We start from the raw sequence: 115,343 nt of genomic DNA, 5'->3' as shown, positions 1-115,343 counted from the left end.
CCTACAATAAAGCATTGGGGCTTGGTCCATACGAGTTTGAAAGAAGCGATATTGCTAAAGTTGAGCAATGTTGGGGCAAGGGGGGTGGCATTTTACCTATCACTTCGGACGCGATAAAAATTACCCTTGTGGATGGTCGCGTGTATCAATTTATTTTGGCGAATCCCCAGGAGTGGATAAGTCTGCTAAGTCATTAATCTGTTACCAGCCTGACAAGTGAGCAGGCTTAAGCCAGCAAAAAGTTTAGTGAAAAATGATATTAGTTACTGATTTTAAAGTATAAAACATTACCTAGTTCTTGTCGATTGGTTGCTATATTTGTGTAGCCGCAAGCTGCACTAAGTTTTCCCACAGCGCCTGCGCGACAGGGCCTAGAGGGGAGTGGGGGAGTCGCATCACATAGTAATCGAGTTGGATCAGGTTTTGCCTTTCCCGCAGTTCAAGCGGTTGTAAGCTTCCATCGGCGAGAGCATCTTCAACCAGATAGTGAGGTAGTTTTCCCCAGCCCATCCCACCTTGGATCAGCATTTTCTTCGTATAAAAATCATTTACATACCAACGGCGCTGCCCAGCTTGAACCCCAAATTCAATATTGGCGGTTCCCGTCCCTGTATCTTGGATCACAATTTGGTACTCGTTCACTAACTCCCGTACATGGCTTAGGTTGGGATAACGGCCGAGTAAGCGGGGTGAGGCGACATCCAATAGACTTCCCGAAAATAAATAGCCAAGTTCAAAATGGCTCGAGTGCATCGGCTCAATGCCGCCAGCGGAAATCGCAATGTCGGCTTTGCCTCGAGTTAAGGCTTCGAGTGCGCCCGTTAAATACTCTTGTTTAAGAATAATTTGCGTATGTGGAAACTCATTTTGTGTCCGCTCCAGAATGGGTAAGATGCGGGCAAGATTAAAGGAGGCCTCAAAGGCTAAGGTGATACTGGCTTCGTTACCTTTGGCTAAATGTTTGGCGACTTGGCGCATTTCCTGCGCTTCGTTGAGTACGCGCTGGGCGTATTGCAGTAATTTGTGCCCTTCTTGGGTCAGTGCTAACCGATAACCTTGGCGGTCGAATAAGACTATATCTAGTTGAGATTCAAGCTGTTTAATGCTTTGGCTAATTGCGGGTTGTGTCTTATGTAACTTGTCACTGGCCGCTTTTAGGGAGCCGGCAAGTGCAAGAGTATTAAACATTAACAGTTGTTCTAAGGTCACGGCAAAGCCCCTAAACAAATAAAGAATTATTTTAGGAGATGTTAGATATTATTCCATATTTATTTATTTTTTAGGGGCTCATAATTCCGCCATATAGCAGTAGTGTGCTTTTTATGAGGCGTACTACAAGGTGTTTTTAGGTGCAATCTAATGAGCCGTTAAGGTCGATATTGCATCGAACTCGCTCAACATCATGGGGGGAATATGGCGATAAATCAGTTATGTTTAGTGAAAGGCAACGGCAAAAATGCGGCCGATACCGATCCTCAACTGCTTTTTGTCTGTGCAAAGACCTTAAATCGCGCGGCGGTTGCGGTGACGCTGGCGATGAGCATAGTGTTTTTATGTTCGGGGATGGGCAAATTGCTCAGCGTGCCATTTTTCCATGTGCCTTTTACCTTGATGAACTTACCGACGGGTTTTGGTTACTTTATTGGCGTCATCGAAGTGGTCGGCGCCATTGGCATAGGTTGGCGTGAATATCGAGTATGGTCGGCAACGGCATTGCTGTCGGTGATGATGGGCGCGATTTATTACCACTTTAACTATGAAACCACCTTTAGTGCTTTGCCTGCATTATCTTTATCAGCCCTGTTGTTTTTAACCATCAAATTAGATGAAAGTGTCGATAGATTAGTGCGCTTTCAACGTCAATTGATTGAGATGAAAGCGATTTTCTAACCTGGGCTCCAAATAACCCCAAGGTTAATCAGTGACAACCAAGAGTTTTATCAAGAGATGGTTACTATGACGCACGCGAATGACAGCCTGATGCCGGTATTATTTGTTCCCCATGGCGGTGGGCCTTTGCCGCTACTCAATGATGCTAAGCATCAAGAGTTAGGTGCATTTTTATCCTCAATTGCGGCAAAAATCCCAACACCCAAAGCCATTGTATTGATCACCGCCCATTGGGAAGAGGCGCAGGTTACGCTGTCGAGTCATCCCCATCCTGGCATGTTATTTGACTATTATGGGTTTCCTCCTGAGGCTTATACCCTCAGTTATCCCGCGCCCGGCGAGCCAGCACTTGCCGAAAGGATTGCCCGCTTATTAAAGGCAAATGGAATAGCGGTAAAACTCGATAATCAGCGTGCCTTCGACCACGGCACTTTTGTGCCGCTTAAGCTGATGTATCCACAAGCCAATATCCCTGTGGTGCAAATGTCATTAGTGCAACATCTTGATCCTAGTGCCCATATTGCGATTGGTGAGGCGCTCTCGCCACTACGGGAACAGGGTGTGTTAATGGTGGGGTCGGGGATGTCGTTTCACAATATGCGAGCGTTTTTCTCAAGCGATCCTCAAGTGTTACCCCGTAGCCAAGCGTTTGATGGCTGGTTAACCCAAGTGCTGACATCGGAAGTTAAGCATGCAAAATCGCAGTTAATTGATTGGCAATCGGCACCTGAGGCGCGTTTTAGTCATCCACGGGAAGAGCATTTATTGCCTTTGCATGTGTGTTTTGGCGCGGCGAGTACTCATTCGCCCCAAGCAACACAAGCGTTTAGTGGCGTGTTATTCAATACGGCGATATCGGGTTATCTCTGGCAATAATATGCTGAAAAAACTCGTTATTTCCTTATTCAAATAAAAAGGTTCGTATAAAAATACGAACCTTTTTATTGTCGATGGCTTTAACGATTACGCAGTAAAGACTAAACCCACACTAAACAGGGTGCTGAAAATCATCGTGAGTTTGGCGGTGCGCCCAAGGAGTGGATTTAAGGCTTCACCCGAGACAGCATAGAAATCACTGCTGAGTTTGCGGGCGATAAGCAGCGATAAGCCGGCGAGTAGCACAGGTAACCCCGGCAAAATACCCAATAAAAAGCCGGCGATCACTAAACCAAAGGGCAAGTAAATTAAGGCTTGATACAGCACTTTCGCCTGAGCTTCGCCTATTCTCACAGCTAGGGTATGTTTGCCCGCTTGGGTGTCGGTACGAATGTCTCGAGTGTTATTCACTAGCATAATCGCGGCATTAAATAGCCCAATCGCACAGCCTAATAACCAGGCATTGATGGTGGTATCGCCTGCCTGTAGATAATAACTACCCACCACGGCAACTAAGCCGAAAAAGATAAAGGCAGCGACTTCACCTAAGCCATGGGAGGCGAGTGGATAGGGGCCGCCACTGTAACCCAGCGCCCCTAAAATAGCGGCCGCAGCGAGAATCGCGATGGGCCAGCCACCGTGCCAAATCAAATAAGAGCCTACTGCCAGCGCCATTAGCAGGCAAAAAACCATGGCGTTACGCACTTTGTTCGGCGGGATCATGCCACTTTGGCTGACGCGCACAGGGCCGATGCGTTCGGCGGTATCTATGCCATTTTTAAAATCAAAGTAGTCGTTGGCAAGATTGACCGCAATCTGCAATAAAATCGCACATAACATAGAGGTTGCGGCGATTAACCAACTGAAACGATCAAGGTGTAAGGCAAGAATATTACCGATTAATAGGGGACCAATAGCCGCAGGTAAGGTGCGGGGTCTTATGGCTAAAATCCAAGGATTCATGGTGTCCAGTCGTTATTAAGGAAAAGAAAAGGGTATTGAACAGCGTCATAGCATAACAAGATTTAATGGGAAAGTGAGCACTATCTAATAAACGCATGTAATAGAGTTTGAATTGGCGCACATATGTTTATCTTTGTGGGTTGAGATTTGTCGTCAAGTTCAAAGAAAAGCATCAATGTCTGTGTTTTTATAGCGACATATGGATGGGTTTGCTTGGAATGTCATGCAGTTGTGGCTATGGCTAAGCGCGCCAGAGTGCAGGGCTATACGGGCTTAGCATCATACCAATAAGGATACCTTCGGATGCGTTTCGATAACGTTGTGGCACTGATCACGGGGGCGGGCTCAGGTCTTGGTCGAGCCTATGCCATTATGCTGGCTGAGCGGGGCGCAAGGGTGGTGCTGATTGACCGGCCTGTATCGGATAACAGCAATGCGAATCTAACCCAAACCTCTGACAGTATTATAAAACTGGGGTGTGACTGCCTTTCATATATTTTAGATGTAAGTCAGCTGTCCGAGGTAAACGCTATGGTGGCCGATGTCGTTAGGCGTTGGCAGCGTATCGATATATTGATCAATAACGCAGGTATTTATGGTGAGTGTCAGTTCGAGCATATCACCCCGGCAATGTGGCAGCGTCAGTTTGATGTGGATGTGAATGGCAGTTTTTATTTAACCCAAGCCGTATGGCCCTTGATGAAAGCGCAGGAATATGGGCGCATTATGATGACTACGGGAGCTTCGGCGCTGTTTGGCGATCTGCATCAAGTGGGTTTTAGCGCGGCAAAAATGGCGCTGGTGGGCATGGTCAATAGCCTTGCCCTTGAGGGTGAGCAGTACAATATTTACGTCAATAGCCTTTGCCCTCAAGCGGTAACCGCTATGACGACAAAGCATTTAGCCAGCGCAATTCAGCCTTTATTTTCCTTTGAGACGTTAACGGCGACAACGGCATTTTTAGTGAGCCCATCGGCGCCCAATGGCCAACATATTTTGGCGGGGGCAGGCAGTGTCAGTCATGGCATGTTTGCCGAATTTCAACCTCTGTATTTTAGTGAGGGCTTATGCACGCCCGATAAACTAGTGCAATATTGGCCCGAGCTTTATCAGGCGTTCCCTGTAAGTTTACATTCCAGTGGCGAGGATAAAGTGCTGGCATGGTCAAGGCAGAGCGCCCTAGAGCATCATATTAAAATCGATTAAGTCCTAAGGGGGCATAACGGTTTAGGGCGAGTTGCAGCATAATGAACTCAATACTGGTCAGCCCTAGTCGAACTGAGTTACTCTTTAGCATTATTTGCTAATTATTCAGTAGGATCCCATGAGTCAGGTATTAGACGATCTTCTATCATTACTATCCCTTGAGCAAATTGAAATTGGGCTATTTCGTGGTCAGAGCCAAGATCTGGGCTTTGGGCATGTATTTGGTGGCCAAGTCATGGGGCAAGCTTTAAGTGCGGCAAAGCAAACCGTGCCCGTGGAGCGCAAAGTGCATTCTTTGCACTCGTATTTTTTACGGGCCGGGGATGAAAAATTGCCCATAGTGTATGAAGTGGAAAATATGCGCGATGGGGGCAGTTTTAGCGCTAGGCGGGTGAGCGCGATTCAAAAGGGGCGGCCCATTTTCCATATGACCTGCTCCTTCCAAGAGCCAGAGGACGGCTTTAGCCATCAGGCCACTATGCCACAAGTTCCTGGACCCGAGGGATTGTTAAACCAGCAGGAGTTGGCGATGACAATGCGGGATAAAGTGCCAGCCAAGATGCTTGAAAAGTTTATGGCCGATGCCCCCATTGAAATGCGTTTAGTGAACCCACTTCATCCCTTCGCGCCTAAAGAAACTGAGCCCTATCGCTATGTTTGGTTTAGGGCAAATGGCCCAATGCCCAGTGACGCGCATATCCATGAATACCTGCTGGCCTATGCTTCTGATTTCAATTTTTTAGTGACAGCCGCACAGCCCCATGGGATTTCATTTTTAAGCCCAGGGGTGAGGATGGCGACGATAGATCATGCGATGTGGTTCCATCGTCCTATCAATATGGGAGAATGGCTGCTCTACAGCATTGATAGCCCCAATGCCAGTGGTGGCCGCGGTTATGTCAGGGGGCAATTTTTTAATCAACAGGGTGAATTAGTGGCTTCTTCTACCCAAGAAGGTCTTATTCGAATGGTAAAAGGAAATTAATATGTTGATGAAAATTAAATCGTTTATCGTATTTTCATTACTGGCTTTATTCGTGAGTGGTTGCGTGACAGTCGAGCCGGAACCGCCCGTTATCATCAATGGGGCGGCAGGTTATTTAGAGAAGATTCTCTTGCCACAGGGCTGTGAAATTACCATTGCAATCATTGATTTGAATACGCCCGGCGTGATTGTGGCGCAAAAGACATTCAATATTGCCCGTGCTCCGGTGCCATTTAAGTTTTCTTTGCCGGCCCAATCCATTGATAAAAGTATTCAGTATGGTGTTGTCGCTATGATCAAATTCCAAGATCAAGTGATCTTCCAAACCTATGATCGTTTCCCTGTGATTAACAACGGTAAATTTACGACCGAAGTGTTAATGAAAGCTGTGATGGCGAAACCATAGGGTGCCTAGTCCTGAAATAAGGACATAAGATTTAGCCGTGATAAAGCCCCTTTAGGTTTAAAGGGGCTTTTTTATATCTGTTTTTAGTTAGCGGTTTTTCATTAAGAATTCAACAAAGGCCCGATCGGCTTGACTCACGGGCCGCTGTTTTTTCCAGGCGATATGCAAATTCAGAAACACCGGCGGATCTAAGGGCTTTGCCAGAATATCGTCCTTAGGGCTTATGGCCATTTCAAGTACGCTGGTAATTCCAAACCCTTGGGAAACAATCTGTTTGATTAAATTTATTAGATTGGTTTCAAAGGCAATATTGGGCTTCTTACCGAGTTCCTTCGCTTGGGACAGTATCCACTCACGGTGGAAATAGCCGGTCTTAAACATTACTAATTCATGGTCAAAAAAGTCATTGAGACTGACGGCGCTATATTCGGCTAGGGGGTGTTCGGCGCCCATAGCTATCACCATTTGTTCGCGGATCAACAGCTGGCTATCAAATTCGGGCTGTAGATCTTGGGCGGTAATGATCGCAATATCCACTTCTTCCCGTTGCAGCATTCGCAATGCATCGCGGGTGCCGCCCTCAAACAGGGAGAGTTTTAACTCCGGATACTGATGACGAAAGGCCATCAAGCGTGACGGCAGATAGAAGGAACCTAACATGCCCGGCACGGCGATACGCACTTCCCCCGAGGTGAGATTCGCCATGGCACGGATCTGCGCCTCGGCCTGTTTTATCTGTTTGAGAATTAAGGTGGCATGTTGATGCAATACCAAACCCTCCGCCGTGAGGGCGAGTAATTTGTCATTTTTATTGCTGGTACGGTTAATTAAGGTGACCCCGAGGGATTGCTCGAGCCGCTTGATACTCTGGCTGAGTGCGGGTTGCGCCATATTGAGCTTTTTGGCCGCAGCGGTAAAACTGCCTGTACTGGCGAGGGCGTCTAAGTGCTTGAGTTGGCGTATATCCATTGAGTTAGCCCATACTTTGGTATTGAAGGATTTACCTATAACAAAAATCAATAATTTCGATATAAATTATCTATTATTGTTATGTTATGCCCAGTGATAACCTTTGTCTATTCCATGATTGATGCGTTATTGAGGCCAGAGTGCAAGCCGTGTTAGACACTATTATTGACAGTAAGCAACGAGATACTCGTTTGATGTGGGCTCTGTGCGCCGCCTCCGTTGTGGTGTATATCAATTTGTATTTAATGCAGGGGATGTTGCCCTTAATCGCAGAGCATTTTTCCGTATCAGGCTCGCGGGCAACGCTTATCCTGTCGGTGACCAGTTTTTCGTTAGCATTTTCATTGCTGATCTATGCTGTGGTTTCTGACCGCATTGGCCGCCATCGCCCGATTGTGGTGAGTTTATGGTTGCTTGCAATATCGAATTTATTGCTGATCTGGGCGCCCGACTTTAATGGCTTGATCTGGGTGCGTTTCCTCCAAGGTGTGTTGCTGGCGGCCGTACCTGCGATTGCAATGGCCTATTTTAAAGAGCAATTATCCCCGAGCACTATGCTTAAAGCTGCGGGGATTTACATTATGGCGAACAGTATCGGCGGCATTGCAGGGCGTTTATTGGGCGGGGTGATGTCGCAGTTTTTCTCATGGCAGGAATCCATGTGGTTACTGTTTTTAATCACTTTAGCGGGCGTCGCACTGACGAGTTATTTACTGCCTTCGGGGGCGGATGCTAATGCGGTATCGCACCTGCAGTCTGAACCTAAATCCCCCTCGAAGCGGGTGCGATTAATGCAAGATTTCCATGGTTTTAGCCATCATTTGACCGATCCCCAGATGCGCTTAGTCTATGCTATCGGTGGCCTCACATTTATGATGATGGTGAATCAATTTAGTTTTATTCAATTGCATTTAATGGCCGCGCCCTATGAGTGGAGCCGATTTCAGGCAACCTTGATTTTTCTGTGTTATTCCAGTGGGACTGTTGCTTCGTATTTTTCCGCCAAATGGCTAGCAAAATTTGGCCAGCACCAGTTATATCAATGGTCTTGGTGCCTGATGTTATTGGGCAGTTTATTGACCCTGTTCGATACCACCTTTACGATTTGCATTGGCTTTTTGATGACGGCCTGTGGTTTCTTCTTAACCCATAGTTGTTGTAACTCCTTTGTGGCGATGCGGGCCAGTCGAGATCGTGCGAAGGCTACGTCACTCTACTTATGCTGTTATTATTTAGGTGCCGCTTTAGGCGGGCCCTACTTAATGCTGTTTTGGCATGGGGCAGAGTGGCAAGGAGTGGTGATGGGATCGTTAACTTTGCTCGCCTTGATTGCCTTAGGAATAACCCGTTTGCATTATCATCAGACACAAAATCATCGGGCGCTTGTTTAGCCCTTGACCTCGATACCGATTGATGACTATAAAAGCAAAGGCCAACAACTGAGTGTTGGCCTTTGCTTTTGCAATACATAGGGTAAACCAAAGCTATGACACAAGCCAAGTTCGTAGAGGGCTCGATACTTCGCCATATTCTTGTGATGAGTTCGACCTCGGCGGTGGGCATTTCTGCCCTATTTGTGGTTGATCTCCTTGATATCTTTTTCTTAAGTTTATTGGGTGAACATGAGCTTGCCGCTGCGGTTGGCTATGCGGGGAGCATTTCTTTTTTTACCACCTCGATAGGTATTGGCTTATCCATCGCCCTTGGCGCACTCGTATCCCGCTCCGTTGGGGCAAAGGATCTGGTGCTCGCCAAACGTTTATTACTCAATAGCGCTGTGGTCACCAGCTTAATTAGTATTACCGTCAGTATCTTAGTTACCAGCTTTATCCCTGAGTTGGTTGCACTTGTGGGGGCCAGCGGCCATACGGCGGAGCTGGCCGAAAGTTATTTGTATATTTTGGTCCCTTCATTACCTTTTATCTGCCTAGCCATGGCCCTTGGTGGTGCGCTACGCGCCGTTGGGGATGCCAAGTTATCTATGCTGTCGACCCTCGCGGGAGGGGGCGTGAATGCCGTGCTCGACCCGATTTTTATCTTCCTGTTTGCGATGGGGATTGAAGGCGCGGCACTGGCCTCGGTATTGGCTCGGATTGCGGTATTCATTATCGCTGCCCGTGGCATAGTGGTAAAACATCGGCTCTTAGGGCAATTCGACTTGTCCCATTTTCGCGCCGATCTCAAGCCCATTTTTGCCATCGCCGGCCCCGCGATGCTGACTAACATTGCAACCCCTATCGGCAATGCGTTTGTGACTCGGGCGATTGCCGATTTTGGTGACGCCTATGTAGCGGGCTGGGCCGTGCTAGGTCGACTGATCCCCGTGGCCTTTGGAATGATTTTCGCGTTGTCGGGGGCAATAGGGCCAATTGTAGGGCAGAACTTTGGGGCGGGGCAGTTTGAGCGGGTGCGGGAGAGTCTGACTAAGGCTATTCAGTTCTGTACCTTGTATATTGTGGTGATGTCTTTGATATTGTTTTTCTTAAAATCACAGCTAGTCAGCGTATTTGATATGAAGGGCGACAGTGCGGCATTGATCGAGTTTTTCTGCAGCTATATCGCGGTTTTCTTCACCTTTTCTGGCATTTTATTCGTGGCAAACGCTTCGTTTAATAATCTGGGCAAAGCGAAATATTCGACCCTTTTCAATGTGGGTAAAGCAACCCTAGGGACAGTTCCCTTTGTGTATTTTGGGGGGCTTTTGGGCGGTGTATACGGTGTACTCATAGGCCAAGTAGTAGGTTCAATTCTATTTGGTGTGCTAGGAGTATGGGTGGCCTACCGTTTAGTCGACAAAGTGGCTGCGCAGGCACAGCTCGCGTCTATGTCGATTCCTGTAGCGATGAGCCTTGCCCCTAATAGTGCAGTGCTCAATGAAGGGGAAGAAATAGCCAACTGCGTTGCACAACATCTACCGAGCGCGACCAATCCACTTTCCTCATCCTGCGCGCAGATGGCACAATTAACAGAAGAGCAGGAAAGTGAGTCCGTATTACCTATACCCTACGATGGCGGCAAACCCTAACGGGATTTTGAGCCAAGAGAACGAGGTTATTCAGCGACGCTTGTTGTGTCCTGTTGGTCTTCAACCTGAGCGGTGGATGCTGCTAATGCGGCCATTTTGGCGCGCTCGGCCTTGGAGATGTAACCCGATCTGATGGGCGCACCGATAGTGGCGGGGTCGACTTTGTTTAGTCTCGCCTTGGCACGCTTGGCAATTTTTTTAATGATCTTTTGTTTCTTGTTCATAACATCTCTAATGTCGTTTCGTACCCGCGAGGCAGGCATATGAGGCCAAAGGCTCAATTGAGGGCGGATTCTAACTCAATATGGACGAACTGACCATGTTTTGCTGTGTGCTTGAGGTTCATTATCCCCTGAGTTGAATATTTTTAGTGCGACACTGGTAAATATTTCCCCCTGCATGCTACTAGCATGGGCGGAGAGTGGGTATATTGCAGCAACAATAACATATTGAACCCGAATGTTTTTTCACCGATTTATGCTGATACTGGCCGCGCTCACTATAAACAAATAGGCGCAGATGATAATGGGATGAAAAAACACTTGGGGCGGGAGAGGACAATTGCTAACCAAAATTACTTTTTTTGAGCGTTTCGAGCGGGATATTTTAAGTGGGGCTAAAACGATTACCCTGCGTGATGAGGCCGAGTCCCATGTTACCGCCGGGCAGGTGTTGCCTGTGTCAACCTTTGAAACCGACCGCTGGTTTTGTGATATTCAGATCCTTGAGGTTACACCTTTGGCACTATCTGATCTTAATCAAACCCATGCCGAACAGGAAAACATGACATTAGCGCAGCTTCGCCTAGTGATTGCAGAGATTTACCCTGGAGTTGAACAGCTATTCATGCTCCGTTTTAAGGTGCTTAACCCTGTAGGAAAAAGTAAGACTGTTGCTCCTTAAGTCGATTTTATCGAGATAGCTCGAGCTATCTCTAGAAGACAAAAAAGGCTGCATAGCAGCCTTTTTGTTTTCTATTAACGATTAAACGGTCCAGGGTAATAGTTTTTGAGCTAGCCTGTTGGACTCGCCTAAACGGATGGCGGCGCGGTGACGCATCCGATAGAAGGCTTGATAGCACAGGGGCACTAAGTACAGACTCGTGACCGTTGAAAATGACAAGCCACCAATAATCGCGATTGCCATTGGGGAATAGGGCGGGCCGCCGCCACCAATTTGGGTTTCGCCCATCGCCAGCGGAACTAGCCCTAACACTGTGGTGCCGACTGTCATTAATACTGGGCGTAAACGTGTGATACACACTTCCCTTATCGTGTCGGACAACTTGTCGAGATCCGGTGTCATCTGATTGATTTGATCCACCAAAACGATACCGTTGTTCACTACTATGCCCATTAAGATCAGAATACCAATCATGGCCATCACTGACATCGGCGTTCCGGTGAGGAATAGCCCCCAGAATACCCCTGTGATGGAAAAGAGAATTGAGGTGATAATCGCCGTCGGTAATAACAGAGACTCAAACAACGCTGCCATCACGATATAAATCATAGCGATAGCCAATAACATATTAGTTGCCATGACACTCTGGTCTTCATCCTGACGCTCGAAGCCACCACGCAATGAGTAAGCATAGCCATTGGGGAAATGGACATTCTCCATTACTTGCTCGATCTTGGTTTGTGCTTCTTCCGTGGTAAAGTTTTCCAAGTTAGCACCAATCGATAGTGAGGTTTGGCGATTGTAATGCTTGATGGTATCGAAACGCGGCTGGATCTCGATACTCGCCAAATTATCTAAGGTGTACACCCGCTGATCGATACGTGCTATGGGCAATTGCTTGAGTTTTTCGAGGGATTTTTGCCACTCTTTTTCGTAGGCCATTTCGATGCGCAGCTCGCCATTAGGATCGTGGCGGAAGGAGCGCAGTGGCGACCCCCTGAGTGCCATCGAAATACTCGAGGCGACCTCATTGAGTTTTAAATCTAATCGCGCCGCCATTTGCCTGTCGATACGGATCACCACTTCCTGCTGTGCGCCGTTCAGTTCGGAGCGCACATCCTGTAATCCTTTGATATTTTGCAGTAATGGAATGACCTGTTCACTTAAGGTGATAAGTTCTGTGGTTGAGCGACCCGTGAGCGTCACCCGCACTCCTGAATTATCATTACCCCAACCAAATTGCGGTTTGGCGATAGAATATTTAGGGAAGCCTTTACGAATTTTCTGTTTCAGCTCTTCGACGGGGATAGGTAAGTCTTTCTTCAACAGAACCACAGAGGAAGCATCGTCGGAGGCGTAGTAGCTATAAACAGAGTCGATATGGAATTCCTCTTTATTATTATAGAGATATTCCTCCATCTGATTAATCATAGCTTCGGTGACATTCAGATTATGTCGACCTTCCACTTGATAGTTGATGTAAATACGCTCCTTACTCTGACTGTCTTCTTGATCCTGTTTGACTAACGACAGTGGCAGGGCGGTCGAGGCAAGAATCGCCACAGCGATCACGCCCGAGCGCCAAGGTCTAAGCAATACCCAATTAAGCGTATTATTGTAGAAGTGCTGTAATTTACCCGCTTCCTTTTCGGGGGCGATATCGAAGTGAAACTTAGTTAACATTAAAGGGATCAATGTTTTAGCGACCAGTAGTGATGCTGCAAGCGAGATACAAATCGCAATGGCCACGTGCTCGAGGAAAATGGTGAGTTCAACTTTCACGCCAAAAATATTGGGTAAAAATACGATGGCGGTAGTCATAGTTCCCGCCAAGACGGCTAAGGCGACTTTATCAACCCCGGCGATCACAGACTCCTCATTATCCTTAGGGCGTTTGCCTTGTTTCTCCTGCAGTACGCTTTCCGTCACGACGACGGCGTTATCAATCAACATACCGATGGCGAGTAAGAGTCCCATCATCGACAGAATATTTAAGCTGTAACCCAGTAAATACATGGCGGCGAGCGTCATGCCGATGGAAATAGGCACAGACGACACGACCACTAAGGTCATTTTCAAATTGCGCAGGAATAGGTATAACACCACAAAGGACAGTAATGCCCCTATCAAGCCAGACAGCAGCAGATCCGTCAGTGATGATTTCACCCCTGAGGCTTGATCTTCCATGATAAACAAACGAATACCTTGGAATTGTTGGTCTTGCTTCGCCTGCTCTATGACCTTAAGGACGCGTTCCGACACTTCGACTAAGTTAGCGCCAGACTCCTTAAATACGTCCAACCCTACGGCATAATGCTTATCTAAGTGCCGGCCTTCGATACGTTCTGGCAGAGCAAACTGTACGTCCGCAATATCCCCTAAGGTCAGGCCAGGAATGAGTACCAATGCTTTGATATCTTCAAGGTTTCTAAATTCACCCTTAGGTGAAACTTGGTAAACAAGGTTGCTGGCCCTGAGCGTACCTGCGCTGATGACAAAGTTTTCTCGGCTAAGACGCGCCTGTAAATCGGTAGCAGAAAAACCACTGGCGGCGAGGCGGTCTGCATCGATCCGCACTTCTATTTGCTTCTGCTCAACGCCGTACAAGCTGACCTTAGACACACCTTCGACACGCTCAAGGGGACGTTTAAGCTGCTTATCCAGCAGATCAAATGCACCGGAAAGCTCACGTTCGCTCGATATACGAATGGTCAACACTGGCATATCGGCGGTGGAGAATTGGTGAATAAATACCCGCTCCACATCCTTGGGCAGCAAATGACGCACCGCATCGATTTTTTCCCGCGCCTCTAGACTCTTAGTGGCAACGTTTTCACCCCATTTCATGTTGATTTCGATTTCTGAGCCTTCCTGGGAAGACTCAGATTCGAGCTCATCGATTCCCCCCATAGTGGCAAGGGATTCCTCCAGCACTCTGGTGATATCCCGCTCCACTTCGGCGGGGGTTGAGCCCTTATAGGGCACTTCCACCACGATCTGCGGAATATCGATCCCGGGGAACATTTCCAGCGGTAGTAGGCGGCTTGAAGCGAGACCAAACAGCAAGATAGCAAAGAAAAACATGCTGGTGGTCACTGGGCGTTTAATGGCTAAACGGGTGAGGTTCATGGGCGAGCCTCCTCAACGCTGACCTGTGAGTCCGTTACTACATAGGTTTTACGGTCGAACAGGGCATATAGCACAGGCAGCACAATTAAGGTCAGTAGCGTAGATAAACTCAGGCCAAAGATCACCGTAATTGCCATAGGTGCGCGCACTTCAGCGCCATCACCTAAACCTAATGCCATCGGGAGTAGGCCTAAGGTTGTGGTCAGTGTGGTCATCATAATGGGGCGAAGACGTGATTTGGCTGCGACGCGAATGGCTTCGAGTTTTTCTACGCCTTCGCTTCGCAGTTGGTTGATGCGATCGACCAGTACAATGGCGTTGTTCACGACTATCCCCGCAAGCATGATAAGACCAATAAACACCACCACACTCAAATGGGTTTGGGTGAGATACAGCCCAAGTATGCTGCCCCCTAAAGCCATAGGCACGGCAAAGAGGATAAGCAAGGGATGCAGCAGGGATTCAAACTGACTTGCCATCACTAAATACACTAGGAATACCGCTAGGATAAGGGCTATTTTGAGGGACTGGAATGAGTGCTCCATTTCCTCATTTTGACCACCAAAGCGAGCTTGTACCGATGCGGGTAACACCTGTTGCGCTAATATTTGCTGCGCCTCCGCCACCGCATCGCTTAAATCACCATAGGCAAGGTTCGCCGAGACCAATGCCACACGTTGTTGGCTGATACGGTTAATTGCCGATGGACCTAATTGCAATGACACTTCGGCCACTGCGCTTAAGGCAATAGGTTGACTGCTGTTAGGGTTGATGATTAAAGCATCGATATCGCTGATCTGATCCCGCTCGGCGAGTTCACTGCGCACCAGAATATCAATTTTACGATCACGAACTGTGTATTGGCTGGCAACCGTACCACCGACGCGTTGGGCGATACGGTTCGCCACCGTTGGCGCATCCATTCCCAGTGCCGCTAACCTTGCATGGTCGAAACGGATACTCAGCTCAGGTTGACCATCGCGCAGGCTGGTATTGACGTCGGCAAAGCGCTCCGATGCGGATAATGCTTTGACAAGACTATCGGCGCTACGCTTAAGCAAGTGTAGGTCATAGCCTGTCAGTTCGATTTCCAGTGGCGTTTTAAAGCTAAATAGTTCAGGTTGTTCGATTTTTTCTTCAAGCTCTGGGATACGACGCGCGCTATCACGCAATATTTGAGTGATAGTGTTATAGGCACTAGGATCCTTAAGCACCACCTGTAAGCGGCCCCAGTTTTCACCGCCGCGGGCGGTATCCGAGGTCATCAAACCACCACTGCCGGCTTGGCTATAGGCATGTTTAACCTCGGTTCTGTCTTTAATCGACAGTGCGAGCTGTTGCAATACCTTGTCGGTTTCGCCCACTGCCGTTCCGGGTGGCAATAGGATCTCCACATAGAACTCGCCTTGATTCATCGGCGGAATAAGTTCCATACCCAGGCGGGGTAACAGACTAATACAAGCCCCTGTTATCGCAATGGTCAGTAGTAGTGTGGTCATCTGTCTGCGAAGTGCAGAGGCCAGCAGCTTGTGATAAACCTTCTCGATATTGTGATAGATAAAATTAAATGCCGAGCTTAAAGGGCGCATCACTAGCCCAATAAGCCATGAGAAGAAACGGCCTAAAATGAGCACTAAGGTGAGTAGCGCACTGGGTAAGTAGCTAAATATCAACAGAATAGGGAAGGAAAATACAGTCGCACTATAGTGTTTAAGCTTACCCATTTTAGTGGTGGGTTTATCCTTAGGCGTGCTGTTTATCAACGCGGGTAAGGTTTTAAAGCCTTGGCGTGATGCCAGCATTGGAATGGACGTTAATGCGACGAGTAGCGAGGCCAACAGGGCAAAGGTGACAGTGAGCGCTTGGTCGGAGAACAGGGCGCCGGCAATGCCATCGACAAATACCAGCGGCACAAATACCGCCAGCGTAGTGAGTGTCGAGGCAAAAATCGCGCCTGCGACTTCTTTCGTGCCCGTCACGGCAGCGTCCAGTTTGCTCATGCCTTCGCTGCGGCAACGGTCGATGTTTTCTAACACCACGATGGCGTTATCGACTAACAGACCGATGGCGAGCGCAATACCCCCTAATGACATGATGTTTAAGCTGATATCGGCAAAGTACATCATGTTAAAGGTAGCGATCACCGAGAAGGGGATCGAGATAGAGATAATCAAGGTCGGGATAATGTTACGCAGGAACAGGTAAATCACTAGCATAGATAAGACACTGCCCATCAATGCCGATGAGGTGACTTCGCTGACCGCACTTTCGATAAACTCGGACTGATCGTAAATCACTTCGAGTTTATTTTGCAGGGGGTCTTGATTGATTTTGACGAGCTCATCCCGCAGTTTTTGGGCGACGGCGACAGTATTGGCATCACCTTCTTTATAAATGGCCAGTTCAATCGATTCTTGACTGCCAATGCGGGTGATATCGCTGCGCTCTTTATAGGCATCGGTAATAGTGGCGACTTCGAATAAACGCACTAAGGTTTGCGCATCACGATAGACGATTACTTGGCCAAGTTCTTCTAAGGAGTTGAATTGATTAAGTGTTCTGACTAAATATTCGCGATCGCCTTGGATGACTTTACCTGCAGATAAGTTAATATTTTCTTCACTGATACGATTTTTGATGTCATCGGCATTGAGATTAAGCTGTGATAGCTTTTCTTGGTTGAGCTGAATATGCACTTCCTGCTCTAGACCACCGGATAAACGCACTGCAGCCACCCCAGATAGCGCCTCTAAACGACGCTTGAGTTCTTCATCCGCATAGGTCCGCATTTGCTTGAGCTCAGCCTCTGAGGCATTGGGCACCGACAGCGCGAGGCGCATAATGGGGTCAAGGTTAGGGTTAAAGCGTAGTAATAAGGGCTTTTTAACATCGAGAGGTAGGGCGATAGTGTCGAGTTTTTCACGCACATCTAAACTCGCCATATCCATTGTTGTGCCCCATTCAAACTCGAGCACCACATCCGACATACCTGAGCGGGAAATAGAGCTGATCTTACGTAATCCTTTGACTACGCCAACCGCTTCTTCAATGGGTTTAGACACTAACTGCTCGACTTCAACGGGCGCCGCGCCATCATACATAGTGCGGATAGTGAGTGTGGGATAGCTTAGATCTGGCAGTAATTTTACCGCTAAGCGGGAAAATCCCACCATACCGAATAAAATTACCGCCAGCATGAACATCCATACCGTGACCGGCCGTTTAACGGAAGTGCTGATAATTGACATGAAAGGCTCCTATCAGTTCTTAGCTGAGGCGAGATCGAGTGGAGTGATCACTTCGACTAAGGATTGGTCTTTCAAGTTTTGTTGGCCACGGGTCACTACTTGTTCACCGGGGTTAATACCGGAAACAATCTCAACCGAATCGCCTTCACGGTAGCCAATTTGGACCTCACGGCGATTGGCATTCGTACCATCAATCACATATAAAGCTTGTCTGTTATCTTGGTTGATAAGGGCACTGTAGGGAACAGTGATCACGTTTTCGTGGGTGTCGTATTTGAGCTCTACACGGGTAAACATGCCCGCTTTTAGGCGTGCATCTTGATTGGGTACGGCTAATGTGACTTTAAAGGTGCCACTTTGTGGATCCACAATGGGGCTTATGCGCAACACTTTGGCATGGATAGCATTTTTACTTTGTTGGTTGTTAAAGACCTGAGCTTCTTGGCCTAATTTTAGGCTTGTAAGTTGTTGCTCTGGCAGGTGGACTATGCCGTGGAGTTCATCTTGGTTGACTATGTAAAACAAGTCGCTGAATTCTTGCGCCATATTACCCGCTTTAACATAGCGTTTGGCGATAATGCCATCGATGGGGGAGACCACACGACTTTCTTTGACTTGCAGTTCAGCCAGATCTTTTTTCGCGATGGCGGCTTGCAGGTTATATTCGAGCTTAGCCATCGAATCTGCGCTGATAAACTCTTTATTGTTCATCTTTTTTAAACGATTCAGTTCCTGCTCAATAATTTTAACTTCGGCTTCCGAGCGATTGAGATCGTACTGTTGCCTTTTTGAATCAATAACGGCAAGCACTTGACCCTTCTGAACACGATCGCCTTCTTCAACGGCAATAGATTCAATCAATCCAGAAATACGGCTAACGACATTGGCTTCTTGGGGGGCTTCTAGGGTGGCAGTGGTGCTATAAAAAGAAGATACATTGCCTTGCACTACCGTTGTCGTCTCTACGGGAATGGCATATTTTTCTTCTTTTTTAGCCACTTCTTCCTCACCACAGGCCGCCAGCATTGAAATCATGAGTAGTGGTAGAGCGAATTTAACCATTTTTGACTTTTCCATAAGAGTGTTACCTGTTGTCTTTATTGTGATGCCACTTGATAGCAGAAACTGTGCCAATATTAAAAGATGATTTATTTCAATATATTAACTCAATTCCATGCTTTTATTGAGTAGGCAAATTAACTAAATGTAGCTAAAAAGTGTAAAAAGTGATGAGAATAACTAAATATGGTTAAGGGAAATTACTCAAGTGAGCAATTGCAACAAGGTATTTTTAGTGAAGGGAAAGGTATTTTTGGGGAGTGTAGTGGAATAAAAAAAGCGCCCATGGGCGCTTTTTAATGCTTAAGACAGTGGTCTTAGCGTTTGTCTTGCTTAACAAAATCCCGTGCAGTTTCGCCAGTGTATAGCTGACGTGGACGGCTGATTTTGTGGCCTGGTTGATCCAACATTTCTTTCCAATGTGCAATCCAACCCACAGTACGCGCCAGTGCGAATAGCACAGTGAACATACTGGTTGGAATACCAATGGCTTTCATGATGATGCCAGAGTAGAAGTCAACGTTTGGATACAGCTTCTTAGAAATGAAATATTCATCTTCAAGGGCAATACGCTCAAGTTCCATGGCCACATCCAATAGTGGATCTTTGACCTTGAGTTCCTTCAGCACTTCGTGACAGGTTTCACGCATTACTTTGGCTCGTGGGTCAAAGTTTTTGTAAACACGGTGTCCAAAGCCCATCAGACGGAATGGATCATTCTTGTCTTTCGCGCGTTCAATGAATTCAGGAATGCGGTCCACAGAACCGATTTCTTCCAACATTTGTAAGCAAGCTTCGTTAGCGCCGCCGTGTGCTGGGCCCCAAAGTGAAGCAATACCCGCTGCGATACACGCAAATGGGTTTGCCCCTGAAGAACCCGCTAAACGTACGGTTGAAGTTGATGCGTTTTGCTCATGATCCGCATGCAGAATGAAGATCCTGTCCATCGCACGTTCAACGATTGGGTTAACTTTGTACTCTTCGCATGGCACAGCAAACATCATGCTTAAGAAGTTGCCCGCATAGCTTAAGTCATTGCGTGGGTAAACGAATGGCTGGCCTGAGGAATACTTGTAGCACATAGCGGCAATCGTTGGCATCTTGGAGACTAGGCGATAAGCGGCGATTTCGCGGTGGTGCGGATCGTTGACATCGAGTGAGTCTTGATAAAATGCAGACAATGCACCCGTCACACCACATAACATCGCCATAGGATGAGCATCACGACGGAAGCCTCTAAAGAAGAAGGCTAGTTGCTCATGGACCATAGTGTGGTTTTTGACTGTATGTACAAACTCAGCATATTGCTCTGGCGTCGGCAGTTCACCGTAAAGCAGCAAATAACACAGGTCTAGGTAATCGGAGTCAACGGCGAGTTGCTCAATTGGATAGCCACGGTGTAACAATATACCTTGATCGCCATCGATATAGGTAATTGCAGATTCACAGGAGGCTGTCGCGAGAAAACCTGGATCAAAAGTAAAGTAACCTTTGCTGCCAAGTTTACTGATGTCGATTACGTCAAAACCAGCGGTTCCCTGCTTTACTGGCAATTCTATCGAGTCGTTCCCTGGTAATTCTAATTTGGCTCTTAAATCAGCCATACCCCGTTCTCCTTACTTCATTTTTATCTGTGAGTGCGGCATGTCAAACCGCCATTACTTTACAGCTATTCTAGATCACATTTCAATTTAAATAAGCGTTTAAATTTGTTAGACCATGGTATAAAACGCTTTACTTTCCTTGCTGCAACTGGCACTTACGCCAAAAAGTCGTCAAAAAAACATAATTTGCATTCTGTGATGTTTGTATTTGACATTTGCCGCGAGTATACTTGCCTCCGCCCAATAAGGGCCGCAAACAACGATTATAAAGTACCCTTAGTTTACATGTTAAATAAGAGCGTGCTCAGATAGTTAACTGTTTGTTTAAACTTTGCTTTTGTGTTTACTTTTGCCGTGATTTACCTCTCAGTTTAAAGTTTGTACAAAAGCGGTTCACATAACAAAAAAAATGCTCAATGGAGCTGAGTGAGCAGAACGTGAAAAAGCAAAGACCTGTCCATTTAGATCTGCAGACCATTCGCTTTCCTGCAACAGCGATTGTGTCAATTCTTCACCGTGTATCCGGCGTCATCATGCTGTTTGCTGTTGGCATTCTTATTTGGTTGCTAAATTCATCTTTAGCCTCCGCTGAAAGTTTTGCTGGCGTGCAATCTCTATTCGATAACTTCGTTGTGAAGTTCATTATATGGGGCATTTTAACTGCATTGACCTTCCATTTATTCGGTGGCCTACGCCATTTAGTAATGGATACCGGTCGTTGGGAAGAGTTGGCTTCGGGTACCGCATCAGCGAAAGCTGTTTTTGTATTAACGGTAGCCTTTTCAATTTTAGCGGGGATGTGGGTATGGTAACCAATGCAGCAAGTTTTGGACGCAGTGGTGTTCATGACTTTATTCTACTACGCGCTAGTGCAGTGATCCTCGCCTGTTACACCATTTTCTTGGTTGGCTTTATTGCATGTAGTTCCCCTCTCACCTACGACGTTTGGCATGGCCTATTTAGTGCTCTGCCGATGAAAGTGTTTACACTGCTTGCGCTAGTGGCATTGCTTATCCACGCCTGGATTGGTGTATGGCAAGTGCTGACAGATTACGTCAAGTGCACGTCGTTACGTGGTGTTTTACAGTTCACCTTTGTCGTTACCGTATTTTGTTATTTAGCGGCCGGCATTGTTATTGTGTGGGGTGTCTAAGTGAGTATTTCAGTACGCGAATTTGATGCTGTGGTGATCGGTGCCGGTGGTGCGGGTATGCGCGCAGCACTGCAGATCTCCAAAGAAGGTAAGAGCTGTGCGCTTTTATCAAAAGTATTCCCAACCCGTTCTCATACTGTGTCTGCGCAGGGTGGTATCACCGTTGCGTTAGGTAACGCCCATGAGGATCATTGGGAACAACATATGTACGATACCGTAAAAGGTTCCGATTTTATCGGTGACCAAGACGCTATCGAATTTATGTGTCAAACCGGTCCAGAAGCCATTATCGAACTTGAGCACATGGGTTTACCCTTTTCTCGTTTCGAAAATGGAAAGATTTATCAACGTCCTTTCGGTGGCCAATCTAAAAATTTTGGCGGTGAGCAAGCGGCTCGTACTGCGGCAGCTGCCGACCGTACCGGTCATGCTTTATTGCACTGTCTATACCAGCAAAACGTGAAGCACAAGACACAAGTCTTCTCTGAGTGGTATGCGTTAGATTTGGTTAAAAATGCCGATGGCGCCATCGTCGGTTGTACTGCGATTGAAATTGAAACCGGTGAAATCGTTTATTTTAAAGCCAAGGCGACTGTTCTTGCGACAGGCGGTGCGGGTCGTATTTATGCGTCTACGACAAACGCACATATCAATACCGGTGACGGTGTCGGTATGGCAATGCGTGCTGGCGTGCAAATGCAGGATATGGAAATGTGGCAATTCCACCCAACGGGCATCGCCGGTGCGGGTGTACTTGTGACTGAAGGTTGTCGTGGTGAAGGCGGTTATCTGCTGAACAAAGACGGCGAGCGTTTTATGGAGCGTTATGCCCCTAACGCGAAGGATTTAGCATCCCGTGACGTGGTAGCACGTTCTATGATGACTGAAATCCGCGAAGGTCGTGGTTTAGACGGTCCATTAGGCCCACACTGTTTATTGAAACTCGACCATTTAGGTAAAGAGACCTTAGAAGCGCGTTTACCAGGCGTGTGTGAATTGTCTCGTACCTTTGCCCATATCGATCCGGCCGATGGTCCAATCCCTGTATTACCAACCTGTCATTATATGATGGGCGGTCTACCCACTAAGGTCAGCGGTCAAGTGATTCGCAAGAACGAAGATGGTAGTGAGCAGGATGTTATCGGTTTATTCGCGGTAGGTGAAATTGCCTGTGTATCGGTACACGGTGCTAACCGTTTAGGCGGTAACTCATTGCTTGACTTAGTGGTATTTGGTCGTGCAGCGGGTCAACATTTAGGTAAGGCACTCGATGAGACCGCCGATCCTAAAGATGCTACCGATGCGGATATTCAAGCGTCACTCGCACGTCTAAACCGTTGGGAAAACAACAAAGACGGTGAAGACCCAACGCAAATCCGTAAGGATTTACAACTTTGCATGCAATTAAACTTCTCAGTATTCCGTCGTGGCGATGCTATGGCTGAAGGTTTAGAGCAGTTGAAAGCTATCCGTAAGCGTTTAGAAAATGCTAAGTTGTCTGATAACTCTCGTGAATTCAATACTCAACGTATTGAATGTTTAGAGTTAGATAACTTAATGGCAACGGCGATTGCGACCGCTTATGCCGCTAACTTCCGTACTGAGAGCCGCGGCGCTCACTCACGTGAAGATTATTTAGAGCGTGATGATGAAAACTGGTTATGCCACAGCTTGTTTGACCCTGTGAGCGAAACCATGGACCGTCGTGCTGTAAATATGGCGCCTAAGTTACGTGAAGCATTCCCGCCGAAGAAACGTACCTACTAGGAGTGGCAAAGATGAAATTGGAATTTGCAGTTTATCGCTACAATCCTGATGTAGATACTAAGCCATACATGCAGGATTACAGCTTAGAAGTGGCTGAAGGCTCAGACATGATGGTGCTCGATGCACTGATCAAGTTAAAAGAGCAAGATCCAACCTTAGCGTTTCGTCGTTCATGCCGTGAAGGCGTGTGTGGTAGCGACGGCGTTAATATGAATGGTAAAAACGGTTTAGCTTGTATTACGCCAATCTCAACCTTTAAGGGTAAGAAATTGGAAATCCGTCCGCTGCCAGGTATGCCAGTGGTACGTGATTTAGTGGTTGATTTAACTCAATTCTACAAGCAATACGAGAAGATCAAGCCTTATCTCATCAATGATGAGAAGATGCCAGCCCGTGAACACTTACAGTCACCTGAAGAGCGTGCGCACTTAGATGGTCTGTACGAATGTATCATGTGTGCCTGTTGTTCTACGGCTTGCCCATCATTCTGGTGGAATCCTGATAAATTTATCGGTCCTAGCGGTTTGCTCCACGCCTACCGTTTCTTGATCGACAGTCGTGATACAGCAACAGAAGAACGTTTATCTGAGCTGGACGACGCCTATAGCGTGTTCCGTTGCCATGGCATCATGAACTGCGTTGACGTGTGTCCAAAAGGACTTAATCCGACTAAAGCAATTGGTCATATTAAGTCTATGCTGCTTAAGCGAGCTGTGTAATGCGAGAACCCGAGCTGAAACCAATAATAATATAGCTCTTGAAGAGTCACTTTCGGGTAGCAGAAGGTGACTCTTTTGCGTATGTAATGGAAGACAACGCGCCGTATATCTGGACATCTAGGGGCGGCAGAAATTATGCGTCGATGCTCATCGCACCTGATCGCATATTCAATACTATGGCTAAGCACGTGTATAAAGTTTGAAAGGAATAGAAATGCACCAAGGCATCATGAAAGCCTGGCTCGAATCATCTCACTTAAGTGGTGCAAATTCGACCTACGTAGAAGAGATGTATGAAGCCTATCAAGAAGACCCACAGTCAGTCTCTGACGATTGGCGTGCGGTATTTGATAATCTCCCTCCGGTGAACGGTGCCTCTAAAGACGCGCCTGAAGCTGCTCACTCAAAAGTACGTGATTATTTCCGCAGTTTAGCCCTTGAAGGACGCCATAAGAGCTCGGCTCGTGTGACCGATCCTGAAATGGATGCTAAGCAAGTTAAAGTCCTGCAGCTGATCAATGCCCATCGTTTTCGTGGTCACCAAGGTGCTAACCTTGATCCCCTCGAACTGTGGAAACGTGAACCTGTCGCCGATTTAGACCCTGCCTTCCACGGTTTGACTAAAGAAGACATGGAGCGCGAGTTCAATACAGGTTCTTTCGCCCATGGCGGCGAAACCATGAAGCTGGCGGATCTAGTCAAGGCATTGAAAGCCACTTACTGTGGTTCTATCGGTGCCGAATACATGCATATTACCGACACCGATGAGAAGCGTTGGATCCAACAACGTCTCGAACCGTCCTTAGGTAAAGCTAATTACGATAAAAATGTTAAGACCCGTATTCTTGAAGGCTTAAACGCCGCCGAAGGCATCGAAAAATACCTTGGGGCTAAATTCCCAGGTGCAAAACGCTTCTCCTTAGAAGGCGGCGATGCGCTAGTGCCTATGATGCGCGAAATTATTTACCGTGCAGGCGAAGTCGGAACCAAAGAAATCGTCGTTGGTATGGCGCACCGTGGTCGCTTAAACGTCTTGATTAACGTCTTAGGCAAGCGTCCCGCTGAGTTGTTCGATGAATTCGCGGGTAAGCACGCCGATACCCATGGTTCGGGTGACGTTAAGTACCACCAAGGTTTCTCCTCTGATTTTGAAACGCCGGGCGGCAACGTGCATTTAGCACTGGCCTTTAACCCGTCGCACCTTGAAATCGTGAACCCTGTGGTGATGGGCTCTGTACGTGCGCGCCAAGACCGTCGTGGTTGTAAAGATGGTCTACAGGTGATGCCAATCACTATCCATGGTGATTCTGCGATAACTGGTCAAGGTATAGTGCAAGAGACATTCAACATGTCTCAAACCCGTGGCTTTAAAGTGGGCGGCAGCATTCGCATCGTAGTGAATAACCAAGTGGGCTTTACCACTTCTAATCACCACGATGTGCGTTCGACTGAATACTGTACCGATATCGCTAAGATGGTTCAGGCGCCGATTTTCCACGTTAACTCCGACGATCCGGAAGCTGTGGCCTTTGTGTCGCAACTGGCCGTTGATTACCGTAACGAGTTTAAACGTGATGTGGTTATCGACTTAGTCTGCTACCGTCGCCATGGTCACAACGAGGCCGACGAGCCAAGTGCAACTCAGCCTTTGATGTATGCCAAGATCAAAAAACACCCAACGCCGCGTAAAATCTATGCTGATAAGCTGATCGCAGAGAACACTATCGCTGCCGATGAAGTGACAGGCATGATCAACAACTACCGCGATGCCTTAGACCAAGGTGATTGCGTAGTGAAAGAATGGCGTCCAATGACACTCCATTCCGTTGACTGGACACCCCATATAGGCCGTGAATGGGATGAAGCCTATCAAGCATCAATGCCTATCGAGCGTTTACAGAAGCTAGCCGATAAACTCAGCTATGTGCCTGAAAGCCATCCATTACAATCCCGTGTTGCCAAAATTTACGGTGACCGAGTTGCTATGGCCAAAGGTGAGAAGTTACTCGACTGGGGCTTTGCAGAAACCTTGGCCTATGCCTCGATTCTGGAAGACAACAAGCGTATTCGCATCACAGGGCAAGATTCTGGCCGTGGAACATTCTTCCATCGCCATGCTGTACTGCATAATCAAAACGATGCGACCACCTATTTACCACTACGCAACATTGCCGATGAACAAGGCCCAATCGATATTACTGACTCAGTATTATCAGAAGCCTCAGTGCTGGCGTTTGAGTATGGTTATGCGACGGCAGAACCCGGTGGTTTAACGATTTGGGAAGCGCAGTTTGGTGACTTTGCCAACTGTGCTCAAGTGGTTATTGACCAATTCCTGTCATCGGGTGAGCAGAAGTGGGGCCGTTTATGTGGTCTGACTATGCTGTTACCGCATGGTTATGAAGGTCAGGGTCCTGAGCATTCAAGCGCCCGTTTAGAGCGTTTCTTGCAGATGTGTGCTAACCATAATATGCAAGTGTGTGTGCCTTCAACACCGGCACAGGTTTACCATATGCTGCGCCGCCAAGTGGTGCGCCCAATGCGCCGTCCTTTGGTGGTAATGTCACCTAAGTCATTGCTACGTCATCCATTAGCGGTTTCAAGCATGGAAGAATTAGCCAATGGTAGTTTCCAAAACGTGATCGGTGAAATCGACACCTTGGAAGCGAGCAAGGTTGATAGAGTCGTCTTCTGTAGTGGCAAAGTTTACTTTGAGCTATTGGAAAAACGTCGTAAAGAAAATATCACTAACGTAGCGCTTATTCGTGTCGAACAGTTATATCCGTTCCCACACGATGAAATGGTCGTTGCTTTGGCGGATTTCCAACATGTGAAAGATTTCGTTTGGTGTCAGGAAGAGCCGCAAAACCAAGGTGCTTGGTATTCTAGCCAACATCACTTCTGGGCTGCGATTCCTGCTGGTGCACAGTTAACCTACGCGGGTCGTGAAGCCTCGGCTGCTCCTGCATGTGGTTATCCAGAACTGCACGCACATCAGCAAGAATCTTTAGTAAACAGTGCCTTAAAACTCACAACCACACTGTAGTAATAGACATTTTATAAAAGGATAGTTTTTCATGAGTATCGAAATCAAGGTACCCGTACTACCAGAATCTGTTGCCGATGCCACGATTGCCACTTGGCATGTGAAAGTAGGCGAGCAGGTTTCTCGTGATCAAAATCTGGTTGATATTGAAACCGATAAAGTGGTTCTTGAAGTGGTTGCGCCGGAAGATGGTCACATCGGTGAGTTTCTGTTCCAAGAGGGCGACACCGTTCTTGGCGAACAAGTGATTGCAAGATTCATCGCCGGTGCGGTTTCTGGTCAAGAAGTGACTAAAGCCCAAGCCGAAGCGGCTGCGCCCGTTGCCACAAGCGAAGAAAGCAACGATGCCTTAAGCCCTTCAGTTCGTCGTTTACTGGCAGAGCACAATGTGGATGCCAGCAAAGTGAAAGGCACTGGTGTGGGTGGGCGTATCACTAAAGAAGACGTTGAAGCCTATGTTAGCTCTGCATCAAAAGGGGCGCCAAAGGCGGCTGCGGTAGCGGCTGCGCCTGTAGTTGCTCCTCTTGCTGCGGGCCGTAGCGAGAAGCGTGTTCCTATGACTCGCCTGCGTAAGACAATCGCGAATCGTCTATTAGAAGCGAAAAACTCTACCGCTATGCTCACGACGTTCAACGAAGTGAACATGAAGCCCATCATGGATATCCGTAAGCAGTACCAAGATATCTTTGAAAAGCGCCACGGTATCCGTTTAGGTTTCATGTCTTTCTATGTGAAAGCGGTGACCGAAGCGCTGAAACGCTTCCCAGAAGTGAACGCATCAATCGATGGCGATGATATCGTATATCACAACTACTTCGACATCAGCATCGCAGTATCAACACCACGTGGTCTGGTAACACCAGTGTTACGTGATACGGATACCATGAGCCTCGCTGAAATCGAAAAAGCCGTGCGCGATCTGGCCATTAAAGGCCGTGATGGTAAACTGACGGTTGCCGATATGACAGGTGGTAACTTCACCGTGACTAACGGTGGCGTCTTCGGTTCACTGATGTCTACCCCGATTCTTAACCTGCCACAAAGCGCGATTTTAGGCATGCATGCCATTAAAGATCGCCCAATGGCAGTCAATGGTCAGGTTGAAATTCTGCCCATGATGTACCTAGCACTCTCATATGACCATCGTATTGTTGATGGCCGTGAGTCTGTTGGTTTCTTGGTTGCGATTAAAGACTTCCTAGAAGACCCAACACGTCTGCTGCTCGATCTATAAGAAAAAGCCAGACATACCCTCGTGACTGGCCCTTAGGGCCAGTTGGATTTGATTAGAAGTATACGGATAGATCATCATGAATTTGCATGAGTATCAGGCAAAATCCCTATTTGCCGAATATGGTTTACCAGTGTCAGAAGGTTTTGCATGTGATACAGCCCAAGAAGCTGTAGAAGCGGCAGGCCGTATTGGCGGAAATTTATGGGTTGTTAAGTGCCAAGTGCACGCAGGCGGCCGCGGTAAAGCGGGTGGCGTTAAAGTCACTGGCGATAAAGAAGAAATCAGAGCCTTTGCCGAACACTGGTTAGGCAAAAATCTGGTGACTTATCAAACGGATGAGAAAGGCCAGCCAGTTGCTAAAATTTTGGTAGAAAGCTGCACCGACATCGCTAACGAACTGTACTTAGGCGCAGTCGTTGACCGTAGCACACGCCGCGTCGTGTTTATGGCGTCAACTGAAGGCGGTGTTGAGATTGAGAAAGTGGCAGAAGAAACGCCAGAACTCATTCACAAAGCGATTATCGATCCGCTGACAGGCCCACAGCCATATCAAGCCCGTGATCTTGGCTTCAAACTGGGTTTGAATCCAACTCAAATGAAACAGTTCACTAAGATCTTCATGGGTCTGGCGACTATGTTCGTTGATCATGATTTTGCACTGCTGGAAATCAACCCACTGGTTATCACCACTGAAGGTAACCTGCACTGCCTAGACGGTAAAATTGGTATCGATGGTAACGCACTGTTCCGTCAGCCAAAAGTTAAAGCAATGCACGATCCATCACAGGATGACGCCCGTGAGGCCCACGCTGCAATGTTCGAACTGAACTACGTGGCATTAGACGGTAACGTTGGCTGTATGGTGAACGGTGCTGGTCTGGCTATGGGTACTATGGATATCGTTAACTTGCACGGTGGCAAGCCAGCGAACTTCCTCGACGTAGGTGGCGGCGCGACCAAAGAACGTGTTGCTGAAGCGTTCAAAATCATTCTGTCTGACAGCAATGTGAAAGCGGTTCTGGTTAACATCTTCGGCGGTATCGTACGTTGTGACATGATCGCAGAAGGTATCATTGGCGCCGTTAAAGAAGTGGGCGTTAAGGTTCCAGTTGTGGTGCGTTTAGAAGGTACTAATGCTGAATTAGGCCGTGAAGTTCTGGCAAAATCTGGTCTTGATATCATTGCAGCTACCAGTCTGACTGATGCGGCTGAGCAAGTAGTTAAAGCTGCGGAGGGCAAATAATGTCTGTCTTAATCAATAAAGATACCAAGGTAATTTGCCAAGGCTTTACCGGTGGTCAAGGTACATTCCACTCACAGCAAGCGATCGATTACGGTACGCAAATGGTCGGTGGTGTGTCTCCTGGTAAAGGCGGCAGCGAGCACTTAGGTCTGCCAGTGTTTAACACTGTGAAAGACGCGGTTGCAGCCACTGGCGCAACAGCTTCTGTTATCTATGTTCCAGCACCTTTCTGTAAAGATGCGATCCTCGAAGCTATCGACGGTGGCATTGAGCTTATCGTGTGTATCACTGAAGGTATTCCAACACTGGATATGCTGGAAGTGAAAGTGAAGCTGGAAGAAACTGGCGTTCGCATGATCGGTCCTAACTGCCCAGGTGTTATCACCCCAGGTGAATGTAAGATTGGTATCATGCCAGGTCACATCCACTTAAAAGGTAAAGTGGGTATCGTTTCTCGTTCAGGTACGCTGACCTATGAAGCGGTTAAGCAAACCACTGATGAAGGTTTCGGCCAATCTACTTGCGTAGGTATCGGTGGTGACCCAATTCCAGGTACTAACTTCATCGACGTATTGGAAATGTTCCAAAACGATCCACAGACTGAAGCCATCGTGATGATCGGTGAAATCGGTGGTACTGCTGAAGAAGAAGCGGCGGCTTATATCAAAGCTCACGTGACTAAGCCTGTGGTTTCTTACATTGCCGGTGTCACTGCACCTGCTGGTAAGCGTATGGGCCATGCTGGCGCGATTATCGCTGGCGGTAAAGGTACAGCTGCTGACAAGTTTGCTGCTTTAGAAGCGGCGGGTGTGACTACTGTCCGCTCGTTAGCGGATATCGGCAAAGCGCTACGTGCTAAAACGGGTTGGTAATTTAACCGTTAACACACTAAAAGGCGCCTAGGGCGCCTTTTTTATTGGGCGTCATTTAAGCCCTGAAAACCATTAAGTGATAGGAATGGGACTGAGCTAACACCATGAAGGCTAGATATTTTTTCTTCTACGGGTTAGATTGATGGTTCTCTACTAAAGGCTCGTCTGTGCCATCTGCGAGGATAATTTGAGTAGAGCCATTAACCATGGGCTAAGTGCTTATGGCTTCAGTGCTGCTTCTGCAAAATATCTTGAATTCAAATTTATGTCACGGTTACAGCCTAGGGCTGTGAGCGTATTTGTATTATGGGGCTTATCGCATTGGGGGAGGGTAAGCAACTAAGCTGATGTTTGCTGGTGTCGTGGGGTAAACATTTATTTTTATGAGGGAAAAACTGTGAAAACACCTAAAATCATTATTTCGGAAATCGATTTAGAAAGACTAGAGCGATTACTAGAGTCACTGCCAGCAAATGCATTCCCAGGGAAAGCGGCATTAGAGGCTGAATTAGACAGGGCCGACATCGTCCCCGCGGCGCAGATGCCTGCCAATGTAGTGACCATGAACTCGGAAGTGAAATTCAGCGTTTCATCCAGTAGCGATACCTTCTGTCTACGGTTAGTGTATCCCAAGGATGCCAATGGCGAGGGGACTATTTCAATCCTCGCTCCCGTGGGAAGTGCCTTGCTGGGGTTATCCCAAGGTGATGAAATTGAATGGCCTGGGCCCGGTGGAACTATGGTAAAGGTTCGTATCGAAGATATCGTTTATCAGCCAGAGCGTAGCGGCGATTTTCACCGCTAACACTACTCAGTGTACGGCCCGTTCCTTGTAAAGTATTTAGCTAAATCTTAATGGAGCAAAGATGATCACCCAAACCGAGCGTTTAATTATTCGGCCATTTACAGCGCAAGATATTGACGCCTTGTATTTGATGAACAGTAATTCTGCGATGCTGAAATACATTCCGACAGATCCTTTTACGGACCGCGAGCAGGCAGATGCATTATTTCACAATGTGATCCTTGAGGATTATCTGCAACGGGGATTTGGCCGTTGGGCGGTAGAGCACAAAGCCGATAAGAAAGTGATTGGCTTCTGTGGGCCTAAGTTTATCCCTGAGTTTAATGAAGTCGAGTTGGGATACCGATATTTCCCTGAATATTGGGGAATGGGAATTGGCAGCGAAGCGGCTCAGGCGGCGCTAGAGATGTTTCCACAATTCGGGATTGATAAAGCGATTGCATTGATCTTAGAGGGAAACTTAGGCTCTGAAGGTGTAGCGAAACGCGTTGGAATGCACTGGCGTGAGCAAAATGAGTTTATGGGGCACAGGATTAATATTTACGCTAAGGTCCTAGCGTAGGTGACAGCATCGTAAACTAAAAAACCAGCCTCGGCTGGTTTTTTGTTATTGGGCTGCTTTAACGAACGCTCGTTATTCGTCGTTATGATCGCAACTATCATTGGTGCAATGGCCATACAAATATAAGCTGTGGTTAGTGAGCTTGATATTGTGCTTCATGGCGATTTCGTCTTGGCGACGTTCGATAACTTCATCCGAAAACTCAATCACTTTACCGCAAGATAGGCAGACTAAGTGGTCGTGGTGATGCTGGGTCGAGAGTTCAAAAACGGCTTTACCACTTTCAAAATGGTGGCGACTGACAATACCGGCATCATCAAATTGGTTTAATACACGGTAAACTGTCGCTAGGCCAATTTCTTCCCCCAAATCGAGCAGTTTCTTATATAAGTCTTCTGCACTGATATGTTGGTTTTCAGGTCCTTGCATCAGTTCTAGGATCTTGACTCGTGGCAGGGTGATTTTCAAACCGGCTTTTTTTAGCGCTTGATTTCCATCTGTCATTGCTAATCTCTTGATTGCAGAACCAATAGGTTCATCCGTGGATAGTGTTAGCCATTATAGGGGCTCAAATTGAAAACTTAAACCTTTGTTCTAGCTTTCTGCGCCTATATGCGGATAAATTGTGTCACTTAACGCGAAATTGCAATAATTTGCGGCAATTCAAGCATAGTTTTTGTATGGTTATACCAAGGAATAATGTTCACGGCCGCAAAAGTCCGTGACAATAGGCATCATAATTAAAACTAAAGGAATCGGTATGTACCAGCATATTGTGGTGTTAACTGGCGCAGGGATCTCCGCCGAGTCGGGATTACGTACCTTTCGCGATCAAGATGGCCTGTGGGAAGAACATCATATTGAAGATGTCGCCACACCTGAAGGTTATGAGCGGGATGTAGACTTAGTTGAGCGGTTTTATAATAGCCGGTGGGAGCAATTGCATTGCGGTAGTGTGATGCCTAATGCCGCCCATTTGGCGTTAGCTAGGCTGGAAGCCGAGTTTCCTGGACAACTATTGATCGTCACTCAAAATATTGACAATTTGCACGAGCGGGCGGGATCTCGGCGGCTATTGCATATGCATGGGGAGTTATCTAAGGGGCGCTGCCCCCGTTCCCGTCAAACGTTTATCCTGCGTGAGCCTTTTGGTCCTGAGAACTGCTGCACTTGCTGTATTCCTGCCCAAAGGTTACGCCCCCATGTTGTGTGGTTCGGCGAAATGCCCCTAGGTATGGATAGAATTCACGAGGCGCTTGATAACTGTGATTTATTTATCGCTATTGGCACTTCTGGCACTGTTTATCCCGCGGCGGGCTTTGTCGATTCGGCTAATCACCACGGTGCACAAACGGTCGAAGTGAACTTACTCGTGCCCGATAGGCACAGCCAATTCCAATATCATTTAACGGGGAGGGCGGGAGAGTTAGTGCCTAAATTGGTCGATATCATCTTAGCCGGGCATGTTATTGGCAGTGATTTGGCGGCGTTATGAGCCAAAGACTCGCCATTATCATGCGGGGATTACCTGGCAGTGGAAAATCCCATTGGGTGGAAGAGTATATTGCAGCCTTGCCTGTGGATGTGGGGTTTCGTCTACGCAGGCAGGGGATTTTTTCCACGGATCATTTCTTTTACCAAGGCGATGAATATCGATTCGATGCGAAAAAACTGTCCGAATATCATCAACGAAACCTGACCGCATTTATCCAAGCGTTGGCCTTAGAAGAACCCATAGTGATTTGCGATAATACTAACCTCTGCCATTGGGAGTATATGGCCTATGAGGCGGCGGCCAAAGCGCTTGGTTATCCAGTGCGTATTGTGTTGGTGGGCGATCCATTAAACCTAAATCATCAAAAACTGTGTGCGGAGCGCAATCGGCATCAAGTACCTTTGAGTCAAATACAACGCATGGCAAGGCTGTTTGAGGCTTTTTAGTTTTCCTTTGTTTGTCATCTTGTGGCGTTATCTTCTGTTTTTAAAGATCAGGTTCTAAGTCAAATGCGCTAAGTTTAAGTCAAATGCGTTAAGCATAAGTCTAAGGCAAATGCGTTAAGCAAGAGTTGCATAAGCTTGATCTTAATGACAGTTTCCCATTGAATTGTCGATTATAATACGGCGAGTCGGTTCCTCTGGAGTGTATCTTGTTAACGAAACTGCTGCTCACGCTCGCCGTGATCATTATGGTGATTTTGCTGCTCGCTAAGCGTAAACCAAGCGCGGTTCGAGTGTCATTGCCAAATACATTTGTGTCACCGGGTCTATGGCGCCGCTATGGCATGAGTGGGGCATTTTTGCTGCTGGGGCTTTGTCTTTTAAGCTACAGTGTGTGGTACTGGCGCGACCAGCATAAAGTGGTGACAGTGACGATAGTGTCGCCATCCGGCGGGAATTTTGGCGTTTATCATGCCCGTAAAGGCGATATCTCAGAAACTAAGATGGTCACGGTTGAAGGAGTGCATATTCGCTTTTCCAATGCGGAGCGGCTGGAGATCCTCGAAGACTAAGGCAGATTTATTTTATGAATTTATCTCTCCTGCCTTTTCATTACCAACTTATGCGGTAAACTAGCGACAATTTTTTAGCCTGCACTTAAGTGGACTTTTTGCTTAAGTTTTTTTCAGGAGGACAAATGATTACTGCTTATGTCTACGAAAACCGTCGCCTCACTGTGACCGAAATCAACATTCAAGACAGTATTCCGACGTCGACCATTTGGTTAGATCTTTATAAACCTGATGATGCAGAGCGAGAATGGTTAAGTCACTTTTCCGTTGAAGAAGTCCCAGACGAAGAAGATATCAACGAGATTGAGGCCTCGGCGCGTTTCTATCAAAACAGCGACGGCCTGCATATCAATTCCTTATTCCCCCAGCGCGTCGGTCAAGATGTGCGTGGCGTTAACGTCTCCTTTAACCTGCGGGCTAATTTTTTACTGACCATACGTGAAGAAGATGTCGGGCTTATCCGTCTGCTGCGTAACTATTTGCGCTTAGGTCGACTCGAAGTGTCGACACCGCAGGAATTGTTTCTCGAACTGTTTAACCTGAAAGTGGATTATCTATCTGACTTAATTGAAGATGTTTATACAGTGCTCGAAAATGTGGGCGAGCAAGTCTTCGATAATGATGAATTAGATGATGTGTTTAAGCTCATTACGCTGCAGGAAGACTCTAACGGTAAAATTCGTTTGAGTTTGCTCGATACCCAACGTTCACTGCGTTATATGCAGCGTTATTATCGCGGACAGCTTTCCGATGAGCACCTTAAGGATCTGCGGGAAATGTTGTCGGATATCGAATCCTTAATGCCCCACAGCCAGTTTATTTTCGATAAGTTGAACTTCCTACTCGATGCGGCTATGGGTTTTAGCGGTCTGCAACAGAATAAAATCATTAAAATTTTCTCGGTCGCGGCCGTGGTGTTTCTGCCGCCAACGCTTATCGCCAGCAGTTACGGCATGAACTTTGGCAGTATGCCTGAGCTTGAGTGGCAATACGGTTATCCAATGGCGATCTTGATGATGTTAGCCAGTGCGGCGGGGACTTACTTTTTCTTTAAGCGTAAGCATTGGCTCTAATCGACTATTTGATTTAATCGCAAAGCATTAGCAAAAAGCCGGAGTCTCTCCGGCTTTTTCATTGGCTTCATTGGCGATTTATTTGCGACTATCTCCGCCAAAATAATAGCTGACACGCTCTCGGGGATTGAGGTATTCGTGTACTTTCTCCGGGAGGGCCGCCGGCGGAAGACAGCGCACAATACTGATGCCTTCGATTTCAAGATCGACAATCGGGGCCTGATCCTTAGGCACCAGCGCATCATATACGAGGATTTTAGGACTGAGTAATTTCTGTAAGTTAACCGACATCACCATGGCATATTGTCCGCTCGACAGTTCTACCACACTGCCGGGGGGATAGATGCCGAGCATCTTGATCATCTTACCTATATATTCCTGATTCAACTTGGTTTTGTACTGTTTGTACAAATATCCTAAGGCAGTATAAGGCATACGAGCCTTGCCCTGCTGGCTGGGATAACAGAGGGAGTCGTATTCGTTTACAACGGCCAAAAGCTGCGACAATTTATCCAGCGCATCTTCCTTTAATCCCTTAGGATAACCACTGCCATCGAGGAACTCATGGTGGTTGGCGATTGCGGGTAAGGCCGCTTGGGGGAAGTTATCCGCCAGTTTGAGTAGCTCAATGCCGAGCAGTGGATGTTGCTTGATAAAATTCAGCTCTGGCGCCGACCAAGGAGTAGATTTTTTCAGGATTTGTGGGGGAACTTTTAACTTACCCACATCATGGAATAAGGCGCTTAAGCCTATCGCTTCAATCTCACTGCGTTCCCATTCCATTTCCTTGGCAATGAGCATGGAAAGAATGGCGACGTTTAACGAGTGGTAATAAATGCTTTCATCCTGCTTGGCATCACTCATTAAGTGCAGCACTAGGTTATCTGAGGTCAAAAGCTGCTCAACCATGCTGTGGACTAAGACCTTAGCATCGTCCACCGCATTCAAGGGACGATTGCGCAGCTTTGAGATAAGGCTGCGCATCATAGCCACAGAGCGGGTAAAGTTCTGCTCGGTTTTGTGGATATCGCGGCGCAACTTTTTTTGCACTTCAATCTGCTCGGCCTTGTATAGATCCATGTCGTTTTTAAGCACATTGATTTCAGAGCTTGGCGGCTGTGTGATGGGATTAATGGCATCGGCATTCAGCGGGGCCGCTTCACTGCGCTCAAGATCGACAATCACATGCTCGATACCTAAGCTTTTGATTAACTCGATTTGTGCAGCTTGTTTTATATGAAAACTACTGAATAAAAAGGGATGATCCTTCCAAGCCACGGGCAAACGTACAAAGTTGCCGACCTGCAATTGGTGAACTGAAACTTTACAGCTTTTTTTCATATTTTTGTTATCGTGGAGGCAATCGCGTTATTTTATATCAATGCCGCAGCTTTACAATTACTTAACTAACATGTCAGCATAGTAAGAGTAGCAATAGCCACACCATTGAGGATGTATGGACTTTATTGAAGTATACCCTAATGCGTTGCCAGATGACCTGTGTAACCGTCTCATTTTAGCATTTGATCAACATGCCGGTGTTGTCGATGGACAAACGGGAAATGGTGTCGATCCTGAAAAAAAAGTCAGCCGAGATTTAACCTTAGATAACTTTGCCGATCTACAGCCCCTAAAGAATGAGCTGTTAGGCTATACCCTAAAAGGGACGGTAGATTATTTTACTAAATATGCGATGGCGTTAATGGGCGCGGTATCTGTCTCTGTCAGTGATGAACAAGGGCAAGCCGTCACGTTAACACCCAGTAATTTTGAACGTCTTGGTCAGCCCAGAGCCGAAGCCTTAGTAAAGTATTTATACCGCAGCGGTAGTATCAATATTCAAAAATATCAACGTAATAAAGGCGGTTATCCCCATTGGCATTCGGAGCAATTTCCGCAGAACGGCCATAATGAAGCGCTGCACCGTGTGGTGCTATATATGTTTTATTTGAACGATGTGGAAGAGGGCGGCGAAACTGAGTTTTATTATCAGCAGCGTAAAATCTCACCGAAGAAAGGCACTATGGTGATTGCACCGGCCGGTTTTACCCATTCCCACCGTGGCAATATGCCAAAAAGCAATGATAAATATATAGCGACTTCTTGGGTGATGTTTAACCGCGCAGAGCAGTTATACGCGGTATATGGCTAATTGAGTGACGCTGCTTAGACGGGGATTTTTATTCTAAAACGCGCCCCTTCTAAGTGGCTTTCTTCAATACTTAGACTGCCACCGTAGCTGTTGACGATTTCATCACATACCGCTAAACCAATGCCTTGGCCAGGGGATTGAGTGTCGGCGCGAACCCCTCGCTGAATGATTTTTTGTCGTAGGCTCTCTTCAACACCGGGTCCATCATCTTCAACGATTAATTCAAATTCCCCCTGCTCATTAAATTGGGCACTCACTTGTACTTGGCTGATGCAGAGGCGAAAGGCATTTTCCATTAAGTTGCCGCACAGTTCCATCAAATCGCCTTTATTACCTGGAAACAACAAGCTAGCGGGTATTTTGGCGCTAAATTGCACTTTTTTGTCGCGGTAAATTTTAAATAACATTTGAGCTAATTGATCCACTAGGGGCGCAATAGCGGTATGTTCCTGCTTTAACCCTTGGCGACCTAACATAGCGCGTTTGAGTTGATATTTAACTAATTGATCCATTTGGCTTATCTGCTCCATAATTTTCTCATTGGCAGATTGCTTATTTAAACTGGTATCGTCGGTGATCGCATGGACTGCCGCAAGGCGTGTCTTAAGGCTATGGGCAAGGTCATTCATGGCATTTTGATAGCGTTGCTGCTGGGCACTCGATTGTTGCAACATTTGGTTGAGTGCCTGTGTTACGCCTTCGAGTTCCACGGGATAACCGTCAGAGAGTGACTTACTCTTGCCTTGGTTAATCGATTGCAGCTCATTTTGCATCCGAACCAGTGGGCGCATTCCCCAATAAGCCGCACTGACCAGCAGGATCAACGCCAGCGCCAGCACCATGGCTAAGCGAATATAGGTGCGCTTACTGAATTTACTGTATTCCTGTTCGAGTTTGGCGGCATCTTTCATCACTAGCAGGTTGTAATGTACTCCCGCGATTTCTACCGCGAGTAAGTAGACAAAGTAGCCCCTGTCATCGGCCAAGGTTAAGTAATAGGGGGGCGAATCGTTGCGTATTTCATTAAATCGCTCGCAGGTATCAAATAAGCCGCGATCAACGGCGAGGGAGGATGTCCATACCTGTTTGAATTTTTCATCGCAGCTGGCAATCACATAACGTTCTTGTTTGTTATTCTCCTCAAGCCATGCGCTAGTATCGGGGATCAGATCGTGTTCCCGTAATTCCGCGGCGACTTGGGGGATTTCTGCGATCAGCTGGGCAGTTTCTTCATTGTAACTATTTTGCGCATGCAGAATGTTGACCATCCATGCGAGACCGAAACCCACTAAGGTGATAATCGATAGTGAGGTGAGAAACATCCGCGTGAGCAGGCGTTTCTTAAATTTTAATTTTAGTTGCATGGCAGATTGAACTTGTATCCTTGGCCACGAATGGTGACTATGGGGGTATCTATCCCATCACGGGTGAGTTTTTTGCGAAGACGACTGACCATGACTTCGATGGTATTAGGGTCGCCTTCTTTATCACCATAGATCACATCGAGCAGTCGTTGTTTGGCGACAACTTCGTGGCAATGGCGCATTAAGTACTCGAGAATTAGGTACTCGAAGGCGGTGACTTCCATTATTTCTTCACCCAGAGTCACTTGTTTGGCGGCGAGATCGAGCTTGAGTTCACCGCTGGTAATCACAGGTTTAACAAAGCCTGCACTACGTCTGACCAAGGCATCGAGTCTTGCGACAAGTTCTTCTTTTTGAAAAGGTTTTACTAAGTAGTCGTCGGCGCCTGCATTTAGGCCTTCTACTTTATCTTGCCAATTGACACGGGCAGTTAAGATGAGGATCGGCGCTTTAAGTCCCTCGTCACGCAGCTGCTGGATAAGACTAATACCGTCTTGATCTGGCAGACCTAGATCCACAATGGCAACATCGATAGGATAATTTGTCGCTTGGTAAAATCCTTCTTTGGCCGTAAGGGCGACTTGTACTTGATTGCCTAAATCGCTTAATTGTACTTTCAGATGGTGGGATAAAATAAGATCATCTTCAACTACCAAAATTCTCATAGTGCTCATGCCTCTAAGTCGATTAGGTCCAGTTTACGCAAATTATCCGAGAGGACCAAATATTGTCTTATCATATTCTAGATGAACTTAACCTTTGCTGACCAAGTTTATCCCGTGATTAAAATAAAAACTAATTTCTTGTCTTAAAAGGCATTTAACATCTTAGCGAATAGGCGATGTACGCCAACGGGCGTTTTGTATTCTTAAGCGTAATATCCCATTTCCACACAATATGGAGCCTAAAGTAAAGAGCATCACGCCCCCCATAATGGCTGCCAATCTTATCCAAGGTACTTCTTGGGCAATACGCATTTGAATGGTTTCTATGGTGGTTACGCCCCAAACGGCGAATATACAGGTAAATAGCACAACTTGAAGTAACCGCATAACGAGGCTGTGTTTGAGCAAGATACCAAGGGGCGCTAATGCGAATATGCCGGTCAAATACACTTGGTCATAACGTAAAAAGTGGGCGCTTAATAGCCAATACGCTACGATTACCCATATTGTTCTCCACCACATAGTCTCTCCTCATCTTTGGATCAGTATCTAGTGTGCTAATGTAGCGAAAAATAAAGTTACATTCTAATGGCATGTTCACAGATTTAAACATCACCCATAAAAAACGCCCAGCAAAGGCTGGGCGTTTAGAGGCTTAACTCATTGTATTAGGCTTTATTATCCATTTGATGTACTTGCTCATCAAAGCTTCTGGCTACTTTTCCAGCCTGGGTATTGTTGAATACGGCTTCGTTAAATTCACCTTCGGATTTAGCGATCACAACGGTCGCCACACAATCTCCAGTGACATTGACTGCGGTGCGCACCATATCGAGTAAACGGTCAACACCAATGATTAAGGCAATGCCCTCAACGGGTAAACCCACTTGATTTAGAACCATAGCAAGCATAATCAAACCAACACCAGGGACGCCAGCGGTGCCAATTGAGGCCAGTGTTGCGGTAACCACTACGGCGGCATAGTCGGTCATGGTGAGCTCTATGCCAAATACCTGTGCGATAAATACCGTGGCGACCCCTTGCATAATGGCGGTGCCATCCATGTTGATAGTTGCGCCTAAGGGAAGGGTGAAGGAAGCTATTTTATTATCGACCCCCAGTCTATGCTCCGAAGCCTCGATAGTAATGGGCAGAGTGGCATTTGAACTGGCTGTCGAAAAGGCAAATAACTGCACATCACGCATTTTGCGGATAAAAATCAGTGGGTTTAAGCCTGAAAGTAGTTTGAGTAAGGTCGGATAAACAATAAATGCGTGGATCAGCAATACAACCAGCACGACAAAAAAGTATTTCACCACACTGCCGAAGGTTTCTAAGCCTAATGTTAATGCTAATTTTCCCATCAAGGCAAACACACCATAGGGTGCTAGCTGCATGATAAGGGTCACTACGCGCATAATGACTTCATTTAAATCTTCAAACAATACGGCAATACGCTTTCCGCGCTCACCAATATGGGCAATGGCAAAACCAAAAATCACTGCAAAGATAATGATTTGCAACATGTTACCTTCGCTCATGGCCTGCATAGGGTTGGTTGGCACTATGCTAATTAACACATCCGCGAGACCCGGTGCATCCTTAGCCACGTAATGCATTTTTTCTGTGGCCAGAGAGGCATTACCTGGATGCACTATGACTGCGGCAATAATCGCAAGTACTAACGCAATCGCCGTGGTAAATAAATAAAAAGCCAATGTTTTGCCACCTAGGCGGCCTAATTTTGATGGCTCACTGAGGGAGCATGTCCCACATACCAACGAAATAAAGACCAAAGGCACGACTAACATTTTTAAGCTAGATATAAAGATGGTACCAATAACATGTAAAAAGCCATTGGTAATATAGTCTTTAACAAAAGTGCTTTCGGGGAAAAAATTGCGGAGCAAAAGTCCAAATATAATGCCCGCTACCATACCGAGCAGGATTTTACTTGTGAGACCGAGTTTATTATTTAACGAGCTTGCCATGGGGATTCCTGTGTGTTTTTTATACATTCTAATTTTGGCGCCAACAAGCCTAGCAAGAAAATGCGCAAGTTGAAATGAGAACCGATACTAAACTAAGTGGACATTATGCGAAATAAAATAAGAGAGTTATGGAAAAGTTACGTGAAAATTGTGTAATGTTAGCCTATAAGTTATAAGCGTCAATCTTAGTATTATCATCTGAGTAACAGGGAGCCTGACAATGAAGTCAGCGTATAAGGTTTTTCTTGCAGGATTATGTTCACTTTTCTTAGTCGCGTGTGGTGGTGGAGGCAATATCACCGATGATGGCTCAGGAACGACACCCCCACCTAGTGTAGTGACTGTCACTCTTAGTATTTCGAATACGGATATCTCTGCATTAGCGCCTGCAACAGTGTCAGCTAAAGTAGTAGATTCAAAATTGGGTGCTTTAGCGGGTGAGTTAGTTACATTCAGTTTGAGTAACGCGAATATTGGTTCATTTGATCCAAGTGCGGCTACGGCGCTGACAAATAGTGATGGTATTGCAACTATCATTTTGAATACCGCAACCATCGCTGGAGCTGGGACCGTCACTGGTACAGTTGATTCGGGGGAGTCGGGTAAGATTGGTTTTGTTATGAAGGGTGATGGCGGAGAAGCGGGAGGTGGAGCCCAAGTTAATTTAGCATTAACTGATGTAAATGGTGTGCCGATTCAAACCATTACCTCTTTAAATCCAGGAAAATTAACCGCCACAGTTACAGGTATAAATAAACCAACCATAGTGACCTTCGATAATGATATTGGCGATCTTCCTATAAAAACCGCGGTTACTAACAGTCAGGGTAAAGCAAGCGTTGATATCTATGCAGGTAACACTTTAGGTGCAGGTACGATAGTCGCTTCTCTGGCAAGTGGAGAAAAAGGCAGTATTGTCGTTGTTGTTGGTGCAACAAATGTGGTTATGGGGAGTGGCGATCCGTTTGTTGCAGGTAAAGCAAATGTGAGCGTAGACGAGTTAACTGCGGGTGGTACTGCAACAATTTCTGTCATGATCCAAGATGACCAAGGTAAGCCTTTTACCCAGCCTGTCGATGTTAAGTTTTCTTCGGCTTGTTCAACAAAATCATCTCCTGAAGCAGTTATTAGTTCTCCTGTTCCTTCAGTCAATGGGGTAGCAACAACGACTTACCTTGCTAAAGGCTGTGTTGGTGATGACCCTATAAATGTAACGGCTAATGCTGGCGGATTAAATTTATCTGCGACTGGTACTATTAAGGTTCTTCCTGCGAATGTTGGAAGCATAGTATTCCTTTCTGCAACACCTCAAAATATTGCTATTTTAGGCACAGGTGGTGCTGAGTCATCGGAAGTGAAGTTTAAAGTATTAGATACTAATAGTAATCCAGTCAGTAACCAATTAGTCAATTTTAGTCTCAATACCACCACTGGAGGTATTGAATTGGATCCATTAAGTGCTACGACAAATAGCCAAGGCATTGTTCAGACGGTGGTTAAAACGGGTACGGTTGCAACTTCTGTTCGAGTAACAGGTACTATTGCTGGTTCATCACCTGTGATTTCTAGTCAGTCTAGTCAGTTAATTGTGTCAACAGGTATCCCTGACCAAGATAGCTTTTCACTTTCTGCTTCAATACTCAATGCTGAAGGATGGGATGTTGACGGTACAAAAGTTACTGTGACGGCACGTTTGGCTGATGCCTTCAATAACCCCGTACCAGATGGTACAACCGTTTCCTTTACTACAGAAGGGGGGGCTATTGAAGATGCCTGCCAAACAGTTAAAGGTACATGTAGTGTGATTTGGACAAGTCAATTAGCGAGGCCAGAGGGAGAGTTACTTATTGATGAGACAGGTGCATTAATTCGAAATCCTATTGCAGCACTTGCACCCAATTTGGGTAACTTTTATGGACAAAAATACGGTGGCCGAGCAACCATTACGGCAACAGCGATTGGTGAGGAATCATTTCCAGACCTAAATGGTAATGGACGCTTCGATTCTACAGAGGTGACGGCATTTTTAAATCAGAAAGACGTGAGCGGTAGACCATTTGATTTAAACGATGCCTTTAACGATTACAACGAGGATGGTGTTTTCAATCCACAGCAATCAGGCGGACAAACTGGTGGTGAATTAGAAGAACTTATTGATTTTAATTCTAATGGTATTTTTGATGTAAAAGATAATAAGTACAACGGGGTGCTTTGTGCGGAGCCTGCACATTCAGCCTGTGCTGATGGTACCGCTAACTCTAAGTCTCTATATGTTCGGGGCAGTTTGGTGATAGTGATGTCGGGCAGTACTGCTTATGCAACACCTATTGGCGATGTGCTGATTGATGACAGTTATAGTATTAATAAAGACCAAAGTATTGATATTATAGGGAAAGGTGCTGCTACTGTATATTTCACTATTTCTGATCTACATAACCAACAAATGCCTGCTGGCAGCGTTGTTCGTTTTACAGCGAGTGCGGGATCGGTTGCTAGTGGGACTCAGTATACTTGGCCTAGTAGCAATTATAATGCTGGACGTGAATTTAGCGTTACCTTAAAAGGCGAAGAGCAGCCAAATACTGGTACTTTTATTGTTGAGGTTGAGACACCTGGTGGATTAGTGACTCAAGTTCTTTCGATTCCAATTATCATTAATTAGTTGATCAAGTTTGTTGATGAAAAAAAGAGCACAACAATGTGCTCTTTTTATTTTTAATTCAAAAATGAAATAAAGCTTGATAACAGGCTGTAGTCTAACGTTGGAACTGATAAACACTGCCTAATTTCATGATTTGCGTTAGCTCATCTAAGGCGGTGCGAGATTCTATCATTAACTGCGGATCTGCGAGGTCCTGAGTTGATAATCTGTCGCGGTAGTGTTTGTCTACCCAAGTATTTAGGCGGCTAAATAAGGCATCATCCAATAAGGTGTGTTGATTCACTGCCGCGACTTCTCGTTCATTCATGGCGACCCGTAAACGCAAGCAGGCTGGGCCGCCACCGTTTTGCATACTTTGTTTTACATCGAAATAGCGCACTTGCTTAATGGGCGTGTTTAGCGTCAGTAATTCGTTTAAATAGGCAAATACCGCTGGGTTTTCTTGACAATCTGTGGGGGCAATAATCGCCATTTCCCCTGAGGGTAGGGTGATAATTTGAGTATTAAATAAATAGCTTTTGACGGCGTCATTAATGGCTACTTTTGCCGTTGGGACCTCGATAAAATACAGTTCTGTATTGAGCTTACGTTTAATTTCATCGATTTTTTGCTGAGTATTTAAGAATGCTTGCTCATGGTAGAACAGGACATTTTGGTTACCTACGGCGATAACGTCATTGTGAAATACGCCTTGGTCAATCACATCGGGATTTTGTTGGATAAAAACACAATTATCCTCTTCAAGTTGATGTAAACGTGCTACCGCCATGGACGCTTCTAGGGTTTGTCTTGCGGGGTATTTTTGCGGTTTAGGCGCATTGGGATTGGTCGCTTCCTGTCCATAAACGAACAGTTCTACTCCGGCATGTCCGTATTCGTTGCATAGCCTTGTGTGGTTTGCCGCACCTTCATCACCGAAGCTATTATGTTCAGGTAAATGATTATGGTGATGAAAATAGTGGGGATCGTTGAAAGTTGCTGTTAAGATGCGCCCCGTTGTGATGGGCTCGAGACTGCGGTGCAATTTATCGACGAGATTGGCTGGGGTAAAATGCAGTTTACCGTCACGGGTATCCGCACTTGGCGATACGGTCGCAGCATTGGCTGTCCACATACTGGATGCACTGCAACAGGCATTAAGCAGCGCTGGAGCCTCTCTCGCGGCTTGTTGTAACACTTGAGCATCGTTGCCTGAAAAACCAATTCGGCGCAGTGTATAGATGTCTGGGCGTTCTTGAGGCGCTAACATGCCTTGAACTATCCCTAAATCGGCCAGAGCTTTAGCTTTTTGTAGACCTTGTTTTGCAGCAGCCTTAGGGTTAGATACCAGTGCGGCGTTGCTGAGTGAGGCCACATTGCCAAAAGACAATCCCGCATAATTGTGGGTTGGGCCAACGAGTCCGTCAAAATTCGCTTCAAAGTGCTTCATTGCTTATCCTTGTGATAGGGAAGGTTATTATTTGTTCATATGCTCCCTGAGGGGACCCAGTATACTGAAGCTATTCGTGTGCACAAGCGGACGGTTTTGTGCTCAAAGCGACTTTTTCGCAATAAATGCATAACTATTTCTTGCTTGCTGGCAAATAATGAAATATTAGTTTTTAATTACGCAATATTATTTTTTTACATTTTTTCAACTTTGGTTAAAAAGTGACTCGCTGGTACATATAAAAGAGGGATTAGCTTGAAAGAATCAGTGCAACCCTCTATATATGGAGCCAATTTCCACCTTCTTGAGATTTTTTGGCGCAAATCAAACTATGGGTAAATCGCTAGTTATTGTCGAATCGCCGGCCAAAGCTAAGACTATTAATAAATATCTTGGCAAAGAGTTCATCGTTAAATCGAGCGTGGGTCATATCCGTGATCTACCTACATCCTCCACCTCCGAAGGCAATGAAAAGGTTAAATCCGCTGCCGAAGTGAAGAAGATGACGCCTGAAGAAAAGGCGCGATATAAAAAGGTGAAAGATCAGCAGGCGCTGGTGTCTCGCATGGGCGTTAACCCTGAAAAGGGCTGGGCGGCTAAATATCAAATCCTGCCGGGTAAAGAAAAGGTCGTAAAGGAGCTTCAGGCATTAGCCGATTCCGCTGACCAAATTTATCTCGCAACCGACTTAGACCGTGAGGGAGAAGCCATCGCCTGGCATTTGCAGGAGGTGATTGGTGGTGATCCTTCACGGTATCAACGTGTGGTGTTCAACGAGATCACTAAGTCAGCGATTCAGGATGCCTTTAGCAAGCCGTCGACGCTCGACACTAACATGGTCAATGCTCAGCAGGCGCGGCGTTTCTTAGACCGAGTGGTGGGGTTTATGGTGTCGCCACTGCTGTGGAAAAAAGTGGCCCGTGGTTTATCCGCAGGACGAGTGCAATCGGTTGCCGTGCGTTTAGTGGTTGAACGTGAAAGTGAAATCAAAGCCTTTGTGCCAGAAGAGTTTTGGGATGTGCACGCCTTACTGAATACTCCTTCGAGCGATGCGCTGCGGATGGAAGTGGTTAAATACCTCGATTCTGCTTTTGAACCGACGAACGAACAGCAAGCCTTAGCGGCTGTGCAGGCCCTATCTTCCGCGAGTTTTAAAGTGATTGCCCGCGAAGATAAAGCCACCCAAAGTAAACCTTCTGCCCCCTTTATCACCTCGACGTTGCAGCAGGCTGCAAGTACACGTTTAGGTTTTGGGGTGAAGAAAACCATGATGATGGCGCAGCGTTTATATGAAGCGGGTCATATCACTTATATGCGTACTGACTCGACGAACTTAAGCCAAGAAGCGTTAGACAGTGTGCGTGAGATGATCGGCAAGGAATTCGGTGCTAAGTATTTGCCTTCTGAGCCTATCCGTTACGGATCTAAAGAAGGTGCACAGGAAGCGCACGAAGCGATTAGACCCTCTAACGTAAAAGTCGAAGCCGCAGCATTAACCGATATGGAACGTGACGCTCAGCGGCTCTACGAGCTGATTTGGCGTCAGTTTGTCTCTTGTCAGATGACACCTGCCCAATATGATGCCACTCGATTAACCGTTAAAGCGGGTGACTATGAGTTAAAAGCCTCGGGCCGAACCCTGCGCTTTGACGGTTGGACACGGGTGCAAACCGCGCTTAAGAAGAAAAATGAAGAGGACAATACTCTGCCGTTTGTAAACGAAGGAGATGTGCTTTCATTAACTGAATTACAACCTAAACAACACTTTACAAAACCGCCAGCGCGTTACAGTGAAGCGTCATTGGTCAAAGAATTAGAAAAGCGTGGCATTGGTCGTCCGTCTACCTACGCGACGATTATTTCGACGATTCAGGACCGTGGCTATGTCAAAGTGGAAAACCGTCGCTTCTACGCTGAGAAAATGGGCGAAATCGTTAGTGAACGTTTAGTCAGTAGCTTTGCCGATTTAATGAATTATGATTTTACCGCCAGCATGGAACAAACTTTAGATGATGTTGCCCGTGGCGAGTTAGATTGGAAAAAAGTGCTCGATGGTTTCTATGCTGACTTTACTAAGCAATTAGAAAAAGCGGAGCTTGATCCCGAAGAAGGCGGAATGCGTCTAAACCAAATGGTGATGACCAATATCAAATGCCCAACCTGTGGCCGGCCCATGGGGATCCGCACCGGAACGACAGGCGTGTTCCTCGGCTGCTCTGGCTATGAGTTACCGCCAAAAGAGCGCTGTAAAACCACCATGAACTTAACGCCTGGCGTTGAGGCCATCAGTGAAAACAGTGAAGATGCAGAAACCGATGCACTGCGAGCAAAACATCGCTGCGGTATTTGTGGCACCGCCATGGATAGCTATCTGATAGATGAAAAACGTAAGTTGCATGTCTGCGGTAATAACCCCCAGTGTGAAGGTCACGAAGTCGAAGAGGGCCAATTTAAGATCAAAGGTTATGAAGGTCCATTGATTGAGTGTGACCGTTGTGGTCACGATATGGAGCTGAAAAACGGCCGTTTCGGTAAGTACTTTGGTTGTACTAACGAAGAATGTAAAAACACGCGTAAGTTGCTGAAAAATGGTGAGGCAGCGCCGCCAAAAGAAGATCCAATCTATTTGCCTGAGCTTAAATGCAGTAAGTCAGATGCGCATTTTGTGCTGCGTGATGGTGCTGCGGGTATTTTCCTCGCGGCGAGTACTTTCCCTAAATCACGGGAAACTAGAGCGCCTTTAGTAGAAGAATTAGTCAAGTACCGTGACTTACTCTGGCCTAAGTATCAATACTTAGCCGATGCACCAGTGACAGACGATGAAGGCAATAAGGCCGCGGTTAAGTTTAGCCGTAAGACCAAAGAGCAATACGTCGCCACTGAGGTTGATGGTAAAGCCACTGGTTGGTCTGCGCATTATATCAATGGTAAGTGGGTCTCTGAGTCGACCACTAAAAAAGCGAAGAAAGCCTAGTATAGAATGTGTGATTGACATGCACTAACAAAAAAGCCAAGTCAATTAATGACTTGGCTTTTTTGTTATCTAACTTTTTATGAGTATCCAATCCGATTTTGCTTAACGAATATCGAGAGCCATCACCATTTCTTTTTAGGCTGGAACAACATATCGATATCATCTTCCTCATTTTTAGATCTAGGTGCACTTGGTTCAGACAGTTTTTGAGCGCCCATAATTTCATCGAGTAGCATTTTAGCTTCATCAACCTTACGACCAATAAAGGGGTCGTTGGGTGTCTGCGCTTTAATTGCATGTAATGTGGCCAAAGCTTTAGTCACCATTTGCTTGGAAGAACCATACTGTTTCATAAAACTCGCCGCACGGGCGCGGGAAAGCATAGAATCAACATTAATCCTGAGCTGCAAGTTATCGATACGGGTTTCTTCCTGCGCAAACACATTCGGGTCAACACGGCCTTTATTGTGTTCTGCCCGTAATATTGCCTTGAGTTTTTTGAGGGTTTGCACTAAAGCTAAAATCTGTTTGTCGTTGTCTGGTAGTCTAAAACCCTCAATAGGAGGGGCTTGTGGGGGACTAGATTGTAACGAGTCTATCTGATTTTTAATATCGGCAAGACGACGTTGAAAATCCGCCTTTTGTTGGATGGCGCTTAATGTTGTTGCAATTTCTAACGCATCTTGAACGCGGCGATACAGCACCAACATAATATGGGTACTGCAAGGTATCATGCCGGTATTGGATAATACCGTTTCCGTTTCATCGATGATGGCCCTTTGACGAGCAAACTCGATGCGACGCTCAGCCTCAGCACGTTCTTTTTGTTGTTGTATAACGTTAATTCCGATAACAAGCAGTAAAAGTGCACCGATGAGGATCAGAACCAAGGTGAATGACATAGATGTTCCATTATTTATCCAATTGAGCTAATGCTACAATAAATCAATAAACTAGCATAGTTATCTTAGCCTAGGTTATCATTTCTGTCGTATGAATCTTTAGACTTGTGCTCTATATTCCTATTTGCTTTAATTTTTACGTTATACTATAACGATTGATTATAGATGAGTGTGATGTTACCACTCAATGAACAATACCTTTATGCGTATTTGAGACAAGGATAGAAGATGAAACTGCAACAGCTCAGGTATATTGCCGAGGTGGTAAAACATAACCTCAATGTATCGGCAACCGCTGAAAATTTGTATACCTCTCAACCCGGGATCAGTAAACAAGTTCGCATGTTGGAAGATGAGTTGGGGATCCAAATTTTTGGTCGTAGCGGTAAACATTTAACCCATGTGACGCCTGCGGGGCTGCAGGTCATTAATATTGCCAATGATATTTTAGGTAAAGTTGAAAGCATTAAAAAAGTGTCGGAAGAGTACACTAAGCCGGATCAAGGTGAGTTAAACATTGCCACCACAGATACCCAGGCACGTTATGCTTTGCCGCATATTATTCGCCAGTTTATCGACCGTTATCCTAAAGTTAACTTACATATGCACCAAGGCACTCCTTCACAGATCAGTGAGCAAGCTGCCCGCGGCGATGCGGATTTTGCGATTGCCACCGAAGCCATGCATTTATACTCAGATTTAATCATGTTGCCTTGCTACCACTGGAATCGCTCGGTTGTGGTGCCTAAAGATCATCCTCTTGCCTCACGTAGTCATATCAGCATCGAAGATTTAGCCCGTTTCCCTTTGGTGACCTATGTATTTGGGTTTGACCGTGCCTCTGAAATCGAGAAAGCCTTTAATCGCGCGAACTTAGAGCCTAGGGTGGTATTCAGTGCGACCAGTGCCGATGTATTAAAAACCTATGTTCGTTTAGGTTTAGGCGTAGGGGTGATTGCTTCTATGGCCATTGATCCAAATGTGGATAAAGATTTAGTCGCCATAGATGCAGGGCATTTATTTACCCACAGTACGACGAAAATTGGTTTTAGGAAGGGCAGTTTTTTACGCAGTTATATGTATGATTTTATACAACATTTTGCGCCACATTTGACGCGGGATGTGGTTGAGAAGGCCGTTGCTTTGCGGGATCAACAGTTAATTGATGAGATGTTTGCCGATAAAAACCTCCCTATGCGTTAACTCTGTTAGTCCGATAAAAAATGCCGCGAATATTCGCGGCATTTTTTATGGGGTAATTAAATTTTACTGTTCTGATAGAGGATGGCGTCCTCAGTATTAGGTCTTAAGATAAATCACCCTTATCCATTTCGAGCTGAGCGAGAGCGATAACCGCTTGGGTGCGGTTACGCACACCGAGTTTTCTAAAAATCGCCGTCGCATGGGCTTTGATGGTGGCCTCAGATACGCCAAGATCATAGGCAATTTGCTTATTCAGTAAACCTTCGGCAAACATTTGCAGCACTTTATATTGCTGCGGGGTGAGATCCGACAGCTTACTCGCCATTTTATCGGTATCGTCATCTTCAATTGGGATAATTTCCGCCCCCACAGGTAGCCAAATATCACCAAATAATACTGCACTCAACGCTTCTTTTAGGGTTTCCATCGATGCAGATTTAGGAATAAAGCCACTGCTGCCGTAGTGAATTGCACGGCTTATCGTATTGATATCTTCATGGGCAGAAATCACCACCACGGGAAGATCTGGATAGTGGGCGCGTAAGTGGATCAAGGTGGAATAGCCGTGGGAGCCGGGCATTTGTAAGTCCAGCAGCACTAAATCGTAACTGGAGTTTTGTGCGTCTAAAACCGATTGTAATGCATCGGCACTGTCGGCTTCATACCATTGGGCATGCTCAAAGGCACTGGTGAGTGCCTGACGTAGTGCATTTCTGAACAATGGATGATCGTCTGCGATAATGATATTTAAGTTTTCTAGCTTCATGGCTTTTATGATTATGTTCGTGGCGCGTGAAGATTGAACTCAATGTAACAGAAAAGTAATAGGGGATCCTATTGCTTTATGCAGGAATTTTGACAAAATTTTTATATGTTTCTTGTTGTTATACTTTTGTCTAGTGGTTGTTAGTTATGAATGATGGCGAACATTGCCCCAAAAACAGTTGCATTTAAGGGGCCAAGTATATTGTCTTGAGTGCTTAAATTCTATTCAGCCGTCCAGACTTGCGTGGGGTTTCGTTGTTCGTCTACAGCAACAAAGGTAAATACGCCACGTATCGCATGCTCACGGTGATCTTGGTACATATTCTCCACGAAGATATTCACTTCGACTTTTAAGGATGTATTGCCGACATGGATCACCCGGGCGATCAGTTCCGCTAGCGTGCCGGCGGGGATCGGTTTTTTAAAATCGATGCGGTCAGAACTCACAGTGACTAAGGTTTTACGGCAAAAACGGGTCGCTGCGATAAACGCTGTTTCATCCATCCACGCTAAGGCTTCGCCACCAAATAAGGTGTTGTGATGATTGGTAATAGAAGGGAAAACAGCTTTGATTACACGGGCTTCGGATTGATTGATCCTTTGCTCAATAGCGTCTGAAAATGTCGGATGTGAAGAATCGAGGGAATTTGGCATACGGCAACCTGAGGTTATGCATTTTTAACGAGGCGCAATTATAGTGAGTTTTAATTTTGAATGATAGAAAACGCCTATTCCAATCCGTTTTAAAGCCAAACTAAAAGTAAAAAGGCTTCCATTGGAAGCCTTGAGTTATCGCTTTACTGTGCTTATTGGCCTAATAAGGCTCGTCTATCGCGGGAGGCTTTGGCCAGATCCCGCAGTAACTTTTCTGAATCATCCCAGTGTAGGCAGGCATCGGTGATACTTTTGCCGTAACAAAGTGGCTGGCCTTTGATGACCTTTTGATTGCCTTCCTGTAAGAAACTTTCGGCCATTATCCCGGCAATTGCCGTGCTACCCGCACGCATTTGCGCCATGATGTCGTCGGCAACGGCTAATTGCTTAAGGTGATTTTTTTCACTGTTACCGTGGCTGAAGTCCACTACCACTCGAGGCGTGACATCGACGGACTCAAGCTTTAAACGCGCTTCTTCAATATCTTGTGCAAAGTAATTAGGCTTTTTGCCGCCGCGCAATATGATATGGCCAAAGGGATTACCGTGGGTGCGATAGACCGCCATGGCGCCATCTTTATCCGGTGAATAGAATATATGCGGCACTTTTGCGGCGCGCACCGCATCGACGGCGATATTGATATTGCCATCGGTACCGTTTTTAAAACCCACGGGACAGGAGAGGGCTGAGGCCATTTCTCGGTGAACTTGGCTTTCGGTGGTGCGTGCACCAATGGCGCCCCAAGTGATTAAATCGGCTATGTACTGACCGTTCACCATGTCTAAAAATTCGGTGGCTATGGGTAACTTTAATTCGGTGATTTGTTGCAGCAATTCACGGGCAATACGCAGACCTTTATTGGGCTCGAAACTGCCATCGAGATCGGGGTCGGATATCAAGCCTTTCCAGCCAACGATAGTGCGAGGTTTTTCGAAATAAACGCGCATTAAAATGCACAGGTCCTCTTTCAACTCTTGATGCAAGGCCGCTAAACGTTGGGCATATTCGAGGGCTGCCTTAGTATCATGAATCGAGCAGGGGCCAATGATCACCAGCAGACGCTGATCTTCGCCCATAATAATGGCTTCAACTTCACGACGTTGTTGGATAAGGTAGTCGGCGGCTTCTTGGGTTAATGGGTACTCAGATGCCAGTTGTGCAGGTGAGATGACTTTAGCTAATAAAGAAGTACGTAATTCGTCTGTTTTAATGGTCATTCAAAATACCGAGCTTGCATGCGGCGCTTTTCGCCAGATTGCCACGGATTATAACGAATCGAGCCGAGTTGCACAGTGCCAATTGTGCTAATTGTCGGCATCTGTGCAATGAATTTAATTTAACTTAGATCTATTTAGCCTAAATTTGCCCTTGTGGATTAGCAGGTTAAGGTCTGTTGATTTAGAAGACTGTCGATTTAGAACATATGGCGCTCAAGACCGGTCACATCTAAAATCTTAGTCGCAATCTCTTCAACCGAATGATTGGTGGTGTCTATATAGGGAATACGTTCACGTTTAAACATCATTTCCACTTCTTTGACTTCTAAGCGGCACTGTTTGAGCGATGAATAGCGACTATTCTCCATTCGACTCTGGCGAATTTCATGTAAGCGCACGGGATCAATGGTTAAACCAAACAGTTTTTTCTTATTGCGTTTCAGCGCTTCAGGTAACTTAAGGTTATCCATATCATCTTCGGTGAAAGGGTAGTTTGCCGCTTTTATGCCGAACTGCATGGATAAATACAGGCTCGATGGGGTTTTGCCACAGCGAGAGACACCAAGTAAAACCAGATCGGCTTCATCCATGTGTTTCATCGTCTGGCCGTCATCGTTATCCATCGCAAAATTAATGGCATCGATACGGGCTTCATAGCCGTGATTGGCTTTGCCGTGGGTGCGGTGAACTACGGGTGAGGCGCTTACGCCTAAATGTTGCTCAAGTGGTGCCACAAAAGTATTTAAAAAATCATAATCTACCCCTTCACTCGAGTAGATGATGTCGCGAATTTCGGCTTTTACGATCGAATGGAACACTAATGGCCGTTCACCTGTTGTAATAAAACAATCATTAATTTGTCGCTTAACTTGCTCGGCTTTCGTTAAGGTTTCAACAAATGGAATCGTAAGTGACTCAAATTCTAGTGGAAATTGCGAGAGAACTGCATGTCCAAAAACCTCAGCTGTGATCGCTGTCCCGTCGGAGATGTAGAATACTTTTGGTGCCATACTGACCTCTTGTAGTAATAAAATTACAAATAAAATTATAGATTTACGCTTCTTCGGCAGGAGTGTAAAATGCCGCTGCCCTCGTGTGAAGGGGCCACTGAAATAAACTTGCGGAGATAGAACTGTGCAGCAATACGTACTCTGGTATCAGGAATTAGGCATGGGTGACGTCAACTTAGTTGGCGGTAAAAATGCTTCTCTAGGCGAGATGATCAGCAATCTGGCCAATGCCGGTGTTCAAGTACCTGGCGGATTTGCGACGACTTCTTATGCGTTCAATGAGTTCCTTGAACAAAGTGGAGTAAACCAGAAGATTTATGACATTCTAGCCACACTGGATGTAGATGATGTCAATGCACTGGCAAAAGTAGGTGCACAGATCAGACAATGGGTGATTGACACCCCATTCCAACCAGCTTTAGAGCAAGCCATTCGTGAAGCTTACGATAAACTTGCCGCTGAAACTAGCGATGCGTCATTCGCGGTTCGTTCTTCTGCCACCGCAGAAGATATGCCAGATGCCTCTTTTGCTGGTCAGCAAGAAACCTTCTTAAACGTGAAAGGATTTGACTCAGTTCTCGTGGCTATCAAGCACGTGTTCGCGTCACTCTTTAACGACCGTGCTATTTCATACCGTGTTCATCAAGGTTATGAGCACCACGGTGTTGCCCTGTCTGCCGGCGTACAACGCATGGTTCGTTCAGACAAAGCGGCATCAGGCGTGATGTTCACTATGGACACTGAATCAGGCAATAACGATGTGGTGTTTATCACTTCTTCTTTCGGTCTGGGTGAAATGGTCGTTCAAGGCGCGGTAAACCCTGACGAATTCTATGTTCACAAACCAATTTTATCCCAAGGCCATAAAGCCGTTGTTCGCCGTAATATCGGTAGCAAGCTCATCCAGATGGTGTATTCCGATGATGCTGCTCACGGCAAACAAGTGAAAATTGAAGATGTTGCCGCTGACAAGCGTCGTCAATTCTCTATCAATGACGCAGAAGTGATGGAATTGGCTAAACAAGCTATGGTTATCGAAAAACACTACGGTCGTCCAATGGACATCGAGTGGGCGAAAGACGGTAACGATGGCAAGCTGTATATCGTGCAAGCGCGTCCAGAAACGGTTCGTAGCCGTGAAGATGTGCAACTCATTGAGCGTTACCACTTAAAGAGCCGTGGCGCTGTGATCTCTGAAGGTCGTGCTATCGGTCATAAAGTGGGTTCAGGTGTGGCTAAGGTATTAACCTCTATCGCCGATATGGATCAAATCCAACCTGGCGATGTGTTAGTGACTGACATGACCGACCCAGATTGGGAACCTATCATGAAGCGCGCCAGCGCCATCGTCACTAACCGTGGCGGTCGTACCTGTCACGCGGCGATTATCGCCCGTGAATTAGGTGTACCCGCAGTGGTAGGTTGTGGTGATGTGACTGACCGTATCAAAAATGGTCAATTAGTGACTGTGTCTTGCGCCGAAGGCGACACAGGCTTCATCTATGAAGGTAAACAAGAGTTTGAAGTGATTTCAAACCGTGTTGATTCACTGCCTGCATTACCGATGAAAATCATGATGAACGTGGGTAACCCTGATCGTGCATTCGACTTTGCCCGTTTGCCAAACGAAGGTGTCGGTTTAGCGCGTTTAGAATTCATTATCAACCGCATGATCGGTATTCACCCGAAAGCGCTGCTTGAATTCAATCAACAAGACGCCGCTCTGCAAACTGAAATTAACGAGATGATCGCAGGTTATGAATCACCCGTTGAGTTCTACATTGCCCGTCTGGTTGAAGGTATTGCATCAATCGGTTCAGCTTTCTATCCGAAGAAAGTGATCGTACGTATGTCAGACTTTAAGTCTAACGAATACGCAAACTTAGTCGGTGGTGACCGTTACGAGCCAGAAGAAGAGAACCCAATGCTGGGCTTCCGCGGTGCAAGCCGTTATATCTCTGAATCATTCCGTGACTGTTTTGCCCTAGAGTGTGAAGCGATCAAACGCGTTCGTAACGAAATGGGTCTGACAAACGTCGAAGTCATGATCCCGTTCGTGCGTACCGTAAAAGAAGCCGAACAAGTGATTGGCCTACTCAAAGAGCAAGGTTTAGAGCGTGGTAAAGACGGTCTGCGCGTCATCATGATGTGTGAAGTGCCGTCAAACGCCCTGTTAGCGGATCAATTCCTCGAACATTTTGATGGTTTCTCTATCGGTTCAAACGACTTAACCCAGTTAACACTTGGCTTAGACCGTGACTCAGGCATTATTAGTCATTTGTTTGATGAGCGTAATGAAGCCGTTAAGATCCTACTGTCTATGGCCATTAAATCGGCTAAGGCTAAGGGCGCTTATATCGGTATCTGTGGCCAAGGCCCTTCAGATCACGCCGATTTCGCGGCTTGGTTAGTTGAACAAGGTATCGATACCGTGTCTCTGAACCCTGATACTGTTATTGATACATGGTTATATTTGGCCGAAGCCCACGGGTGATCTAGGCTGTAATTTGATAAAGATGTTAAAAAAGCCGCTTTGAGTGGCTTTTTTTTTGTTTATAATGGCCCCATAACGATAATTGACAGAAGCCATCCATGTTACCCCTGCTATCACATCAACAAACATTAGAGCCAGTGTATTTGGCATACCTTGATGCACTCGAGCAAAGCGAGTATTCCGGTGATATAGACAAGCGATACAGTGCACGGCTAGTGCAAGCGACCGATAACTCTGTCTATCAATTTTTACCCCAAGCGGTGCTTTATCCTAAAAATCAAAAGGATATACAAATAGCCTTAGCGCTCGCGGCGAAAGATATCTTCCGTGAGGTCACTTTTAGTGCCCGGGGCGGCGGTACGGGCACCAATGGCCAGTCCTTGACCCATGGTCTGATCCTCGATGTGTCGCGCTATATGAACCGTGTGCTTGAGGTGAATGCTGAGCAGGGTTGGGTGCGGGTTGAAGCTGGGGTGATTAAAGATGCGCTCAATGATGCGCTGCGCCCGCACGGTTATTTTTTCAGTCCCGATTTATCCACCTCTAACCGCGCGACCATTGGCGGCATGATCAATACCGATGCCTCGGGTGCGGGCTCCTTGGTTTACGGTAAAACCTCGGACCATGTATTGGCGCTGCGCAGTGTGTTGATCGATGGCAGTGTGCTAGACACTCAGCCATTGGATGCGGGACTTTTGTGTAATCCCGATAATGTGAGTGACAATCCACTCGGGCAAAAGCTGATTTCGGCCATTGCAAAGGTTTGCCGCGAGAAGCGCGCGCTGATTGAAAAGCAATTCCCGAAACTTAACCGCTTTTTAACGGGTTATGATTTAAAACATGTGTGGAATAATGGCCTGACACAATTCGATTTATCGAGGATTTTAACGGGCTCAGAGGGCACACTGGCGGTCATTACCGAGGCCAAGCTGAATATTACGCCGCTGCCGACCGAGCGGGCGATGGTGAATATTAAGTATGATTCGTTTCAATCGGCGCTGCGCCACGCGCCATCATTAGTTGCTGCCCGGGCGACTGTGGTCGAAACCGTCGATTCAAAAGTCCTCAATTTGGCCCGTGAGGACATTGTTTGGCATTCGGTTGCTGAACTTATCCAGGAAGTACCGGGTAAGATCATCGACGGCCTCAATATGGTCGAATTTGCCGGTGACACTGAAGAAGTTGAGCAAAAGCTTGCCAGTCTTGAAGCGGTTTTGACCGAGCAAATCAGTAAAGGTGAGTGCGGCGTATTGGGTTACCAAGTGACGCAAGATAAGCCAAGTATCGAAAAAATCTACGGTATGCGCAAAAAAGCGGTTGGTTTATTGGGCGCCACTAAGGGACGTCGTAAACCTATCGCCTTTGCCGAAGATACCGCGGTGCCGCCCGAAAAGCTTGCCGATTATATTATGGAGTTTCGCGCAGTATTGGATGGACACAATCTGCAATATGGCATGTTTGGTCATGTGGATGCCGGTGTGCTGCATGTGCGGCCCGCGCTCGATATGTGCGATGTGGAAGATGAAAAGTTACTGCGGGTTATTTCCGATCAAGTCGCGGCACTCACGCTTAAATACGGCGGCCTGATGTGGGGCGAGCACGGTAAAGGTGTGCGCGGTGAATACGGTCCCGCCGTTTTTGGTGATGAGCTTTATGGCGTACTTCAAGATATCAAAGGCCTGTTTGACCCCGATAATAGACTTAACCCAGGCAAGCTGGTGGCGCCTAAAGATACAGGTGCCCTCTATTACGATGTTGATAGTGCTAAGCGCGGTAAGTTTGACAGACAAATCCCCGTTACTGTGCGTGATGCCTTCCCCGATGTGATGAACTGTAACGGTAATGGCCTGTGTTTTAACTACAGCAGCTATTCGCCCATGTGCCCCTCCTTTAAGGTGACAGGGGATAGAGTGCAGTCACCTAAAGGTCGTGCAGGATTGATGCGTGAATGGCTAAGACTGCTTGAAACCGAAGGCGTGGATGTCAATGCACTCGCCAAGGCCAAGCCGCTCGGTATATTGCAGCGCATACAAAACACCATTAACGCTAAACGTGATTATGATTATTCCCATGAGGTGATGGAATCCCTTAAGGGTTGCTTAGCCTGTAAAGCCTGCTCTGGCCAATGCCCCGTTAAAGTGGATGTGCCTAAATTTAGGGCACAGTTTTTTAATATTTATTATCAACGCTACTTAAGGCCCGCCAAGGATTATCTTGTCGCAGGGATTGAAGACAGTCTCCCCTTAATGGCGACAGCGCCGCGATTAACTAACTTTGCTTCCCAAAATCCATTGAGCCAATGGGTGATAAAAAAAGCGATTGGTTATGTGGATGCACCCGCATTATCTGTGCCGACCTTAAAACAACGACTCGATGGCCACGCGAGCCGGGGTTATGATCTGGCCGCGCTGCAGGCTATTCCCGTCGATGAACGTTCGAAGTTTGTCTTGGTGGTTCAAGATCCATTTAACAGCTTCTACGATGCAGGTTTGGTGTATCGTTTTATCCAATTGATTGAAACCTTAGGATTAAAGCCAGTTCTGCTGCCCTTTAAACCCAACGGTAAACCGACCCATATCAAAGGTTTCTTGGATAAATTTGCTAAAACAGCACAGTCGAGTACGGACTTCTTAAATCAAGTGCATAAGCTAGGCATGCCTATGGTGGGCATCGACCCTGCCTTAGTGCTCTGTTATCGCGATGAATATAAAGAAATTCTTGGGGTGAATCGTGGTGCATTTGAGGTGAAACTTGCCAACGAATGGTTACTCGGCATACTGCAGGATATTCCCGCTAAGACCATGCAAGATAAACAATATACTTGGTTTAGCCATTGCACAGAGTCTACTGCTAGGCCTAATACGGCCAACGAATGGACTAAAATTTTTGCGCATTTTGGTGCTAAGTTATCGGCTATGAATCTTGGTTGTTGCGGTATGGCGGGCACCTATGGCCACGAGGCGGAGAATCTTGAACGTTCTCAAGCTTTGTTCGATATGTCGTGGAAACAGACCTTAGCTAAACTTGATAAACAACAGGTACTCGTATCGGGTTATTCCTGTCGTAGTCAAGTCAAACGCTTTGCGGGCTATAAGCCTAAACATCCATTGGAGGCATTGCTCGAGCTCGCAAAAGGTTAGATAGGGGTTTGCCTATGAATACAAAAGCCGAGTTAGGTTGAAACGGTTAATTGGATCCTCTGGGTAATAGATGTCACACTAAAACCAGCCAAAAGGCTGGTTTTTTGTTAAAGGAAATGGATCATGGATAAGTTGACCAAAAGCGAGCAGCACACATTAGAACAACTTGCGCTGAATATTGACTCTCCCATATCTGCAGTGTTGACTGAGGTGATCCCATTATGCAGTGAGGTCGCGTTATTTAATATTCAAGAGACTGGAGACTGGCAGTATCAGGGAAGCGCATTGCCCGTTAAATTTGCAAAGCTTTTTGCGGGCATTTTACACTGCATCGAGGATGAGCATTTTTTAATTACCCCAGTGGAAAAAGTTCGAGTCACAGTGACCGATGTTCCCTTAGTGATTATCGATTTTGAGCGCGGCCCAGATCCCGCTTATCTGCAGGTGAAGACCAGTATCGATACCGAGCATCAGATCATGGATATTAACCGGATGAAGCTGACCGACTTTGGTATTTATTTGCCCTTAGAGCGTGGTTTGTGGGGAAAACTGAGTCGAGCTTGTTATTATAATTTTGTTAATGAATTCAACTTATCTGACTTAGAACTACCCTAAGATCTGGGATATTGATTGCAATTAGTTCGGGGGATTGACTAGTTTATTATAGGTTAAGTGATAGTATTAAAAATGACACTTGGCATTGGATCTTAGGTGAGTGTCAGGTTAGATGGGTCTAAAACCGCTGTTTTCGGAGGTGCTGTTTGAACCGTTATGAAAGCTTAGGCTATCTTGTTTCCCACTTAAATCTTGAGCTGCAAAATGAGCTCGATCTGCAACTTAAACGCTATCAACTCGATATTAAGTTGTGGCCTGTGCTGTTTGCTCTTTGGCAGGAAGAGGGCATCACTCAAACCGAATTATCAAAACGTTGTGATGTCGCAAACTACACTATGACGCGCTTACTTGACCAATTACAGGTACAAGGATTTATCACCCGTCACCAAGAGTCAGACAATCGCCGTGCTTTTCAAATATTTTTGACCGATGAGGCCAAAGCTTTAGAGCAGGATTTGATCCGAGAAGCTGAGCGGGTTAACGAAAAGTTTCTTTCTAATCTGAATGAGGATGAACGTTCACAATTTATAAAACTGCTCAACAAAATCAACCGTTTGTCAGTAGATGAATATGACTAAGTATACTAAGTCGAGTGTTTTGTGGGCCTAAAAGGGCAGCAATATAAGCAATAGCACTAAACTCGAGCCAAACAGTAACCCTTGCTGTAGCATGCGTTGACGTTGAACTAGGCTTTCTTTGCCCTGTTTTAAGCTAGTGATCAATTGATTATGCTTGTAAATTCGGCAGGTTAATTCATCGGTCTGGGGGTCGATAAACAGCTTAAAACGACATTGATTGCCATCGTTCAGTTTGATGCAGTGCTCACTGTTTTGACCAAAATTGAGCTTACGTGACACCATATGCCCATTGATAAAAACCCGCTCTAATCCAAACCAATCGCTGGCCTGCAACTCAACCGAGTCCTGATTTAGCTCATATTTGAAACTGACCATATGCCATTCCTCCACTGACTGACGAGTGGTTAATTCAAGCAGAGCAGGTTACAGTTTTCCACTACAGAATAGTGAATTTTACGTGTCGTTTAGGTATCTGATTGGTATTAAGGAGGATTTATTTTTTGACGATAGGGAAGGGTAAAAAGGCGAACAACAAGTGTTTGTTGTCCGCCCCAAAGCTTAATTAGGCTTTTGCACTTTGATAAATGGCGCGGGCCATTTCATCGGCAACTGCGCCAGTCGTGCGATTCTGTTCATCGGCCTTTGCAAAAATCTTCAGTAGCGTGTGATAGATTTCTCTGACCTTAGCTTCGGATTTTGCGGCGTCATAATTTTTTTCGAATGATACGTTGATAATACCACCCGCGTTAATGACATAGTCAGGAGCATATAAAATGCCCATTTCTTTCAGTTGTTCGCCATGGCGTACTTCGGCTAATTGGTTGTTGGCACAGCCAGCAACAATTTTAGCTTTGAGTTGCGGTAAGGTCGCATCGTTTAAGGTTGCGCCAAGGGCACAAGGAGCATACACATCCACATCTTGGGCGTAGATGTCCTGCGGCGCGACGATAATGGCACCAAAATCCGTGGCAACTTTATCTAATGAAGCCTGATGAATATCAGTCACAATCAGTTCTGCGCCTTCTTCATGCAAATGTTTGCACAGGTAATAACCCACATGGCCTACACCTTGAACGGCAATTTTAAGCCCTTTTAGGCTATCTAACCCTAGCTTATGTTTTACTGCAGCTTTAATACCTAAATAGGTACCAAGTGCTGTGAACGGGGATGGATCGCCACTCTTGCCTTCAAGACCCGCCATATAAGGGGTTTCTTCATGGGCGATCATAATATCAGCTGTGGTCGTGCCGACGTCTTCAGCGGAGTAATAACGGCCGCCGAGACTATTGATAAAGCGACCAAAGGCGCGGAAGAGGGCTTCACGGTCAGGGCGCTTAGGATCGGCAATAATCACGGATTTGCCGCCGCCCATGGTAAGGCCCGCAAGTGCGTTTTTGTAGGTCATGCCACGGGAAAGACGTAATACGTCAGTGAGGGCTTCGTCGTCCGATTGATAGTTCCACATACGACATCCACCCACAGCAGGGCCTAAATTCGTGTTATGGATGGCGACAATGGCTCTTAAGCCACTTTCTTTATCATGACAGAATACGACCTGTTCATGTTCGTCAAAGGATACATGATTAAATACAGCCACGTGAAGTTCTCCGCTATACACAATGAAAAAGCCGATGGGGCAAACTCCCATCGACTGCTTGTTATATTTATTGCAGAACCATAGCATTTAGCGATACTCTCAACCATGCATAATGACCGAATAAATAGATTATTTGTGGCAATCTAGCTTTCCACTTTACGTAAACGTAAGCTTTACGGTGAAAAAGAGATGGAATTGGATACAAAATCTGTGAATAGTACGGACCGCACACTCATCCGAAGAATGAGAGCCGCGTTATAACAATAAGATAGGACGGAAGTATGACTGAACAAGCTGTCGACCAAGCTCAACCAACATTATCTGCAGAAGAGTTGGAAAAACTGCGCCAAGAGTGGGTCAGAACTCAATTTCAAAAAGCGAATCGTTTCCTTGCCGAGAAAGGTGTGATCCCAAGCAAAGTGTTGGCCGATGAGAGTCGCTACCTTGCCCCTTATATGGCCATTTGGAAAATGGAGTCTAAGCGCCCAACGAATAAGACATATTGGGTGATGTCAGGGGATTTACCCTCGGATTTTGTCGATGTGAAAGTTGCCGCAACGGCCCGTGATGCCGTGCGTCATTTTTCGATGATGTGGCAAATGCAGGCAGAAAACTTAGTGCGTTCGGGTGCCACCCGTGATGCGACTCAGGCCAAGTTTGCACAGTTGCTGGTATCCCGTGCTGAGAGTTTATACCGTATGCATAACGACGATAAACTGTGGAATGCCTAAGTTATTATTGCTTTTTGTCGGTACGCTTTAGGATAGATAAACTTTAGGATAGATAAATAAGAAAGGCACTCGATGGAGTGCCTTTATTTTATCAAACTGTTAATGAACTAAGCTTCGGTATCAGCGAGATAGCATAGCCCTTGATTGATCAAGGTTAACAGCAAGCTCTGTACTTCGTCGTGTTGGCAGAGTGTCGATGCAATATCAGAGGATAAGCTGACGTTGTCGCTGAGGATCGCCAGTACCTCTTCTGGGGTGTTTGGCAGTTCGTAGACTTCGCCATTGATGAACAATCTGCTGTTTGTGTCATTTTCGAGGCGCAATACTTTTAAGCCACCGATACGGTTTATGCCCGCACCTTGGTCGAAGGCATCTTGCAGATCCGCTTCGGTATAGGCTTCTTCTCCTTCACAAATATCTAACTCAAAACGATTTTGACTTAGTAGTTTGCCTAAAACGACTTGATAATTGTGCGGATCTTGGCTCAGCTGTGCGAGTAAATTCATCAGCCCAACTTGGTGCTCTTGGCTTATCACGCCGGGGGAGTCAGGTTCAGAAATAGAAGTGAAACGCTGTTGCCCCAAGTTTTTATCAAGCAAATAGTCGGCGACTTCACTGACCAGTTCTTGCTGGCTTGGCGCACGGAAACCAATCGAGTAACTCATTGCTATGGTTAATGTTTCACCGCAGTGTGGGAAACCGGGTGGAATATAAAGCATATCGCCTTTTTCTAACACTACATCAATAATCGGCGTGAAATCCTCAACCAGCGGCGAGTTTGGATTACCACCACGGCGTTGTTGCGGGGTATTGTCACCGACAGTCCAGCGACGTTCACCTTCGCCTTGAATGATAAACACATCGTAGTTATCGACGTGTGGTCCAACACCGCCACTTGGGGTGGCAAATGATGCCATTAAGTCATCGAAGCGCCAGTCCGGTAAAAAGCGAAAAGCGTCGACGAATGGCTGTGAATCAGGATACCAATGGTTGACTGCTTGCACTAATAACTGCCAATGGGTTTCGCCATAGCTGTCGTAATCTTCAAACGGACCTTGCACCACTTCCCAATCATTGTCTTTGGTGACGACGATGCGTGAAGAGATTTCTTCTTCACAGGCAAGGCCTGCGAGTTCATCGGCGCTGATCGGATCTTCAAACTGCGGAAAGGCATTTTTGATCAGCAGAGGTTTTTTTTGCCAGTATTCATTAAGAAACTGGGGAATATCGAGATTGAGTGTATACATAGTGTTAAAAAAGGCGACCACATCGCGGTGATGTGCGTCGCCTTAATCCTTATTTCTGTTTAAGAAAGAGTCTTGTTCGTCGCCAACTTCAGTTAATAACTAATTGGGTTAATAGCCAATTTTAATTAATAGCTTACTTCAGTTCGTCGACAAACGCTTCGGCGCGACCAATGTAATTGGCTGGCGTCATTTGTTTCAGTTCAGCTTTTACTGAGTCTGGTAATTCCAGCCCATCAATAAATACTGACAGTTGCTGCGCGTCGATACGTTTACCGCGCGTCAGTTCTTTTAATTTTTCGTATGGCTTTTCAATGCCATAACGACGCATTACCGTTTGTACGGGTTCAGCTAACACTTCCCAGTTGTGATCGAGTTCATCACGCAGATGCGCTTCGTTAACTTCTAACTTACTGATGCCTTTTAAGGTCGCTTGGTAAGCGATCAGCGCATGGGCAATACCCACGCCTAAGTTACGCAGTACGGTTGAGTCAGTTAAGTCACGTTGCCATCTTGAAACTGGCAGCTTAGAGGCTAAGTGCTGCATTAGTGCGTTGGCGATCCCTAAGTTACCCTCAGAGTTTTCAAAATCGATGGGGTTAACTTTGTGTGGCATAGTCGATGAACCAATTTCACCGGCGATAGTGCGTTGTTTGAAGTGACCTAGGGCGATGTAACCCCAAATATCACGGTCAAAATCAATCAGCACAGTGTTGAAGCGGGCAACCGCATCAAACAGTTCGGCAATGTAATCGTGTGGCTCGATTTGCGTTGTGTAGGCATTCCAGTTAAGGCCAAGGCTAGTCACAAAACGCTCAGATAATTCATGCCAGTTCACTTCAGGGTAGGCTGACAGGTGAGCATTGTAGTTACCCACGGCACCGTTCAGTTTGCCCATGATTTCAACATTGGCGATTTGTTTGATTTGACGTTCAAGGCGCACTGCGACGTTCGCCATCTCTTTACCGAGTGTCGAAGGTGAAGCCGGTTGGCCATGGGTGCGTGACATTAATGGCACTGAGCGATATTCCATCGCCAGCTTTTTAATCGCCGCCAGCAACTCGTTGCAGTAGGGCAGTAAGACTTGCTCACGGGCTTCAGTCAACATTAAACCATGGCTTAAGTTGTTGATATCTTCAGAAGTACAAGCAAAGTGAACAAATTCACCTACAGCCGCTAATTCGCTATTGCCGGCGATTTTTTCTTTGATAAAGTATTCAACCGCTTTCACATCGTGGTTAGTGGTGCTTTCGATAGCCTTAACACGCAGCGCATCTTGTTCATTGAAATTGTCTTTAATGGCATCGAGCACGGCGATAGCAGACTCGCTTAACGGCGGCACTTCGATGATTTCTGGGCAATCAGCTAACAGTTTTAGCCAATTAATTTCAACTTGAACACGGTACTTGGTAAGACCGAACTCGCTGAAAATCCCTCTCAATGACGCAGTTTTACTACCGTAACGGCCGTCTACCGGAGAGATAGCAGTTAGTGCGGAAAGATCCATGTGAAGCTCCTTGATGAACGCTAATTTTATTATAGGGTAAGACTTTTCTTGGCTGTATCGACTATGGCTTTGCGGGCGAAGACTAAGTGTCGACGCTTACCGCCTAGTTGGCGCCACAGTACAGCGCTGCGCATGGCTGCAAGCAGCAGAGCGCGAATTTTTTGTTGTACGATAGGGCGTTGCAAACACACTGGATTACCAGAGATTTGGATTTTCGGCCCTAAATTACTGATGATGTCACTGTAAATGCTGGCAAGATTGGCAATCACTTGTTCATCGGTGATCGCAAAATGATGTAGCTGGCGATGTACTTGATTAATGCGCTCGGCCAACATGCCTAGGCCGCTGTTTGAGCGCACTAGCTTGCGTTCGAGGGCTAAGATACCAACAAGGTAACGGGTGATCTCAACATCTTTTTGGCTACTGTCACCCAGCTGATTTAAGATCAGCTTGTAACCCTTATTCAGCGCGGCTTTATCTTGATAGACATCGGCGGTATTGTCAGGATTGGTGACCAGTATGGTATTTAAACTCGCCGCGAGCTCGGCATTATCGCTTTCACCCTGGCGCGCTAAATGTTGCACTTGGGCTATGGCCTGCAGTATGCCTGCAAATGCCATAGTACGGTTAATTAGCTGATCGCTCACGCTTTATCCTCGTATTAATTGATCGATGATGCCGCCACCTAGGCAGACTTCACCCTCGTAAAATACCGCAGATTGCCCAGGCGTTACCGCCGCAACGGGTTCATCAAATATAACCCTTAGGGTGTTTTCATCGCTATACGTTAGCGTGCAAGGTACATCTTGCTGGCGATAGCGGGTTTTGACGCTAATATGACAGCCGTCAACAGGACCAACTCTATCCACCCAATGCAGTTGGTTAACCGTCATGCCTGTCGACATCAAACGCGGATGGTGTCCGCCTTGACCCACAATCAACACGTTACGCTCGAGATCTTTGTCGACCACATACCAAGGATCGTCACTGCTGTTTTTCATGCCGCCAATGCCTAGGCCCTTACGTTGGCCTAAGGTGTGGTACATGAGTCCTTGGTGCGTGCCTATGACTTCGCCTTCTGGGGTTTCGATATTGCCAGGTTGGGCGGGTAAATAAGTGCCCAGAAATTCAGTGAACTTGCGCTCACCGATAAAGCAGATGCCAGTGCTGTCTTTTTTATCGTGGGTGATTAAGCCCATTTCTTTTGCAATTTCACGAACTTGATATTTTTCAAGCTCACCGACGGGGAACAGGCTACGGGCCACTTGTTCGTGGCTTAAGGTGTAGAGGAAATAGCTTTGATCTTTATTACCATCGACACCACGTAACATTTGCGTGCTGCCATCGCTATTATCGCGGCGGCGCACATAGTGGCCCATGGCGATGTAATCGGCATCGAGGATTTCGTCGGCAAATTCTAAAAATGCCTTAAATTTGATTTCTTTGTTGCACATGATATCGGGGTTAGGCGTGCGACCCGCCTTATACTCGGCGAGGAAATACTCAAAAACATTGTCCCAATATTCGGCAGCAAAGTTGACTGTGTGTAACTTGATCCCAAGCTTGTCGCATACGGCTTGGGCATCCTTTAAATCTTCAGCAGCGGCGCAGTACTCGTTGTTGTCATCTTCTTCCCAGTTCTTCATGAAAAGGCCTTCAACCTGATAGCCTTGCTGCATAAGCAAATAGGCTGAAACGGATGAATCTACACCGCCGGACATGCCGACAATGACTTTTTTTCCTGTATGAGTGGGTTCGATTGATGTCATAGATCCTAAAAACCATTGAGTATATGTTGGCTAGGCACTTTTGCTGGTGACTTGCGTGTCACCCAAGTAATAGCGTGGCCTAGCTTAAAATCTGTGTATTGCGTAAACGATTTATCCCCGCCCAGATATCGTGTAAAAGGCTTGAATAGCAGCCTAATCTTCTGAGTATCAAGTTAACGCAGATTTACCTTAACCCTTAACTTAGTTAACTAAGCTAAAACTAAGGTTAACTAAGCTAAAATCAGGCTAACTCTTTGCGGATTTACGCGGCGGCGTATTCTATCATGCCTTGCTCTTTGGGGCTATCGTGAGACGATCACTATTGAGTAAGTCTAAGGGATAAGCCATTCCCTGTTGCAGATGATGACGATAGTCTCTCAGGCAGTCGAGGACTAAGGGACTGCGCAGTAAAGATTGCTTGGCTTCGATTTGCTCAAAGTCCAACCAGTGAGCAGCATGGATGGCATCGTCCTGCGGCATGGGAGAGGGCATATCATCTAACTGCACTAAGAAGGTAAAGCGCATAAAGGCTAAGTCTTCACTGGCGCTAAATTGATAGATGCCGACGAGTCCTTGGGGTTTGAGTGACAGCCCCGTTTCCTCAAACACTTCACGCTCACAGGCTTGGATTAAGCTTTCATTGGCTTCTAAGTGACCCGCGGGCTGATTAAAGCGCTGCTCGCCGTCAATCCACTCTTCTACCAGCAGATATTTGTCCTGTGCAGTCGCATGAATAATACAAGCGACGGTCACATTGGGTTTATACCTTAGGCTCATAAATGCTCCTTTGAGCGGACATGGTGCCACTTTTTAGTGGCGTTGAGCGCAGAAACTTAGCAGAAATTTAGCAGAAATTTAGACTTCATCTCCAAGGCGAATGCATTTATGCTCGCCCGATGGCAAATTATCTAGACTCCATTGGCCTATTTTATAACGGATTAATCTTAAGGTTGGAAAACCAATATGTGCTGTCATGCGTCTCACTTGGCGGTTACGGCCCTCATGGATTTGGATTTCTAGCCAAGTTGTTGGGATATTTTTACGCTCTCTCACCGGTGGATTACGTGGCCAAACGTCGGGTGATTCCATGATTTTGACTTTAGCTGGCAGTGTCATTCCATCATTTAATTCAACACCTTGGCGCAGTTTTGTTAGAGCCTCCTCGGTCGGAACGCCTTCTACTTGCACCCAATAGGTTTTAAAGGTTTTCTTTTTCGGCTCAGTCAGTCTGGCCTGCAATTGACCGTCATTGGTTAGCAGCAACAAGCCCTCACTGTCCCTGTCTAAGCGGCCTGCGGCATAGACATCCGTAATCGGGATATAGTCTTTTAGGGTCTTGCGACCTTGTTCGTCAGTAAACTGGCAAAGTACATCAAAGGGTTTGTTAAACAGCACAATAATCGGGGCGAGCGTTTGGCTTTGTACCGGTTTTGCCGCCGCAATCGCTCGGCGGTTAGGATTTTTAAAGGGAGTCTTTTTCAAACTGCCATTGGCATTACGTGCGGGTGGAAGCTTGTCTTCGGCGGCAGAACGATTAGCAGGGCCTTTGCCTGTGGGCCTAAGCGCGCTTTTGGTGGGGGAGTTGGCGCTGGAATTGGCGCGTTTAGGGGAAAACTTACTTTTGTTCATGCTTTTGCTAACGGAAGGCTGAGACACGCTGACCTGACTTGATTGTATCGTTAATGTTTACACAGTGTACTTGGCATTCGCCCTTAGTGGAATTTGAATATTACTGTGAATGCTCTATGATGTCGGCCTAAAATGTGATCTGCGCCTATTTGTTTATTAGGTTTTAATGAGTCGTTTAACCGCGTTGGTGGACGAAAATGACCGACGGACAATGGAATAAATGCGGTCTTGATGGGTGAGTGACTGCCTTGATTGATTATTTCAGCGTGCCAGAGTTTGTTCGCCATGCAATAAAATTATTATAAAAAATATTAAATTTTACAATAATGTAGGATGTAACATGAAAGATAACTCATCAACAATTATTTACACTGAAACCGACGAAGCGCCAGCATTGGCCACCCTTTCACTCTTACCTATTATCAGAACCTTTACCGATGCCGCGGGTGTTGCGGTTGAAACCCGTGATATCTCATTATCGGGCCGTATTATTGCCAATTTCCCTGAGCAACTGACCGAAGCGCAAAAGATTGGCGATCATCTCGCTGAGCTTGGCGAGCTGGCAAATCAGCCAGAAGCGAACATCATCAAGTTGCCGAATATCAGTGCGTCAATTCCACAGTTAAAAGCCTGTATTCTAGAGCTACAGCAAAAAGGTTACGACATCCCTAACTATCCGGATGAGCCAAAAACCGACGCTGAAAAGTCAATCAAGACACGTTACGACAAGATCAAAGGCAGTGCGGTAAACCCAGTACTGCGTGAAGGTAACTCGGACCGTCGCGCGCCTTTATCGGTGAAAAACTTCGCCAAGAAAAACCCGCATTCCATGGGAAAATGGGCTAAAGATTCAAAGTCACACGTTGCCCACATGACTGATGGCGACTTTTACGGTAGCGAGCAGTCTGTGACCTTATCTGCAGCGGACAGCGTGAATATCGTGCTGACACAAAAAGATGGTCAAGAAGTGGTACTCAAGTCCGGTCTTAAGTTGCTGGCTGGCGAGATCATTGATGCTGCGGTATTGAGCAAAAAAGCCCTAGTGAGCTTCTATGAGCGTGAAATCGACAACGCCAAGGCCCAAGATGTGCTGTTATCGCTGCATCTGAAAGCCACTATGATGAAAGTGTCTGATCCTATTATGTTTGGTCATGCGGTGAAGGTATTCTTCAAGCCAGTATTTGATAAACATGCGGCGCTTTTCGCTGAATTAGGCGTCGATGTTAACAATGGTTTTGGTGATGTTTATGCCAAAATTGCGACATTACCTGCCGATAGTCGCGCCGAAGTCGAAGCCGATATCGCCGCCGTTTACGCAGCGCGTCCCGCATTGGCTATGGTTGATTCTGACAAAGGCATCACCAACTTACACGTGCCAAGTGACATCATTATCGATGCGTCTATGCCTGCTGCGATTCGTTCATCTGGCCAAATGTGGGGACCAGACGGTCAACTGCATGACACTAAAGCCATGATCCCAGATCGTTGCTATGCCGGTATTTACCAAGAAACGATTGCTTTCTGTAAAGAGCACGGCGCTTTTGATCCTAAAACCATGGGTAGCGTGCCAAACGTCGGCCTGATGGCGCAAAAAGCCGAAGAGTACGGCAGCCACGATAAAACCTTCGAAATCCCCGCCGATGGCGTAGTGAATGTGATTGATGCCAGCGGTAAGGTATTGATGAGCCACAACGTGGAAGCGGGCGATATCTGGAGAATGTGCCAAGTTAAAGACGCACCAATCCGTGATTGGGTTAAACTGGCCGTACGCCGTGCCCGTTTAAGCAATACTCCAGCGGTATTCTGGTTAGATAGCAAACGTGCCCACGATGCGCAAATCATTGCCAAAGTGCAGCAGTACCTGCCAGAGCATGACACCGATGGCTTAGACATCAGCATCATGTCTCCAGAAGATGCGACGCGTTTGTCTTTGGCTCGCATCAAAGAAGGCAAAGATACGATTTCAGTTACGGGTAACGTTTTACGTGACTACCTGACTGACTTGTTCCCAATTCTTGAGCTAGGCACCAGTGCCAAAATGCTGTCAATCGTGCCATTAATGAACGGTGGCGGCCTATTTGAAACAGGAGCGGGCGGTAGTGCGCCTAAGCACGTGCAACAGGTTGAAAAAGAAGGTCACCTACGTTGGGATTCACTGGGTGAATTCTTGGCTCTGGCGGCGTCTCTAGAGCATTTAAGCCAAACCGTCGGTAATCCTAAAGCGCAAGTGCTTGCCGATACCTTAGATCAAGCCATAGGTCAGTTCTTAGATAGCAACAAATCGCCATCAAGACGTGTTGGTGAGTTGGATAACCGTGGTAGCCATTTCTACCTAGCCATGTACTGGGCACAGGCGTTAGCTGCGCAAACCAAAGATGAGCAGTTACAAGCACACTTTATTCCACTCGCTCACGCACTAGCAGCCAATGAGCAAGTGATTGTCGCTGAGTTAAACAATGCGCAAGGTGCATCAGTGGATTTAGGCGGTTACTATCGTTTAGATGCTGCAAAAGCGGAAAAAGCGATGCGCCCAAGTGAAACCTTGAACAAACTCTTGCTTGCTTAATTCGTTAAGTGAACGGTGAGATAGCGAAAGGGTCTGCAATGCAGATCCTTTTTATATCTGTTAAAACATCGGATGAAGCATTTTCTTGGCAATAAAAAAAGGCAGGGACAAGTCCCTGCCTTTTTGATCATTGGCCTCACCAAACATTATTTTGTTGGTGAAATGGCTGAAGCGTGCATCCCTTTTGGACCCTGCTCTACTTCAAATTGAACGGGTTGGCCTGCTTTTAGAGTTCTATAGCCTTCCATTTCAATGGTAGAATAGTGTGCAAAAACGTCCTCACCACCTTGATCAGGGCAAATAAACCCGAATCCTTTGGCGTTGTTGAACCATTTAACAGTTCCGCTTGCCATACTTCCACTTCCTTCTGTTGTCTACTTACCAGTAAGATAGTAAAACCTGTATAGACGGGTTTCTTTCACCGTCTGAACTACAGAATGTAAGGAGTAAAAGCGGAAGTCAAGCTAAAATTAACAAAGAGGTAACAATTGATTAATTTGAACATATCAATTGGAAGAGGCCAACACGAGAGGCTAGTATTAAAAAATGGGTAAGACAGGAAATATTGAACACGTTGAAGAGCGTGTGAAATCTGAGTTAATGCCACCTTCTATGTACAAGGTGATCCTCAATAATGACGATTACACGCCAATGGATTTTGTGATTGAAGTATTGCAAGTTTTCTTTCGCAAGAATGAGCAAGAAGCGACCGATATCATGTTGACTATCCATCACAAGGGAAAGGGTATTTGCGGCATTTTTCCTTTTGGCATTGCAGAAACTAAGGTGATACAAGTAAATCAATTTGCAAGACAAAACCAACATCCGTTACTGTGTTCGTTAGAGAAAGCATGAATCTGCTTTACTCTGTAGTCCGTTGTTCATTTTGGGGGTGCTTATGCTGAACAAAGATCTGGAAGTCACCTTAAATCTGGCGTTTCAGCAAGCCAGAGATGCGCGTCACGAGTATATGACAGTGGAACACCTGTTATTGGCTCTTATCGACAATCCTGCGGCTCAAGAAGCGCTAATCGCCTGCGGGGCGAACTTAGACAAACTCAGGGATGAAGTGGCAAGCTTTATCCAACAAACAACCCCAATTATTGCCGATATCGATGATGATAAAGAAACCCAGCCAACGCTTGGCTTCCAGCGGGTGCTGCAGCGCGCGGTATTCCATGTGCAATCATCGGGCCGTAATGAAGTGACAGGCGCTAATGTGTTAGTGGCGATTTTCAGTGAACAGGAATCCCAAGCCGTCTATCTGCTGCGTCGCTGCGATATTAGTCGCTTAGATGTCGTGAATTTCATTTCCCATGGTTTTTCAAGAAACGAAGATAGCGATCCACATCAGGATCAAGAACGCATTGAAGATCACAGTGAAGCTAGCGAAGAGCGCAGCATGTTGTCGCAATTTGCGTCTAACTTAAATCAGCTGGCGAAACAGGGGGTCATCGATCCTTTGATTGGCCGCGATCAGGAAATTGAGCGCGCAATTCAAACTTTGTGTCGCCGCCGTAAAAATAACCCATTATTAGTGGGTGAGGCGGGCGTAGGTAAAACCGCGATTGCAGAGGGTCTTGCCTACCGTATCGTGAATAACCAAGTGCCCGATGTGATGGCTGAAGCGACGGTTTACTCCCTCGATTTAGGCTCATTGCTTGCGGGGACAAAATACCGCGGTGATTTTGAGAAGCGTTTTAAAAGCCTGTTAAAAGAATTATCCGCCGATAAACACGCCATTTTATTCATCGATGAGATCCATACCATTATCGGTGCGGGCGCCGCATCTGGCGGCGTGATGGATGCTTCTAATCTGCTGAAACCTTTGTTATCCAGTGGCAATTTACGTTGTATGGGATCGACGACTTTCCAAGAATACCAAAGTATTTTTGAGAAAGACCGCGCCCTAGCTCGCCGTTTCCAAAAGGTGGATATCAATGAGCCTTCGGTGGAAGAAACCACTAAAATTTTGATGGGGCTTAAGTCTAAATACGAAGAATATCATGGGGTTCGTTATACTCAGGCGGCGATTAACAGCGCGGCGGTATTGTCGGCGAAACACATCAATGACAGACATCTCCCCGACAAAGCCATCGATGTGATCGACGAAGCGGGTGCGCGTATGGTGATGCTGCCTATGAGCAAACGCAAAAAGACCATAGGCCAGGCAGAAATCGAAGCTATCGTGGCTAAAATGGCGCGTATTCCCGAGAAATCCGTGTCCGCCACCGACAAGGACTTGCTGCGTAATCTAGAGCGTAATCTTAAGATGGTGGTCTTTGGCCAAGATAAGGCCATTGAGAGTCTCAGTTCGGCCATTCGCTTATCGCGCAGTGGCTTAGGCACAGATAAAAAACCTGTAGGTAGCTTCTTATTCGCCGGTCCCACCGGTGTGGGTAAGACAGAAGTCACTAATCAATTGGCAAGCTGTTTAGGGATGAAACTAGTGCGCTTTGACATGTCTGAGTACATGGAGAGCCATACAGTGTCCCGTTTGATTGGTGCGCCTCCAGGTTATGTGGGTTATGACCAAGGTGGGTTGCTCACCGATGCCGTGATTAAAAATCCCCATTGTGTCGTACTGCTCGATGAAATCGAGAAGGCTCACCCCGATGTCTACAACTTGCTGTTGCAGGTGATGGATCATGGGACCTTGACCGATAACAATGGTCGTAAGGCAGACTTCAGACACGTAACGTTAGTGATGACGACTAACGCGGGTGTACAGGAGACTATTCGTAAGTCGATTGGCTTTACCCAGCAAGATCATACTCAGGACGCATTATCTGAAATTAATCGGGTATTTTCGCCAGAATTCCGTAATCGTCTCGACTCCATTGTATGGTTCAACCATTTGGATATGACCATCATTGCGAAAGTGGTCGATAAATTCTTAGTGGAATTGCAGGCGCAGCTTGATGCGAAACATGTCATCTTGGAAGTCAGCGATGAAGCGAGGACCTTGTTGGCCGAGAAAGGTTACGATAAGAACATGGGCGCACGTCCTATGGCTCGGGTGGTGACTGAATTGATCAAGCGCCCATTGGCGGACGAGATTTTATTTGGTGCCTTAGAAGCGGGTGGGGTTGCCTATGTTGATGTGAAAGAAGGCGAGATAGTGATCCGCGCCGAACGTCATGAGAAAACCACGACCAAAGCCTAGTACATGATTAGCTTGGTTTTTTAGATATGAAAATGGCTGCAATTGCAGCCATTTTTCTTATCTTTCGCCAACAAAAAAACCCGGCCTTGCCGGGTTTTTAACTATATGAGGCTATATCAGCGTGCGCGGAAGACAATACGACCTTTGGTCAGATCATAGGGAGTCAGCTGGACAGTTACTTTGTCACCAGTGAGGATCCGGATGTAGTTTTTGCGCATTTTGCCTGAAATGTGGGCTATCACCACATGACCATTTTCAAGCTCTACACGAAACATTGTGTTTGGCAAGGTTTCAAGGATAGTGCCTTGCATTTCAATGTTGTCTTCTTTCGCCATTAATTAATTATCCCATTAGCCTTCGAATATAAAAAACGGGCGTATCATGCCCCAAATTCCCCCTGCTGTAAAGGGGAAGTGCTTAGCAAACTTGGCAATACTCCCAACCCTGGGGAGTTAAAATTTGATAAGGGCGATATAAACGCTTGTAGGACATTTTACGGTTTGCATCTATTTGATATCCGAGATAAAGGAATTCTTTGCCCTGCAATTTGGCTAAGCGGCACTGGATCAAAATCAGTAGTGCGCCGAGGGAGCGATGTTCTTCATCGGGATCAAAATAGCTGTAAATGGCCGATAGGCTATTGGGTAGTGTGTCTGTTACTGCAACGGCTAAAAGTTTGTCGCCATCGTAGACTTCAATAAAAGTGGGGGGTAACCAGTGGCAAAATAAAAACTGCTCATATTGCTCTTGGCTTGGCGGATACATAGGGCCGTCAAAGTGCCGCTGCTGAATATAACGCTCGTAGAGGGCGTATTGTGCATCCGTATGGCTTGAGGTGACACGCCAAGTGAGATCGCGATTCTGAGCTAAGGTGCGCTTTTGTCTCTTAGAAACGCTAAATTCCCTGACCGGCAAACGGATCGGTTGGCAGGCGTTACATCGAGGACAACGGGGTTTATAAATGGCACTGCCGCTGCGGCGAAAACCTATGGCGAGTAAACGCTCGAATAAAATCGGATCGAGCGTTTCCTCTTGGATCACCAATAATTGTTCCTGCTGACCATCGAGGTAACTGCAGGGGAAAATCTGACTGATCCCAATCGCAATGGGGGTTTTAGTGGCGTTAGAGTTCAAGATTGACCTCTCTTGGGATCCAAGCCTCTGGATTGACGTCTTTATCTCTCAATTGTGCCAGTAATGCCATAAAATCGGCACGTTTAATCGCTTGCGCCCCTAAACTGGCTAAATGTGGATTCATGACCTGTGCATCAATTAACTTAAAGCCCATCTGCAATAGATGTTGTTGCAATGCGGCGATAGCAGCCTTAGAGGCATTGGTTTCACGGTGAAACATAGACTCGCCACAAAATACTTGGCCTATGGCTAACCCATAGAGGCCGCCGATTAAGCGTTCACCCTGCCAAACTTCGATAGAATGGGCGTGGCCATTATGGTGAAGCTCGCGGTACGCCATTTGGATTTCATGGGTTATCCAAGTGCCAGCTTGTTTCTGTCTTGGTTGGGCACAACCAGCCATCACGTCGGTAAAGGCATGGTTTACCGTAATGCGCCAGGGCTGTTTTTTGAGAAACTTACGCAAACTCGTGCTGAGATGGACTTGGCTGGGAATAAAAATGGCGCGGGGATCGGGTGACCACCACAGAATGGGATCTTCGGCGTTAAACCATGGAAAAATCCCGTTATAGTATGCCGTCAGTAAGCGTTCTGGGCGTAAGTCTCCCCCTATCGCCAGTAATCCATTGGGATCAGTAAGGGCGAGTTCGGGTGAAGGAAAAGCTTCAAATTCGTGATTCAGAAAAGACAGTGACTTCACAATTGCGTATGATTCAGTAATAAACCCTTATATTAAGTTAGCGGAAATTCAGATATGTGGAAACCTACTCTAGCGAGCTTTATGTTTATTTGTGCTTTTTTCATCGCACCACTGCATGCGGGTTATGATCGCAATCAAGCCGTGCCGGTGGAGAAAGTGCTCTACGGCGATATCAGTTCGGTACGTAATATCACCGAAACCCAGCTTATCGAAGACAGAAACCAAGGCTGGAAAACCTTCGGAGGAGCCTTAGTGGGCGGTGTGATTGGCCATCAATTTGGTGGTGGCTCGGGCCAAGACGTTGCCACAGTGCTCGGCGCCTTACTTGGTGCCGGTGTGGGGAATCATTATGGCAGTGGGACGACAACACAATCCTTAAAGCTAGTAGAATTGTTGATTAATCAAGAGGATGGCACTCAAGTCATGGTGATCCAAGATTATGATCCCGGAATGGTATTTAATGCCGGTGATAGGGTGCGGGTTGTGTATCTTCAAGGTGGCGTGCGTATTGACTTAGCCATGTAAGCCAGCAAGATGGACTCATTTACATAAAAAATTAAACGGTGATTGAATGACACGGACAGAACTAGCCCAATATTTAGCCGATTTTTTACATATGTCGGCCTTTAAAGATTATGCACCCAATGGCTTACAGGTCGAAGGCAAGGATGATATTCGCACTATTGTCACTGGGGTGACGGCTTGCCAAGCCTTAATTGATGAGGCTGTCCGCTTAAATGCCGATGCGATTTTGGTCCACCATGGTTTTTTTTGGAAGAATGAACCCGAGGTCATCACTGGGATGAAACAGCGTCGCATTAAGGCGCTGCTGAGCCATGATATTAGCTTGTTTGGCTATCATTTACCCTTAGATGCCCACCCTATGCTCGGCAATAACGCGACCTTGGCAAGACAACTTGGGATTGTCGATGCGGAACCCATAGAAGAGCTGGCTCAGGGCCTGCTGTGGCGTGGCAAACTCGATCTTCCTGTCAGTGCCAGCGATTTTGCCAGCACCCTTGAGAAGGCGTTAGGCAGAGCCCCATTGCATATAGGTGAAAGTGAGGCTCAGATCCAGCATTTAGCTTGGTGCACAGGCGGGGCGCAGGATTATATCGATATGGCGGCAAGTTTGGGCGTGGATGCCTTTATCAGTGGTGAAGTGTCCGAGCGCACCTTCCACAGCGCGGTGGAGCAGGGCATACATTATTATGCCGCGGGTCACCATGCGACTGAGCGTTTCGGCATTGAAGCCCTAGGTCGTCATCTCGCCCGTGAGTTTAACTTAGTGCATCATTTTGTGAATATCAGTAATCCGGTATAGCCATTCTTAAGGCGGCTTATGATGACCCTATTGCCGCTTTAGCCATAAATAAAAGGCGAGCATGGCTCGCCTTGTTATTGTCATCCCAAAACCAGCTCCTCTGTTGAGCTCAATAACTGCTCCTAAATTATTGATCCTAATGATTGATCCTAAATAATGCGGCAGATTAGCCGCAATTAGATCAGCCCCAAAGTGGACAGGATAAAAATACCTAAGGTGCAGGTGAGCAGCGAGCAAACGGTGGTCAGTGCGATAATATTGGCCGCAAGGGTGGCGTTACCTCCCATGGCGCGTGCCATTACATAGCTTGCGGCAGCGGTGGGCGCAGAACTCATTAAAAATACCAACGCTAATTCAATCCCTCGATAACCCAATAACAAGGCGCCTCCTGTGATAAACAGCGGGGCCAATATCAATTTCAATGCGGTCGAAAACCAAGTTGAATGTTTTTCATGTTTGAGTGAACCAATATCCAGCGAACCGCCGGTGCACAGTAGTGCTAATGGCAGGGTCATATTGGCAAAGTATTGGCCCGCATCGAGCACCATTTTCGGCACTGGAATGGAGAGGAAATAGAACAGCATGCCGAGCATAATGGCAATGATCAGCGGATTTTTAGTGATGGTTTTCACCATTACGCTAAATGCGCTGCGACTCGACTCTTCCCCCCTTGGGCTTAGGCAAATCACCGCTTGAATATTGTAGAGCAGCGTCATCGAGGCCACATAAACTGCGGCTAAGGCAACCCCTGATTCGCCGTAGGCGTTAGAGACATAGGCTAAGCCGATAATGGCTGTATTGGCCCTAAATCCCCCTTGAATGATCACCCCTTGATCTTTGCCGTCAGGAAATAGCCGCTGGGTTGCATAGGTGGAAAGTATAAAAAACAGCAGGTTGGCTATTAAGCCATAGCCAATCAAGGGGGCGCTGGCGGCGAGATCGTGATTTGAGCTGATGATGCTGAGAAACAGTAGCGCGGGCAGTGTGACGTTAAAAACGAGTTTTGATGCGATATCAATAAAGTTTTCGTTGATGACTTGGGCGCGTTTTAGGAGCACCCCGAGGGCTAACATCAAACAGATAGGACCCGTTATTGAGGCAGAAAACAACAACTGCTCAATGATATTTCCCATAACTTCTCCCCAATGGATGCACTTTAAAGCGTGCCAGTTTTAGACTTAGCACCATAAATTAGGGCCGCATTGAATGCGGCCCTAATGACTTGTCGAACAGAGTCCAACGGATTACAGATTACTTAACCCGCATACCAGGCTGTGCGCCTTCATGGGGTTCTAAAATCCACAAATCGCTACCACCAGGGCCTGCGGCCAGTACCATGCCCTCTGACATGCCAAAACGCATCTTACGGGGTGCAAGGTTGGCCACCATCACAGTCAGCTTGCCTTCCAGATCTTCTGGCGAGTAGGCCGATTTGATCCCCGCAAATACCTGACGGGTTTCGCCGCCGATATCCAATTGCAGCTTTAGCAATTTATCGGCTTCGGCCACATGCTCGGCCTTGACGATGCGAGCGATACGCAGATCGATTTTTGCGAAATCATCAAAGTTAATGGTTTCACTGATAGGATCGGTCGCTAATGGGCCTTTAGGTGCTTCTGGCTCGGTTGTGGCTTGCAGGTTTTCCTTAGAGTCGGCCACCATAGCTTCAACTTTGTCTAACTCAACACGTTGCATCATGGCTTTAAATGGCGCGATTTCATGGCCAGCCATATCTTGGCTCAAGGCAGCCCAAGTGAGTGGCTGTTGGAAGAAGGCTTCCACATCCTGGGCTAAACGTGGCAATACAGGTTTTAAGTAGGTCACCAAAATACGGAACAGATTCAAGGCGTTTGAACACACTTGATGGGCCGCTTCCTGTTGATCATCCTGCTTCACCATTTGCCAAGGCGCAGCATCGGCGACAAAGCCGTTGGCGATATCCGCTAGCGCCATGATTTCACGCATCGCTTTACCGTATTCGCGGGTTTCATAGAACTCGGCGATTTGCTCTTGTTTGGCTAAAAACGCCTCTGTCAGCGTGGTATCCGCAATTTTCGCGAGTTTACCGTCGAAACGCTTAGTGATAAAACCTGCGGTGCGAGAAGCGAGGTTGACTAATTTACCGACTAAGTCTGAGTTCACGCGCTGGGCGAAATCTTCAAGATTAAGGTCTAAATCGTCGATACGGCTGCTGAGTTTGGCGGCGTAGTAGTAACGTAAATATTCAGGATCTAAATGATCTAAATAGGTACGTGCCTTGATGAACGTGCCTTTGGATTTTGACATCTTAGCGCCGTTGACCGTCACATAACCGTGGGCATAGACGCTGTTTGGCTGGCGATAACCTGAGCCGTGCAGCATCGCAGGCCAGAACAGGCTGTGGAAGTAGACAATGTCTTTACCGATAAAGTGGTAAACCTCGGCTTTAGAATCTTTTGCCCAGAATTCGTCGAAGCTCAGTTCAGGACGCTTATCGCAAAGATTTTTAAATGAACCCATATAACCGATGGGCGCATCTAACCACACGTAGAAATACTTGCCCGGCGCATCGGGGATTTCAAACCCAAAGTAAGGTGCATCACGGGTGATATCCCACTGCTGCAGGCCTTGCTCGAACCATTCGTCGAGTTTGTTAGCCATTTCGACTTGCAGGGCGCCCGAGCGAGTCCACTCTTTTAACATACCTTCAAAGGCAGGTAGGTCGAAGAAGAAGTGCTCAGTGTCTTTCATCACTGGGGTTGCGCCAGAGACCGCAGATTTGGGGTTAATCAGCTCAGTTGGGCTGTAAGTCGCGCCGCAGGCATCACAGTTATCACCATATTGATCGGGCGATTTACACTTAGGGCAGGTGCCTTTTACGAAACGATCGGGCAGGAACATCGACTTTTCAGGATCGAATAACTGAGAAATGCTCTTGCTCTTGATATAGCCATTCGCCCGCAGTTTTAAGTAAATATCACTCGCCAGCACGCGGTTTTCTTCACTGTGGGTGCTGTGATAGTTATCGAAGGCGATATTAAAGTCAGCGAAATCCTGCTGATGCTCTTTGTTCACTTGGGCGATCATCTCTTCAGGCGCCATACCTAATTGCTGCGCCTTGAGCATGATCGGTGTGCCGTGGGCGTCATCGGCACAAATGTAGTGGCACTCATGTCCACGAAGTTTTTGATAACGCGACCAGATATCTGTCTGTATGTATTCCAGCATATGACCTAAATGGATCGGTCCGTTCGCGTAGGGAAGTGCGCTGGTCACGAGAATTTTACGTTGTGAAGTTGCCATCTTGTCTCAAATATCGTGGTGGGCCAAAAATATTGGTAGAGATACTAACCGATTACAGGATGATTTTCATCAAAACCTGAGTCAATTGAGCTAAATCTGCGCTAATGTTTTTGTCATTATCTGGTACACTTGGGCAAATTTATTGGTGGGGGTAATGCTTTTGTCTTCAACTCAAACTGATTATCGTTTAAATGACGATCTTCTCGGGCCTGTTCTGGCTATTCTCGATGCTTATATCGACCCGTATTTAAGTAAAGGATTAGTGAGCGCAGGATGCGTGAATAAATTAGCGATAGAAGGTAAGCGGTTACAGCTTGGTTTAGTCTATCCATATCCTTGTATGACCCAGTATCGCGATACTGTGATGGCACTGACCAACAAGTTAGCGGTACTCGATGCTATCGATGAAGTCGAATGTGAAATCGATTTTCAACCTAAGGTGTATTCCGCCATTGCCTCCATCGCACCGATTGCCAATGTGAAGCAAGTGATTGCCGTCGCGTCCGGTAAGGGCGGCGTGGGTAAATCAACCACAGCGGTCAACCTCGCCTTAGCACTGGCTGCTGAAGGCGCACAGGTAGGCATTTTAGATGCCGATATTTATGGCCCGTCTGTTCCCTTAATGTTGGGTATCCCCAATTTCAGACCCGTTTCCCCCGATGGTAAGCATATGACAGCCGCCAGTGCCCATGGCATTGCCGCGCAGTCGATAGGCTTTATGTTAAGTGGCGATGAAGCGGCCGTGTGGCGTGGTCCTATGGCGGCGGGTGCGTTAGCGCAATTACTCAATGAAACCCAATGGCCTGAGCTGGATTATTTAGTCGTCGATATGCCACCGGGCACTGGGGATATTCAATTAACCCTGTCGCAAAAAGTGCCGGTGAGTGGCGCTGTGATTGTGACTACTCCGCAGGATATCGCCCTGGCCGATGCCAAGAAAGGTATCACTATGTTCCAGAAAGTGAACATTCCTGTGCTGGGCATCGTCGAGAACATGAGTTTCCATTTATGCCCAGAGTGTGGTCATAAAGAGCACCCTTTTGGTACCCACGGTGGCAGTAAAATGGCCGAGCGTTATCAAGTACCACTATTAGGCGCCTTGCCGCTGCATATCAATATCCGTGAAGCCATGGATGTCGGTGCACCGACAGTGGTAGCCGACCCCGACAGTGAAGTCGCGGCGCTTTACCGGGAAATCGCCCGTAAAGTGGGCGCCGAATTGGCACTTAAGCAGAGCCAAAAATCAGTTTCTATTAGCATATCAGATGATGAGTAAGGTTTAAGGGTATGAATTCTCAGCAGTGTGTCATTATTGCAATTGCTGGCGCGTCAGCATCGGGCAAAAGTTTAATTGCCAAAACGATTTTTGACGAATTACGCCGCGATTTAGGCACAGATCAAATAGGGGTAATTAATGAAGACGCGTACTACCGCGATCAGAGTCATTTATCCATGGATGAGAGGGTATTAACCAATTACGATCATCCAAAAGCGTTAGACCATCAACTGCTATGCACACATTTACAGTTGCTTAAGTCTGGCGAAGCTGTTGATATCCCTTGTTATAGCTATACCGAACATACTCGTACGGCTGAAACAGTAACCATGACACCGAAAAAAGTGATCATTTTAGAGGGCATTCTGCTGCTGACCGATCCTAAATTGCGCGCCTTGATGGATGCCAGTGTATTTATGGACACGCCGCTGGATATTTGTTTCCTACGTCGTTTAACCCGTGATGTGGCTGAGCGCGGCCGTACGATGGAATCGGTGATCTCACAGTACAAGAAAACCGTGCGTCCTATGTTCCTGCAATTTATTGAACCTTCAAAACAATACGCTGATATTATCGTACCGCGCGGCGGCAAAAACCGTATCGCGACCGATATTTTAAAGACTCGTATTCAACATCTACTGGCAAAATAACGACATAAAAACTCAGGGAGTAATAGGTAAGATGCGCTTAACCGATATCGAAATTGAACAGGCCCTTGATAACGGCACTATCGTTATAGAACCTCGCCCAAGCACAGATGCGATTTCTGGCGTCAGTGTGGATGTGCGCTTAGGTGGGCAATTTCGCGTCTTTAAGGATCATACCGCGCCTTTTATTGACTTGAGTGGTCCGAGTGTTGAAGTGCAGGCGGCGCTCGATCGGGTGATGAGTGAAATTATCGAAATCCCCGACGGCGAAGCCTTCTTCTTACATCCGGGTGAGCTGGCGTTAGCCGTGACCTATGAGAGTGTAACCTTGCCCGCCGATATCGTCGGTTGGCTCGATGGCCGCTCATCACTGGCTCGTTTAGGTTTAATGGTGCACGTGACGGCGCACCGTATCGATCCGGGTTGGCAGGGTAAAATTGTGCTCGAGTTTTACAACAGCGGCAAATTACCTTTGGCGCTGCGTCCACGGATGACCATAGGTGCGCTCAACTTTGAACGTTTAAATCATGCGGTTGCACGCCCCTATAACACCCGCAAGAGTGCCAAATACAAAGATCAGCAAGAAGCGGTGGCTAGCCGTATCAGTCAGGACTAATCCTTGATTTGGGTTAATGGGGTATCACAGGCAAGCATTGCGCCTATGGACAGGGGACTTGCCTATGGTGATGGCCTATTTGCAACCATGCGAACGGGTGTGGATGGTATTTTGTTTTTTGAGTCCCACCAAGCGAGATTAACCGCGGGTGCCGCTAGGCTAGGGTTTGACTGGCAAATGAGTCCAGCCCTTGCCGAGCAGCTCATTACTTTAGCCGAGCAGTATCCACACCACTGCATCAAATTGTTAATCACTCGGGGAGTGGGTGGCAGAGGCTATGCGCCGCCAGAGCAGGTTTTGGCGACCGAAGTTGTTTCAGTTCATCCCATTCCAGCCCATTATGCCGTTTGGCAAGAGCAGGGCATTCATCTTAAAACCTCCCCAGTGCGTTTAGGTCACCAGCCTTTGCTGGCGGGGATAAAACACCTTAATCGCCTCGAGCAAGTGTTGATCAGATCCCAGCCGTTGCCCGAGGGCTTTGAGGATTGGTTGGTGCTCGATTGTATGGGGAAGGTGATTGAGTCATCAATGGCTAACATCTTCTTTATTAAGGGTAACCAGGTAGTCACGCCGTCACTTGAACTCTGCGGTGTTGCGGGTGTGATGCGTGAGCAAGTTATGCTAGCCTTACTGGCACAGCAGATGAATATCGATTGTTTGCCCTTTGACGCCGAGCAGTTAGTGGAGTTTGACTCGGCGTTTATTACTAACAGCGTTTTAGGAGTCGTGGATGTGCTAGCGATTGATACGCACACATTTACCCGAGCTCCCATTACCGCGCACCTTAGACAAACACTTTCACTCACACTATGAAAAAACTCATTCTAATCGCCAGTTCAACCCTGTTGACCTTGCTCACCTTAGCTTGCTTGGCTGGCTATTGGGGCTATCAAACTATTATCGATTACAGCCAAACCCCACTGGGCTTAACTGAACCCAAAGAACTTACCATCGCCCGTGGCACGAGCGTGAATCAGTTGGCCTCACAATTGGAAGCCGAGGGAGTGATCCAGGCAACATGGAAACTCAAGTGGTTACTCAAGTTTCGCCCTGAACTGGCAAAAATCCGCACCGGTCTGTATGAGATGGCGCCATCACAGACTATTGTCGATTTACTCAATGATTTAGTTGCAGGTAAGGTTAAAACCTTTAGCCTGACCTTGGTCGAAGGTAAAACTATTGCAGAGTGGGAACAACAACTCGCGAGCGCCCCACACCTACAATTAACCCCTGAGGTTTTCAGTGCCGTATTGATGGAGCAGGGTGATGACTCGGCACTGCCTGAGGGTAAGTTTTTCCCCGATACCTACCATTACACCGCCGATAGTGATGCCAAGGTGATGCTAACCCAAAGTTATAAAATGATGGAGCAGGAGCTGGCCAAAGCCTGGGCGGAGCGTGTACCCGGTTTACCGTTAAAATCGTCCTACGAAATGCTGATCTTGGCTTCGATTGTCGAAAAGGAAACCGGCCAAGCCTTTGAACGGGATCAAATCGCCGGTGTTTTTATCAATCGACTGAATTTGGGTATGAAGCTGCAGACGGATCCCACAGTCATTTACGGCATGGGAGACAGATTTAAAGGCAATATCACCCGCAAGGATTTAGTCGAAGATACGCCCTTTAACACCTATCGTATTTTCGGTTTGCCGCCAACGCCGATTGCCGCACCGAGCAAGGCTTCATTACAGGCGGTATCTAAACCCGCTAAGGTGAGTTATTTGTATTTTGTGTCGCGCAACGATGGCACTCATGTGTTTTCGAGCACCTTGGAAGAGCATAACCGCGCCGTCGATATTTATCAGAGAAAGAAAAAATGACCCAAGCATCCGCCAAATTTATTGTTGTTGAAGGACTGGAAGGCGCTGGCAAATCGAGTGCGATTGCCCTTATTCGTGATTTTATCGAGAAGCACACTGGCCTTGCCCCTGTGTGTACCCGCGAGCCGGGTGGCACGCCGTTGGCCGAGCGTATCCGTGATTTAGTTAAAATTGCCGATCCAAACGATCCCCTGTGTGATGAGTCTGAATGCCTGCTTATTTACGCCGCCAGAGCCCAGTTGGTCGCCAATGTGATTAAACCTGCCTTAGCAGAGGGAAAGTGGGTACTGGGGGATAGGCACAATTTGTCATCCTTAGCCTATCAAGGTGGTGGACGTGGTCTGATGCCCTTAGTCGAAGCCGTCAGCAATGCGACCCTCAAAGGTTTTAAACCCGATTTAACTCTCTATCTCGACCTTGACCCAAAGCTTGGGCTTATGCGTGCGGCAAAGCGGGGAGAACTTGACAGAATCGAGCAACAAGCGATTGATTTTTTTGAGAGGGCTCGGGCAACCTACCTTAGACTTGCCAATGAAGATGATAGCATCATGGTTATCGATGCCAGTCAAACTATGGCCGAGGTGCATAAGGATATCTTGGCCGTGTTACAGGCAATGGCATGGTAGCCAATAACGGCTTTGATGTGTTAACCCTGCCTTGGCTCGATATGCCAAGGCAGGCCTTTTTAACCCAGTTACAATCTCACCAAATACCACATGCTCAGTTGGTGGGGATAGATTCTGCCTATGGTGGGGAATTACTGAGTGTGTTTATGGCCCGCACCGCCATGTGCCTGCAACCTAAGGCGGTGGGAGCCTGTGGTCTATGCAAGTCGTGTCAATTATTCGATGCGGGCAATCACCCGGATTTCTATCAAATCGAAGCCGATGGTAATCAAATCAAAGTCGATCAAATTCGCGAGCTTTGTACGCGGCTCACTTCGACGGCGCAGCAAAGCGGTCGGCGTGTTGCGCTTATTCATCACAGTGAACGGCTAAATTCCGCCGCCGCGAACGCCTTACTTAAAACCCTCGAAGAGCCTGGCAAAGAAACACTGCTCATACTGCAGTCGGACACTCCGGCCCGTTTGATGGCGACGATCAGCAGTCGCTGCCAGCGACTTCCCTTTGTGGCGCCGTCTAAGGCTTTGATCAAAAACTGGTTAATGCAGCAATGTCAGATCCAAGAGGATGTGACTTGGTGTTTAAGTGTGGTGGGCGGCCCGTTAACATTAGCCAAGAGTTTAGTTGCTGAGGGCACACAACCGAGCCGTTATCAGGTTTTGCTGCAATTTCGCAAAGATTGGGCGCAAAGTTTGTCGTCCGGCCATCTGTGTGCTAGTTTGTTAACCATTAGTGAACTACAAATAATTGATGCACTTAAGGTTTTATACCTGCTTTTACGACAAATTTTATTGAAGAACAGCCACCAAGATGCGTTTATCCAAGCGCAAATAGGGAATTTGGCGGCAAAGATCATGGGAATGTGTCATAACTTAAGTACAATGCCGACCGTCAATTATTTGGGCTTGTGTCAAAGTTATGTCTTAGAATATAAAGAAATAACAAATAAGTAGCACGCCATGGTAGATCTCGTCGTTAATTTTGATACGTTACATCAGCTATACCGCGCCTATATGCCCTTTATTAAGCCCGCGGGTTTGTTTGTCACAACCAGCGAGAGCCACTATCTAGGTCAACCCCTGACCATTGCCTATCGTTTGCCTGGAGCGACTAGCACCAATGAATTTCGAGGTGTTGTAGTTTGGATCAATCCTTTAGGGGCTTCGGGTGGCCGCCCCGTTGGGATAGGCATTAAAATCCTTTCTGAGCCCGATAGCCATAAACACCATATCGAGAAGCTACTTTCCCGCGAGCTTGCTTCCGGCGATTTAACCTGCACTATGTAGCTTTGGGGAGCGTTAGGGCGCTAGGCATTTGACCTCGATCCCTTGGCTGGGTATCCTTGTCGTCCTTTTGTTTCTCTGCTTGGAAATTGCTGTGCTTATTGATTCACACTGCCATCTCGATCGCTTGAAAGCGGCGCCCGATCAACAAACCCTCGAACAGATCCTTGCCAATGCTAAGGCCCGTGGCGTTGACTATATGTTATGTGTAAATGTACGCCAGCAAGGGTTTGAATCCATGCGTGATAAGGTCGCTGCCTTTGAGCAGGTCTTTTTATCATCGGGAGTGCACCCATTAGACGTTAAAGAAGGTCTGGATATTGACCAAATTCGCCGTTTTGCAACCGATGCAAGAGTGGTCGCTATTGGGGAAACGGGCCTAGATTATTTTTATGCCGATGAAACGAAACAGCTGCAACAACAATGTTTTGAGCAGCAAATTGCCCTCGCGGTCGAAGTGAATAAACCTTTGATTGTCCATACCCGTGATGCACGTGAAGATACCATCAATATGCTCAAGCAGGGCGGTGCGGATAAGGTGGGCGGTGTACTGCATTGCTTTACTGAAAACTGGGAGATGGCGAAAGCAGCCATTGACCTTGGTTTTTACATCTCAGTCTCAGGGATTGTGACCTTTAAAAACGCCGGTGAGCTGCGGACCGTGATCCGTAAGGTACCTAAGGATCGATTGTTGGTTGAAACGGATTCGCCTTATTTAGCGCCTATTCCCCACCGTGGGCAAGAAAACCAACCCGCCTATGTCAGGGATGTGGCCGAGTTTGTGGCCGAGCTGAGAGGTGAACCTTACGAAGCGCTTGCCGAATATACTAGCAACAACTTCTTTAACTTATTCAAGGATGCCGCCCGTTTAGTCGGGCGTTAACTTATACCAATCATATTAATAATATAAAGCGGATTTCCCAGCGATAAAAAAAGGCCCAAAACGATTCAGCTGTTTGGGCCTAGGGGAATGGCTCGTTGAAGAGCCGTGCGCTACAGGTGAAAGCGCCATGCAGTGCGCTTTACAATAGACTCAGTGTAGTTGAGCTTTAGCCCTAGAGGCGCTTTCTCCTTCCCCTTTTTTAGGTTATTTATCGCTAAAAAACAGCGCAACTATAACAATTTTATCAATTCGGGCAGCAGTAATACCTTATCTTTCACTAAGTCTCTGGGCAGGTTGTTTTTTAACTTATTGCCTAAATGTTTCGCCATGCCTAAAGGTGCACCGCCATAACAGACGATCACTTCGCCTTGGGCTTTGACTGGCTGATTTAGCGGAATATCCCGGCCCATCAGATACTCTTTTGCTTCGATATCACTCACATCGACCCTGTTTGCCGCTGGGCTGAGCTGTTTTCCCGCTAAGGCAATAATTGCCTCATGGCGGACTTTAAAGCCATGTTTGCTATGATCGGCAAGTTTTATACCTATGCGTTGAAAGCGCATGCGTCCAATAAACGCGTTAAATTCTTTCGGAAACAACCAAAATTCATCGTCCCGCACCATGATAAGGTCATCCGGCAAACTTATGCCTAAATCCAGCTGAAAATAGTCTTTGATCCCTTGGGCTTGTTTCGCTGACGCGGGGACAAAGGGGAAATTTTTCTGCAGTGTAGGCTCTGGCTGTAGGCGTGGTACCGAGGCCGTTTTAGTTAATTTCGCGACAAAGAAACCTTCACTGTCGAAAATTTGTGGCCAGACATGTAAGAAGCCTTCGGGAGTGGTAGCGCGTTCAGCACCCTCAAATAAATCGCTTAGGGAGTCAAACTGCACCGCATCGGGATATTGTTGTTTGAGATACTCGCACACGCCTTGGTTTTCGAGGCGATTTAAGGTGCAAGTGGAATAGACTAAGCTACCACCGGGTTTTAGGGCTAAAAATGCCGATTCGATTAAGGCTTTTTGGGTTTCACTAATGGCCAACACATCGTCTAGGCTCCAATGTTTGAGCGCATCAACGTCTTTACGCACAGTGCCTTCGCCGCCGCAGGGCGCATCGATAAGCACGGCATCGAAACTTTCATACAGGTATTCGCCAAACACTCGGCCATCGAAATGGGTGAGTGCACAGTGGCTCGCACCCATGCGTAGCACGTTGGCATGCAATACTTTCACGCGGCTCGCCGAATACTCATTGGCGACAAGCAGGCCTCGATTGTGCATTAACGCGGCTATTTGCGTGGTTTTAGAACCGGGAGCAGAGGCGAGATCGAGCACGCATTGCCACTCTGCACTAGGAGTAAAAAGTGCGGTCGGTGGCAACATAGAGCTGGCTTCTTGGATGTAGAATAGGCCCTGAATGTGTTCTAGGGCATTGCCGAGTTGCTCTTCTTCATCGTAACTGATCCAAAAGCCATCTTGGCACCAGGGAATGGGATCGAACGTCCAGCCCTTAGGTTGCATCAGCGTCTTAAAGTCGTCGCTGCTGATTTTTAAGGTATTGACTCGAATTGAGCGTCTAAGCGGCCGGGCACAGGCGGCGACAAATTCGTCCATCGATAAATGGCTGGGGAGTTCTTGGGTGATGGTATTGATAAAATTTTGATTTAATTGAACCATTGATTTCGTTGGACCATAGGAAAATAGACTGTGTATCAATTGGCGCGAGTATATCATAATCCCTTATTGGGTCTGAGATTTTATCCCCAGTGCCCAAGCCGTTAAGAATTGTAGCCCACTGTATAGGGCGAGGTAGCATAGTTAGGATAGTGATTTAGCCGTCAGTGGTCATGGGCTAATAGAATAAAAACAAATAAAAATAAGGGGATGTGTGTGCTAAATCGCGTGTGGTTAGCTTTCTTTATCACGGCATTGCTCGCAATAGCGGTGCAACTGTTCCATGGGCACGTTGAAGTGTTATCCATCTCGGTGGAGGCGTTGTTTAGCAGTGCTAAGCTTGCCGCTGAAATCTCCCTTGGACTGATTGGCGTACTTTCCCTGTGGATGGGATTGATGCGGGTGGGGGAAAAGGCGGGGGTAGTTGGTGCTATCGCTTTTGTGTTTGAGCCATTGCTGCGCCGCTTGATGCCTGAAGTGCCTAAGGGGCATCCGGCCTTTGGCAGTATGACCATGAATTTAACGGCGAATATTTTTGGCTTAGATAATGCCGCCACGCCGCTGGGGTTAAAAGCGATGCAGGATTTGCAGAGCCTCAATCCAGTGAAAACCGTCGCGACCAATGCCCAAATCTTATTTTTAGTGCTCAATACTTCCTCTGTGACCTTAGTGCCTGTGACGGTATTTCTGTACCGCGCCCAGCAGGGGGCGGCAGCGCCTGCGGATATTTTTCTGCCGATTTTACTGGCGACCTCGGCATCGACATTGGCGGGCTTGCTGGTTGTGGCCTTGGTACAACGGATTTCCTTATTGAACGCTGTTGTGCTCGGTTATGGGGCTTTGATGCTGGCGGGGTTAGTCGCGAGTGGCTTTTATTTAATGACCTTAAGTGCCGAGGCGATTGGCACTGTGTCGACAGCCATGGGCAATGGAGTATTACTCTTACTCGTATTTGCCTTTGTGCTGGTGGCGGGTATTCGTAAGGTCGCGGTTTATGACGAGTTTATCGAAGGCGCCAAGGCGGGATTTGCCCAATCCATCCAGCTTATTCCCTATCTGCTCGCCATGCTATTGGCGATTGGATTGCTGCGCGCATCCGGCGCCTTGGATTATCTGTTGCAGCTCATTGCCAGCGGTGTGCGTTTAATGGGATTTGACACTCGTTTTGTCGATGCAATGCCGACCGCATTGATGAAGCCTTTCAGTGGTTCGGGTGCAAGGGCCATGATGCTCGAAACCATGGAGCACCATGGTGTGGATTCCTTTGCGGGGCGTTTAGCGGCGATTTTTCAGGGCAGCACAGAAACCACATTTTATGTGTTAGCCGTGTATTTTGGCTCAGTGGGAATACGCCATGGTCGCCATGCCTTGGCCTGTGGTTTAACCGCCGATGTCGCCGGGATCAGCGCCGCGATTGCAGTTTGCTACTGGTTTTATGGCTAGATGATTGGTGTGAAAATATCCGCGGTATATAAAATCAGGCACATAATGCGCCTGATTTTTATGTGTTAAGTTCGGACTGATTACTGGGCTGGTGCCCATTCTTGCCATTCATTTTCGGCTTTGTGTTGTAATCTAAATACCGTTCCCGTCACTAAACGGTTATCGTCTTGGGTCGTGTCCTTCGTCGCCACATTGATGCCGCCCGCGAGTAAGGTTTCCAGCGAGCCAGTTTCAATTTGTGCACCCGAGAAGAGGCCCACATCCACTTTAATCCCTGAAGCATCCCAGAACTGACTGCTTTGATTCACTAAGTGACTGTACTGCGGCTCGATATGAGCCTGCATCAACACACTATTGCCTTGAGTTGATAGACCATAACCGTCGATTTGGCCGACTTTAATGCCGCGGAAAAAAATGGGGCTACCTATCTTCATTGAGCCTAAATTCGTATCTTCTAAGGTAAATTTAAGTGCATTTTCTGGAACATTGGCATAACTGCCCTCGACCATATTGGCAGTAAACTGGGTTGTTTTTTGCCCATTTTTACCTGGCAATACGCTAATGTAGGGACCGGTGATTAAGGTTTCTGGCGCTTTGATACCCGCGAGTGAGATCTGCGCTTCCACCACATAATACTCACAATCGCTGCGACTAAAATGCTCGGCATATTCGCCATAAAGGTAAGCGGTGGCGGTTAAAGTATTCAAATCTGTGTTTAATTTAACCTGTGAGACTTCACCCACTTGATGGCCTTGATAGCGAATGGCGGCCTTTGCTGCCAGTTTAGCCGAGGCGGGTAGGGTGAGACGAATAGCCTGTGCCTGTGCTAATGCGAGTTGTTGATTCTCGTACAGCTTGAGTGCAGCAGTATTTGGCTCTGCGGTGGTTTTATCGAGCAGCCCTAAGCTGATGCTGCCTTTTAATGCACCTTGCAGAGGGGCTAAGGCGACATCTATGCCAGCAAGACTGGCGCTGATATCAAGGGCACTGTTACGCCAAAACACCTTAGGTTTTTGCAGCAGAGGTTGAAACTGCTTATCAATGGCCAGTTTAATGGCAAAGTCTTCACTCTTACTTTGCCAGCTCACGGATTCTACGGTACCAATTTGCATCTTCTTATAGTAAATCGGTGAGCCTTGACTCACATCGGCGCCATCCTGACTTATCAGCGTTAAGTACACGCGATGTTGGCGCTCAAAATATGCGTTGGCGGCTTCAATTGAACTAAAGAGCGAAAGAGGAGTATTTCCCGCGAGCGGCGTCTTATTGTTACCAGGGATCAGACTAATGGCTCCCTTTGTTAGCGTGGCAAGATCCCTTGTCTTGACCGAAACGCCCTCGAGGGAGGCATCGATACTCAGGGCCGACTCGGGAACGAAATAACTGTCACTGCGAACTAAACTGGCAAACTCGGGCTGCAGCTCGAGCCGATACTCCACCGCCGATAGGTCTTGGGTTAAGTTAACCGACAGTACTCGACCAATGGGAAGCTGTTTATACCGTACTTCGGCGCCCGCAGTAACCCCCATGTTTTCAGCGGAACTTAAGGTCAACAGACGCTTTTTAGATTGCATTAAATCCGGTGCACTTGATTGCAGGGCGAAACTTGCTGGTAATGTAGTGCTAGCACTGGTGCCCGGGAGAAAATTAATCACACTGCCAGTGAGTAACCGTTCTGGATTTTTGATCCCGGAGAGGGAAATATCGGCGCCCTCAAGCCAAAATATGCCATCGCTGGTCAATAAATGGGCATATTGGGGCTCGAATTTAGCCACTGCGGTAACGCCATTTTCAGTGAGCTGTTTACTTAAAATACTGCCAATGGTGATACCGCGGTAAACAATGTGAGTGCCATTATTTATTCCATCACCCTGCGCCATGGTCAGGTTGACTTCAACCCCACCTAAGGCGCTGATCTCAGAGTCGAATAATGCAAAATTATCACCATTTTGTGCCGTGGGGGCTTTTTCGTCCGAGCTGAAGCTAACACCGCCAGCCAGAATGGACGCTAAACTTTCTGAGCTGACTTTAACGCCAGACAGGGATGCATCAATCTTCACGCCTGAGACGTTCCAAAAGTGGGAGTTTTTCTTCACTAAACGAGCGTATTGCTCTTGAATAAAGGCACTGATAATGACCCTGGCATTGCCATCTAAACGGTAGCTGACAACGCTCCCAACGGGAATTTGGCGAAAGAAAATCGGCGAACCTACGTCTAGGGAGCCAAGTTTATCCGAGGTCAATTCGACCATCACCCCCTCTGAACCGACCTGCATAGGTGGTGGTTGCCGCTCTGCCTCAAAGAAAGCGGTAGAGTTACCTTTGCCTGGTTGAATGGCGATGTAGTTACCCGAAAACAGTGCATCTAAGCCTTCAACGCCTGTGATACTGGCTTTAGGCGTGACTAACCAAAATAAAGTGTGTTTATTTAAGAAAGGCTTAGCGCGATAATCCATCATCACTTTGACATTGACGCCCTTGAGATCCTCATCGATACCAATATCTTTGACTTTGCCGACGGTTAACCCTTGGTATTTGACTAAGGTTTTACCCACCTCAATTCCAGTAGCGCTCGGAAAATGGATTTGAATTTCAATTCCTGATTCTTTTATGCTCTTTATCCCCAACCATGCGCCGAGGACGAGCGCAACAATGGGAAGTAGCCAAATAGGCGAAAAGAGTTTTTTCTTTACAACTTTTGGCGATTCAATTTGTGTCATCTTGAGGTTCCAATCGATCCCAGAGTAAACGAGTATCTAATACTTTTGCGGCAAGCTGAGTCAGCAAAATAACCAATGCAAATGCCGTCGCCGCGGGGGCGGGTTTGGCATCGAGCAATTGCCCCATATTGACGAGGGCAACAGTGAGTGAAATAACAAATAAATCGAGCATAGACCAACGGCCAATCCACTCAATTACATGAAATCCCACCATTAACTTCTTTTTTGAAATCGGCAGATTAAAACTGATGGCGCACAGATACGTGGCAAGCCCGATGATTTTAACCCAAGGCACTAAAATACTGGCAATAAATACGATAATGGCGATGGGGAGCATGTCGGACTGTACTAAATGGACAATGCCGGAAAAGATGGTGTCGTGACGCACTTGCCCCTGATTTGTCAGCATAGTAATAGGGTACAGGTTGGCTGGGATCAGTAAAATTGCCGCTGTGATGAGTAACGCCCAACTTTTTTGCAAACTGCCATAATCACGGATCTGCAATACAGACTCACAACGTTGACAATGGGTGCTATCACTTGTGTTGAGTTGCCGACAAACGCGGCATAAACACAGACCTAAGTCGATTCCTTGTTGTTTCATACTAACTATGACCATCCAATAGCGTCCACATATGCTCGAGATCGTACTCCCGTTGTAGAAAAAGAGTCACAAGAAATAGCATAGTGAAGCAAAATGTGCCCATTCCAAAATAAATATCCGAAAAATCGGAGAGTTGGAACGACGAAACTAAAAAACTGATGACGTAGATTTCCAGCATAGTCAATTGCGACAGCAGCCCCTGCAGCTTTAATAGTTGTTTTAAACTGCGGCGCCAAAAGGCAATTGAAAGCCCCCATTTTACAATCAATATTTGTGCGAGTATGGACAGGATAAGCAAGCCTGGGCCGATTACGGCCGCCGCGAGCACGGCTAGCCCTACAACCCAGTAGCCCTGATCAAATACGGCGAATGCCCCTTGGAAAACCGTTGTCGTGCGAATGCTACCTAAGAAGTGGATCTCTAAAACGGGCAAAAAATTGGCCGGGAAATAAAAGATCAATGCAGTGACGCACAAGGCTAACATACCGTTGACTGAACAGTATGGAGTGTCATAAAGAGCGGTGCTGCAGCGCGGGCATAGGGCCCTAACCCCAGAAGGTAGGGCTCGTTTTCTAATAGCCAAGTCGCAGGAACGACAGAGGATTACAGAGTTTTCTGCGGTATTTTCATGCATATAAAAATATTAACTTAGCCCCAACATCGCTGCAAATGTGTGAATAGCTGATAAAAGCCAAAGAGTAAGCACCCAAAGCTTAAACACTCAGGCTCAGCTTATAACTAAAACGGCCTAATAATACAGATTAATCAGAACACTTGCATCACAACTTCAATCTATGTCATTCTGCGCACTGTATATAAAAACAGTGCGAGGGCAGTCATGGCAGTTATTACACAGTTTGTCGTGGTAAGAGAAGGGGTTGAAAAGATGACATTCACATCGAAAAAGGAGGCAGATGCCTACGATAAGATGCTCGATATCGCCGATAACTTGATCCCCTTCATTCAAAAAGCGGAATTAGGTATTGATGAGAGTCTGAGCGAACGACTCGCATTCTATTTTGCTAACAATAAAGATGAGCTGACGAACTTGCTTAAAGGCGCGGTTCAGGTTAATAGTACGCCAACAAATCAAACCGCAGCGAAGAAAGTGGCCAAAAAGGTGGAAGCTGCCGAATAAAGTGGTTAGGAAATGTCATGAAATCTAAATTTTACGAGTCATTGAACCGCCAAACTCTTGCCCTATTAGAAGGGGAAGATGATGTTGTGGCGGCAATGGCTAATTTTTCAGCCTTACTCAATGACAATCTTACCGAACTCAATTGGGTTGGGTTTTATGTGATGCGTGGTGAGCAACTCGTTTTAGGCCCTTTCCAAGGGAAAGTGGCTTGTACGCGCATTCCGTTAGGAAAAGGCGTTTGCGGCACAGCAGCGTTAGCCGACCAAACCCAACGCGTCGCCGATGTGCACCAGTTCGATGGTCATATTGCCTGTGATTCTGCCAGTAATTCAGAAATTGTGGTGCCAGTCAGAGCCCAAGGAAAAGTGATTGCGGTGCTCGATATTGACAGCCCTGTCTTCGATAGATTCGACGAAGAGGACCAAAAGGGACTGGAATTGCTGGTTAAAAGCTTCGAAAGCTGCCTATTTGATTAATTTGCGTACAATAACGCATAATTCATGGTCGCAATCGGTAGCGTGCGCCTTATAATATGCGCTTGCACCGATTAAGCTTACGCTGGCGGCCATGTCATCAATAAGCTTGATATGTTAAGCCGTAAAAAATTGTTAAGTTATGTTTTTTTAACTTTAGTAAATGCGGCGAGAATGCTAATTTGTACCTTGGCTCGATAGTGAGCTTAACCAAGATAAACGACACGTAAGAAGCTGATTTATATCACCTCGAATTCGATGTCCCTTTTTGACTGTGGAAGTAATGATGGAATCAACAGATAAGTTGACCGACACCAATGCAATTTTGGCGTATTTGTATGAAACATTTCCTTTGTGCTTTATTGCTGAAGGTGAAACTAAGCCATTAAAAATCGGATTGTTTCAAGATTTGGCTGAAAGGTTGGCTGATGATTCTAAAGTCAGTAAAACTCAACTGCGAGTGGCCTTAAGACGTTACACCAGCAGCTGGCGTTACCTGAAGTCTGTCAAAGCAGGCGCGCAGCGTGTGGATCTTGATGGCGAGCCTTGCGGCGAGTTAGAGCAAGAGCATATAGATCACGCTCAAGCTATGTTGAAAGAAAGTCAAGATAAAGCGAAGGCAAAACGTGCCGCACAGGCGCCGAGCCCAGCGAAAACGCCAGCCAAACGCGCGCCTAAAAAAGTTGCCGTTCCCCAGCGTCCTAAGACTGAGCGTCCCGCTAAACCCGCTCCAAAAGCCGCACCTGTGGTGAATTTAGTCCAGGCGCAACTCACGGATTTAGCGAAGAAACAACGCGTCAATGTTAAGTTAGGTATGACACCCGTAGCCGGTGTGATCACTGACATTAACAAAGAGGATATTCATGTTCAGTTAGATAGTGGCCTAACCATAAAAGTTAGAGCAGAACATATCCTGCTGTAATCATTTATTAAAACGGAGTAACTTGTTGATGCGAAAACTCACTTTGGCTACCTCAATCGCCACTGTTTTTGTCGGATTCTCGGCTTGGGCTGTACCACCCACGATTCAAATCAGCGAGTTACCCACTCTCCAGCAGGAAGCACAGCATAAAGTTGCTAGCAAAAGAGTGACGGACTTATACACTCGTTCGCACTACCATAGATTTGCGCTAGATGACGCGTTTTCTGCGCAGATTTTTGACCGCTACCTACAGCAACTCGATTACCGCCGCAATGTGTTAACACAGGCGGATGTCGACGGTTTTAAGCCTTACCTCAATCAATTCGACGATATGCTGACTTCAGGCGAGCTTGAACCCGCATATAAGATGTTTGATGTGGTACAAAAACGCCGCTATGAAGGTTTTGTCTATGCCTTGTCTCTGCTGGATAAAGAAATAGATTTCAGCGTACCCGGTGATGCGTATGAGTACGACCGAGATGACGCTGCTTGGCCAAAGGATCAGGCTGAAATTAACGAATTATGGCGTCAACGTGTTAAATACGATGCGCTTAATCTCAAGTTGACGGGCAAGAAATGGCCTGAAATCGTTGATATTCTGCAAAAGCGTTACAACAACGCCATTAAACGTCTGACTCAAACCAACAGTGAAGACGTATTCCAAGGCGTGATGAATGCCTTCTCCCGCAGCATTGAGCCGCACACTAGCTATCTTTCTCCACGTAATGCCGAGCGTTTCCAAATGGAAATGAACTTGAGCCTAGAGGGGATTGGAGCGCAGTTACAACTCGAAGATGATTACACAGTGATCAAGAGTTTAATCGCTGGCGGTCCTGCTGCAGGCAGTGAAAAGCTCTCTCCTGAGGATAAAATTGTCGGTGTCGGCCAAGAAGGTGGCGAGATTGTCGATGTGATCGGCTGGCGTTTAGACGATGTGGTCGATCTGATCAAAGGTCCGAAGGGCAGTAAGGTAGTTTTGCAAATTCTGCCAAAGAAGGGCGGTTCAAATGCTAAACCCTTCAATGTGACCTTAGTGCGTGACAAAATTCGCTTAGAAGATCGTGCTGCGACCTCTAAGATTATCGAGCCTAAAGAAGGCGAATATGCGAATCGTAAGGTTGGCGTGATCCAAATTCCTGGTTTCTATATGAATTTATCCCAGGATGTGGAAAAAGAACTCGTCAAACTTAATGAAGCCAAAGTCGAAGGTATAGTGATCGATTTACGGGGTAATGGTGGTGGAGCCTTAACCGAAGCCGTATTACTGACGGGCCTCTTTATCGATATGGGTCCAGTAGTACAAATTCGTGATGCCGATGGCCGCGTCTCTGCACACCGTGACAATGATGGTAAAACAAATTATTCAGGTCCCTTGACGGTTATGGTTGACCGCTATAGCGCTTCAGCCTCTGAGATTTTTGCCGCTGCATTGCAAGATTACGATCGTGCGCTAATTGTCGGTGAATCGAGCTTCGGTAAAGGCACAGTGCAACAGCATAAGAGTCTTGGCCGTATCTATGATATGTATGAGAAGCCAATCGGCCATGTGCAATATACGATTCAGAAGTTTTATCGCATTAATGGCGGTAGCACTCAGATAAAGGGTGTCACCCCCAATATTGCTTACCCCAGTGCCTTAGAGCCGGGTGAGTACGGTGAAGCGGAAGAAAAGAATGCCTTGCCTTGGGATAAAGTCCCCATGGCACAATATGGCACGCTCAATGATATTACCCCTGAGTTAGTGACTAGCCTTGAGGCCAAGCACCTTAACCGGATCAAAAGCAGTGTAGAGTTTGCTTATATCAATCAAGATATTGCAGACTTTAAAAAGCATCATAAAGAGAAGACGGTTTCTCTGGTTGAAAGTGAGCGTATCGCCTCCCGGGAAGCCGATGAGAAGAAAGTGCTCGATAGAACCAATGAACGCCGAGTGGCAAATGGTTTAGCCGCCGTGAAATCAATGGAAGACATTGAAGACGAGGCCGAATTACCGGATGCATTTTTAGATGAAACCGCTTTTATCACCTTAGATATGGTCGATGCTAAAAAGCTCGCCAAAACTAACGCACAATAGGCGATAATCGACTCGGTTTATCCCATTTAAAAACGCGCTTATGGCGCGTTTTTTCTTATTTAGATCAATGTTAAAGGGTTCGAAATGACACAAGCTCAAGCAAAATACTTAAAAGATTATCAAGCGCCTCATTTTACAATAGAAACCATCGATTTAGCCTTCAATTTGGCGGGTAAAGATACCCGCGTAAAAGCCGTAAGTAAGGTCAAGCGCACGTCAGCCCACGCATTGCCACTGGTACTCGATGGCGATGATTTAGTCTTGCTTGCCGTTGCCATCAATGGTGAAACAGTGCCTTATCAACTGAGTCAAGGTCAGCTGCAACTTGAGACAAACCTTGATGAATTTGAACTGGCCATAGAGACACAACTCGACCCAGAGGCTAACTCAAGCCTTGAAGGCTTATATATGTCCGATGGTGCCTATTGCACGCAATGTGAGGCGGAGGGATTTAGACGTATTACCTATTTCCTCGACCGTCCCGATGTATTGGCCAAATATACTGTGCGTATCGAGGCCGATAGGGCGGCATTCCCGTATTTATTGAGCAATGGCAATTTAATCGAACGGGGTGAATTACCTGAAGGACGCCACTATGTTTGCTGGCAGGATCCTTTCCCGAAACCCGCCTATTTGTTCGCCTTAGTTGCAGGGGATTTTGACCTGTTAGAAGATGAGTTTATCACCCGCAGTAGCCGTAAAGTGTCATTACAAGTTTTTGTTGATAAAGGCAATTTACACAAAGCATCCCATGCGATGGCATCGCTCAAGAAGTCTATGGCTTGGGATGAGTCTCGCTTTGATCTCGAGTACGATCTTGATATTTATATGATAGTTGCCGTCGATTTCTTCAATATGGGAGCGATGGAAAACAAAGGCTTAAATATCTTCAACACTAAATATGTGCTGGCGGATACCGTAACGGCGACCGATGAGGATTATCACGGTATTGAGTCTGTGGTGGGCCATGAGTATTTCCACAATTGGACGGGTAACCGTGTGACCTGCCGTGATTGGTTTCAGTTAAGTCTGAAAGAAGGATTAACGGTATTTCGCGATCAAGAATTTAGTTCGGATTTAGGTTCGCGGGCAGTGAATCGAATTCACGCAATTAAAGTGATCAAGAATCAACAATTTGCTGAAGATTCAGGGCCTATGTCCCATCCGATCCGCCCAGAATCTGTGATTGAGATGAATAATTTTTATACTGTGACTGTGTATAACAAGGGCGCCGAAGTCATTCGCATGATGCACACTCTGCTTGGTGAAACTAAGTTCCAGGCGGGGATGAAACTGTATTTTAAACGTCACGATGGTCAAGCTGTGACCTGTGATGATTTTGTGGCGGCAATGGAAGATGCCAGCGGCGTGGATTTAACCCAATTCCGTTTATGGTATAGCCAAGCCGGCACGCCGGCCGTGACCGCGACGGACAGTTTCGACGCGCAAACGGGTATCTATCAGCTGACGCTCAAACAAAGTTTAGCGAACTGTGCATCGCCGTTACATATTCCGTTCAGCATCGAGCTTTTAGATGCGAAGGGCCAATCTTTAGTGGATCAAGTGCTCGACTTTACTCAAGCCGAACAGGTGTTTAGCTTCGAAGGATTAACCCATAAGCCGGTTATTTCACTACTGCAAGATTTTTCTGCCCCGGTAAAACTGTACTACGATTTTGAGGTTGATCAACTGGTTCACTTAATGCGTTTTGCAACGAGTGAAGTCGCCCGTTGGGAGGCTTCGGTGGTGCTTGTCAGCCAGGCCATTTGGCAAAACGTGGCCCATTTACAGCAACAACAAACGATGACACTCGATGAAAGAGTGCGGGATAGCTTTAAGGGAGTATTGCTTAATACTGAGCTTGACCCAGCCTTAATTGCTGAAATCCTAGGGATACCGACGGCTTCAGCCTTAATTGAGCAGGCGGAAAGTGTCGATTTGGATGCCTTAGCATTGGCCCGGGAGTTTGTATTAACTGAACTGTCCTCGTATTGTGAAGATGAATTGGTCGCCCTGTATCGTACCTTAGTGGCTGTAGAGGGTACGCAGGCCCGCGCTCTTAAGAATCAATGCTTAAATTGGTTGAGTCGAGTATCGGCTGAGGCGGAGGATTTTGTGGTAAGCCAGTTTGAACAGGCGGGTAATATGACCGACTCCCTAGGGGCATTAATGGCCGCGAATGTCGGTGATTTATCCTGTCGCCACGACTTAATGCAGGCATTTGAGCAGCGCTGGCACGATACGCCATTAGTGATGGACAAGTGGTTTATGCTGCAGGCGACACGTGATGCCGATGATGTGATTGATACCCTGCGACAATTACAGCAGCACGGCAGCTTTAGCATGAGCAATCCTAACCGGGTACGCGCGTTAATTGGCAGTTTTGCCGCAGGCAATATTTATCAATTTCACCGCGCCGATGGTAAAGGTTATGCTTTTTTAACAGAGTGCCTTATTACCTTGAATAAACTCAATCCCCAGGTCGCAGCGCGTATGGTGACCCCTTTGATCCAATTTGGGAAGTTTGATAAGGCGCGGCAATCGCAGATCAGGGCATGTTTGGGACAACTGTTAGCTTTACCGGAATTATCGAAAGATATGTATGAAAAAGTCTCAAAAGCCTTGGCTAACTAAGACTTGATAGAGGAGGGCGGCAGTGTTTGCCGCCTGAATATTCATGGAATTTTATTTCAAACTTACAATTAGTTATCAAGACTTTTTACCCTATTATCAGGGGCTCGCCGATAAGGTGGAAGTGCGTGAAAGTCAGGGGCGAATACTGTGGATCAATGGTCGACATTTCAGAGGTTTTTTAACTGAAAATGGTATTCATGGCCATTTCAAGTTGGTTATTGATGATAAAGGACAATTTGTTTCATTAAATCGTGTTTAGGGGTAATTGGGTTATTTTTTATTAGAGTAATTACTTTAAACGGTCGGCTGATTACTCATTTTAGCGGATGACGTTTTCTTTATCATTATGTTAATGAAATATATGATTTTTTGATCTGTTTTTACCCTCACATCTTATCTTCTGCTTTTCTAATTTAAATATCCTCTGTGTTGCCTGTGACATAAATGTGTCTACGTGCTTAATTCTTTAGAAAATTTTCTCTAACTGTGCCTTGCTCATGGGGATTAATTGCTGTAACAATGATGTTACCTGTGAGCTAACAAGATGTTGGTTGTAATTCCTAAAACAAAGAATCCAGCAGGGTACGGAGAGCTAAAATGAAAATTGTTAAAAATAGTTTTAACAAGTCGGCGCTTGCTTTGGGGGTGGCGTCGGCATTGAGTTTATTGGTGGTGTCGAACGTTAATGCGGTCTCATTTGATTGGGGTGAGGTTGAAGGTACATTTGACTCAACTTGGACCGCTGGTGCGAGCTGGCGTGTTGGGGAACGTGATTGGGAAGGTCAGATAGGTAAAGTTAACCAACCTCAGTTCGATTGGTCTAACTACTCTGCCTTTGGTAATACAAAATACACATCTGCGGAAATTTGGGCCCAACCCGGCTCTTATTCCAGTAATAACGATTTAAGTAACTTGCTTTATTCTCAAGGTGATACCACCTCTGAAATTATCAAAGGGTTACATGAACTCTCGTTAAAATACGAAAACTACGGCTTATTTGCCCGTGGCATGTATTTTTATGATCGCAAGTTAAACGATGGCAGTTATGACTTCAATGATCCAATAACGGGTGAAGAGTTTGACCCCTGCGCTGATAACCGCGCCTCAGAAGTGCAATGTAAAGATATCCGTTTGTTAGATGCCTTTGTCTACGCCAATTTCGATTTGAATGATGGCGCCAATCCACTCTCCATTCGTGTCGGTAATCAAGTGGTTTCCTGGGGGGAAAGTACGTTAATTGCCCACGGGATCAGTGAAATCAACGCGGTGGATTTGAACATTCTCAATGCCCCCGGCGCCGAGTTAAAAGAAGCTTTTAGGCCCCAGGGCATGGTATGGGCATCCCTTGGGATCACAGAGTCATTATCGGTAGAGGCTTTCTATCAATATGATTGGGAACCGATTTGGGTACCTACTCCTGGCTCTATTTTTGCGACGAACGATTTTGCGGGCTTTGGTGGTTATAACCAAAATGCGCAGCTGGGTTTTAACGCTAACCCAGACATCAACTTAGACTTTGTGATCCAAGAATATGAGCGTTTAGCGGGCATGATCGCCAGCGGGCAATCTATTCCAACGGAGCAGTTGGCGGCAATGGCCCTCGCTTATCCGACTAAAGTGACACTCGTGCAGGACGAAGAAGAGCCAAGCAATGACGGTCAATACGGTATTAAACTGGGATATTACGCACCTGAGCTAGGTGAAACCGAATTTGGTGTTTATTTCATGAATTACCATAGTCGCCGCCCACTGATCAGTGGTACTGCGGCGGACTTTAGCACGGGCGCACTCCTATCGGATCTTGCGACCGTTGGCCAAAATGCGGGTGATATCAATCGTGAATTGTTGCTAAGTCTAAAGAGTTTCTCTAAGGCGCAAATCGTCTATCCAGAAGATATTAAACTCTACGGCTTTAGCTTTAACACCTTAGTAGGTGACACTTCTGTCGCGGCCGAAATTGCCCATCGCCAAGATGAGCCATTGCAAATCGATGACGTAGAATTGTTATTTGCGGGTATGCCACAGCAGCTAGCGAATGCGGGTATTCGCCCGGATCTCGATGGTATTTCGCAGATTGATGGGGTTCAACCGGGTGAAACCGTCGATGGTTTTATTCGCCTTGATACCACTCAAGCGCAGGCGACTTTTACCCATTTATTTGGTCCAACCTTAGGTTTAGATAACTTGACTATGTTGGCGGAAGTCGGTGGTGTGTGGATCCATGATATGCCAGGTTTTGATGAACTGCGTTTAAATGGTCCAGGTACAGCGCGTTCCGGTGGCAATCCAGATATGCCAGGGATCATTCAGGCACTGCATAATGGCCCTGAAACTAACCCATTCCCAACGGATTTTGCTTGGGGCTACCGTTTAGTGGCAAAAGCCGAGTTTAACAACCTGTTTGCGGGTGTGAACATGGCGCCTCGGGTGATTTTCTCCCACGATGTTGACGGTATCACGCCGGATCCTATGTTCCTGTTCACTGAGGGACGTAAATCTGTCGCGCTAGGGGTGAACTTCGATTACCAAAACCGTTGGGGCGCAGATCTGTCCTATAACAGTTTCTTTGGCGGAGTCGGTACGACAAATGCGATGGCAGATCGTGATTATGTTTCATTCAATATCAAGTATTCGATCTAAAAGGACTAAAACAATGAAGAAACTGACGATATTGGCGAGTGCTGTCATGTTAGCACTCGTAGCCCCAGTCGCTATGGCTAAGGTGTCAGAGGCTGATGCGGCTAAACTTGGCAATGAGTTAACCCCATTAGGGGCGGAAAAAGCGGGCAACGCTGACGGCTCTATTCCGGCGTGGGATGGTGGTATCACTAAGCCTGTAGCGGGTTATACCAAGGGCATGCATCACCCAGATCCTTTCCCTGAGGATAAGATTGAATTTACCATTACCAATGCTAACAAGGCTCAATATAAGGATTTTTTGACCCCAGGTCAGATGAAATTATTTGAGCTTTACCCTGAAACCTACAAGATGAACGTGTATAAGACGCGCCGCAGCGCCTCTGTGCCACAGTTTGTCTATGATGCGACTAAAACCAACGCTACCCGTGCGGAATTAGTCGCTCAAGGTAACGGTATTTCCGGTGCGTCAATTGGTATCCCATTTCCGCTGCCAGCCAATGGTTTAGAGGCGATTTGGAACCATATTTTACGCTTCCGTGGTGTAGATGTTGAAACGTCTCGTAGCCAAGCGGCACCGACCGCCGATGGGAGTTATACCCTAGTTGAAACCGCCGAAGAAATTCGTTTCGAGTATTCTCGCCCAGAAATCACATTAGATCAGCTTAAAGCCAGCAATACGCTGTTCTACTTTAAGCAAGTAGTGACGCAACCGGCACGTTTAGCGGGAACGGCATTGCTGGTGAAGGAAACCATGGATCAAGAGGCGCTTCCACGCCAAGCGTGGACCTACAACACGGGACAACGTCGTGTGCGTAAGGCGCCAAACGTGGCTTTTGATACACCGGGCACAGTGTCTGACGGTTTACGTACCACGGATGATTTCGACATGTTTAACGGCTCACCCGTGCGTTACAACTGGGAGTTAGTCGGTAAGAAAGAAATTTATATCCCGTACAACGACTACAAACTGCATTCAGACAAGTTGAAATATGACCAAATATTGAAACCAGGTCATCTCAATCCTGAATTTGTTCGCTGGGAAAAACACCGCGTGTGGGAAGTGAAGGCGACCCTGAAAGATGGCATGCGCCATATTTACAAAACCCGCGTAATGTACCTAGACGAAGATTCATGGCAAGTCTCGATTGCCGATCTCTATGACAACCGTGATGAGTTATATCGAGTGGCGGTTGCCCATGGTATCAACTACTACGAGGTGCCCACACAATGGGATACCTTAGAAGTGTTCCATGATCTGCAATCTCGTCGCTATTTGGCCATGGGATTAGACAACCAGAGTGGTATGTATAACTTTGATGCCAAACTGAGTGAAGCGAACTTTACCCCCGACGCACTACGTCGTGAAGGTATTCGTTAATCAGCCACGGTAGTAGGGGCGCTTAGCGCCCCTCATTAGTTTAAGGAAGTTTGTATGTCGTTTCGCATCCTTCATAGTATTGCTGCGTTAGGTGCCGGTTGTTTATTGTCCCTCCCTTCGTTTTCTGCTGTGTCAGATACGCTTTCATCACAAATTCAGCCCTTGGCCTCGTCTTCTTTAGTGCTCGATATTGCCCATGCGGGTCAACACTTAGTTGCCGTTGGTGAACGTGGTCATGTACTCGTGCTCAATGACCACTGGCAGCAAGTGCCAACGCCGACATCAGTGCAATTAACTAAAGTGTTTTTCCTCAACGAAAAACTCGGTTGGGCTGTGGGTCACGATGCGACCATAGTGCACACTCAGGATGGCGGTCAGACTTGGACACTGCAGATGCAATCCTCTGAGATTGAAAAGCCTTTCCTCGATGTGTTGTTTTTAAATGAGCAGGAGGGGATGGCGATTGGCGCCTATGGCCTGTTTTACCGCACCCTCGACGGTGGTGTGACTTGGAATGAAGAGTTCCATCAAGAACTGCTGGCCGAGGAGGATGTCTCCTATTTAGCTGAGCTTAAAGAAAGTGATCAGGCTGCATACGTAACTGAACGGGCCTCCCTGTTACCACACTTTAATCGTGTAGTGGCGCTGAAAGATGGCCGACTCCTATTGGTCGGTGAATTGGGGCTCGTTGCCGTATCAGAGGATAAGGGGCTCAGTTTTGCCCGTACTGCCTTTGATTATGATGGCTCAATGTTTAATGCCATTGAAACCCAAGATGCCGTGTATGTGATGGGGCTGCGTGGGCATGTGTTTAAGGCCGAACGCAGTTTAGCCCAGTGGACTGAAATTGAGATGCCGGTGCAATCCTCAATCAATGGGGCTATGGCCGTTTCGGATAATGCTTTGTATCTAGTCGGTAATGCGGGCATCGTCATCCAGTTAAATCAGGATGACAGCACTAGTATAGTGACCCGTCGCCAAGGGGAAAACTTAGTTTCAATTGCAAAGGATAATCAAGGGAATGTGTGGTTATCGGGCAGCCAAGGGCTGTTTATTCTTAAGCCATAAAACTTTAAAACAACAATAACAGGGCCGAGAAGATGTTAGAAAAACTGGTCAACGGATTTGAGTCATTTTTATTCCGCAATCGCGCATGGGTCGTGAGCATTTTTGTGCTGCTGACATTTTTTTTGGGCTATCAAGCCAGTCAGCTTAAAATGGATGCGGCTTTTATTAAAAATATTCCGCTTAATCATAGCTATATGCAAACCTACCTCAAGCATCAAAAGGATTTTGGTGGCGCTAACAGCATTATGGTGGCGGTGGAAGACACCAGCGGCAATATTTTCAATGCCAATTATTTTGATACCTTAAAAAATGTCCATGATCAGCTGTTTTTTATTCCCGGCGTAGAGCGCTCACAGGTGAAATCGCTCTTTTCGCCTTCGACACGTTTTACCGAGGTGGTAGAAGATGGTTTCGCCGGTGGTCCTGTGATCCCCGCCGATTTTTCAACCACTCAAACTGGATTGGATACGGTTCGGGATAACATAGAGAAAGCGGGGATTGTCGGGCGCTTAATTGCCAATGATTACAGTGCGGCTATGGTCTCTGCCCAATTGATGGATTTCGATCCTCAGACGGGTAAACCCTTAGATACGATTGCCTTTGCGGCGCAACTGGAAAAAGAACTTAGGGGCAAGTACGAAACCGACAAGGTTAAAATCCACATCATAGGCTTTGCCAAGATGGCGGGCGATGTGGCCGATGGTGCTAAGGGCGTGTTGTTGTTTTTCGTGATCGCAATTTTGATCACCGCTGCCATGGTGTACCTCTTCTCTAAATCGGTCATTCTCACCGTTTTGCCTTTAGTGTGTAGCTTAATTGCCGTGGTATGGCAGCTCGGCTTATTGACCGTGATTGGGTTTGGTCTCGATCCTATGTCGATTTTGGTGCCTTTTTTAGTGTTCGCCATCGGGGTGAGCCACGGGGTACAAATGATCAATGCGGTAAGGCGCCGTGTGATGGACGGACAAACCACTAAAGCGGCGGCGGCTTCGGCCTTTCGTAGTCTATTAGTGCCAGGCGGCGTGGCATTACTCTCTGATACCGTGGGTTTTATTACCCTGCTATCGATTGATATCGGCATTATTCGCGAGCTAGCGATTTCAGCATCCCTCGGCGTAGGCGTGATTATTTTCACTAACCTGATCCTCTTACCCTTAGTGATTTCTTATACAGAACTGAACGTGGTTTCATCGGGTAAGCCGACGGCTGAAGAAGTCCGCGCCGAGGCCATTTGGCGTTTTCTGGCCAAGTTTGCGACACCTAAATATGCTCTGGTGGTGATTATTGCCACTATTGCCTTATATTTTGCGGGGCTGCAACAGGCCAACCAGATGAAGATCGGTGACTTGCAGGGCGGCGCTCCCGCACTCCATCAAGATTCCCGCTATAACTTAGACACCTTCTTCATCACAGATCATTTTTCTATCACTACCGATGTGATGACCGTGATTGTCGAAGCAACGCCTGAGGCCTGTACTTACCATGATGTGCTGACGCAAATTGATGAGTTTGAATGGCGAGTGCGTAATACCCCAGGCATTGAATCGACGGTGAGCTTGGCTTCCGTGGCTAAAAAAGTGAATGCGGGCTTTAACGAAGGCAATCCTAAGTGGGAGGTGCTGCCGCGCACAACGGCGAGTTTAGTACAAGCCATTGGCCAAATTCCGACGACTTCTGGGCTGTTAAATGGCGATTGTTCTGTTATGCCAGTGTATCTGTTTATGAAGGACCATAAGGCGGAAACCATTGAAACTGTGGTGGCTAAGGTCAAAGCGGTTGCCGCGCAAATGGATAATGAAAAGCTGCAGTTCAAACTGGCATCGGGACCTGTGGGCGTAATGGCCGCGACCAATGAAGCGGTGGCCGAAGCGCAGTTGCCTATGATGATCTATGTCTATGGCGCCGTGTTTGTGCTGTGTTTAATCAGCTTTAAGTCCTTTAAAGCCACAGTGGCGGTGATCATCCCTCTGTATGTGGTGTCGACTCTGGCGCAAGCCTTGATGACCCAGCTCGATATTGGTTTAGCTGTCAGTACCTTACCTGTTATTGCTCTGGGGGTCGGTATTGGTGTGGACTACGGGATTTATATCCTGTCGACCATGTCTTCTAAGCTCTCTAACGGTATGCCAGTGCAACAGGCCTACTATGAGGCTTTAGTTGAGCGGGGCAGTGCGGTGATTTTCACCGGCTTAACCTTAGCCATAGGTGTGAGCACTTGGTTTTTTTCGGCGCTCAAATTCCAAATGGACATGGGGATACTGCTGACTTTTATGTTTGTGGTAAATATGCTCGGCGCCATAATTATCCTGCCTGCGCTGGCGGCGGTATTCTGGCGTAAGGCTCAGTAAGTAAAGTTAATGGGGAGTGATTACTCCCCATTTGTTTTGCATACAAAAGCTAATTTTTTGATTTTTTGCGCACATGTTGCGTCATCTTTACGCTGTTGCTGGATTTACAGAGGATGTACCACTAAAATTTTCCTCGAAATACAGAGGATTTAGTAATAAACTTCGCGCGATGATCCGGATCACACTAATATTCTGCGATCGTTAAGCCGAAGCATCCAATAATGAAAAAAAGCGCTGCCATAGACGCTTAAGGAAACAGCAACATGGCCTTGAAAGATGCAATGCCTTCAGTACTACTTGAAAATGTAGTCAGTTTAATTCACGCTAAAGTCCCTAATTCACAAGCCAAGCAAGTTGAACAGTTCGCGACCTGCCTTTACGCCCACATGTCGAAAGACGACCTCAATGCGCGTAACGATAGCGATTTGTACGGTGCCGTTCTCAGTTTATGGAACGCCTTAAATAAGACCCCTAAGGGTCAAACTCACCTGAGAGTATTCAACCCAAGCCAGTCAAAACACGGCTGGCAATCGACCCATTCGATCATCGAAGTCATCCAACCTGACATGCCATTCCTGGTAGATTCAGTTGGTATGGCACTGAATCGTATGGGTATTACCGCTCATATGATGTTGCATACGCCACTGGCGATCGAACGTTCTGCAGAAGAAGTCACTAAGGTGACTTATCTGAATCAGAGCCCAGACAGTACTGAGCAAGTGGCGGTTTTCTTAATTGAAATTGACCGTCAAAGCAGCACAGTGGATATCAAGGCTCTGGAGCGCGAAATCCAATCCGTGCTCGCCGATGTTGCCGCCTCAGTCAATGACTGGGAAGCCATGTCCGCTAAATTGAGCGAAACCATTAAAGATTTGCCAAAGCGCCCGTTCCCCGGTGAGAAGCAAGAGTTAGAAGAAGCGGTTAACTTCTTAACTTATCTTAATAATCATCATTTTACCTTACTGGGATACCGTCAATACGATCTAAAACGTGTTGAAGGCGATGTCGAGCTAGTGCCTAATATTGCCTCTAGTTTAGGTTTGATGAATAAGCACCACAAAACTCAACCAGAGCAAGGGTTGTTGTTATCTAGCTTCTCCGACAGTGCCCGTAAGGAAGCCCTAGACCACAGCTTACTCATTCTGACGAAGAGCAGTGCTAAGAGCCGTGTTCACCGTCCTGCCTATGTCGATTATATCGGCATCAAGCGTTTCGATAAGAAAGGCAATGTGGTAGGTGAAGACAGATTTATCGGTTTGTATGCGTCAAACGTGTATAACCGCAGCCCACGTGAAATCCCACTGCTGAACGAAAAAGTGCAGCGTGTGTTAGATCGTTCAGGCTTAACGCCACGTTCCCACGACTATAAAGCCCTGCTGAACATTCTTGAGAATTTACCGCGCGATGAGCTAATCCAAGCCAATGTGGATGATTTAGCCCACACAGCTCACGGTGTGCTCGAGATGCAAGACAGGGACAAGCTGAAACTCTTTGTTCGCAAAGATGGCTTTGGCCGTTTCTTATCCTGTTTAGTGTACGTTTCTAAGGATCGTTACAACACTAAACTTCGCCAAGATACCCAACGTATTCTGGCCCAGCATTTTAACAGCAAAGAAGATGTAGAGTTTACGACGTATTTCTCCGAGTCGACCCTGGCCCGTACTCACTACATAGTCAAAGTTGATAACAATAATATGGATGTAGATGTGGCTGCCATAGAAAATAACTTAATAGAAGCGGCACGTTCTTGGGAAGATAAGTTAAATACTGCGCTAAACAACGCCCTAGGCGAAGAAGCCGGTACTCATCTGATGAAGCGTTACGCTAACGCCTTCGAACAAAGCTATAAAGAAGACGTACTGCCAAGCTCAGCCGTTGTTGATATGCAACAGCTCGAAGCGCTGGACGATGAACACAAGCTCGGCATGTTGTTCTATCAACCGCAGGAAGCGGCGCTGAACGACAACAAAGTGCGTTTAAAGTTATTCCATAAAGATGAGCCTATTCATCTTTCTGACGTGCTGCCAATGTTAGAAAACTTTGGTCTGCGGGTGATCAACGAGCGCCCCTATGAAGTCACGACAACGGACGGTTCAACCTTCTGGATCTTAGACTTCTTGATGACAGTTAAAGTCGTCAACACAGACAATATCGCCGATAGTCAAGACAGATTCCAAACTGCACTGTCACAAGTGTGGCAAAAGAAGTTAGAAGATGACGGCTTCAACCGCATTATTCTGGCCTCTGGTCTAACTGGCCGTGAAGTGTCTGTACTGCGTGCTTACGCTAAGTACATGCGTCAAATCGATGCAACTTTCAGCCAAGCTTATATCGAAGAAACCTTCGGCCGTTACCCACAAATCGCCGATTTGTTGGTGAAGATGTTTATCCGTAAGTTCAATCCAAAACTCAAGACCCGTACGCTGGGCAAGTTTATGGAGCAGATCAATTTACGTTTAGACGAAGTTTCTAGCCTAGATGATGACCGTATTATTCGTCGTTATTTAGACCTGATTAACGCGACGCTGCGGACTAACTTCTATCAGTTGGATGCTAAAGGCGAATCTAAGAGTTATATCTCGTTTAAATTCATGCCTTCGCTGATCCCTGAAATGCCACGCCCATTGCCGAAATTCGAAATCTTCGTTTATTCGCCACGGGTTGAAGGTGTGCATTTACGTTACGGTAAAGTGGCCCGTGGTGGTCTGCGTTGGTCGGATCGCCGTGAAGACTTCCGTACCGAAGTATTAGGTCTGGTAAAAGCCCAGCAAGTGAAAAACACCGTAATCGTGCCTGTGGGTGCCAAGGGTGGTTTCGTTTGTAAACAATTACCGACCGAAGGCGGCCGTGAAGCCTTCTTCACCGAAGGTCAAGAATGCTACCGTATCTTCATTCGCGCCTTGCTCGATATTACCGATAACATTTTGAACGGTGAAATCGTCCATCCAGTGGATGTGGTGCGTCACGATGAAGATGACCCGTATTTAGTGGTAGCAGCCGATAAAGGCACTGCGACATTCTCCGATATCGCGAACTCGATTTCCCTTGAATACCATTTCTGGCTCGGTGATGCGTTCGCATCGGGCGGCAGTAACGGTTATGACCATAAGAAAATGGGCATCACGGCCAAAGGCGGTTGGGAATCGGTTAAGCGTCACTTCCGCGAAGTGGGGATCGATTGCCAAACCACAGACTTTACCTGTTTAGGTATAGGTGACATGGCGGGCGACGTATTCGGTAACGGTATGTTGTTGTCTAAGCACACTAAACTGATTGCAGCCTTTAACCATATGCATATCTTTATCGATCCAAATCCGGATACGGCATTAAGTTATGATGAACGGGCGCGTTTATTCGCTCTGCCACGTTCAAGCTGGGAAGATTACAATAGCAAGTTGATTTCTAAGGGCGGCGGTATTTTCCTGCGTTCATCTAAATCAATCCCACTGTCGGCGGAAATGAAGCAAATGTTGGCCACAGAGAAAACCTCTATGACCCCAACTGAGCTGATGAAAGAACTGCTGAAAATGCCAGTGGATCTGATCTGGAACGGTGGTATCGGTACTTATGTTAAGTCATCCCGCGAGACCCATGCTGAAGTTGGCGATCGTGCTAACGATGCTCTACGTGTCAACGGCGGCGAACTGCGCGCTAAGATAGTCGGCGAGGGTGGTAACTTAGGTTGTACTCAGTTAGGTCGTATCGAATATGCATCTAACGGCGGTCGCATCAACACTGACTTCGTGGATAACGTCGGTGGTGTGGACTGTTCAGACAACGAAGTGAACATCAAGATTTTGCTGAACGCTATGGTGACTGAAGGTGAACTAACGCTTAAGCAGCGTAACCGTTTACTGGAAGAAATGACCGAAGAAGTCGGCCAAATCGTACTGCAGGACTGTAAAGATCAAACCCGTACTATCTCTGTGACTCAAGTACGCGGTGCTGAGCAGTTAAAAGAGCAGATCCGCTTTATCCAGTATCTGGAAAAAGAAGGCAAGTTAGACAGAGCGTTAGAGTTTTTACCCTCTGACGACGAGCTAGCTGAACGTTTAGCCAGTGGTCGCGCGTTAACACGCCCTGAGCTATCTGTGCTGGTTGCCTACGCGAAGATGGTGCTGAAAGAGCAGTTAGTGACGCCAGAAATCACTGAAGATACGCTATTAAGCCAATTGCTCATCGCCTATTTCCCGAAAAAACTTCAGGAAAAATACAGCGACAGAATGGCGACTCACCCACTGCGCGGCGAAATCATTGCGACCTCGCTCGCCAATGAACTCGTTAACGACATGGGGCTGAACTTCGTTCAACGTATGCAAGATGAGACAGGTGCCTCAGTTGCCGATGCGGCGATTTGTTACACTATGGCTCGCGAAGTATTTGGTTTAGCTGAATTAACTAAATCGATCACTGACTTAAACGGTATCGTACCTGCTGTGGTTCAAGGTGAGATGTTGCACCAGTTACGCCGCAATATGCGTCGTGCTTGTCGCTGGTTCCTGCGCCACCGTAACCGTACTTGGAGCATCGAGCAAACGGTTGCCTTCTTCAAACCTGTATTTGAACAGATCAAAGCGAATGTTCATTTATACCTAGTCGAAGAAGAAGCGAAAGGTATCCAATCTGAGATCAATGCCTTGATCAGAGAGAATGTACCGCAGGATGTTGCGACCGTTGTGGCTAATATGAGTACCTTGTTCTCAGCCTTAGACATAGCACAAATTGCCCAAGCAGAAGGTAAGACAGTGGCATTAGTTGCCGAAACTTACTTCAAACTCGGCGCCCGTGTTGAGCTGCACTGGTTCTTAGAACAGATCAGCGCTCAACCTGTGGCGAACCATTGGCAAGCACTGGCCCGTGCCGCCTTTAGGGAAGAGTTGGATTGGCAACAACGTGCATTAAGTTCAGTGGTGCTAAGAACCTGCAGTGAATCCTGTGATGCCGAAAGCGTGATTTCTCAGTGGATTGAGATCAATCAAGGCTTATTGGAAAGATGGTTCCACATGCTAGCTGACTTCAAAACGTCGCAAAGCCATGAGTTTGCTAAGTTCTCTGTCGCCCTACGTGAACTTAATCTTCTGATCCTTCACTGCGAAGGCCAAAAGTAAACTTTTATAACAATCAGAAGCCCTGGCGATCGCCGGGGCTTTTTTTAGGTCGAGGAAAGTACATGTTTTATAAAATCGCACAGAAAGTCATGTTTCAGATGGATCCTGAGCGAGCTCACAATCTTGCTATAGGCAGTTTAAAAATGACTGCCAATAGTCCATTAATCTGCCTGTATGGACAAACTATTGCCCCCGCCCCCGTAAACTTTATGGGGCTGACCTTTCCAAATCCTGTTGGCTTAGCGGCGGGTATGGACAAGG

Annotated in this window: 97 protein-coding genes (2 of these 97 running past the window's edge); 59 read left to right on the top strand and 38 right to left on the bottom strand. The window is 46.7% G+C overall.

What is annotated here, in order from left to right:
- Positions 1-197 carry the 3' portion of a hypothetical protein gene (locus JFT56_RS11440; protein WP_198780232.1) on the top strand. 103 nt of this gene lie to the left of the window's left edge, so the window shows 197 of its 300 coding nt (coding positions 104-300); the start codon falls outside the window, past its left edge; the stop codon is at positions 195-197.
- 115 nt (positions 198-312) lie between these two features.
- On the opposite strand, the gene JFT56_RS11435 is transcribed toward JFT56_RS11440, so the two are convergent.
- Positions 313-1,209 carry a LysR family transcriptional regulator gene (locus JFT56_RS11435; protein WP_198780231.1) on the bottom strand — a complete coding sequence of 299 codons (897 nt, stop codon included), beginning with the start codon at positions 1,207-1,209 and terminating at the stop codon, positions 313-315.
- Positions 1,210-1,413: 204 nt separating this feature from the next.
- On the opposite strand from JFT56_RS11435, the gene JFT56_RS11430 reads away from it, so the two are divergent.
- Both JFT56_RS11430 and JFT56_RS11425 read left to right on the top strand, forming a co-directional pair.
- Entirely contained in the window at positions 1,414-1,890 is a 477-nt protein-coding gene (locus JFT56_RS11430) for a DoxX family protein (RefSeq protein ID WP_198780230.1), read from the top strand.
- A gap of 66 nt (positions 1,891-1,956) precedes the next feature.
- Positions 1,957-2,766 (top strand): DODA-type extradiol aromatic ring-opening family dioxygenase, encoded by an 810-nt coding sequence (locus JFT56_RS11425; RefSeq protein ID WP_198780229.1) that lies wholly within the window; start codon positions 1,957-1,959, stop codon positions 2,764-2,766.
- Between the two features lie 87 nt (positions 2,767-2,853).
- Here the strand turns inward: JFT56_RS11425 and JFT56_RS11420 are convergent, their stop codons facing one another.
- The gene (locus JFT56_RS11420) at positions 2,854-3,729 is read right to left on the bottom strand and encodes a 1,4-dihydroxy-2-naphthoate polyprenyltransferase (RefSeq protein WP_198780228.1); all 876 of its coding nucleotides are present in this window, start codon (positions 3,727-3,729) and stop codon (positions 2,854-2,856) included.
- A 303-nt stretch (positions 3,730-4,032) separates the two neighbouring features.
- Between JFT56_RS11420 and JFT56_RS11415 the strand changes: the two genes are divergently transcribed.
- From JFT56_RS11415 to JFT56_RS11405, 3 genes are all read left to right on the top strand, one after another.
- Complete coding sequence (locus tag JFT56_RS11415) at positions 4,033-4,935, top strand: SDR family NAD(P)-dependent oxidoreductase (protein WP_198780227.1); 903 nt, start codon at positions 4,033-4,035, stop codon at positions 4,933-4,935.
- Between the two features lie 118 nt (positions 4,936-5,053).
- On the top strand, positions 5,054-5,920 hold the full coding sequence (tesB, locus tag JFT56_RS11410) for an acyl-CoA thioesterase II (protein ID WP_198780226.1): 867 nt from the start codon (positions 5,054-5,056) through the stop codon (positions 5,918-5,920).
- Position 5,921: 1 nt separating this feature from the next.
- Positions 5,922-6,326, top strand: coding sequence for a YbaY family lipoprotein (locus tag JFT56_RS11405; protein WP_198780225.1), 405 nt, complete (start codon positions 5,922-5,924; stop codon positions 6,324-6,326).
- Between the two features lie 87 nt (positions 6,327-6,413).
- Here the strand turns inward: JFT56_RS11405 and JFT56_RS11400 are convergent, their stop codons facing one another.
- On the bottom strand, positions 6,414-7,295 hold the full coding sequence (locus JFT56_RS11400) for a LysR family transcriptional regulator (protein WP_198780224.1): 882 nt from the start codon (positions 7,293-7,295) through the stop codon (positions 6,414-6,416).
- A 140-nt stretch (positions 7,296-7,435) separates the two neighbouring features.
- Here JFT56_RS11400 and JFT56_RS11395 point away from each other — a divergent pair, with 140 nt between their 5' ends.
- Both JFT56_RS11395 and JFT56_RS11390 read left to right on the top strand, forming a co-directional pair.
- Positions 7,436-8,686: an MFS transporter gene (locus tag JFT56_RS11395; RefSeq protein WP_198780223.1), complete on the top strand. Its 1,251-nt coding sequence runs from the start codon at positions 7,436-7,438 to the stop codon at positions 8,684-8,686.
- A gap of 95 nt (positions 8,687-8,781) precedes the next feature.
- Entirely contained in the window at positions 8,782-10,320 is a 1,539-nt protein-coding gene (locus JFT56_RS11390) for an MATE family efflux transporter (RefSeq protein WP_198780222.1), read from the top strand.
- A 26-nt stretch (positions 10,321-10,346) separates the two neighbouring features.
- On the opposite strand, the gene JFT56_RS11385 is transcribed toward JFT56_RS11390, so the two are convergent.
- Positions 10,347-10,544 (bottom strand): DUF2986 domain-containing protein, encoded by a 198-nt coding sequence (locus tag JFT56_RS11385; RefSeq protein WP_198780221.1) that lies wholly within the window; start codon positions 10,542-10,544, stop codon positions 10,347-10,349.
- Positions 10,545-10,881: 337 nt separating this feature from the next.
- Between JFT56_RS11385 and yqfB the strand changes: the two genes are divergently transcribed.
- Positions 10,882-11,223: a N(4)-acetylcytidine aminohydrolase gene (gene yqfB, locus JFT56_RS11380; protein WP_198780220.1), complete on the top strand. Its 342-nt coding sequence runs from the start codon at positions 10,882-10,884 to the stop codon at positions 11,221-11,223.
- 81 nt (positions 11,224-11,304) lie between these two features.
- Here the strand turns inward: yqfB and JFT56_RS11375 are convergent, their stop codons facing one another.
- The 4 genes from JFT56_RS11375 to JFT56_RS11360 all read right to left on the bottom strand — a co-directional run bounded on the left by JFT56_RS11375 (position 11,305) and on the right by JFT56_RS11360 (position 20,263).
- Positions 11,305-14,352, bottom strand: a complete 3,048-nt coding sequence (locus tag JFT56_RS11375) for an efflux RND transporter permease subunit (protein ID WP_198780219.1) — start codon at positions 14,350-14,352, stop codon at positions 11,305-11,307.
- Positions 14,349-17,600, bottom strand: a complete 3,252-nt coding sequence (locus JFT56_RS11370; protein ID WP_198780218.1) for an efflux RND transporter permease subunit — start codon at positions 17,598-17,600, stop codon at positions 14,349-14,351. Before JFT56_RS11370 ends, JFT56_RS11375 begins: the two co-directional genes overlap by 4 nt.
- A 12-nt stretch (positions 17,601-17,612) precedes the next feature.
- Positions 17,613-18,677 carry an efflux RND transporter periplasmic adaptor subunit gene (locus JFT56_RS11365; RefSeq protein WP_198780217.1) on the bottom strand — a complete coding sequence of 355 codons (1,065 nt, stop codon included), beginning with the start codon at positions 18,675-18,677 and terminating at the stop codon, positions 17,613-17,615.
- Between the two features lie 299 nt (positions 18,678-18,976).
- Positions 18,977-20,263, bottom strand: coding sequence for a citrate synthase (locus JFT56_RS11360; protein WP_198780216.1), 1,287 nt, complete (start codon positions 20,261-20,263; stop codon positions 18,977-18,979).
- Positions 20,264-20,679: 416 nt separating this feature from the next.
- On the opposite strand from JFT56_RS11360, the gene sdhC reads away from it, so the two are divergent.
- The 10 genes from sdhC to JFT56_RS11310 all read left to right on the top strand — a co-directional run bounded on the left by sdhC (position 20,680) and on the right by JFT56_RS11310 (position 31,664).
- Positions 20,680-21,075 (top strand): succinate dehydrogenase, cytochrome b556 subunit, encoded by a 396-nt coding sequence (gene sdhC, locus JFT56_RS11355; protein ID WP_198780215.1) that lies wholly within the window; start codon positions 20,680-20,682, stop codon positions 21,073-21,075.
- Complete coding sequence (sdhD, locus tag JFT56_RS11350) at positions 21,069-21,416, top strand: succinate dehydrogenase, hydrophobic membrane anchor protein (RefSeq protein WP_198780214.1); 348 nt, start codon at positions 21,069-21,071, stop codon at positions 21,414-21,416. Before sdhC ends, sdhD begins: the two co-directional genes overlap by 7 nt.
- Positions 21,417-23,183: a succinate dehydrogenase flavoprotein subunit gene (sdhA, locus tag JFT56_RS11345; protein ID WP_198780213.1), complete on the top strand. Its 1,767-nt coding sequence runs from the start codon at positions 21,417-21,419 to the stop codon at positions 23,181-23,183.
- A gap of 11 nt (positions 23,184-23,194) precedes the next feature.
- Positions 23,195-23,902: a succinate dehydrogenase iron-sulfur subunit gene (locus JFT56_RS11340; RefSeq protein WP_198780212.1), complete on the top strand. Its 708-nt coding sequence runs from the start codon at positions 23,195-23,197 to the stop codon at positions 23,900-23,902.
- A gap of 214 nt (positions 23,903-24,116) precedes the next feature.
- A complete protein-coding gene (sucA, locus tag JFT56_RS11335) occupies positions 24,117-26,948 on the top strand; it encodes a 2-oxoglutarate dehydrogenase E1 component (protein WP_198780211.1) in 2,832 nt (943 codons plus the stop codon).
- A gap of 31 nt (positions 26,949-26,979) precedes the next feature.
- Entirely contained in the window at positions 26,980-28,182 is a 1,203-nt protein-coding gene (gene odhB, locus JFT56_RS11330) for a 2-oxoglutarate dehydrogenase complex dihydrolipoyllysine-residue succinyltransferase (protein ID WP_198780210.1), read from the top strand.
- A gap of 76 nt (positions 28,183-28,258) precedes the next feature.
- A complete protein-coding gene (sucC, locus tag JFT56_RS11325) occupies positions 28,259-29,425 on the top strand; it encodes an ADP-forming succinate--CoA ligase subunit beta (RefSeq protein ID WP_198780209.1) in 1,167 nt (388 codons plus the stop codon).
- Positions 29,425-30,297: a succinate--CoA ligase subunit alpha gene (sucD, locus tag JFT56_RS11320; protein WP_198780208.1), complete on the top strand. Its 873-nt coding sequence runs from the start codon at positions 29,425-29,427 to the stop codon at positions 30,295-30,297. The genes sucC and sucD overlap by 1 nt, the downstream gene beginning before the upstream one ends.
- Positions 30,298-30,694: 397 nt before the next feature.
- A complete protein-coding gene (gene rnk, locus JFT56_RS11315; protein WP_198780207.1) occupies positions 30,695-31,102 on the top strand; it encodes a nucleoside diphosphate kinase regulator in 408 nt (135 codons plus the stop codon).
- A gap of 61 nt (positions 31,103-31,163) precedes the next feature.
- On the top strand, positions 31,164-31,664 hold the full coding sequence (locus JFT56_RS11310; RefSeq protein ID WP_198780206.1) for a GNAT family N-acetyltransferase: 501 nt from the start codon (positions 31,164-31,166) through the stop codon (positions 31,662-31,664).
- 72 nt (positions 31,665-31,736) lie between these two features.
- On the opposite strand, the gene fur is transcribed toward JFT56_RS11310, so the two are convergent.
- Positions 31,737-32,168, bottom strand: a complete 432-nt coding sequence (fur, locus tag JFT56_RS11305) for a ferric iron uptake transcriptional regulator (protein WP_198780205.1) — start codon at positions 32,166-32,168, stop codon at positions 31,737-31,739.
- Between the two features lie 256 nt (positions 32,169-32,424).
- Here fur and cobB point away from each other — a divergent pair, with 256 nt between their 5' ends.
- The 4 genes from cobB (at position 32,425) to corA (ending at position 35,247) form a co-directional block, all read left to right on the top strand.
- On the top strand, positions 32,425-33,159 hold the full coding sequence (cobB, locus tag JFT56_RS11300) for a Sir2 family NAD+-dependent deacetylase (protein ID WP_198780204.1): 735 nt from the start codon (positions 32,425-32,427) through the stop codon (positions 33,157-33,159).
- Positions 33,156-33,605, top strand: coding sequence for an ATP-binding protein (locus JFT56_RS11295; protein WP_198780203.1), 450 nt, complete (start codon positions 33,156-33,158; stop codon positions 33,603-33,605). The genes cobB and JFT56_RS11295 overlap by 4 nt, the downstream gene beginning before the upstream one ends.
- A gap of 206 nt (positions 33,606-33,811) precedes the next feature.
- Positions 33,812-34,174, top strand: coding sequence for a hypothetical protein (locus tag JFT56_RS11290; protein ID WP_198780202.1), 363 nt, complete (start codon positions 33,812-33,814; stop codon positions 34,172-34,174).
- Positions 34,175-34,299: 125 nt separating this feature from the next.
- Positions 34,300-35,247, top strand: a complete 948-nt coding sequence (gene corA / locus JFT56_RS11285) for a magnesium/cobalt transporter CorA (RefSeq protein ID WP_198780201.1) — start codon at positions 34,300-34,302, stop codon at positions 35,245-35,247.
- 78 nt (positions 35,248-35,325) lie between these two features.
- Here the strand turns inward: corA and JFT56_RS11280 are convergent, their stop codons facing one another.
- Entirely contained in the window at positions 35,326-36,588 is a 1,263-nt protein-coding gene (locus JFT56_RS11280) for an HD-GYP domain-containing protein (protein ID WP_198780200.1), read from the bottom strand.
- 115 nt (positions 36,589-36,703) lie between these two features.
- Here JFT56_RS11280 and JFT56_RS11275 point away from each other — a divergent pair, with 115 nt between their 5' ends.
- Positions 36,704-37,399 (top strand): 2OG-Fe(II) oxygenase, encoded by a 696-nt coding sequence (locus tag JFT56_RS11275; protein ID WP_198780199.1) that lies wholly within the window; start codon positions 36,704-36,706, stop codon positions 37,397-37,399.
- A gap of 14 nt (positions 37,400-37,413) precedes the next feature.
- Here the strand turns inward: JFT56_RS11275 and JFT56_RS11270 are convergent, their stop codons facing one another.
- The 4 genes from JFT56_RS11270 to JFT56_RS11255 all read right to left on the bottom strand — a co-directional run bounded on the left by JFT56_RS11270 (position 37,414) and on the right by JFT56_RS11255 (position 41,419).
- Positions 37,414-38,763, bottom strand: a complete 1,350-nt coding sequence (locus JFT56_RS11270) for a sensor histidine kinase (RefSeq protein ID WP_198780198.1) — start codon at positions 38,761-38,763, stop codon at positions 37,414-37,416.
- Positions 38,754-39,428 (bottom strand): response regulator, encoded by a 675-nt coding sequence (locus JFT56_RS11265; protein ID WP_198780197.1) that lies wholly within the window; start codon positions 39,426-39,428, stop codon positions 38,754-38,756. Before JFT56_RS11265 ends, JFT56_RS11270 begins: the two co-directional genes overlap by 10 nt.
- 162 nt (positions 39,429-39,590) lie before the next feature.
- The gene (locus JFT56_RS11260) at positions 39,591-39,950 is read right to left on the bottom strand and encodes a hypothetical protein (protein ID WP_198780196.1); all 360 of its coding nucleotides are present in this window, start codon (positions 39,948-39,950) and stop codon (positions 39,591-39,593) included.
- A gap of 146 nt (positions 39,951-40,096) precedes the next feature.
- Positions 40,097-41,419 carry a dicarboxylate/amino acid:cation symporter gene (locus JFT56_RS11255; RefSeq protein WP_198780195.1) on the bottom strand — a complete coding sequence of 441 codons (1,323 nt, stop codon included), beginning with the start codon at positions 41,417-41,419 and terminating at the stop codon, positions 40,097-40,099.
- Between the two features lie 220 nt (positions 41,420-41,639).
- On the opposite strand from JFT56_RS11255, the gene JFT56_RS11250 reads away from it, so the two are divergent.
- Entirely contained in the window at positions 41,640-44,081 is a 2,442-nt protein-coding gene (locus JFT56_RS11250) for a hypothetical protein (protein ID WP_198780194.1), read from the top strand.
- A gap of 94 nt (positions 44,082-44,175) precedes the next feature.
- Here the strand turns inward: JFT56_RS11250 and astB are convergent, their stop codons facing one another.
- Positions 44,176-45,510 carry an N-succinylarginine dihydrolase gene (gene astB, locus JFT56_RS11245; RefSeq protein ID WP_198780193.1) on the bottom strand — a complete coding sequence of 445 codons (1,335 nt, stop codon included), beginning with the start codon at positions 45,508-45,510 and terminating at the stop codon, positions 44,176-44,178.
- A 331-nt stretch (positions 45,511-45,841) separates the two neighbouring features.
- On the opposite strand from astB, the gene topA reads away from it, so the two are divergent.
- Complete coding sequence (topA, locus tag JFT56_RS11240) at positions 45,842-48,484, top strand: type I DNA topoisomerase (protein ID WP_198780192.1); 2,643 nt, start codon at positions 45,842-45,844, stop codon at positions 48,482-48,484.
- Positions 48,485-48,606: 122 nt separating this feature from the next.
- On the opposite strand, the gene zomB is transcribed toward topA, so the two are convergent.
- Positions 48,607-49,386 (bottom strand): flagellar motor control protein ZomB, encoded by a 780-nt coding sequence (zomB, locus tag JFT56_RS11235; protein WP_198780191.1) that lies wholly within the window; start codon positions 49,384-49,386, stop codon positions 48,607-48,609.
- 228 nt (positions 49,387-49,614) lie between these two features.
- Here zomB and cysB point away from each other — a divergent pair, with 228 nt between their 5' ends.
- Positions 49,615-50,589, top strand: coding sequence for an HTH-type transcriptional regulator CysB (cysB, locus tag JFT56_RS11230; RefSeq protein ID WP_198780190.1), 975 nt, complete (start codon positions 49,615-49,617; stop codon positions 50,587-50,589).
- A gap of 103 nt (positions 50,590-50,692) precedes the next feature.
- Here cysB and JFT56_RS11225 read toward each other — a convergent pair whose 3' ends face one another.
- From JFT56_RS11225 to ppsR, 4 genes are all read right to left on the bottom strand, one after another.
- Entirely contained in the window at positions 50,693-51,355 is a 663-nt protein-coding gene (locus JFT56_RS11225) for a response regulator transcription factor (RefSeq protein WP_198780189.1), read from the bottom strand.
- Positions 51,356-51,576: 221 nt separating this feature from the next.
- On the bottom strand, positions 51,577-52,008 hold the full coding sequence (locus JFT56_RS11220; protein WP_198780188.1) for an acyl-CoA thioesterase: 432 nt from the start codon (positions 52,006-52,008) through the stop codon (positions 51,577-51,579).
- A 152-nt stretch (positions 52,009-52,160) separates the two neighbouring features.
- Positions 52,161-53,225 carry a 3-deoxy-7-phosphoheptulonate synthase gene (locus tag JFT56_RS11215; protein ID WP_198780187.1) on the bottom strand — a complete coding sequence of 355 codons (1,065 nt, stop codon included), beginning with the start codon at positions 53,223-53,225 and terminating at the stop codon, positions 52,161-52,163.
- Between the two features lie 197 nt (positions 53,226-53,422).
- Positions 53,423-54,235 carry a pyruvate, water dikinase regulatory protein gene (ppsR, locus tag JFT56_RS11210; protein WP_198780186.1) on the bottom strand — a complete coding sequence of 271 codons (813 nt, stop codon included), beginning with the start codon at positions 54,233-54,235 and terminating at the stop codon, positions 53,423-53,425.
- Positions 54,236-54,359: 124 nt separating this feature from the next.
- Here ppsR and ppsA point away from each other — a divergent pair, with 124 nt between their 5' ends.
- The 4 genes from ppsA (at position 54,360) to JFT56_RS11190 (ending at position 61,062) form a co-directional block, all read left to right on the top strand.
- On the top strand, positions 54,360-56,729 hold the full coding sequence (gene ppsA, locus JFT56_RS11205) for a phosphoenolpyruvate synthase (RefSeq protein WP_198780185.1): 2,370 nt from the start codon (positions 54,360-54,362) through the stop codon (positions 56,727-56,729).
- Positions 56,730-56,827: 98 nt separating this feature from the next.
- A complete protein-coding gene (locus tag JFT56_RS11200; protein WP_198780184.1) occupies positions 56,828-59,869 on the top strand; it encodes an FAD-binding and (Fe-S)-binding domain-containing protein in 3,042 nt (1,013 codons plus the stop codon).
- A gap of 123 nt (positions 59,870-59,992) precedes the next feature.
- On the top strand, positions 59,993-60,484 hold the full coding sequence (locus tag JFT56_RS11195) for a DUF1285 domain-containing protein (RefSeq protein ID WP_198780183.1): 492 nt from the start codon (positions 59,993-59,995) through the stop codon (positions 60,482-60,484).
- Positions 60,485-60,630: 146 nt separating this feature from the next.
- Positions 60,631-61,062 carry a MarR family winged helix-turn-helix transcriptional regulator gene (locus JFT56_RS11190; RefSeq protein WP_198780182.1) on the top strand — a complete coding sequence of 144 codons (432 nt, stop codon included), beginning with the start codon at positions 60,631-60,633 and terminating at the stop codon, positions 61,060-61,062.
- Positions 61,063-61,089: 27 nt separating this feature from the next.
- Here the strand turns inward: JFT56_RS11190 and JFT56_RS11185 are convergent, their stop codons facing one another.
- Together JFT56_RS11185 and JFT56_RS11180 are read right to left on the bottom strand one after the other, a co-directional pair.
- A complete protein-coding gene (locus JFT56_RS11185; protein ID WP_198780181.1) occupies positions 61,090-61,437 on the bottom strand; it encodes a hypothetical protein in 348 nt (115 codons plus the stop codon).
- Positions 61,438-61,624: 187 nt separating this feature from the next.
- On the bottom strand, positions 61,625-62,659 hold the full coding sequence (locus JFT56_RS11180; RefSeq protein ID WP_198780180.1) for a Glu/Leu/Phe/Val dehydrogenase: 1,035 nt from the start codon (positions 62,657-62,659) through the stop codon (positions 61,625-61,627).
- 281 nt (positions 62,660-62,940) lie between these two features.
- Between JFT56_RS11180 and JFT56_RS11175 the strand changes: the two genes are divergently transcribed.
- Positions 62,941-63,390 carry a DUF4826 family protein gene (locus JFT56_RS11175; RefSeq protein WP_198780179.1) on the top strand — a complete coding sequence of 150 codons (450 nt, stop codon included), beginning with the start codon at positions 62,941-62,943 and terminating at the stop codon, positions 63,388-63,390.
- A 107-nt stretch (positions 63,391-63,497) separates the two neighbouring features.
- On the opposite strand, the gene JFT56_RS11170 is transcribed toward JFT56_RS11175, so the two are convergent.
- From JFT56_RS11170 to rluE, 6 genes are all read right to left on the bottom strand, one after another.
- Positions 63,498-64,637, bottom strand: coding sequence for a cupin domain-containing protein (locus JFT56_RS11170; RefSeq protein WP_198780178.1), 1,140 nt, complete (start codon positions 64,635-64,637; stop codon positions 63,498-63,500).
- A 133-nt stretch (positions 64,638-64,770) separates the two neighbouring features.
- Entirely contained in the window at positions 64,771-66,141 is a 1,371-nt protein-coding gene (gene purB, locus JFT56_RS11165) for an adenylosuccinate lyase (RefSeq protein WP_198780177.1), read from the bottom strand.
- A 29-nt stretch (positions 66,142-66,170) separates the two neighbouring features.
- Positions 66,171-66,788 (bottom strand): high frequency lysogenization protein HflD, encoded by a 618-nt coding sequence (gene hflD / locus JFT56_RS11160; RefSeq protein WP_198780176.1) that lies wholly within the window; start codon positions 66,786-66,788, stop codon positions 66,171-66,173.
- 3 nt (positions 66,789-66,791) lie between these two features.
- On the bottom strand, positions 66,792-67,910 hold the full coding sequence (mnmA, locus tag JFT56_RS11155) for a tRNA 2-thiouridine(34) synthase MnmA (protein ID WP_198780175.1): 1,119 nt from the start codon (positions 67,908-67,910) through the stop codon (positions 66,792-66,794).
- A gap of 282 nt (positions 67,911-68,192) precedes the next feature.
- Complete coding sequence (locus JFT56_RS11150; RefSeq protein ID WP_198780174.1) at positions 68,193-68,687, bottom strand: NUDIX hydrolase; 495 nt, start codon at positions 68,685-68,687, stop codon at positions 68,193-68,195.
- A 78-nt stretch (positions 68,688-68,765) separates the two neighbouring features.
- Complete coding sequence (gene rluE, locus JFT56_RS11145) at positions 68,766-69,539, bottom strand: 23S rRNA pseudouridine(2457) synthase RluE (protein ID WP_233095511.1); 774 nt, start codon at positions 69,537-69,539, stop codon at positions 68,766-68,768.
- Between the two features lie 340 nt (positions 69,540-69,879).
- Between rluE and JFT56_RS11140 the strand changes: the two genes are divergently transcribed.
- Complete coding sequence (locus tag JFT56_RS11140; protein ID WP_198780172.1) at positions 69,880-72,105, top strand: NADP-dependent isocitrate dehydrogenase; 2,226 nt, start codon at positions 69,880-69,882, stop codon at positions 72,103-72,105.
- A gap of 146 nt (positions 72,106-72,251) precedes the next feature.
- Here JFT56_RS11140 and cspD read toward each other — a convergent pair whose 3' ends face one another.
- Positions 72,252-72,458: a cold shock domain-containing protein CspD gene (gene cspD, locus JFT56_RS11135; RefSeq protein ID WP_011072576.1), complete on the bottom strand. Its 207-nt coding sequence runs from the start codon at positions 72,456-72,458 to the stop codon at positions 72,252-72,254.
- 193 nt (positions 72,459-72,651) lie between these two features.
- Between cspD and clpS the strand changes: the two genes are divergently transcribed.
- Together clpS and clpA are read left to right on the top strand one after the other, a co-directional pair.
- Positions 72,652-72,960: an ATP-dependent Clp protease adapter ClpS gene (gene clpS, locus JFT56_RS11130; RefSeq protein WP_198780171.1), complete on the top strand. Its 309-nt coding sequence runs from the start codon at positions 72,652-72,654 to the stop codon at positions 72,958-72,960.
- A gap of 43 nt (positions 72,961-73,003) precedes the next feature.
- Positions 73,004-75,271: an ATP-dependent Clp protease ATP-binding subunit ClpA gene (gene clpA / locus JFT56_RS11125; protein WP_198780170.1), complete on the top strand. Its 2,268-nt coding sequence runs from the start codon at positions 73,004-73,006 to the stop codon at positions 75,269-75,271.
- 116 nt (positions 75,272-75,387) lie between these two features.
- Here clpA and infA read toward each other — a convergent pair whose 3' ends face one another.
- From infA to aat, 3 genes are all read right to left on the bottom strand, one after another.
- A complete protein-coding gene (gene infA / locus JFT56_RS11120) occupies positions 75,388-75,606 on the bottom strand; it encodes a translation initiation factor IF-1 (protein ID WP_006081934.1) in 219 nt (72 codons plus the stop codon).
- Positions 75,607-75,688: 82 nt separating this feature from the next.
- A complete protein-coding gene (locus JFT56_RS11115; RefSeq protein ID WP_198780169.1) occupies positions 75,689-76,405 on the bottom strand; it encodes an arginyltransferase in 717 nt (238 codons plus the stop codon).
- Complete coding sequence (aat, locus tag JFT56_RS11110) at positions 76,395-77,105, bottom strand: leucyl/phenylalanyl-tRNA--protein transferase (protein ID WP_198780168.1); 711 nt, start codon at positions 77,103-77,105, stop codon at positions 76,395-76,397. The genes JFT56_RS11115 and aat overlap by 11 nt, the downstream gene beginning before the upstream one ends.
- Before the next feature lie 54 nt (positions 77,106-77,159).
- Here aat and JFT56_RS11105 point away from each other — a divergent pair, with 54 nt between their 5' ends.
- Both JFT56_RS11105 and JFT56_RS11100 read left to right on the top strand, forming a co-directional pair.
- A complete protein-coding gene (locus JFT56_RS11105; RefSeq protein WP_198780167.1) occupies positions 77,160-77,630 on the top strand; it encodes a glycine zipper 2TM domain-containing protein in 471 nt (156 codons plus the stop codon).
- Between the two features lie 46 nt (positions 77,631-77,676).
- Positions 77,677-78,429: a Nif3-like dinuclear metal center hexameric protein gene (locus JFT56_RS11100; protein ID WP_198780166.1), complete on the top strand. Its 753-nt coding sequence runs from the start codon at positions 77,677-77,679 to the stop codon at positions 78,427-78,429.
- Positions 78,430-78,605: 176 nt separating this feature from the next.
- On the opposite strand, the gene JFT56_RS11095 is transcribed toward JFT56_RS11100, so the two are convergent.
- On the bottom strand, positions 78,606-79,562 hold the full coding sequence (locus tag JFT56_RS11095) for an AEC family transporter (RefSeq protein WP_198780165.1): 957 nt from the start codon (positions 79,560-79,562) through the stop codon (positions 78,606-78,608).
- A gap of 118 nt (positions 79,563-79,680) precedes the next feature.
- The gene (gene metG, locus JFT56_RS11090) at positions 79,681-81,711 is read right to left on the bottom strand and encodes a methionine--tRNA ligase (protein ID WP_198780164.1); all 2,031 of its coding nucleotides are present in this window, start codon (positions 81,709-81,711) and stop codon (positions 79,681-79,683) included.
- A gap of 154 nt (positions 81,712-81,865) precedes the next feature.
- Between metG and apbC the strand changes: the two genes are divergently transcribed.
- From apbC to JFT56_RS11045, 9 genes are all read left to right on the top strand, one after another.
- Positions 81,866-82,987, top strand: coding sequence for an iron-sulfur cluster carrier protein ApbC (gene apbC, locus JFT56_RS11085; RefSeq protein ID WP_420135999.1), 1,122 nt, complete (start codon positions 81,866-81,868; stop codon positions 82,985-82,987).
- Positions 82,988-82,998: 11 nt separating this feature from the next.
- Positions 82,999-83,637, top strand: coding sequence for a uridine kinase (gene udk / locus JFT56_RS11080; RefSeq protein WP_007648613.1), 639 nt, complete (start codon positions 82,999-83,001; stop codon positions 83,635-83,637).
- 31 nt (positions 83,638-83,668) lie between these two features.
- A complete protein-coding gene (gene dcd / locus JFT56_RS11075) occupies positions 83,669-84,250 on the top strand; it encodes a dCTP deaminase (protein WP_007648611.1) in 582 nt (193 codons plus the stop codon).
- Positions 84,251-84,253: 3 nt separating this feature from the next.
- On the top strand, positions 84,254-85,063 hold the full coding sequence (gene pabC, locus JFT56_RS11070; protein WP_198780163.1) for an aminodeoxychorismate lyase: 810 nt from the start codon (positions 84,254-84,256) through the stop codon (positions 85,061-85,063).
- Positions 85,060-86,070 carry an endolytic transglycosylase MltG gene (gene mltG / locus JFT56_RS11065; protein WP_198780162.1) on the top strand — a complete coding sequence of 337 codons (1,011 nt, stop codon included), beginning with the start codon at positions 85,060-85,062 and terminating at the stop codon, positions 86,068-86,070. The genes pabC and mltG overlap by 4 nt, the downstream gene beginning before the upstream one ends.
- On the top strand, positions 86,067-86,696 hold the full coding sequence (gene tmk, locus JFT56_RS11060) for a dTMP kinase (RefSeq protein ID WP_198780161.1): 630 nt from the start codon (positions 86,067-86,069) through the stop codon (positions 86,694-86,696). Before mltG ends, tmk begins: the two co-directional genes overlap by 4 nt.
- The gene (gene holB, locus JFT56_RS11055) at positions 86,690-87,646 is read left to right on the top strand and encodes a DNA polymerase III subunit delta' (RefSeq protein WP_198780160.1); all 957 of its coding nucleotides are present in this window, start codon (positions 86,690-86,692) and stop codon (positions 87,644-87,646) included. Before tmk ends, holB begins: the two co-directional genes overlap by 7 nt.
- A gap of 6 nt (positions 87,647-87,652) precedes the next feature.
- Positions 87,653-87,979 (top strand): PilZ domain-containing protein, encoded by a 327-nt coding sequence (locus JFT56_RS11050; protein ID WP_198780159.1) that lies wholly within the window; start codon positions 87,653-87,655, stop codon positions 87,977-87,979.
- A 91-nt stretch (positions 87,980-88,070) separates the two neighbouring features.
- Positions 88,071-88,859, top strand: a complete 789-nt coding sequence (locus JFT56_RS11045) for a TatD family hydrolase (protein ID WP_198780158.1) — start codon at positions 88,071-88,073, stop codon at positions 88,857-88,859.
- Between the two features lie 230 nt (positions 88,860-89,089).
- Here JFT56_RS11045 and rsmF read toward each other — a convergent pair whose 3' ends face one another.
- The gene (gene rsmF, locus JFT56_RS11040) at positions 89,090-90,535 is read right to left on the bottom strand and encodes a 16S rRNA (cytosine(1407)-C(5))-methyltransferase RsmF (RefSeq protein WP_198780157.1); all 1,446 of its coding nucleotides are present in this window, start codon (positions 90,533-90,535) and stop codon (positions 89,090-89,092) included.
- A 213-nt stretch (positions 90,536-90,748) separates the two neighbouring features.
- Between rsmF and JFT56_RS11035 the strand changes: the two genes are divergently transcribed.
- Positions 90,749-91,975, top strand: coding sequence for a nucleoside recognition domain-containing protein (locus tag JFT56_RS11035; RefSeq protein WP_198780156.1), 1,227 nt, complete (start codon positions 90,749-90,751; stop codon positions 91,973-91,975).
- Between the two features lie 80 nt (positions 91,976-92,055).
- Here the strand turns inward: JFT56_RS11035 and JFT56_RS11030 are convergent, their stop codons facing one another.
- Genes JFT56_RS11030 through JFT56_RS11020 form a run of 3 tightly spaced genes read right to left on the bottom strand, consistent with a single transcriptional unit; the run spans position 92,056 to position 95,933 of the window.
- On the bottom strand, positions 92,056-94,695 hold the full coding sequence (locus tag JFT56_RS11030; RefSeq protein ID WP_198780155.1) for an MlaD family protein: 2,640 nt from the start codon (positions 94,693-94,695) through the stop codon (positions 92,056-92,058).
- Complete coding sequence (locus JFT56_RS11025; RefSeq protein WP_198780154.1) at positions 94,682-95,299, bottom strand: paraquat-inducible protein A; 618 nt, start codon at positions 95,297-95,299, stop codon at positions 94,682-94,684. The genes JFT56_RS11030 and JFT56_RS11025 overlap by 14 nt, the downstream gene beginning before the upstream one ends.
- A 1-nt stretch (position 95,300) precedes the next feature.
- Positions 95,301-95,933, bottom strand: a complete 633-nt coding sequence (locus tag JFT56_RS11020; RefSeq protein WP_198780153.1) for a paraquat-inducible protein A — start codon at positions 95,931-95,933, stop codon at positions 95,301-95,303.
- Positions 95,934-96,137: 204 nt separating this feature from the next.
- Here JFT56_RS11020 and JFT56_RS11015 point away from each other — a divergent pair, with 204 nt between their 5' ends.
- The 12 genes from JFT56_RS11015 to pyrD all read left to right on the top strand — a co-directional run.
- Positions 96,138-96,437, top strand: a complete 300-nt coding sequence (locus JFT56_RS11015) for a YebG family protein (protein ID WP_198780152.1) — start codon at positions 96,138-96,140, stop codon at positions 96,435-96,437.
- 17 nt (positions 96,438-96,454) lie between these two features.
- Entirely contained in the window at positions 96,455-96,913 is a 459-nt protein-coding gene (locus tag JFT56_RS11010) for a GAF domain-containing protein (RefSeq protein WP_198780151.1), read from the top strand.
- Positions 96,914-97,196: 283 nt separating this feature from the next.
- Positions 97,197-97,832, top strand: a complete 636-nt coding sequence (gene proQ / locus JFT56_RS11005) for an RNA chaperone ProQ (RefSeq protein WP_198783555.1) — start codon at positions 97,197-97,199, stop codon at positions 97,830-97,832.
- A gap of 28 nt (positions 97,833-97,860) precedes the next feature.
- On the top strand, positions 97,861-99,906 hold the full coding sequence (gene prc / locus JFT56_RS11000; RefSeq protein WP_198780150.1) for a carboxy terminal-processing peptidase: 2,046 nt from the start codon (positions 97,861-97,863) through the stop codon (positions 99,904-99,906).
- Between the two features lie 84 nt (positions 99,907-99,990).
- The gene (pepN, locus tag JFT56_RS10995; protein ID WP_198780149.1) at positions 99,991-102,540 is read left to right on the top strand and encodes an aminopeptidase N; all 2,550 of its coding nucleotides are present in this window, start codon (positions 99,991-99,993) and stop codon (positions 102,538-102,540) included.
- Positions 102,541-102,583: 43 nt separating this feature from the next.
- Positions 102,584-102,799, top strand: a complete 216-nt coding sequence (locus tag JFT56_RS10990; RefSeq protein ID WP_198780148.1) for a DUF2835 domain-containing protein — start codon at positions 102,584-102,586, stop codon at positions 102,797-102,799.
- Positions 102,800-103,137: 338 nt separating this feature from the next.
- Positions 103,138-105,180: a DUF1302 domain-containing protein gene (locus JFT56_RS10985; protein WP_198780147.1), complete on the top strand. Its 2,043-nt coding sequence runs from the start codon at positions 103,138-103,140 to the stop codon at positions 105,178-105,180.
- Positions 105,181-105,193: 13 nt separating this feature from the next.
- Positions 105,194-106,558 (top strand): DUF1329 domain-containing protein, encoded by a 1,365-nt coding sequence (locus JFT56_RS10980; RefSeq protein WP_198780146.1) that lies wholly within the window; start codon positions 105,194-105,196, stop codon positions 106,556-106,558.
- 54 nt (positions 106,559-106,612) lie between these two features.
- The gene (locus tag JFT56_RS10975) at positions 106,613-107,626 is read left to right on the top strand and encodes a WD40/YVTN/BNR-like repeat-containing protein (RefSeq protein WP_198780145.1); all 1,014 of its coding nucleotides are present in this window, start codon (positions 106,613-106,615) and stop codon (positions 107,624-107,626) included.
- Between the two features lie 32 nt (positions 107,627-107,658).
- Positions 107,659-109,974: an efflux RND transporter permease subunit gene (locus JFT56_RS10970; protein WP_198780144.1), complete on the top strand. Its 2,316-nt coding sequence runs from the start codon at positions 107,659-107,661 to the stop codon at positions 109,972-109,974.
- Positions 109,975-110,237: 263 nt separating this feature from the next.
- Positions 110,238-115,082, top strand: coding sequence for an NAD-glutamate dehydrogenase (locus JFT56_RS10965; protein ID WP_198780143.1), 4,845 nt, complete (start codon positions 110,238-110,240; stop codon positions 115,080-115,082).
- Between the two features lie 62 nt (positions 115,083-115,144).
- On the top strand, positions 115,145-115,343 hold the start of the coding sequence (gene pyrD, locus JFT56_RS10960; RefSeq protein WP_198780142.1) for a quinone-dependent dihydroorotate dehydrogenase. The gene runs 821 nt beyond the window's last position; only the first 199 of its 1,020 coding nucleotides appear in the window; its start codon is at positions 115,145-115,147; the stop codon falls past the right edge of the window.

The sequence above is a fragment of the Shewanella putrefaciens genome (assembly GCF_016406305.1).
Taxonomy (GTDB): Bacteria; Pseudomonadota; Gammaproteobacteria; order Enterobacterales; family Shewanellaceae; genus Shewanella; species Shewanella putrefaciens_C.
Note: the sequence above shows the minus strand (reverse complement) of the source record. Positions and strands in the feature narration are given on the sequence as shown.

Bases quoted from the DNA above. Each gene is read 5' to 3' on its own strand.
- JFT56_RS11030 (WP_198780155.1), bottom strand. From the start codon at position 94,695: ATGACACAAATTGAATCGCCAAAAGTTGTAAAGAAAAAACTCTTTTCG.
- JFT56_RS11365 (WP_198780217.1), bottom strand. From the start codon at position 18,677: ATGGAAAAGTCAAAAATGGTTAAATTCGCTCTACCACTACTCATGATT.
- JFT56_RS11010 (WP_198780151.1), top strand. From the start codon at position 96,455: ATGAAATCTAAATTTTACGAGTCATTGAACCGCCAAACTCTTGCCCTA.
- pepN (WP_198780149.1), top strand. From the start codon at position 99,991: ATGACACAAGCTCAAGCAAAATACTTAAAAGATTATCAAGCGCCTCAT.
- JFT56_RS11095 (WP_198780165.1), bottom strand. From the start codon at position 79,562: ATGGGAAATATCATTGAGCAGTTGTTGTTTTCTGCCTCAATAACGGGT.
- holB (WP_198780160.1), top strand. From the start codon at position 86,690: ATGGTAGCCAATAACGGCTTTGATGTGTTAACCCTGCCTTGGCTCGAT.
- JFT56_RS11270 (WP_198780198.1), bottom strand. From the start codon at position 38,763: ATGCAACTAAAATTAAAATTTAAGAAACGCCTGCTCACGCGGATGTTT.
- rsmF (WP_198780157.1), bottom strand. From the start codon at position 90,535: ATGGTTCAATTAAATCAAAATTTTATCAATACCATCACCCAAGAACTC.
- tesB (WP_198780226.1), top strand. From the start codon at position 5,054: ATGAGTCAGGTATTAGACGATCTTCTATCATTACTATCCCTTGAGCAA.
- corA (WP_198780201.1), top strand. From the start codon at position 34,300: ATGATTACTGCTTATGTCTACGAAAACCGTCGCCTCACTGTGACCGAA.
- JFT56_RS10970 (WP_198780144.1), top strand. From the start codon at position 107,659: ATGTTAGAAAAACTGGTCAACGGATTTGAGTCATTTTTATTCCGCAAT.
- purB (WP_198780177.1), bottom strand. From the start codon at position 66,141: ATGGATCTTTCCGCACTAACTGCTATCTCTCCGGTAGACGGCCGTTAC.
- mltG (WP_198780162.1), top strand. From the start codon at position 85,060: ATGAAAAAACTCATTCTAATCGCCAGTTCAACCCTGTTGACCTTGCTC.
- JFT56_RS10985 (WP_198780147.1), top strand. From the start codon at position 103,138: ATGAAAATTGTTAAAAATAGTTTTAACAAGTCGGCGCTTGCTTTGGGG.
- zomB (WP_198780191.1), bottom strand. From the start codon at position 49,386: ATGTCATTCACCTTGGTTCTGATCCTCATCGGTGCACTTTTACTGCTT.
- fur (WP_198780205.1), bottom strand. From the start codon at position 32,168: ATGACAGATGGAAATCAAGCGCTAAAAAAAGCCGGTTTGAAAATCACC.
- JFT56_RS11370 (WP_198780218.1), bottom strand. From the start codon at position 17,600: ATGTCAATTATCAGCACTTCCGTTAAACGGCCGGTCACGGTATGGATG.
- JFT56_RS11175 (WP_198780179.1), top strand. From the start codon at position 62,941: ATGACTGAACAAGCTGTCGACCAAGCTCAACCAACATTATCTGCAGAA.
- JFT56_RS11050 (WP_198780159.1), top strand. From the start codon at position 87,653: ATGGTAGATCTCGTCGTTAATTTTGATACGTTACATCAGCTATACCGC.
- JFT56_RS11215 (WP_198780187.1), bottom strand. From the start codon at position 53,225: ATGACCATTAAAACAGACGAATTACGTACTTCTTTATTAGCTAAAGTC.
- infA (WP_006081934.1), bottom strand. From the start codon at position 75,606: ATGGCGAAAGAAGACAACATTGAAATGCAAGGCACTATCCTTGAAACC.
- JFT56_RS11385 (WP_198780221.1), bottom strand. From the start codon at position 10,544: ATGAACAAGAAACAAAAGATCATTAAAAAAATTGCCAAGCGTGCCAAG.
- JFT56_RS11220 (WP_198780188.1), bottom strand. From the start codon at position 52,008: ATGCCAAATTCCCTCGATTCTTCACATCCGACATTTTCAGACGCTATT.
- dcd (WP_007648611.1), top strand. From the start codon at position 83,669: ATGCGCTTAACCGATATCGAAATTGAACAGGCCCTTGATAACGGCACT.
- sdhC (WP_198780215.1), top strand. From the start codon at position 20,680: ATGGAGCTGAGTGAGCAGAACGTGAAAAAGCAAAGACCTGTCCATTTA.
- apbC (WP_420135999.1), top strand. From the start codon at position 81,866: ATGCTTTTGTCTTCAACTCAAACTGATTATCGTTTAAATGACGATCTT.
- JFT56_RS11430 (WP_198780230.1), top strand. From the start codon at position 1,414: ATGGCGATAAATCAGTTATGTTTAGTGAAAGGCAACGGCAAAAATGCG.
- JFT56_RS11015 (WP_198780152.1), top strand. From the start codon at position 96,138: ATGGCAGTTATTACACAGTTTGTCGTGGTAAGAGAAGGGGTTGAAAAG.
- JFT56_RS11405 (WP_198780225.1), top strand. From the start codon at position 5,922: ATGTTGATGAAAATTAAATCGTTTATCGTATTTTCATTACTGGCTTTA.
- JFT56_RS11025 (WP_198780154.1), bottom strand. From the start codon at position 95,299: ATGAAACAACAAGGAATCGACTTAGGTCTGTGTTTATGCCGCGTTTGT.
- cspD (WP_011072576.1), bottom strand. From the start codon at position 72,458: ATGGCAAGCGGAACTGTTAAATGGTTCAACAACGCCAAAGGATTCGGG.
- JFT56_RS11170 (WP_198780178.1), bottom strand. From the start codon at position 64,637: ATGTATACACTCAATCTCGATATTCCCCAGTTTCTTAATGAATACTGG.
- JFT56_RS10975 (WP_198780145.1), top strand. From the start codon at position 106,613: ATGTCGTTTCGCATCCTTCATAGTATTGCTGCGTTAGGTGCCGGTTGT.
- udk (WP_007648613.1), top strand. From the start codon at position 82,999: ATGAATTCTCAGCAGTGTGTCATTATTGCAATTGCTGGCGCGTCAGCA.
- JFT56_RS11400 (WP_198780224.1), bottom strand. From the start codon at position 7,295: ATGGATATACGCCAACTCAAGCACTTAGACGCCCTCGCCAGTACAGGC.
- JFT56_RS11275 (WP_198780199.1), top strand. From the start codon at position 36,704: ATGGACTTTATTGAAGTATACCCTAATGCGTTGCCAGATGACCTGTGT.
- topA (WP_198780192.1), top strand. From the start codon at position 45,842: ATGGGTAAATCGCTAGTTATTGTCGAATCGCCGGCCAAAGCTAAGACT.
- sucA (WP_198780211.1), top strand. From the start codon at position 24,117: ATGCACCAAGGCATCATGAAAGCCTGGCTCGAATCATCTCACTTAAGT.
- odhB (WP_198780210.1), top strand. From the start codon at position 26,980: ATGAGTATCGAAATCAAGGTACCCGTACTACCAGAATCTGTTGCCGAT.
- JFT56_RS11150 (WP_198780174.1), bottom strand. From the start codon at position 68,687: ATGAGCCTAAGGTATAAACCCAATGTGACCGTCGCTTGTATTATTCAT.
- JFT56_RS11020 (WP_198780153.1), bottom strand. From the start codon at position 95,933: ATGCATGAAAATACCGCAGAAAACTCTGTAATCCTCTGTCGTTCCTGC.
- JFT56_RS11415 (WP_198780227.1), top strand. From the start codon at position 4,033: ATGCGTTTCGATAACGTTGTGGCACTGATCACGGGGGCGGGCTCAGGT.
- JFT56_RS11280 (WP_198780200.1), bottom strand. From the start codon at position 36,588: ATGAAAAAAAGCTGTAAAGTTTCAGTTCACCAATTGCAGGTCGGCAAC.
- mnmA (WP_198780175.1), bottom strand. From the start codon at position 67,910: ATGACATCAATCGAACCCACTCATACAGGAAAAAAAGTCATTGTCGGC.
- astB (WP_198780193.1), bottom strand. From the start codon at position 45,510: ATGAAGCACTTTGAAGCGAATTTTGACGGACTCGTTGGCCCAACCCAC.
- JFT56_RS10990 (WP_198780148.1), top strand. From the start codon at position 102,584: ATGGAATTTTATTTCAAACTTACAATTAGTTATCAAGACTTTTTACCC.
- JFT56_RS11425 (WP_198780229.1), top strand. From the start codon at position 1,957: ATGACGCACGCGAATGACAGCCTGATGCCGGTATTATTTGTTCCCCAT.
- sdhD (WP_198780214.1), top strand. From the start codon at position 21,069: ATGGTAACCAATGCAGCAAGTTTTGGACGCAGTGGTGTTCATGACTTT.
- metG (WP_198780164.1), bottom strand. From the start codon at position 81,711: ATGGCAACTTCACAACGTAAAATTCTCGTGACCAGCGCACTTCCCTAC.
- JFT56_RS11185 (WP_198780181.1), bottom strand. From the start codon at position 61,437: ATGGTCAGTTTCAAATATGAGCTAAATCAGGACTCGGTTGAGTTGCAG.
- JFT56_RS11310 (WP_198780206.1), top strand. From the start codon at position 31,164: ATGATCACCCAAACCGAGCGTTTAATTATTCGGCCATTTACAGCGCAA.
- clpS (WP_198780171.1), top strand. From the start codon at position 72,652: ATGGGTAAGACAGGAAATATTGAACACGTTGAAGAGCGTGTGAAATCT.
- JFT56_RS10965 (WP_198780143.1), top strand. From the start codon at position 110,238: ATGGCCTTGAAAGATGCAATGCCTTCAGTACTACTTGAAAATGTAGTC.
- cysB (WP_198780190.1), top strand. From the start codon at position 49,615: ATGAAACTGCAACAGCTCAGGTATATTGCCGAGGTGGTAAAACATAAC.
- JFT56_RS11420 (WP_198780228.1), bottom strand. From the start codon at position 3,729: ATGAATCCTTGGATTTTAGCCATAAGACCCCGCACCTTACCTGCGGCT.
- JFT56_RS11255 (WP_198780195.1), bottom strand. From the start codon at position 41,419: ATGGCAAGCTCGTTAAATAATAAACTCGGTCTCACAAGTAAAATCCTG.
- JFT56_RS10980 (WP_198780146.1), top strand. From the start codon at position 105,194: ATGAAGAAACTGACGATATTGGCGAGTGCTGTCATGTTAGCACTCGTA.
- JFT56_RS11390 (WP_198780222.1), top strand. From the start codon at position 8,782: ATGACACAAGCCAAGTTCGTAGAGGGCTCGATACTTCGCCATATTCTT.
- JFT56_RS11200 (WP_198780184.1), top strand. From the start codon at position 56,828: ATGTTACCCCTGCTATCACATCAACAAACATTAGAGCCAGTGTATTTG.
- prc (WP_198780150.1), top strand. From the start codon at position 97,861: ATGCGAAAACTCACTTTGGCTACCTCAATCGCCACTGTTTTTGTCGGA.
- JFT56_RS11295 (WP_198780203.1), top strand. From the start codon at position 33,156: ATGAGCCAAAGACTCGCCATTATCATGCGGGGATTACCTGGCAGTGGA.
- proQ (WP_198783555.1), top strand. From the start codon at position 97,197: ATGGAATCAACAGATAAGTTGACCGACACCAATGCAATTTTGGCGTAT.
- JFT56_RS11225 (WP_198780189.1), bottom strand. From the start codon at position 51,355: ATGAAGCTAGAAAACTTAAATATCATTATCGCAGACGATCATCCATTG.
- clpA (WP_198780170.1), top strand. From the start codon at position 73,004: ATGCTGAACAAAGATCTGGAAGTCACCTTAAATCTGGCGTTTCAGCAA.
- ppsR (WP_198780186.1), bottom strand. From the start codon at position 54,235: ATGGCACCAAAAGTATTCTACATCTCCGACGGGACAGCGATCACAGCT.
- JFT56_RS11360 (WP_198780216.1), bottom strand. From the start codon at position 20,263: ATGGCTGATTTAAGAGCCAAATTAGAATTACCAGGGAACGACTCGATA.
- JFT56_RS11105 (WP_198780167.1), top strand. From the start codon at position 77,160: ATGTGGAAACCTACTCTAGCGAGCTTTATGTTTATTTGTGCTTTTTTC.
- JFT56_RS11265 (WP_198780197.1), bottom strand. From the start codon at position 39,428: ATGAGAATTTTGGTAGTTGAAGATGATCTTATTTTATCCCACCATCTG.
- tmk (WP_198780161.1), top strand. From the start codon at position 86,067: ATGACCCAAGCATCCGCCAAATTTATTGTTGTTGAAGGACTGGAAGGC.
- JFT56_RS11375 (WP_198780219.1), bottom strand. From the start codon at position 14,352: ATGAACCTCACCCGTTTAGCCATTAAACGCCCAGTGACCACCAGCATG.
- JFT56_RS11100 (WP_198780166.1), top strand. From the start codon at position 77,677: ATGACACGGACAGAACTAGCCCAATATTTAGCCGATTTTTTACATATG.
- JFT56_RS11340 (WP_198780212.1), top strand. From the start codon at position 23,195: ATGAAATTGGAATTTGCAGTTTATCGCTACAATCCTGATGTAGATACT.
- sucD (WP_198780208.1), top strand. From the start codon at position 29,425: ATGTCTGTCTTAATCAATAAAGATACCAAGGTAATTTGCCAAGGCTTT.
- JFT56_RS11195 (WP_198780183.1), top strand. From the start codon at position 59,993: ATGGATAAGTTGACCAAAAGCGAGCAGCACACATTAGAACAACTTGCG.
- JFT56_RS11250 (WP_198780194.1), top strand. From the start codon at position 41,640: ATGAAGTCAGCGTATAAGGTTTTTCTTGCAGGATTATGTTCACTTTTC.
- sucC (WP_198780209.1), top strand. From the start codon at position 28,259: ATGAATTTGCATGAGTATCAGGCAAAATCCCTATTTGCCGAATATGGT.
- JFT56_RS11260 (WP_198780196.1), bottom strand. From the start codon at position 39,950: ATGTGGTGGAGAACAATATGGGTAATCGTAGCGTATTGGCTATTAAGC.
- cobB (WP_198780204.1), top strand. From the start codon at position 32,425: ATGTACCAGCATATTGTGGTGTTAACTGGCGCAGGGATCTCCGCCGAG.
- JFT56_RS11140 (WP_198780172.1), top strand. From the start codon at position 69,880: ATGAAAGATAACTCATCAACAATTATTTACACTGAAACCGACGAAGCG.
- rluE (WP_233095511.1), bottom strand. From the start codon at position 69,539: ATGAACAAAAGTAAGTTTTCCCCTAAACGCGCCAATTCCAGCGCCAAC.